The 113,000-nt window shown below is 54.7% G+C and carries 113 protein-coding genes, 3 tRNA genes and 8 pseudogenes (1 of these 124 only partly in view); 36 read left to right on the forward strand and 88 right to left on the reverse strand.

The features are described 5' to 3' along the window. Nucleotides 1-1,062 carry the 5' portion of a cellulose biosynthesis protein BcsE gene (gene bcsE / locus GYN01_RS11170; RefSeq protein WP_048402365.1) on the reverse strand. It extends 483 nt beyond the left edge of the window, so the window shows 1,062 of its 1,545 coding nt (coding positions 1-1,062); its start codon is at nt 1,060-1,062; the stop codon falls past the left edge of the window. 472 nt (nt 1,063-1,534) lie between these two features. On the opposite strand from bcsE, the gene GYN01_RS11175 reads away from it, so the two are divergent. Together GYN01_RS11175 and GYN01_RS11180 are read left to right on the forward strand one after the other, a co-directional pair. Next, entirely contained in the window at nt 1,535-1,801 is a 267-nt protein-coding gene (locus GYN01_RS11175; RefSeq protein ID WP_048364849.1) for an HP1242/YdcH family protein, read from the forward strand. Next, nucleotides 1,801-2,112, forward strand: a complete 312-nt coding sequence (locus tag GYN01_RS11180; RefSeq protein WP_048364850.1) for a putative quinol monooxygenase — start codon at nt 1,801-1,803, stop codon at nt 2,110-2,112. The genes GYN01_RS11175 and GYN01_RS11180 overlap by 1 nt, the downstream gene beginning before the upstream one ends. 54 nt (nt 2,113-2,166) lie before the next feature. Here GYN01_RS11180 and GYN01_RS11185 read toward each other — a convergent pair whose 3' ends face one another. Both GYN01_RS11185 and GYN01_RS11190 read right to left on the reverse strand, forming a co-directional pair. Continuing rightward, the gene (locus tag GYN01_RS11185) at nt 2,167-3,939 is read right to left on the reverse strand and encodes an acyl-CoA dehydrogenase C-terminal domain-containing protein (protein WP_203307064.1); all 1,773 of its coding nucleotides are present in this window, start codon (nt 3,937-3,939) and stop codon (nt 2,167-2,169) included. A 45-nt stretch (nt 3,940-3,984) separates the two neighbouring features. Continuing rightward, a complete protein-coding gene (locus tag GYN01_RS11190; RefSeq protein WP_203307065.1) occupies nt 3,985-5,607 on the reverse strand; it encodes an acyl-CoA synthetase in 1,623 nt (540 codons plus the stop codon). A gap of 169 nt (nt 5,608-5,776) precedes the next feature. Between GYN01_RS11190 and GYN01_RS11195 the strand changes: the two genes are divergently transcribed. Then, nucleotides 5,777-7,261, forward strand: a complete 1,485-nt coding sequence (locus tag GYN01_RS11195) for a PAS domain-containing sensor histidine kinase (RefSeq protein WP_048402368.1) — start codon at nt 5,777-5,779, stop codon at nt 7,259-7,261. Nucleotides 7,262-7,264: 3 nt separating this feature from the next. Next, nucleotides 7,265-7,900 (forward strand): response regulator transcription factor, encoded by a 636-nt coding sequence (locus tag GYN01_RS11200; RefSeq protein ID WP_048364854.1) that lies wholly within the window; start codon nt 7,265-7,267, stop codon nt 7,898-7,900. Here the strand turns inward: GYN01_RS11200 and GYN01_RS11205 are convergent. Then, nucleotides 7,887-9,287 (reverse strand): aminotransferase-like domain-containing protein, encoded by a 1,401-nt coding sequence (locus tag GYN01_RS11205; protein WP_203307066.1) that lies wholly within the window; start codon nt 9,285-9,287, stop codon nt 7,887-7,889. The genes GYN01_RS11200 and GYN01_RS11205 overlap by 14 nt on opposite strands. Nucleotides 9,288-9,434: 147 nt before the next feature. Here GYN01_RS11205 and GYN01_RS11210 point away from each other — a divergent pair, with 147 nt between their 5' ends. Together GYN01_RS11210 and GYN01_RS11215 are read left to right on the forward strand one after the other, a co-directional pair. Next, complete coding sequence (locus GYN01_RS11210; protein WP_203307067.1) at nt 9,435-10,067, forward strand: LysE family translocator; 633 nt, start codon at nt 9,435-9,437, stop codon at nt 10,065-10,067. 158 nt (nt 10,068-10,225) lie between these two features. Next, nucleotides 10,226-11,113, forward strand: coding sequence for a site-specific integrase (locus tag GYN01_RS11215; protein ID WP_048402370.1), 888 nt, complete (start codon nt 10,226-10,228; stop codon nt 11,111-11,113). A 318-nt stretch (nt 11,114-11,431) separates the two neighbouring features. Here the strand turns inward: GYN01_RS11215 and GYN01_RS11220 are convergent, their stop codons facing one another. Further along, nucleotides 11,432-11,887 carry an N-acetyltransferase gene (locus GYN01_RS11220; RefSeq protein WP_464060426.1) on the reverse strand — a complete coding sequence of 152 codons (456 nt, stop codon included), beginning with the start codon at nt 11,885-11,887 and terminating at the stop codon, nt 11,432-11,434. Nucleotides 11,888-12,081: 194 nt separating this feature from the next. Then, nucleotides 12,082-12,711, reverse strand: coding sequence for a dTMP kinase (locus GYN01_RS11225; RefSeq protein ID WP_203307068.1), 630 nt, complete (start codon nt 12,709-12,711; stop codon nt 12,082-12,084). A 434-nt stretch (nt 12,712-13,145) separates the two neighbouring features. Between GYN01_RS11225 and GYN01_RS11230 the strand changes: the two genes are divergently transcribed. Genes GYN01_RS11230 through GYN01_RS11240 form a run of 3 tightly spaced genes read left to right on the forward strand, consistent with a single transcriptional unit; the run spans nt 13,146 to nt 25,369 of the window. Next, nucleotides 13,146-16,001, forward strand: coding sequence for a Tc toxin subunit A (locus tag GYN01_RS11230; RefSeq protein ID WP_203307069.1), 2,856 nt, complete (start codon nt 13,146-13,148; stop codon nt 15,999-16,001). A 33-nt stretch (nt 16,002-16,034) separates the two neighbouring features. Then, a complete protein-coding gene (locus tag GYN01_RS11235) occupies nt 16,035-20,858 on the forward strand; it encodes a Tc toxin subunit A-related protein (RefSeq protein ID WP_203307070.1) in 4,824 nt (1,607 codons plus the stop codon). Continuing rightward, on the forward strand, nt 20,855-25,369 hold the full coding sequence (locus GYN01_RS11240) for a SpvB/TcaC N-terminal domain-containing protein (protein ID WP_048401975.1): 4,515 nt from the start codon (nt 20,855-20,857) through the stop codon (nt 25,367-25,369). The genes GYN01_RS11235 and GYN01_RS11240 overlap by 4 nt, the downstream gene beginning before the upstream one ends. Before the next feature lie 139 nt (nt 25,370-25,508). On the opposite strand, the gene GYN01_RS11245 is transcribed toward GYN01_RS11240, so the two are convergent. The 5 genes from GYN01_RS11245 to GYN01_RS11265 form a co-directional block, all read right to left on the reverse strand. Further along, the gene (locus GYN01_RS11245; protein ID WP_203307071.1) at nt 25,509-28,487 is read right to left on the reverse strand and encodes an RHS repeat-associated core domain-containing protein; all 2,979 of its coding nucleotides are present in this window, start codon (nt 28,485-28,487) and stop codon (nt 25,509-25,511) included. A gap of 174 nt (nt 28,488-28,661) precedes the next feature. Then, nucleotides 28,662-29,852 (reverse strand): hypothetical protein, encoded by a 1,191-nt coding sequence (locus tag GYN01_RS11250; protein ID WP_048401973.1) that lies wholly within the window; start codon nt 29,850-29,852, stop codon nt 28,662-28,664. Further along, nucleotides 29,836-31,551 (reverse strand): AAA family ATPase, encoded by a 1,716-nt coding sequence (locus GYN01_RS11255; RefSeq protein WP_203307072.1) that lies wholly within the window; start codon nt 31,549-31,551, stop codon nt 29,836-29,838. Before GYN01_RS11255 ends, GYN01_RS11250 begins: the two co-directional genes overlap by 17 nt. 141 nt (nt 31,552-31,692) lie before the next feature. Continuing rightward, complete coding sequence (locus tag GYN01_RS11260) at nt 31,693-32,028, reverse strand: RcnB family protein (protein ID WP_048401971.1); 336 nt, start codon at nt 32,026-32,028, stop codon at nt 31,693-31,695. 115 nt (nt 32,029-32,143) lie between these two features. Further along, on the reverse strand, nt 32,144-33,190 hold the full coding sequence (locus GYN01_RS11265; RefSeq protein WP_203307073.1) for a DNA topoisomerase IB: 1,047 nt from the start codon (nt 33,188-33,190) through the stop codon (nt 32,144-32,146). A 283-nt stretch (nt 33,191-33,473) separates the two neighbouring features. On the opposite strand from GYN01_RS11265, the gene GYN01_RS11270 reads away from it, so the two are divergent. The 3 genes from GYN01_RS11270 to GYN01_RS11280 all read left to right on the forward strand — a co-directional run bounded on the left by GYN01_RS11270 (nt 33,474) and on the right by GYN01_RS11280 (nt 36,257). After that, nucleotides 33,474-34,640, forward strand: a complete 1,167-nt coding sequence (locus GYN01_RS11270; RefSeq protein WP_203307074.1) for an acetyltransferase domain-containing protein — start codon at nt 33,474-33,476, stop codon at nt 34,638-34,640. Between the two features lie 70 nt (nt 34,641-34,710). Beyond that, nucleotides 34,711-34,917, forward strand: a complete 207-nt coding sequence (locus GYN01_RS11275) for a cupredoxin domain-containing protein (RefSeq protein ID WP_203307075.1) — start codon at nt 34,711-34,713, stop codon at nt 34,915-34,917. Continuing rightward, entirely contained in the window at nt 34,914-36,257 is a 1,344-nt protein-coding gene (locus GYN01_RS11280; protein ID WP_203307076.1) for an OprD family porin, read from the forward strand. Before GYN01_RS11275 ends, GYN01_RS11280 begins: the two co-directional genes overlap by 4 nt. A gap of 43 nt (nt 36,258-36,300) precedes the next feature. Here GYN01_RS11280 and GYN01_RS11285 read toward each other — a convergent pair whose 3' ends face one another. The 10 genes and pseudogenes from GYN01_RS11285 to GYN01_RS11330 form a co-directional block, all read right to left on the reverse strand. Continuing rightward, nucleotides 36,301-37,077: an ion channel gene (locus GYN01_RS11285; protein WP_048401967.1), complete on the reverse strand. Its 777-nt coding sequence runs from the start codon at nt 37,075-37,077 to the stop codon at nt 36,301-36,303. 72 nt (nt 37,078-37,149) lie between these two features. Beyond that, nucleotides 37,150-37,281 (reverse strand): annotated as a pseudogene (locus GYN01_RS11290) (GNAT family N-acetyltransferase); the annotation flags it as partial. Nucleotides 37,282-37,368: 87 nt separating this feature from the next. Further along, nucleotides 37,369-37,854, reverse strand: coding sequence for a copper chaperone PCu(A)C (locus GYN01_RS11295; protein ID WP_048364869.1), 486 nt, complete (start codon nt 37,852-37,854; stop codon nt 37,369-37,371). Between the two features lie 29 nt (nt 37,855-37,883). Then, complete coding sequence (locus GYN01_RS11300; protein ID WP_048364870.1) at nt 37,884-38,489, reverse strand: SCO family protein; 606 nt, start codon at nt 38,487-38,489, stop codon at nt 37,884-37,886. 248 nt (nt 38,490-38,737) lie between these two features. Then, nucleotides 38,738-39,394 carry a class I SAM-dependent methyltransferase gene (locus GYN01_RS11305; protein ID WP_203307077.1) on the reverse strand — a complete coding sequence of 219 codons (657 nt, stop codon included), beginning with the start codon at nt 39,392-39,394 and terminating at the stop codon, nt 38,738-38,740. A 21-nt stretch (nt 39,395-39,415) separates the two neighbouring features. Then, nucleotides 39,416-41,107, reverse strand: coding sequence for a WD40 repeat domain-containing protein (locus tag GYN01_RS11310; protein ID WP_203307078.1), 1,692 nt, complete (start codon nt 41,105-41,107; stop codon nt 39,416-39,418). A gap of 26 nt (nt 41,108-41,133) precedes the next feature. Continuing rightward, the gene (gene ribA / locus GYN01_RS11315; protein ID WP_048364873.1) at nt 41,134-41,730 is read right to left on the reverse strand and encodes a GTP cyclohydrolase II RibA; all 597 of its coding nucleotides are present in this window, start codon (nt 41,728-41,730) and stop codon (nt 41,134-41,136) included. A gap of 35 nt (nt 41,731-41,765) precedes the next feature. Then, nucleotides 41,766-42,776, reverse strand: a complete 1,011-nt coding sequence (locus GYN01_RS11320) for a formylglycine-generating enzyme family protein (protein ID WP_203307079.1) — start codon at nt 42,774-42,776, stop codon at nt 41,766-41,768. A gap of 74 nt (nt 42,777-42,850) precedes the next feature. After that, nucleotides 42,851-43,717: a VOC family protein gene (locus GYN01_RS11325; protein ID WP_053221360.1), complete on the reverse strand. Its 867-nt coding sequence runs from the start codon at nt 43,715-43,717 to the stop codon at nt 42,851-42,853. Beyond that, a complete protein-coding gene (locus tag GYN01_RS11330) occupies nt 43,710-44,771 on the reverse strand; it encodes a methyltransferase (protein ID WP_048364875.1) in 1,062 nt (353 codons plus the stop codon). The genes GYN01_RS11325 and GYN01_RS11330 overlap by 8 nt, the downstream gene beginning before the upstream one ends. A 324-nt stretch (nt 44,772-45,095) precedes the next feature. Between GYN01_RS11330 and GYN01_RS11335 the strand changes: the two genes are divergently transcribed. After that, nucleotides 45,096-45,833, forward strand: a complete 738-nt coding sequence (locus tag GYN01_RS11335; protein ID WP_048364876.1) for a nitroreductase family protein — start codon at nt 45,096-45,098, stop codon at nt 45,831-45,833. 49 nt (nt 45,834-45,882) lie between these two features. Here the strand turns inward: GYN01_RS11335 and GYN01_RS11340 are convergent, their stop codons facing one another. Together GYN01_RS11340 and GYN01_RS11345 are read right to left on the reverse strand one after the other, a co-directional pair. Further along, nucleotides 45,883-47,217, reverse strand: coding sequence for a DUF6687 family protein (locus tag GYN01_RS11340; RefSeq protein ID WP_203307080.1), 1,335 nt, complete (start codon nt 47,215-47,217; stop codon nt 45,883-45,885). Continuing rightward, complete coding sequence (locus tag GYN01_RS11345; RefSeq protein ID WP_203307081.1) at nt 47,214-48,668, reverse strand: MFS transporter; 1,455 nt, start codon at nt 48,666-48,668, stop codon at nt 47,214-47,216. The genes GYN01_RS11340 and GYN01_RS11345 overlap by 4 nt, the downstream gene beginning before the upstream one ends. Before the next feature lie 131 nt (nt 48,669-48,799). On the opposite strand from GYN01_RS11345, the gene GYN01_RS11350 reads away from it, so the two are divergent. Then, complete coding sequence (locus tag GYN01_RS11350; protein WP_048364878.1) at nt 48,800-49,471, forward strand: helix-turn-helix transcriptional regulator; 672 nt, start codon at nt 48,800-48,802, stop codon at nt 49,469-49,471. A 65-nt stretch (nt 49,472-49,536) separates the two neighbouring features. On the opposite strand, the gene GYN01_RS11355 is transcribed toward GYN01_RS11350, so the two are convergent. Continuing rightward, nucleotides 49,537-52,017: a UvrD-helicase domain-containing protein gene (locus GYN01_RS11355; protein ID WP_203307082.1), complete on the reverse strand. Its 2,481-nt coding sequence runs from the start codon at nt 52,015-52,017 to the stop codon at nt 49,537-49,539. Nucleotides 52,018-52,282: 265 nt separating this feature from the next. Here GYN01_RS11355 and GYN01_RS11360 point away from each other — a divergent pair, with 265 nt between their 5' ends. Next, nucleotides 52,283-52,978, forward strand: a complete 696-nt coding sequence (locus tag GYN01_RS11360) for a pirin family protein (RefSeq protein WP_203307083.1) — start codon at nt 52,283-52,285, stop codon at nt 52,976-52,978. A 60-nt stretch (nt 52,979-53,038) separates the two neighbouring features. Here the strand turns inward: GYN01_RS11360 and GYN01_RS11365 are convergent, their stop codons facing one another. Both GYN01_RS11365 and punC read right to left on the reverse strand, forming a co-directional pair. Next, nucleotides 53,039-53,575, reverse strand: a complete 537-nt coding sequence (locus GYN01_RS11365) for a hypothetical protein (protein WP_048364881.1) — start codon at nt 53,573-53,575, stop codon at nt 53,039-53,041. A 57-nt stretch (nt 53,576-53,632) separates the two neighbouring features. Beyond that, complete coding sequence (punC, locus tag GYN01_RS11370) at nt 53,633-54,814, reverse strand: purine nucleoside transporter PunC (protein ID WP_203307084.1); 1,182 nt, start codon at nt 54,812-54,814, stop codon at nt 53,633-53,635. Between the two features lie 118 nt (nt 54,815-54,932). Here punC and punR point away from each other — a divergent pair, with 118 nt between their 5' ends. After that, on the forward strand, nt 54,933-55,856 hold the full coding sequence (punR, locus tag GYN01_RS11375) for a DNA-binding transcriptional activator PunR (protein WP_048401958.1): 924 nt from the start codon (nt 54,933-54,935) through the stop codon (nt 55,854-55,856). Here punR and GYN01_RS11380 read toward each other — a convergent pair. The 4 genes from GYN01_RS11380 to GYN01_RS11395 all read right to left on the reverse strand — a co-directional run bounded on the left by GYN01_RS11380 (nt 55,850) and on the right by GYN01_RS11395 (nt 59,086). Then, nucleotides 55,850-56,458, reverse strand: coding sequence for a LysE family translocator (locus tag GYN01_RS11380; protein WP_203307085.1), 609 nt, complete (start codon nt 56,456-56,458; stop codon nt 55,850-55,852). The genes punR and GYN01_RS11380 overlap by 7 nt on opposite strands. Before the next feature lie 237 nt (nt 56,459-56,695). After that, nucleotides 56,696-57,238 (reverse strand): DUF4174 domain-containing protein, encoded by a 543-nt coding sequence (locus GYN01_RS11385; protein WP_203307086.1) that lies wholly within the window; start codon nt 57,236-57,238, stop codon nt 56,696-56,698. Between the two features lie 167 nt (nt 57,239-57,405). Further along, nucleotides 57,406-57,990 (reverse strand): DedA family protein, encoded by a 585-nt coding sequence (locus GYN01_RS11390; RefSeq protein WP_203307087.1) that lies wholly within the window; start codon nt 57,988-57,990, stop codon nt 57,406-57,408. 49 nt (nt 57,991-58,039) lie between these two features. After that, nucleotides 58,040-59,086, reverse strand: a complete 1,047-nt coding sequence (locus GYN01_RS11395; RefSeq protein WP_203307088.1) for a DMT family transporter — start codon at nt 59,084-59,086, stop codon at nt 58,040-58,042. A 308-nt stretch (nt 59,087-59,394) separates the two neighbouring features. On the opposite strand from GYN01_RS11395, the gene GYN01_RS11400 reads away from it, so the two are divergent. From GYN01_RS11400 to arsH, 6 genes are all read left to right on the forward strand, one after another. Continuing rightward, nucleotides 59,395-59,481, forward strand: a tRNA-Leu gene (locus GYN01_RS11400). A gap of 680 nt (nt 59,482-60,161) precedes the next feature. Beyond that, nucleotides 60,162-60,584, forward strand: coding sequence for an arsenate reductase ArsC (locus GYN01_RS11405; RefSeq protein ID WP_203307089.1), 423 nt, complete (start codon nt 60,162-60,164; stop codon nt 60,582-60,584). Continuing rightward, nucleotides 60,581-60,937, forward strand: a complete 357-nt coding sequence (locus GYN01_RS11410) for a metalloregulator ArsR/SmtB family transcription factor (protein ID WP_203307090.1) — start codon at nt 60,581-60,583, stop codon at nt 60,935-60,937. Before GYN01_RS11405 ends, GYN01_RS11410 begins: the two co-directional genes overlap by 4 nt. Before the next feature lie 25 nt (nt 60,938-60,962). Next, nucleotides 60,963-62,246, forward strand: coding sequence for an arsenic transporter (locus tag GYN01_RS11415; protein ID WP_203307091.1), 1,284 nt, complete (start codon nt 60,963-60,965; stop codon nt 62,244-62,246). 16 nt (nt 62,247-62,262) lie between these two features. Then, on the forward strand, nt 62,263-62,733 hold the full coding sequence (locus tag GYN01_RS11420) for an arsenate reductase ArsC (protein ID WP_203307092.1): 471 nt from the start codon (nt 62,263-62,265) through the stop codon (nt 62,731-62,733). Nucleotides 62,734-62,779: 46 nt separating this feature from the next. Next, complete coding sequence (gene arsH / locus GYN01_RS11425; protein ID WP_203307093.1) at nt 62,780-63,493, forward strand: arsenical resistance protein ArsH; 714 nt, start codon at nt 62,780-62,782, stop codon at nt 63,491-63,493. 31 nt (nt 63,494-63,524) lie between these two features. Here arsH and GYN01_RS11430 read toward each other — a convergent pair. The 7 genes and pseudogenes from GYN01_RS11430 to GYN01_RS11455 form a co-directional block, all read right to left on the reverse strand. Further along, a pseudogene (locus GYN01_RS11430) lies at nt 63,525-63,620 on the reverse strand (hypothetical protein); the annotation flags it as partial. Nucleotides 63,621-63,703: 83 nt separating this feature from the next. Beyond that, the gene (locus GYN01_RS11435; protein WP_048401944.1) at nt 63,704-64,093 is read right to left on the reverse strand and encodes a hypothetical protein; all 390 of its coding nucleotides are present in this window, start codon (nt 64,091-64,093) and stop codon (nt 63,704-63,706) included. A gap of 332 nt (nt 64,094-64,425) precedes the next feature. Further along, nucleotides 64,426-64,539: pseudogene (locus GYN01_RS11440) on the reverse strand (tail protein X); the annotation flags it as partial. Further along, a pseudogene (locus GYN01_RS11445) lies at nt 64,539-64,838 on the reverse strand (phage tail protein); the annotation flags it as partial. The pseudogenes GYN01_RS11440 and GYN01_RS11445, both read right to left, overlap by 1 nt. Then, nucleotides 64,831-65,013: pseudogene (locus GYN01_RS22265) on the reverse strand (baseplate assembly protein); the annotation flags it as partial. The pseudogenes GYN01_RS22265 and GYN01_RS11445, both read right to left, overlap by 8 nt. A 49-nt stretch (nt 65,014-65,062) precedes the next feature. Next, nucleotides 65,063-65,290 (reverse strand): annotated as a pseudogene (locus GYN01_RS11450) (GPW/gp25 family protein); the annotation flags it as partial. 6 nt (nt 65,291-65,296) lie between these two features. Then, a complete protein-coding gene (locus GYN01_RS11455) occupies nt 65,297-65,518 on the reverse strand; it encodes a hypothetical protein (protein ID WP_048364894.1) in 222 nt (73 codons plus the stop codon). A gap of 267 nt (nt 65,519-65,785) precedes the next feature. On the opposite strand from GYN01_RS11455, the gene GYN01_RS11460 reads away from it, so the two are divergent. Beyond that, a complete protein-coding gene (locus GYN01_RS11460) occupies nt 65,786-66,022 on the forward strand; it encodes a ubiquitin-like protein (protein WP_203307095.1) in 237 nt (78 codons plus the stop codon). A 26-nt stretch (nt 66,023-66,048) separates the two neighbouring features. On the opposite strand, the pseudogene GYN01_RS11465 reads toward GYN01_RS11460, so the two are convergent. The 3 genes and pseudogenes from GYN01_RS11465 to GYN01_RS11475 form a co-directional block, all read right to left on the reverse strand. After that, nucleotides 66,049-66,493 (reverse strand): annotated as a pseudogene (locus GYN01_RS11465) (phage baseplate assembly protein V). Continuing rightward, nucleotides 66,490-66,777 (reverse strand): hypothetical protein, encoded by a 288-nt coding sequence (locus tag GYN01_RS11470; protein WP_420850417.1) that lies wholly within the window; start codon nt 66,775-66,777, stop codon nt 66,490-66,492. The pseudogene GYN01_RS11465 and the gene GYN01_RS11470 overlap by 4 nt, the downstream one beginning before the upstream one ends. A 148-nt stretch (nt 66,778-66,925) precedes the next feature. Then, a tRNA-Phe gene (locus tag GYN01_RS11475) sits at nt 66,926-67,005 on the reverse strand. Between the two features lie 283 nt (nt 67,006-67,288). Here GYN01_RS11475 and GYN01_RS11480 point away from each other — a divergent pair. Next, complete coding sequence (locus GYN01_RS11480; RefSeq protein ID WP_048402022.1) at nt 67,289-68,824, forward strand: sensor domain-containing diguanylate cyclase; 1,536 nt, start codon at nt 67,289-67,291, stop codon at nt 68,822-68,824. 615 nt (nt 68,825-69,439) lie between these two features. On the opposite strand, the gene GYN01_RS11485 is transcribed toward GYN01_RS11480, so the two are convergent. The 4 genes and pseudogenes from GYN01_RS11485 to GYN01_RS11500 all read right to left on the reverse strand — a co-directional run bounded on the left by GYN01_RS11485 (nt 69,440) and on the right by GYN01_RS11500 (nt 71,790). Then, nucleotides 69,440-70,309: a TIR domain-containing protein gene (locus GYN01_RS11485; RefSeq protein ID WP_203307096.1), complete on the reverse strand. Its 870-nt coding sequence runs from the start codon at nt 70,307-70,309 to the stop codon at nt 69,440-69,442. Between the two features lie 322 nt (nt 70,310-70,631). Beyond that, a tRNA-Cys gene (locus GYN01_RS11490) sits at nt 70,632-70,706 on the reverse strand. Nucleotides 70,707-70,852: 146 nt separating this feature from the next. Further along, nucleotides 70,853-71,071, reverse strand: a complete 219-nt coding sequence (locus tag GYN01_RS11495; protein WP_203307097.1) for a hypothetical protein — start codon at nt 71,069-71,071, stop codon at nt 70,853-70,855. 291 nt (nt 71,072-71,362) lie between these two features. After that, a pseudogene (locus GYN01_RS11500) lies at nt 71,363-71,790 on the reverse strand (LexA family protein). A gap of 452 nt (nt 71,791-72,242) precedes the next feature. On the opposite strand from GYN01_RS11500, the gene GYN01_RS11505 reads away from it, so the two are divergent. Next, entirely contained in the window at nt 72,243-72,644 is a 402-nt protein-coding gene (locus tag GYN01_RS11505) for a hypothetical protein (RefSeq protein WP_203307098.1), read from the forward strand. A gap of 1,055 nt (nt 72,645-73,699) precedes the next feature. Here the strand turns inward: GYN01_RS11505 and GYN01_RS11510 are convergent. From GYN01_RS11510 to GYN01_RS11670, 33 genes are all read right to left on the reverse strand, one after another. After that, nucleotides 73,700-74,227, reverse strand: a complete 528-nt coding sequence (locus tag GYN01_RS11510) for a lysis system spanin subunit (protein WP_203307099.1) — start codon at nt 74,225-74,227, stop codon at nt 73,700-73,702. Beyond that, nucleotides 74,224-74,757, reverse strand: a complete 534-nt coding sequence (locus GYN01_RS11515; RefSeq protein ID WP_203307100.1) for a glycoside hydrolase family 19 protein — start codon at nt 74,755-74,757, stop codon at nt 74,224-74,226. Before GYN01_RS11515 ends, GYN01_RS11510 begins: the two co-directional genes overlap by 4 nt. A gap of 58 nt (nt 74,758-74,815) precedes the next feature. Next, a complete protein-coding gene (locus GYN01_RS11520) occupies nt 74,816-75,067 on the reverse strand; it encodes a hypothetical protein (RefSeq protein WP_203307101.1) in 252 nt (83 codons plus the stop codon). Beyond that, nucleotides 75,064-75,354, reverse strand: coding sequence for a hypothetical protein (locus GYN01_RS11525; RefSeq protein WP_203303760.1), 291 nt, complete (start codon nt 75,352-75,354; stop codon nt 75,064-75,066). Before GYN01_RS11525 ends, GYN01_RS11520 begins: the two co-directional genes overlap by 4 nt. Next, on the reverse strand, nt 75,354-76,124 hold the full coding sequence (locus GYN01_RS11530) for a phage tail protein (protein WP_203307102.1): 771 nt from the start codon (nt 76,122-76,124) through the stop codon (nt 75,354-75,356). The genes GYN01_RS11525 and GYN01_RS11530 overlap by 1 nt, the downstream gene beginning before the upstream one ends. A gap of 11 nt (nt 76,125-76,135) precedes the next feature. After that, a complete protein-coding gene (locus GYN01_RS11535) occupies nt 76,136-76,867 on the reverse strand; it encodes a hypothetical protein (RefSeq protein ID WP_238936228.1) in 732 nt (243 codons plus the stop codon). Beyond that, nucleotides 76,867-77,256, reverse strand: coding sequence for a hypothetical protein (locus GYN01_RS11540; RefSeq protein ID WP_048401768.1), 390 nt, complete (start codon nt 77,254-77,256; stop codon nt 76,867-76,869). The genes GYN01_RS11535 and GYN01_RS11540 overlap by 1 nt, the downstream gene beginning before the upstream one ends. A 4-nt stretch (nt 77,257-77,260) precedes the next feature. Further along, nucleotides 77,261-81,238, reverse strand: coding sequence for a TipJ family phage tail tip protein (locus GYN01_RS11545; protein WP_203307103.1), 3,978 nt, complete (start codon nt 81,236-81,238; stop codon nt 77,261-77,263). Between the two features lie 55 nt (nt 81,239-81,293). Continuing rightward, nucleotides 81,294-81,905, reverse strand: coding sequence for a tail assembly protein (locus GYN01_RS11550; RefSeq protein ID WP_203307104.1), 612 nt, complete (start codon nt 81,903-81,905; stop codon nt 81,294-81,296). Between the two features lie 61 nt (nt 81,906-81,966). Further along, nucleotides 81,967-82,317 carry a hypothetical protein gene (locus GYN01_RS11555; RefSeq protein ID WP_203307105.1) on the reverse strand — a complete coding sequence of 117 codons (351 nt, stop codon included), beginning with the start codon at nt 82,315-82,317 and terminating at the stop codon, nt 81,967-81,969. 120 nt (nt 82,318-82,437) lie between these two features. Continuing rightward, on the reverse strand, nt 82,438-82,917 hold the full coding sequence (locus tag GYN01_RS11560; protein ID WP_203307106.1) for a GNAT family N-acetyltransferase: 480 nt from the start codon (nt 82,915-82,917) through the stop codon (nt 82,438-82,440). Nucleotides 82,918-83,215: 298 nt separating this feature from the next. Then, the gene (locus GYN01_RS11565) at nt 83,216-83,500 is read right to left on the reverse strand and encodes a hypothetical protein (protein WP_203307107.1); all 285 of its coding nucleotides are present in this window, start codon (nt 83,498-83,500) and stop codon (nt 83,216-83,218) included. Between the two features lie 231 nt (nt 83,501-83,731). Beyond that, nucleotides 83,732-84,505 (reverse strand): C40 family peptidase, encoded by a 774-nt coding sequence (locus GYN01_RS11570; RefSeq protein WP_203307108.1) that lies wholly within the window; start codon nt 84,503-84,505, stop codon nt 83,732-83,734. A 2-nt stretch (nt 84,506-84,507) separates the two neighbouring features. Then, the gene (locus GYN01_RS11575) at nt 84,508-85,260 is read right to left on the reverse strand and encodes a phage minor tail protein L (RefSeq protein ID WP_203307109.1); all 753 of its coding nucleotides are present in this window, start codon (nt 85,258-85,260) and stop codon (nt 84,508-84,510) included. A 12-nt stretch (nt 85,261-85,272) separates the two neighbouring features. Continuing rightward, entirely contained in the window at nt 85,273-85,608 is a 336-nt protein-coding gene (locus GYN01_RS11580) for a phage tail protein (RefSeq protein WP_047280221.1), read from the reverse strand. Between the two features lie 3 nt (nt 85,609-85,611). Continuing rightward, nucleotides 85,612-89,079: a phage tail tape measure protein gene (locus GYN01_RS11585; RefSeq protein WP_203307110.1), complete on the reverse strand. Its 3,468-nt coding sequence runs from the start codon at nt 89,077-89,079 to the stop codon at nt 85,612-85,614. A 4-nt stretch (nt 89,080-89,083) separates the two neighbouring features. Beyond that, nucleotides 89,084-89,428 carry a DUF1799 domain-containing protein gene (locus GYN01_RS11590; RefSeq protein ID WP_420850430.1) on the reverse strand — a complete coding sequence of 115 codons (345 nt, stop codon included), beginning with the start codon at nt 89,426-89,428 and terminating at the stop codon, nt 89,084-89,086. Continuing rightward, entirely contained in the window at nt 89,401-89,790 is a 390-nt protein-coding gene (locus tag GYN01_RS11595; protein WP_203307111.1) for a phage tail assembly chaperone, read from the reverse strand. Before GYN01_RS11595 ends, GYN01_RS11590 begins: the two co-directional genes overlap by 28 nt. 9 nt (nt 89,791-89,799) lie before the next feature. Then, complete coding sequence (locus tag GYN01_RS11600; RefSeq protein WP_203307112.1) at nt 89,800-90,447, reverse strand: phage tail protein; 648 nt, start codon at nt 90,445-90,447, stop codon at nt 89,800-89,802. A 68-nt stretch (nt 90,448-90,515) separates the two neighbouring features. Then, nucleotides 90,516-90,932 (reverse strand): phage tail terminator-like protein, encoded by a 417-nt coding sequence (locus GYN01_RS11605; protein ID WP_203307113.1) that lies wholly within the window; start codon nt 90,930-90,932, stop codon nt 90,516-90,518. Further along, nucleotides 90,929-91,525: a hypothetical protein gene (locus GYN01_RS11610; RefSeq protein ID WP_203307114.1), complete on the reverse strand. Its 597-nt coding sequence runs from the start codon at nt 91,523-91,525 to the stop codon at nt 90,929-90,931. Before GYN01_RS11610 ends, GYN01_RS11605 begins: the two co-directional genes overlap by 4 nt. Beyond that, entirely contained in the window at nt 91,522-91,890 is a 369-nt protein-coding gene (locus GYN01_RS11615) for a hypothetical protein (protein ID WP_203307115.1), read from the reverse strand. The genes GYN01_RS11610 and GYN01_RS11615 overlap by 4 nt, the downstream gene beginning before the upstream one ends. A gap of 46 nt (nt 91,891-91,936) precedes the next feature. After that, nucleotides 91,937-92,263, reverse strand: a complete 327-nt coding sequence (locus GYN01_RS11620; RefSeq protein ID WP_203307116.1) for a helix-turn-helix domain-containing protein — start codon at nt 92,261-92,263, stop codon at nt 91,937-91,939. 87 nt (nt 92,264-92,350) lie between these two features. Next, nucleotides 92,351-92,854 (reverse strand): DnaT-like ssDNA-binding protein, encoded by a 504-nt coding sequence (locus GYN01_RS11625; protein ID WP_203307117.1) that lies wholly within the window; start codon nt 92,852-92,854, stop codon nt 92,351-92,353. A gap of 59 nt (nt 92,855-92,913) precedes the next feature. Continuing rightward, nucleotides 92,914-93,504 (reverse strand): hypothetical protein, encoded by a 591-nt coding sequence (locus GYN01_RS11630; protein WP_203307118.1) that lies wholly within the window; start codon nt 93,502-93,504, stop codon nt 92,914-92,916. Between the two features lie 46 nt (nt 93,505-93,550). Next, nucleotides 93,551-94,513 (reverse strand): major capsid protein, encoded by a 963-nt coding sequence (locus GYN01_RS11635; RefSeq protein ID WP_203307119.1) that lies wholly within the window; start codon nt 94,511-94,513, stop codon nt 93,551-93,553. Nucleotides 94,514-94,525: 12 nt separating this feature from the next. Further along, nucleotides 94,526-95,254, reverse strand: coding sequence for a hypothetical protein (locus GYN01_RS11640; RefSeq protein WP_203307120.1), 729 nt, complete (start codon nt 95,252-95,254; stop codon nt 94,526-94,528). Between the two features lie 104 nt (nt 95,255-95,358). Continuing rightward, a complete protein-coding gene (locus tag GYN01_RS11645) occupies nt 95,359-95,973 on the reverse strand; it encodes a hypothetical protein (RefSeq protein WP_203307121.1) in 615 nt (204 codons plus the stop codon). A 24-nt stretch (nt 95,974-95,997) separates the two neighbouring features. Then, entirely contained in the window at nt 95,998-97,086 is a 1,089-nt protein-coding gene (locus GYN01_RS11650; protein ID WP_203307122.1) for a minor capsid protein, read from the reverse strand. Further along, the gene (locus tag GYN01_RS11655) at nt 97,061-98,476 is read right to left on the reverse strand and encodes a DUF4055 domain-containing protein (RefSeq protein WP_203307123.1); all 1,416 of its coding nucleotides are present in this window, start codon (nt 98,474-98,476) and stop codon (nt 97,061-97,063) included. Before GYN01_RS11655 ends, GYN01_RS11650 begins: the two co-directional genes overlap by 26 nt. Next, nucleotides 98,473-99,795 carry a phage terminase large subunit family protein gene (locus GYN01_RS11660; RefSeq protein WP_203307124.1) on the reverse strand — a complete coding sequence of 441 codons (1,323 nt, stop codon included), beginning with the start codon at nt 99,793-99,795 and terminating at the stop codon, nt 98,473-98,475. The genes GYN01_RS11655 and GYN01_RS11660 overlap by 4 nt, the downstream gene beginning before the upstream one ends. Next, nucleotides 99,770-100,246: a DUF2280 domain-containing protein gene (locus tag GYN01_RS11665; RefSeq protein ID WP_203307125.1), complete on the reverse strand. Its 477-nt coding sequence runs from the start codon at nt 100,244-100,246 to the stop codon at nt 99,770-99,772. Before GYN01_RS11665 ends, GYN01_RS11660 begins: the two co-directional genes overlap by 26 nt. 31 nt (nt 100,247-100,277) lie before the next feature. Continuing rightward, nucleotides 100,278-100,901, reverse strand: coding sequence for a putative metallopeptidase (locus GYN01_RS11670; RefSeq protein ID WP_203307126.1), 624 nt, complete (start codon nt 100,899-100,901; stop codon nt 100,278-100,280). Nucleotides 100,902-100,975: 74 nt separating this feature from the next. Here GYN01_RS11670 and GYN01_RS11675 point away from each other — a divergent pair, with 74 nt between their 5' ends. Next, nucleotides 100,976-101,398, forward strand: coding sequence for a hypothetical protein (locus tag GYN01_RS11675; protein ID WP_203307127.1), 423 nt, complete (start codon nt 100,976-100,978; stop codon nt 101,396-101,398). 50 nt (nt 101,399-101,448) lie between these two features. On the opposite strand, the gene GYN01_RS11680 is transcribed toward GYN01_RS11675, so the two are convergent. The 11 genes from GYN01_RS11680 to GYN01_RS11730 form a co-directional block, all read right to left on the reverse strand. After that, nucleotides 101,449-101,793, reverse strand: a complete 345-nt coding sequence (locus GYN01_RS11680) for a hypothetical protein (protein WP_203307128.1) — start codon at nt 101,791-101,793, stop codon at nt 101,449-101,451. Beyond that, entirely contained in the window at nt 101,790-102,116 is a 327-nt protein-coding gene (locus GYN01_RS11685; protein WP_203307129.1) for an MFS transporter, read from the reverse strand. The genes GYN01_RS11680 and GYN01_RS11685 overlap by 4 nt, the downstream gene beginning before the upstream one ends. Nucleotides 102,117-102,578: 462 nt before the next feature. Continuing rightward, nucleotides 102,579-103,124, reverse strand: coding sequence for a hypothetical protein (locus GYN01_RS11690; protein WP_203307130.1), 546 nt, complete (start codon nt 103,122-103,124; stop codon nt 102,579-102,581). Next, nucleotides 103,121-103,720: a recombination protein NinG gene (locus GYN01_RS11695; RefSeq protein WP_203307131.1), complete on the reverse strand. Its 600-nt coding sequence runs from the start codon at nt 103,718-103,720 to the stop codon at nt 103,121-103,123. Before GYN01_RS11695 ends, GYN01_RS11690 begins: the two co-directional genes overlap by 4 nt. Further along, nucleotides 103,717-104,304 (reverse strand): DUF1367 family protein, encoded by a 588-nt coding sequence (locus tag GYN01_RS11700; protein ID WP_203307132.1) that lies wholly within the window; start codon nt 104,302-104,304, stop codon nt 103,717-103,719. The genes GYN01_RS11695 and GYN01_RS11700 overlap by 4 nt, the downstream gene beginning before the upstream one ends. After that, nucleotides 104,297-104,512 carry a TraR/DksA C4-type zinc finger protein gene (locus tag GYN01_RS11705; RefSeq protein ID WP_203307133.1) on the reverse strand — a complete coding sequence of 72 codons (216 nt, stop codon included), beginning with the start codon at nt 104,510-104,512 and terminating at the stop codon, nt 104,297-104,299. Before GYN01_RS11705 ends, GYN01_RS11700 begins: the two co-directional genes overlap by 8 nt. Further along, a complete protein-coding gene (locus GYN01_RS11710; protein ID WP_203307134.1) occupies nt 104,502-105,305 on the reverse strand; it encodes a hypothetical protein in 804 nt (267 codons plus the stop codon). The genes GYN01_RS11705 and GYN01_RS11710 overlap by 11 nt, the downstream gene beginning before the upstream one ends. Next, complete coding sequence (locus GYN01_RS11715) at nt 105,292-106,269, reverse strand: phage replication protein (RefSeq protein ID WP_203307135.1); 978 nt, start codon at nt 106,267-106,269, stop codon at nt 105,292-105,294. Before GYN01_RS11715 ends, GYN01_RS11710 begins: the two co-directional genes overlap by 14 nt. 1 nt (nt 106,270) lies before the next feature. Continuing rightward, nucleotides 106,271-107,170, reverse strand: coding sequence for a protein-tyrosine phosphatase family protein (locus GYN01_RS11720; RefSeq protein WP_420850418.1), 900 nt, complete (start codon nt 107,168-107,170; stop codon nt 106,271-106,273). 50 nt (nt 107,171-107,220) lie between these two features. Next, the gene (locus tag GYN01_RS11725) at nt 107,221-107,838 is read right to left on the reverse strand and encodes a hypothetical protein (protein WP_203307136.1); all 618 of its coding nucleotides are present in this window, start codon (nt 107,836-107,838) and stop codon (nt 107,221-107,223) included. Nucleotides 107,839-107,892: 54 nt separating this feature from the next. Next, nucleotides 107,893-108,129: a helix-turn-helix domain-containing protein gene (locus GYN01_RS11730; protein WP_203307137.1), complete on the reverse strand. Its 237-nt coding sequence runs from the start codon at nt 108,127-108,129 to the stop codon at nt 107,893-107,895. An 88-nt stretch (nt 108,130-108,217) separates the two neighbouring features. Between GYN01_RS11730 and GYN01_RS11735 the strand changes: the two genes are divergently transcribed. The 10 genes from GYN01_RS11735 (at nt 108,218) to GYN01_RS11780 (ending at nt 112,732) form a co-directional block, all read left to right on the forward strand. Then, nucleotides 108,218-108,985, forward strand: coding sequence for an XRE family transcriptional regulator (locus GYN01_RS11735; protein ID WP_203307298.1), 768 nt, complete (start codon nt 108,218-108,220; stop codon nt 108,983-108,985). Between the two features lie 34 nt (nt 108,986-109,019). Then, nucleotides 109,020-109,226, forward strand: coding sequence for a hypothetical protein (locus GYN01_RS11740; protein WP_203307138.1), 207 nt, complete (start codon nt 109,020-109,022; stop codon nt 109,224-109,226). Between the two features lie 27 nt (nt 109,227-109,253). Then, a complete protein-coding gene (locus tag GYN01_RS11745; protein ID WP_203307139.1) occupies nt 109,254-109,592 on the forward strand; it encodes a hypothetical protein in 339 nt (112 codons plus the stop codon). A 42-nt stretch (nt 109,593-109,634) separates the two neighbouring features. Further along, entirely contained in the window at nt 109,635-109,961 is a 327-nt protein-coding gene (locus tag GYN01_RS11750; RefSeq protein ID WP_203307140.1) for a DUF2388 domain-containing protein, read from the forward strand. Between the two features lie 103 nt (nt 109,962-110,064). After that, entirely contained in the window at nt 110,065-110,610 is a 546-nt protein-coding gene (locus GYN01_RS11755; RefSeq protein WP_203307141.1) for a hypothetical protein, read from the forward strand. 415 nt (nt 110,611-111,025) lie between these two features. Further along, the gene (locus tag GYN01_RS11760; protein ID WP_203307142.1) at nt 111,026-111,328 is read left to right on the forward strand and encodes a hypothetical protein; all 303 of its coding nucleotides are present in this window, start codon (nt 111,026-111,028) and stop codon (nt 111,326-111,328) included. A gap of 4 nt (nt 111,329-111,332) precedes the next feature. Then, on the forward strand, nt 111,333-111,518 hold the full coding sequence (csrA, locus tag GYN01_RS11765) for a carbon storage regulator CsrA (RefSeq protein WP_203307143.1): 186 nt from the start codon (nt 111,333-111,335) through the stop codon (nt 111,516-111,518). A gap of 63 nt (nt 111,519-111,581) precedes the next feature. Then, nucleotides 111,582-111,854 carry a hypothetical protein gene (locus tag GYN01_RS11770; protein ID WP_203307144.1) on the forward strand — a complete coding sequence of 91 codons (273 nt, stop codon included), beginning with the start codon at nt 111,582-111,584 and terminating at the stop codon, nt 111,852-111,854. Nucleotides 111,855-111,953: 99 nt separating this feature from the next. Further along, entirely contained in the window at nt 111,954-112,496 is a 543-nt protein-coding gene (locus GYN01_RS11775; protein WP_203307145.1) for a hypothetical protein, read from the forward strand. 65 nt (nt 112,497-112,561) lie between these two features. Further along, nucleotides 112,562-112,732 (forward strand): hypothetical protein, encoded by a 171-nt coding sequence (locus GYN01_RS11780; protein ID WP_203307146.1) that lies wholly within the window; start codon nt 112,562-112,564, stop codon nt 112,730-112,732. Nucleotides 112,733-113,000: the final 268 nt, after the last annotated feature.

Consider the following 113,000-nt stretch of genomic DNA (forward strand, 5'->3'; position numbering starts at 1 on the left):
CAAGGTTTCGAAATCGCTGTTTTGGCTGTATTGCCAGCGCTGGCCCTGCACGCTTTCGATCATGCTCAAAAAGCGCGACAACACGGTGCCCTCCGGAACAATCAGGTTGGCACCGCACGCCAGCAACAAGCGCTCATCGCGATAACGCACGGCCGGTTCCATTTCCCGCACCACGACTTTCAGTTCAGGGCCGCATTTTTCCCGCAGGTCATGCAGCTGCTGCGCCAGTTCAAGCAGTTGATGGCTGTTGTCGATGCTCACAATGACCGTGGCAGCCCGTGCGGATAGGGCTTCTTGCAACAGCGCTTGACGGTCTTCAAACAGGTACCAGTGCCTGGACAATGAAGGCGAGTTTTCAAGCACGGCGCGCTCGACCAGATACACGTGCTGGTCGTCCGCTACGCGCGGCTGCGTATCGACCCCTGATTGGGGGATCAGGGTAAAGCACTGTTTATCAATCGACAGCTTGAATTCCTGGCCAGCGCTGACGCCCAGCCGGTTATGCCAGAAGTGCAATTGGTAACGAATATCGCCGTTGTGCCGGTACAAGCGGCTTAATCCGGACAACGTCTCATTGAGCTGCAACAGTTCGCTGTGCAATGACGAAGCGTCGCCGTGAGCGATCACCAGCAATGTGGCCTGGCGCTCTTGTAACCAGGCGCGCACCCGTTCACACCAACGCTGTAAACGCTGCGACCCCACTTTGTCGCCCCAACTGCTGGCAGGTGCCACCAATACAACCTGGCTCGCAGGACCAATGCCGGCGCGGCTCATGTCTCGGGTCAGCGTGGCCAGGCCCGGTTTGATCTCGCGCACGGGGATCTCGAACAGTTTGAGCTTGGCGGGGCCGCGATCGGGTGCCAGGTCACTGATGATGCTGTGCGGTGTATTGGCACTGGAAATCAAGGTCGACGGTATTTGCGGCGCGAGTGCTTCAATGAACTGGCGAGCCACAATTTTTGCGTCAGTCGGTTGATCGACGGTAACCCAGTACACACCTCCCGTGCGTAAAGCGATCTGTTGATCCAGCAACCCGCGGATGGCCAAAGTGGTAAGAGCCAAGCGAAACGTCCCCCCATGGAAGCGTACGAATAAATAGTGCGAATGCAGTCGGGTACAACGATCACACACATCGCAGGTTGCGCAGATTGCATAACGTTTAATGACGTCAAACAAATGGCGCTATTTTTTTAACCTGTTAAGCGTAGACGATTATTCGTACACGTCCCTGTTAAATTAGTCCTGGCATACGTAGGACAAAGCCTTGGCACATGCCAGAAAGCGCGCATCCTATCACCGCAAAAAGGGGACCGCTCATGATTTAAAACAAGTTTCGTCAAAAAAATGCTGCAAGCAGCACTCAAGTCATTAAATTGACAAATTTTTGGTTCAGGGCACTAAAGAGCACCCGCGGCTTTCTGAGTGCGCCATAGCGTACTATTGGTTAACAGGCGTTGGGCGAGCCGCCAAACGTGTCTGTTTGGGTTCACTGAGTGAGCCTGCCCCGTCACCGCAACGAACATGAGGTGCAGATATGCCGGTTAAACATGACTTGCCTGAGGACTTGGGCATTACCCCAGAGACCTTGAACACGCTCAAGGCTCGCAACCCCCACCTGACAGCGCTCATACACAAGTATGCGCAGGCCGATAAAAAGGTGCTCGATGCCGAAAAAGGCGATGCCGTCGCCACGCCCGATGCGGTGCTGACTGAGCTAAAGTCCAGCCGTTTAGCCTTGAAAGATCAAATTGTCGAGGCGTTGAAAGCCTCACAAAAGAGCCAAACAGCGCAGGAGCAGTAATGTCTAACATCATCAAAATTGTCGCCACGCTGCGCGCAAAGCCGGGCAAAGGTCAGCACCTTAAACAGGTATTGCTGGCGTGTGTAGAAGGCTCGCGGGCCGAACCCGGCTGCTTGTTTTATGACTTGCATGTAGACCGCAGCGATGCAGAACGGTTTGTGTTCATTGAAGGCTGGAAGGACATGGCGGCCATCGAGCACCATAAAACCACCGCGCATTATCTGACGATGGGTAAAGCGGCCGCAGATCTGGTCGACACGCGTGAGGTGCTACAGCTCGATGAAGTGAGTGAGCCTGCCGTGCGCCGCTGATGGACGCTGCATGATGGTTGGCGGCCCTCATCAGGCCGCCATTTTTATAAGGACTTAAAAGCTGGCAGCGTCCAGCTCAAACAATGATTCGCTGCCCGCGCGAATGGTTTGCTCCAGGCTGAGCGTGCGCGGCAGCACGCGACTGAAGTAAAACGATGCGGTGGCCAGCTTGGCGTCATAGAACGCAGGTTCTGCCTCCCGTGCACGTTGCGCCACATCCGCCATGCGCGCCCACAGCCAGGCGTAGGCCACGTAACCAAACAGGTGCAGGTATTCAACCGAGGCCGCGCCCATTTCGTTGGGATTGAGGGTGGCTTGTGTCCGCAGCCAGTCACTGACGTCTTCAAGGCGCTGCACGGCTTCGAGCAGCGGGTTTGCATAAGGCGTGCCGGGCAGGGCGGCGAAGTCACGGATCTGGCGGGTAAACAACTGCAACGTGACACCCTCATTGGCAATCACTTTGCGCCCCAGCAGGTCCAGCGCCTGAATCCCATTGGTGCCTTCGTAGATTTGCGCAATGCGCACATCACGCACCAACTGCTCCTGACCCCATTCACGGATATAGCCGTGGCCGCCGAACACTTGCTGGCCCAGCACGCAGCTGTCAAAGCCGGTGTCGGTGAAAAACGCTTTGGCCACCGGGGTGAGCAGTGCCACAAGGGCGCTGGCCTGTTGTTGTTCTTGCGCATCGGTCGAGTACTTGGCCAGGTCCAGTTGCTGGCCGACGTAGCTGGCAAACGCACGGCCGCCCTCGGTCAGGGCTTTGATGCTGAGCAACATGCGCCGCACATCCGGGTGCACGATGATCGGATCGGCGATTTTGTCCGGCGCCACTTTGCCAGTGGGGGCACGGCTTTGCAGGCGTTCACGGGCATAGGTGCGCGCGTTCTGGTATGAGGTTTCAGCGCATCCAATGCCCTGTATACCGATCGACAAGCGCTCGTAATTCATCATGGTGAACATCGCCGCCAAGCCTTTGTTGGCTTCGCCGATCAACCAGCCGTGGGCACCGTCAAAGTTCATCACACAGGTCGCCGAGGCCTTGATACCCATTTTGTGTTCGATGGAGCCGCAGGTCACCGCGTTAGGCTCGCCCAAGGAGCCATCATCATTGACCTGGATTTTAGGCACCAAAAACAGCGAGATCCCTTTAGGCCCCGCAGGCGCATCGGGCAGCCTGGCCAACACCAGGTGAATGATGTTTTCGGTCAGGTCCTGATCGCCGCCCGTGATGAACATTTTGCTGCCAGAGACGCGGTAGCTGCCATCGGTCAAGGGTTCTGCGCGCGTGCGAATAAGCCCCAGGTCGGTGCCTGCATGGGCCTCGGTCAAACACATGGAACCGGCCCAGCGCCCTTCATACATGGGGGGCAAGTAGGTCGCTTTGAGCGCCTGGCTGGCGTGAGCATCGATTGCCAGGCACGCGCCACTGCTGAGCGCTGAATACAGGGCAAAGCTTGAGTTGGCGGCGTAAAGCATTTCTTCAAACTGTACCGCGAGCATTTTTGGCATGCCCATACCGCCAAATTCAGGATTTCCCGACACCCCGACCCAGCCACCTTCAATGTAGGTGGCGTAAGCAGACTTGAACCCGGCCGGGGTGGTGACCTGGCCCGCCAGCCAGTGCGCGCCTTCTTCATCGCCCGCACGGTTGAGCGGAGCAATCAGTTGGCCGGTGACTTTGGCGGCCTCTTCGAGAATGGCATCGGCGGTGTCGGCGTCGACATGATCGGCCAGCGCAGGCAAGCGCGCCCACAGGGCTGGCGCTGCAAACACTTCGTGCAAGACAAACCGCATATCACGCAGCGGCGCATTGAATTCAGGCATCACAAAACCTCGTGGTGGCACAGCGAATAGGGGGCGCGTACCTGCTCAAAGGGCTTTGGCCATGTCGCGCAATACGTATTTCTGAACTTTGCCCGTAGACGTTTTGGGTAACAGGGTAAACACCACGGTGCGCGGCACTTTGAACCCGGCCAGGTATTCGCGGCAAAAGCTGATGATTTCAGCCTCACGCACATGCCCATGGTCTGCTTTGAGGGTGACAAAGGCGCAAGGGGTTTCACCCCATTTTTCGTCCGGGCGCGCGACAACAGCGGCCTCCATGACACCGGGATGGCGGTACAACACGCCTTCCACTTCGATGGTAGATATGTTCTCACCACCGGAAATGATGATGTCTTTGAGACGGTCCCGAATTTCAACATAGCCATCAGGATGGCATACCGCCAGGTCGCCAGTATGAAACCAGCCGCCCTCGAAGGCTTCTGCCGTGGCGCTGGGGTTCTTCAGGTAACCCTTCATCACCGTGTTACCGCGCATGAATATCTCACCCATGGTTTCGCCATCTCTGGGCGTAGGTTGCAGGGTTTTGGGATCGGCGACCATCAACCCTTCCAGCGTGGGGTAGCGTACGCCCTGACGGGATTTGATTTGAGCGCGCTCTGTCAACGGCTGCTCATCCCACGCATCGTGCCAGGCGCAAATCGTCACCGGGCCATAGACCTCGGTCAAACCATAGACATGGGTGACCTTGATGCCCATTTCCTCCACGGCGCCAATCACTTTGGCCGGAGGTGCCGCACCGGCCACCAGCGCATGCACCGGGTGGTCGATGGCAGCCTTGGCAGAGGCTGGCATGTTGACCAGCGCGTTGAGCACGATGGGCGCGCCGCTGAGGTGGGTGACCTGATGCTCGCGAATCAGTGTGAGGATTTTTTGCGGGTCGACTCGGCGCAAAAACACATGCACGCCCGCCAGCGCGGTAATGACCCACGGGTAACACCAGCCATTGCAATGAAACATCGGCAAGGTCCACAGGTACACCGGGTGGTTACCCATAGCCCAGGCCATCTGATTGCCCAACGAACTCAAATACGCGCCACGATGGTGATACACCACGCCTTTAGGGTTGCCGGTGGTGCCGGATGTGTAGTTAAGCGCGATGGCGTCCCACTCATTGGCGGGCCATTGCCATTGGTAATCCGGATCACCCTCGGCCAGCAGGGCTTCGTAATCCAGCGCACTGAGCGGCTGGCCTTCGCCGTACTCCGGGTCATCGACGTCGATAATCAGTGGCGGGTGATCGAGCATGGCGACGGCCGCGTGCACCACGTCATGGAACTCTCGGTCCGCGATCAGCACTTTGGCTTCGCCGTGGGCCAGCATGAAGGCAATCGCTTGCGCATCGAGGCGGACATTGAGGGCATTGAGCACGGCGCCGATCATCGGCACGGCAAAATGCGCTTCCAGCATCGCCGGAATGTTGGGCAGCATGACCGCCACAGTATCGTTTTTGCCGATGCCGCGCCCGGCCAGCGCGCAGGCCAGCCGTCTGCAACGGCTGTAGGTTTGGGCCCAGGTTCGACGAATCGAGCCATGAATGACGGCGGGGTAGTGAGGGTAGACGCTGGCGGTGCGTTCGATGAAGCCCAGCGGGGAGAGGGCGGTGTGATTGACAGCAGCAGACCCGAGGCCTTGCTCAAAAATCGACATAGTGGTCATTCCGGTGGCTGATTGTTAGCTCTATGGCTGCCCGTTCTGCCAGTGGCACGCGGGTCAGTTTGATGTCCGGCCCGAGTTATATCCCACTCTGCATTTGATATGGAAGTAATACCTAAGCAATATAGTAGTTGTTCTATAGCCTCTAACCTCAGGACCTCAAATGCCTGCTTCTCTCTTGCTGCATGACCCGCAACCCACTGTAGTGCTCGATGCAGAGGGCTTGCCGGTCACGGCCAATCGCGCGATGACCACGTTGCTGGCCGGTGCGCCGCTGGATCAAGCACGCGCATGGCTGCCGCATAACACGCCTGAACTGGTGCGTTCATGCCTGCAACAGGCTCGCGCGATTGAACAGGTAGAGGCCCAGTGCACGGCACAACTGTGGCTCTGGACACTGATCCCTGATGTCGCCAGCCAATGCGTGGTGGCCCGTGGCCGGGAAGCCAGCGAGGAGCGAGTGGCAGGGCGCGAAGCCGCGAAAGCCAGGCGCCTGTACCGTCTGATTACCGAAAACACCACCGACCTGATTTCACGGCACACCCCGGACGGGCGTTTTCTGGATGCCTCGCCCGCTTCCTGGACCTTGCTCGGTTATTGGCCCGAAGCCCTGCGCGGCACGCTAGCGCAGCGCCTGTTCCATCCTCAGGACCTGGCCGGGGTGATGCTTGAAGCGCGTGATGCGCTGTACGTGGAGGGCTATCACACCATGACCTACCGCATTCGCCATGAGGCTGGGCATTACCTGTGGTTTGAAACCGCCAGCCGTGCCATTCGTGAAACCTATACCGGGGACGTGGTGGAGGTGGTCAGCGTGTCACGGGACATCACGCCGCGCGTTCAGGCCGAGGAGAACAGGCGCCGATTGGCAGACGTGGTTGAGGCCCAAAAGCGTCAGCATCAAGATGAAATGGCACACACGGCGCGACTGGTCACCTTGGGGGAGCTGGCCTCGGGGATTGCCCACGAGATCAATCAGCCCCTGGCCGCCGTGGTCAATTACGCCCACGCCAGCCAACGCTACCTGCAAAACCTGGCCAACAACCCGCAAGCGGTCGAGCGGGTTGCCGAAGGTCTGGAACGCATCACCCTGCATGCCAACCATGCTGCTGAGGTGATCAAACGCTTGCGCAGTTTTTTGCGTAAGGGCCGGCGCAATGTGCAAGCGCTGGACGTGGGGGAGGTGATACGCCAAGCCGTGAGTTTGTGTGCCTGGGAGGCTAGCGCGCGCCAGATCAGTATCGACCAGCAACTGGCGGCCACATTGCCGCGGGTGTATGCCGACCGGGTTCTGTTGGAACAGGTACTGCTTAACCTGTTGCGCAATGCCCTTGACGCCAACCACGAGCAACATCCCGGCGGCCCTTCGCGCATGCTGTTGCGCGCACATACCTTGAGCGACGGGCGCCTGCACATCAGCGTGCACGATCAAGGACCGGGGGTGAGTGATGAGCAACTGGAGCAGCTGTTTACGCCGTTTTACACCAGCAAGGCCGACGGTCTCGGGCTGGGTTTGTCGATGAGCCGCAGCATCATTGAAGGTTTTGGCGGCGAATTGTATGCGCAACCGCAACCTGAAGGCTTATTGGTGTGTTGCATCCTGCCGTTGACCGGGTCAATCACCCAACAAAAACAAGAGAGTATTTAAAGCATGACGATTGCAGTTCAACCCAAGGTGTATGTGGTCGATGACGACCAGGGCATGCTCGACTCAACGGTGTGGCTGCTGGAGTCCGTGGGGCTGAGCGCGCTGGCGTTTACCAGCGGGCAGGCTTTTTTGCAGGCCTGTGACGCCAGGCTAAACGCCTGCGTGATCCTCGACGTGCGCATGCCATCAATGGGCGGCCTGCATGTGCAGCAGGCACTGATAGAGCGCGGTATTAACTTGCCGGTGATTTTTGTCAGCGGGCATGCCGATGTGCCCATCGTGGTGCGCGCGTTCAAGGCCGGCGCCCATGACTTTATCGAGAAGCCCTATAACCAGCAGTTGTTGCTCGACAGTGTGCAGCAGGCATTGAGTGCCAGCATGGCGCAGCGCGTGACGAGTCAGGCGCTGCGCGATGTGCAAGAACGCCTCGATAGCCTGACGCCTCGCGAGCGCGATGTGTTGCTGCCACTGGTCAAGGGCTGCACCACCCGCGAGATAGCCGAGCGACTGGCCGTTAGCGTCAAGACCATTGATCTGTACCGCTCCCGGGTCATGAAGCGCATGCAAGCGCAGCATTTGCCTGATCTGGTGGGCATGGCCATCGCTGCCGGGCTGGTAGACCCGCTCAACCTGCGCTAATCAACAGCGCCTCAACGGCCGCCATCACCTGAGGATCATCGGTGTGGGCGACATTGAACCTAAGCTGTCGCTGGCGTGACGGGGCATAACCAAACAACGTCCCCGGCGCGAGCACCATGCCCTGTTGCAACGCCGTGTGGGCCAAGGCGTCAGCATCCAGACCGGCTGGCAATGTGGCCCAGATAAACAGTCCACCCTCGTAGGGCTGGCTCAAGGTCATGCCTAGCCCGTGCAACCATGCCGCCACCCGCGCGCCGCTGCTCAACAGGTCGCGCAGCACACGCTTACGGTGTTTGTGATAACTGCCGTCGTTGAGGGTTGAGCACACCAGTTGCTCAAGCATCTCGCAGGTAATACCGCCGCACATCAGCTTCATGTGCGTCAGGCTGGCTGCTTGCTGCGCGGTCGTTACCACATAGCTGACCCGAAAATTGGCGCTGAGGGTTTTGGAAAAGCCGCTCAGGTAGGTGACGTGCTCAGGCCCCGCCAAGGTGGACAGTCGCAGCGGCGGGTCAGGGTGCAGGTCGCCATACAAATCGTCTTCGATGATGTGGCAACCGTAGCGCTTGGCCAGCTCTAAAATTCCATAGGCCTGACTGGGCGAAAAGGAATGCCCGGTGGGGTTATGCAGCACGCTGGTGGTCAAGTAAACGCTGGGGCGTTGTTCAATCAACAGTGTTTCCAACGCTTGCAAATCCAGACCTTGAGCCGTGCGTTCAAGCGTCACAACCTGCGCGCCGTGCAACGCCAGGTTGGCGTGAAAATTGAAATAGCAGGGCGCATCCAGCAGCACGGTGTCTCCCGGCCGAAGGCGTAGACGCAGCAGCATGTCCAGAGCCTGGATCGTGTTGCTGCTGGTGATGATCTGTTCAACAGGCACATCGAGGCCCTGGCTCGCCAGCTTTTGCTGTAATGCTTGGCGCAGCGGCAGATAACCTGCCGGGTCGCCATAACCGGTCAACCGCAACTGGGCTGAACGACTGATTTGCCGCAGGCTGGCGCGCAGGGAGCTGGGTTGCAGCCAGTGTTCGGGCAAGTGACCCGCGCCTGGGCGCATGGCAAGGCTGGCGCCAATCAACGAGCGACGCAGCACGCTGGTCAAATCCTGTGGCAGCAGGTCGACGCCAGCGGCGCGCGACTGTGTCGGCGCCAAGGCCACAAAATAGCCGAGGCCCTGACTGGAGGTAATACGGTTTTGCCCGCGCAGGCGATCGAGTGCCTCGATAAGAGTGAATTTGCTGACCCCAAATGCTTCGGTCATTTGCCGTGCGGAGGGCAATTTACTGCCGGGGCTGAGTAATCCCTGATCAATAGCTGCGCTCAGCGCATCAACGATTTGCTGAACCTTGGGCGTTCCGGGCTGAAATTCAGGGGTTGGAATGTGCATGACGGCCTCGTACTTTGCCGGTCATCCTACCAGTAAAGATCGGTAAAGTTAGGTCGGGCTTTATCTGCTGCATGGAGCGCACTTTGTCTAACATGGCCCACCGCTCGTACCCGTTCGAGTGATGAGATCAGGGATGTAATGCGCTTTATGGCTACTCAATTGACTTATGCGTCCTTTGCTTACTTTTTGATGTTCTGCGCCACGATGACTTTCAGCCCTGGCCCCATGACATTGCTGTTAATGGGATTTGGCATGCAGGAAGGCTTGAAACGCTCCATGCCGGTGCAGTTGGGCGCGAGTGCGGCGTATCTGGTGTCGATTCTGATTTTTGCTGTCGGTTTTGCCGAACTGGTGAAAGGCAATGTATTGATCAGCCGTGGGATTCAATATATTGGCGTCGCCTATTTGCTGTACCTGGCTTACCAGCAATGGACCCGTCAGGGGCTTTCCTTGCAAACCCCTTACACGCCAATGGCCAGCGGCTTTAAAGGACGCTTCGGTAAAGGTCTGTTGACCGGATTCTCAAACCCCAAAACGATTGTCATGTTCAGCGCCGTGTTCCCGCAGTTTGCAGGGCAGGGCGGCGACACCCGAATGCTGGATTTGGCAGCGTTGGGGCTGGCCTTCTTGCTGCTGCAATTTGCCAGTGGCTGCTTGTATTGCTATTTCGGCCAACACATTCGCCATGTGCTGCAAAGCCCCAAACGCCAGAGACTGCTGCAAAGGGCCACTGCCGTCATGCTGCTGTGCGTGGCTGCGTTACTGGCGCGCGGTTTTTAAAGACGACGCTGGCGACTCAACACCGCGGTAAACAAATCAGATTGATGCGGTATATTGCAGGCCTGTTTTGAGCCGTATCGAGATTGGTTTTGTCGACTTCTGACCCCGCAACACCGCTGGCCGCCATCAGCCCTTTAAATGCCGTGCAGGCGCCTGTGATGCTTTATCTAGAGCGGCTGGCGCCATCGAGCAAGCAAACCATGCGCTATGTGTTGCAAGACGCCGCCGATCGACTGGGCGTTGAAGACGTCACCATCGACGAATTCCCGTGGCATCACTTGCAGCCGGGGCATATCACGGCTCTGGTGGCGGCATTGCGTACCGACGGCTATGCACCCAATACGTCATCGTTGTACGTAAACGCCATTCGCGGCGTGATGAATCAAGCTTGGCAGCAAAGCCTGATCACCCAGGATCATTTACTGAAAATCCGTGCCGTAAAAGCAGGCGGCGGCACACGGCTAAGCAAAGGCCGCAACCTGCGGCGCAGTTTGATTCGTGAGTTGATGGAGGTGTGCGCAGCCGACCCGCGCCCGCAAGGGTTACGTGATGCCGCGATCATCGCGATTCTGTACGGCTCGGGGATGCGCAAGTCTGAGTCGGTGAACATAGAACTTAGCCAGGTCAACGTGACAGAGCGCAGCTTGCAGGTACTGGGCAAGGGCAACAAGGAACTGATCAAATTCGCCCCGGCCTGGGCCTTTGAAAAACTCGACGCCTGGCTGCAATTTCGTCGGGCGAACTTACCCGAGGGGGTCAGTGACGATGAGTTTTTGTTCAATCGCATTCGTCGAGGCAACCACATCACCCGCGAGCGCATTACCAAACACGCGATTTACTACATCGCCAAACAGCGCGGCAAGCAGGTGGGCGTCAACATCATGCCCCACGACTTTCGTCGCTCATTCATTACCCGCGTGATCGAAGAGTACGACGTCTCAATTGCACAAAAACTGGCGCACCACGCCAACATTGCCACGACCGTGAGTTATGACATGCGCGATGACAACGAACGCCGTAACGCCACCGACCGTTTCATTCTTTAACGACTTTATCCGGCGTGCCGTACCGTGCGAAGCAGGGCAGAGTGGCAGGCCAATTACTGCGGTCTATATATAACTCAACTAAACAGACATTTAGTGGAGTTATATTTTTTGGGAATATATGGATGATAAAACACCCTAGTCAACACGGTTACAATTTTTGATTTTCAAGGCTTTAACCACAGTCTTTTCACAATAGAGCAGTGCGGCTGCAGTTTATCTGCGTCTCAACCCCTGCACGTGGTGGCCCGGTAGCCTCGGGTTATCGATGGCAGACATCCGGGCGTATCAGTGCGGCCTTATTTTGACAGGAACGAGTCATTACTCGTAGGTCATCACGTACTCGCGCTGGCCCGTATGTTCATCAATCGACTCTTGGCCCAGCTTAAATCCCTGGGACTGATAAAAAGCGATACTGGAGGCGTTCTCCTTGTAAACAGCCAATGTCAGCTGATCGTGCTGCGCTTTCACATGGCTCAGCAACTGCTTGCCCAAACCTTTGCCTTGATAATCGGGGTCTACAAACAGCGCAGCCAGTTGATGGTTGATCACAGAGTAAAACCCCAGCACCCGGGATGAGTCCTGGATGACAAATGTCTCTGACGCAGGGATATAAATGTCACGCATGTTTTCTATCTGAGATTGCCAATAAGTCTTGTCGATAAAGTCATGGGCTTTGACCGACGCGTCTAGCCAGATCTCCAGAACGCGCTTCATATCGCGTGGCTCAAGTTTTCTTATCATCCCGGATCCCGCACAGTGAAAGCCTGCAATCATGCAGCAAGCCAACGGCAAGCTCAAAGCGTCAGGTTTGCAGCATGAATGTGCCGGACCAAACCCAGGGCCTACAAACACCTTTGAAATCTTTTCCACTGACCCTGACGCACCAATACACAGGTTCGCATAATGTATATTATGTTAAATCATGTATCTCTCTTAAGTACTCATAAGCCCATAATCCCACCTGTCCTTTAATCCCAAGTACTCTCGCACTCCAGGACTCTGTAGATCTCAGTAATCACCTGCATCGTGGCGTCTTCGATCGCGCCCTCATTGCGGCATAACATCCAATCATTATCCGTACAGGCTCGCTCGAATGCTCTGGTGCACACGGCATGCTCCGCAAATGTGTGGATCACAGTACTCCTCAGCCCACGCCGGCGTGCTGCGGCTCTTGCCCAGGAAATTTGCGGACTGGTCACAACTCCGACATGCAGATCTGGCACGCGAACATTGCAATCCTTGTTCAACTGTAGGATTTCTGCAAACGGTAATATCCGGCGAAATGCGGCTTCTGACGGATACCAGCGATCGATCAAAATAATGCTGCCAGGTGGCTGTTTAGGCAGCACGTGCTCGGAAATCCACCTGCGACTGTCCGCAAAAAGCTCACACACCCGCAACTCCAAAGCCCTGGAGGGACTTCTGGCGAGCGCATTAACCAGGCTCATTGTTTCTGCCCTGTAGGGATCGCTTTTTTGCTCGCTCAGCCGGATGACTTTTTTGTTGTCTGCCCTCATTACTTTCGTAACAGCTTCCAACAGTGTGGTTTTACCAGTGCCTTTGGGTCCATCCAGAGAAACAAATAGCGGACGATTCATGGTTTACATTCTGCTGAATTTAGCCTCTACCTTACGACGCCACCCCTGCTCCCGCCAACGAATCTTTAACTGAGCCGTCAGGCAACGAAATCGGGTCTGTCGTAATGCCCTCTTCCTTCGTTTCCAACGACATCAACGATGCCGTCACACAATGGCAGGCCATAGGCTGCATTACGACGCAGAAAAGACACTGACTTATAGGGGGCATACTTGACTACAAAATAACGGAAATTTGTTACATCATGCCCTTACTTTATTGCAGCCTGTCCTTCACCTTGCACTGACAGAACAGCAAGCCCCCCAAAAAAAACCTCAAATTATAAAAGATATTTCCCAAAAATTTTACAGCGCGATCCGACCCATATCCCCAGTAATCCAGTGTTAGTTTCAAGTGCCGTCCTAGATGCTCACTTGTCTTACTGGAGTTCATGAATATGCAAAGTCCCTCCGCATTACTGCTGTCACTGGCAACTGAGGCAGGTCCTCCCGCACCTGGCAGAATCAGCTTTGAAGCGGCCATGCTGCAGATGCACCTTTATTCAGTATTCGATATCGCCCGACTGTCTAAATCCGAATTCATCGAAGGCCTCTCTAGATACTGTGATGAAGATGCCGATCAAGCATACGAGCACGCTGTCAGTTATGCCGCGCAAATTGAGTTTCATCATCGCGAACAACAATATTTACCGACGAATCAAGATCGCAGCAAGCGCATGGCTTCTACCCCAGAACAATACGGCGCCTCTTACACCAGCCTTTTCGAAGCCAGTGGAAGAAACGTCTGCTCCAACGATTCGATTGCAGCACTTGACTCTCCGGTTGCGTACCTACGAGCTTTATATTTATTTGCACTTGACGTCGAGAAGACAGGTAAAGGGAGCGCCATAAAAAACACCCTCGACAAACGACGCCCGACCTTGAAAGACATGACCATCGACTTGCACGCGGTGAACCATCAACTCCCAATGCTCACGATTGTGAACGAGACTTTACACACGCACATCCAGTTGCACCTGAAGCAACACAGCAGTAAATACGGAGAGAAAAGTGTTGAAGATATTCTGGCAGAAAGGCGTTTTCCTTTCACACTTCCCTTTTATCTTCCTCATGAGCAATGTGTATTGGGCCTAACAGGAAACAGGCCAGTATTAGGTGAAATAAATTACAAAATCAGCACCGCGTTACCCATAAGTCAGCAGCCCAGCGCGGCCTATGAAAGAGTACAAAAAAACAGCCTAGAAGCACAAAAAATGCTGTCTGCGCTCAGCCCACAGCAATACAGGATAATCACAGAAATCGAAGCGCAGGACAGTATAAAAGACGCCTTCACCCAGCAACACTTCAACTCAACACTTGAGCACCTAAGCACGCTTTCACACTTAATGGAAAGAACTGAACTCACCACGGAGGCACTTTACGAAGTACTCTCCATCGAAAAATTTACTCCCGTCAAGTCAGTTAATCTAACGACAACACACCCCCACGAATCTGAGCATTTCAGCCACTACTTAGACATGGGCATTAGCCTTGACAAAACACACAACACCCAACACTTAACTGGACTGAGCGTCGTACAACTTGACCGTTTGCAGCGTGTCATTCGACTGCACCGCTGGACGAACATTTCCATCACTGATTTAAAGTTATTGCTGCACAGCACGGTGCGGGCCCAGTCCCTTACAGGGAGTTTCACCATCAATGAAAACAGCGTGCGGGCTTTAGGTGTTTACCGTTATTTAAGTCAACGCTACACACTGAACGCTGATGAGTTTTGCGCCATCCTGTACCGCTTGCCTATTCATGCTTCTGCACAATCGGTATCGTTGTATGACCGTGTGTTCAATAACGAGCAATTGTTCAACGGCTCACTCCAGCTGGACGGTAGCCCTTTAAACCTTACCAATTCAGACCCTGAGTCAGTGAGCTTCTTAACTAAAATCGGAGCGGGCCTTACACTCAACGACACGCCCGATGCGTTAGGCGTGTTATCTACTCACGTTCAAAAAAATATACCCTCCCCAAAAAAAGACTTACATACCCTGTCAAGCTTTTATCGACAGGCACGTATAGCCACGCTCTTTAATTTATCGGTCAAAGAAAGCTTGCAACTGGCTGAGTTATTGGGTGGTGTCAGCTACAGCAAACAACTGGCACAGCCAACCCTGCGAAGTGCTATGAAGCCTGGCGCTCCCGACGTGCTAGACGTGCTCATGCAAATGGACTGGGCGACTCAGTGGTTTAAAGAGGTCGGTATCCATACTCAACAACTTCGGCATCAACTGAGGCTTGAAACGTCACAGTCACCGCCCGCCATAAATGAATATGCCAATCAGCTCCACGCCGTATTGATTGAGTTAGAACGCTGCTTATTTAACGACGAGGAAATACATGGAAGCGATTTAAAATCAATGCTCGCGTCAGCCAATATCAAGTTTTCCCAGGGCCAAATACTTGCAAAAACGCTTCTTAAAAACTTCCCCTCTTTACCCGATCACCCTGACCCAGACAAATCACTTCAAGGGCTAGAGTCGGCAGCAGAGAAACTTGCCGAAGGGATTAAAGAGCCTCACGCCAAAGAATCATTAATAGCTGCCATTGTGAGTGCGCTTAAACCTTTTCTATCAGAAGCCTATCAGCGTCTATTGCCCTGGAAAGCCCACCTCTCGAAGATATTCAAAGACACTGCCATGCCCGACACAAGTGAATTGTTCGGTACCGTGTGCAAACACGCTACGTACAACATGGCAAATGCACTGGGTAACTCTGACACGCGAAAGCAGTTAAAGCACAGTTTGCTAGCGATGCCCGGCGCCGTCACGGCCTTGGCGTTACCGCTCAGCGCTCCTGCACTGCACGTTTTTTTACTCAATCCGCACTGGTTGGATAAAGCAAATAATAAAGAGGCGCAATTAAAACTGACATTTGCGACGTTGTATCTCTTTCAACAACTTAAACAGATCACTCAGAGCTACCCCATCACAGAGAGTGATCTATTAAATTACTTACACCTCGCCAACGTGCAGGACGGCTCAGCCGAATCAGATGCGAGTGCCTGGTTAAGTCGATTACTGGGCTGGGCGGTCAGTGAGATCCAATCACTCCTGCAGGAAGTTAACTGGACACACGTTCAGTCTGTCGCACAACTTGATTGGATCGTCCGGTGTCACCAAACATCCCGCGCCACAGGATTATCGGCCCAAGTATTACTAACAGCCACACACTTGAACGTTGACAGCCCTGGAGATGAATGGGTTCGCGTCGGTGAAGCTGTGATGGCAACGGCTGTTTAATTTCTTATTATCTAGAGTGGCTAAACAATGAACATGTCGCATCGTCTCAAACACCAATTGAATGAAAAACTGCGTGATGCCCAGCTTTCTTTTTATCTGCATGAAGTCGATCCTAGGGGTGAAAAACAGCAAACAGAAAACGCCTCGACGCCAGGAAGAACGGCTGATGAATTGTACGCAGATTGGTTACTGGATGTACAAATTAGCCAGTCCGTCCCCACCAGCCGAGTGGCTTGCGCAACAGCGAGCTTACAGCAGTACATTAATAGTATTTCCCTTGGTTTTGAACCAGGCTATGACATTCAGGGCATGACACCAAAGCAGATTTCAACATGGAATAACAGCCTGTACAGCTATTCCGTTTGGCACGCAAGCCAGCAATTGCGCCACTTTCCGGCTAACTTTCTGAGCCCCGGACTGCGCCAGAATAAAACTGACATCTTTCAACAATTAGAAAACGATATAAATCAAACCCGTCTACAGCAAAACCATATTGACTCGTCGGTACAACGCTACCTGGGACGCCTTGAAGAAATAATTAACCTGCAAACCATAAATGGTTATATAGATGGCAATATCGAGAGCATGGCAGACAGCACATATTATTTAATTGGACAGTCCAAGGGCACTAACACCGTTTATTACCGATCCTTAAACATGCGTGCACATACCTACTCGGAATCCACTGACCGAAGCACGCAAGGATTGTTAAACTATCCAACCCCAGTTGCATGGTCAGACTGGATGGACGTTCCACTCCCTGCATCGGAGGACATCCCGGTGCAAAGTATACGCCCTGTGAGTTTTAATAATCGCTTATTTGTTATTTGGGCTCAATGCACCAAGCCTCAATTTAGCCACTTGGAACGTCCTAGTCTTATAGACGAGATTGACTTTCAAAACCCCGAAAAACTATTGCGTTTCGGCCGATACTATACCCGCTTACGCTTGCACTTTATGTATAAAAAATTTGACGGCAGTTGGAGTTGCCCCCAAGTGTGCATTGATGAAAATTGCACCAACAGGTCGCTGAATGAATTAACGCTTCAACAATTAATGTCGTCCATAAGAACGGTTGCCACATTAAACTTAAAAACCACGCCCCCCACCTTATTTTTAGGTTTGGTAAGCCATTTCGATACCGACAACCAACCTTTAAACGCCAACCCTCTGACGAAAGATAAGAACTTTAGTTTTTCTCATGGGGCACAATTGGATAATCAATTCAACATTATCCAGCTCGCATCATCAGGTTCGCTTAGCAGTTTAGTCAAATTTTTTCAAGGTTATCTCGCTGTTGACGCAAATCGCTACCTGTTGACATTTGCGAGACACAATGAAAACAACTTACAGTTCCACGCCCCGGTGAGTGACACTGTTAGTTTTAAAGCACATAACCTTACCTCTCCCCATCCCACAGCATCCCGATGGAACTATGACAACACACAGGATCACATCAACAATACGCCTGAGCGTATCGGCCTAACATTCAACAAAACCACATCAACTCTCGAAATTACCTCACGCCTGGACAAATCCTTTCCCTCAATTAAGACCGTCACGCTGCACGCCCGTGGCTCAGCGTCAAGTGTCACTCTCACATTGGCCGTCGAGGTACCGCAGGACGGGAGCGCGAGCAGTATTGCCTTACATAAAACGTCCTCTTTAGCTTTACAACATACCGGTTCTGACGCTGTACTTACTGAGCACTTAAATCTTTCCATAACGTGTAACAAAACAAAGATTTCTTTCCCCGACGTCATCATGCATGCGAAAACAAATGAACCGTCATCGGTTGAAGACAGAGTTGCAAATCTTTCATATAACGGTAACTCCCTCGAAACGTACGACCTTGAAAACCTGACCATACCGACGATTTTTTTTAACCATTTATTCGTCACGGAAGAAACAACGTATTCAGCCAACCTGTCCTCCAGTGCCGACAACACTCATGCGCCGATCCACTTTGATAAGCTTCGCATCACGCGCTCAAATCGGACCTACAGACAGATCATCATGATCCCTCATCCCGGTATTCCATCCAGCTCTTATCCAAAGCATGTGCATATTACAAATACCGAACTTGTCGGCGGCCCCAATGAGATGCGCCGCTATTTAAAGGGCGAATCAACATCTTTAAACGCAGGACAAACCCATACAGCACAACTGAGCATTGATCCTAATCTACTGATGCAAACGCCCAGCACCAACTTACATATATTTCACGGCGTGTTGATTCGAGAACAAAATGTCGAAGACACCGGCTCGGTCATTTTGGGGTATGCACTCAAAGCATTTGAAGTCACGTTAAATACCAGAGCCCGTAGCGATATACCTTTGGGTCCTAAAATAAACCGCCTTGTCTCGACAGACAATGGCACAGCAGAATTTCTGGATTTCAGCACCACCTCCACTCCAAAGTCTGAACCGTCAAACAACCATAAACTGCCCTTGATACGCCTCAATACAGGCCTTGCTGGTAAATTAACGCGCGCAGCCAGTGTTGATATGGCGAATGTATTTTCCTTATCAAACCTCCCCCTGATTGACCCATCACTCACCCCTGAAGCCCCCCATAAGTCCGCCGATTTTCATGGCGCGTACGGCAAATACTTATGGGAATTATTCCTGTATTTACCTTGGCTCATTACGCATCGCTTACATACGGAGCAACGCTATGTTGAGGCCGAGTCATGGCTTAAGTACTTATTCGACCCAAGCCGTAGCCAGCCCACCGCACCGCACACCCAGGCGTATTGGGGTCTAAATGCACTGACGCCCGAATACTCAGAACCCAGTTATGCTCTCGACAACCCCCTGGACCCAAATCAAATTGCCCTGAGCGCCCCGGTCTACTTGCGACAGGCTTTATATTTGTTGTACGTCGATATCTTGGTCAATCGGGGTGATGCTGCTTATCGACAGATGACTACCGAGAGCCTTTCTGAAGCCAAACTCTGGTATGTGCGTGCCAAGCGCTTGCTTGGACCCTTGCCAGAGATCAGCAAGGTTGAGCCATGGTCAACTATTACGCTAACCACATTGGCTACTCGCCCTGATAGCAACTTGCGTGAGACTGAACGCCTGGCGTTGCAGGCTGACTCTGGTCTGCCTCCTCTCGTGCGAGGCGTACTGGAGGCACCGCAGCACTATGCACCTCTGGACACCCCTGACTTGTGTACACCCATTAATAAAGACCTATTAATGCGCTGGAGAAAAATTGACGCACGCCTGTACAACCTGCGCCAGCATTTGGATATAACCGGTAAGCCTTTGCACATACCTCTGTATGCTGCGCCACTGTCACCTCGTGGTCTGCTTACTCTTTATAGTCAAGGAGCCATGGCGGGGAACACATTGAGCCGTACGCGCCAGCCTATCCAGGTGGGGCATTATCGTTTTCACGTGATCTACGCACAGGCGCTGGCCGCTGTCGACAACCTGATACAGTTTGGCAACAGTTTGCTGTCAATGATTGAGCGTCAGGAGCAGGCTGCGCAAGTAGAGTTACAACACCAGCATGTGTGGCAACTTGCCTCACATGCACTCGAACAACACGCGCACAGTATTCGCGTTGACGAACACAACCAACTAGCGTTGTTGGCTGGCCAGCGAATTATCGAATCACGTATTACTCACTTTGAGCGACTGCTCAAAGAACGCATCAGTTCAGCGGAACAAGTGGCGACTCAAGAGCTTCAGGCCAGCGCCTCGTTAGAAAGCGTGGCTTTTGGACTGCAAGCGGCGGCAGGGCTGGCCATCATCCCGCCTAATATTTTTGGCGCCTCTAACGGTGGGTGGCGTCTTGAAGGTGGCTTCTATGCCGTTCAGGCTGGCGTGCAACTTCTGGCTAATGAAAAGCGCGCCAATGCTAATCATCTGGACCGTAATGAACTGTTTAATCGCCGTGCGCAGGAGTGGGAGCAGGCGCTGGAACAGTCGCGCCTTGAACTGTCGCAAGTGAAGACTCAGGTTCAAGCGTACGCCGAGCAGGCCAATAGCAGTCGATTACAATTGCAGTCAACTTCCACCGCACTCAGTCAGGCCAAAATCGCCTATAACTTGCTCAATAAGCGGTTCACGACCTCTCAAATGTATCAATGGCTCAGTGCCCAACTGTCTTCCTTTTATTTACAGGCATATGACTCCGCACTTTCGCTGTGTCTTGACGCACAAGCATGCTGGGAGTACGAACGGGCAGAATCGAATCGAACATTCATTCAGACGGCCAATTGGGATAATCAGCACCGCGGGTTAACCGCAGGGGAAACGCTGAAACTCAGCCTGAACAGCATGCACACCGCCTACCTTCAACACAATCAGCGACCGCTGGAGATTACAAAAACGGTGTCACTGCGTCTTTTGCAGGCACAAGACACCACCTCCACGTTGAATGCATCGTGGTCAGAAATCAGCGCGTCGTTGAAAACCAAGGGCACCGCCGAATTTGAGCTAACCCAGGCCATGTTTGATGCCGATTACCCGGGTCATTACCTGCGCCGAATAAAAAGTATCAGTGTCTCGCTCCCCGCAACGCTAAGCCCTTATGAAGATATTCGCGCCACACTGACTCAAACTTACAGCACGATTCAAACCTTGCAGAACGCTGACTTTTCTTATCCCAACCTGCGTGTCAGAGAGCAAATCGCTTTATCGACCGGGCTCAATGACAACGGGTTGTTTACGCTCAACTTTGAGGGTGATGATCGATATTTGCCTTTTGAGTACACCGGAGCAGTATCCCGCTGGATTTTGTCGTTCCCTAACCCTGCAGCCCAGCAGTCGATGCTCGATTCCCTAAACGACGTCATTATTCATGTGCGCTATACCGCCAAAAGCGCAGGAGAGCACGTATGACACAACACCAAGCCACCGTCGAGGCTTTCATGCCGTCGCTGCCCAAGGGCGGAGGTGCCATCCAGAGCATCGGTGTAGGTTGGGGGGCTGTAGGAACGAGCGGTGGTGCTTCATTCAGCGTTCCTTTACCCATTTCTCAAGGCAGAGGGTTCACCCCTGCCTTGAGTTTGAATTACAGCAGCGAACAAGGTAACGGACCTTTTGGCCTTGGATGGTCAGCATCCCCCGGCACTATCCGGCGAAACACTCATCTCGGCACACCTAATTACGAGGAAGACAATAAGTATCTCGGGCCCGGAGGGGCGGAGCTGAGTCCTGAGAAAACTGAGGCAGGCGCCGTCAAAACCACCACGACGACACAATTCAATACCCTGCAACTGAACACATCGTTTACCGTTACACGCTATTTTCCACGCATTGAATCAACCTTCGCGCGCGTGGAACACTGGTCGTCCAGCGCCGACCCTGCGGGGTTCTGGCTGATACACAGTGCAGATGGAACCCTCCACCTGTATGGCAAAACCCGCGGGGCACGGTGCTTTAACCCCGATGCAGTACAACATGTGGCCGAGTGGTTACTTGAAGAAAGTCTGTCCCCGCACGGTGAACAGATTTACTACGACTATAAGCGTGAGATTCCGAGCGCAGAGGCTGCGCTGCCACATGACTTCCGCAGCCAGCGCTATCTGAAGCGGATTTGCTACGGCAACCTAAACGCTACATCTGACTTACAGTTGTGGTCTTCTGATGTGCTCGCCGACAAACAATGGCATTTTGAAATGTGGTTTGACTACGGGGAACGCTTAACAAGCTTGAGCGATGCACCGGGCTACACCGAGCAAAAACCGTGGCAGATACGTCCCGATCCGTTTTTTAACTACGCGTACGGCTTTGAGCTGGGAAACCGTCGCTTGTGCAAACAAATTCTCACGTTCCATTATTTCCCCCAGGAAACAGCACTGGGACCTGAACCTGTGCTGGTTAAGCGCATGCTCCTTGAATACAAAACCAGCGAACTAGGGGCAAGCTTACTGAGCGCACTCCATAGCCAAGCATTCGATGCGGCTGGTGTTTCCAAGTACTGGCCGCCGCTGGAGCTGACCTATAGTCCGTTCAGGCTAACGGCTGACCCGGCGCGGTATCTGCCTTTTCAAGCCCTGCAAGGGCCAGGCGATGGGCAACACTATCAAATGGTTGATTTGTACAGTGACGGCTTACCGGGTGTGCTTTATGGCAACGACAGGCTGTGGCAATACCGTGAACCCGCCAGAGATACTCATGGGTCTCACGCCGATGCGGTGGTGTACGGCCCGCTGCAAACACTGCCCACAATGCCTGTAAGCGATAACCGTGAATCCTTGCGCCAGCGGTTAGCCGACTTAAATGGCGATGGGCAGTTGGACTGGATACTTGCCCAACCCGACATGAGTGGCTTTTTCACTTTGAGTTCGCGCAGGCGCTGGTCTGATTTCGCAACGTTCGCGGCGCTTCCAGTGGAGTTTTTTCACCCTCAGGGACAACTGGCCGACCTGATGGGCAATGGTATTCACGACCTTGCCCTTATAGGTACGCGCAGTGTTCGACTCTACATTAATCAAGGGGCGCAGGGGTTTACGCCTGGTCGTGAAGTCCCTCACCCTCTGGATGATGATGATGCGTTACCGGTACTGAGTCATTCTCCCACTGAGCTGGTGGCTTTCAGCGATATTCTGGGCAGCGGGCAACAACACTTGATCCGTATTCGCCACAACGAACTAAAGTGTTGGCCAAACCTTGGTCGCGGGCGTTTCGGTAAGGGTTTTGTCTTTGCCCAACTGCCTTTCAGTTACGCGCAGTTCGATGCTTCACGGGTCGTGATGGCTGATCTGGATGGCTCAGGCGCCGTTGATTTAATTTACCTTGAACCCGAGCACGCATTGATTTTCATGAACCTGTTCGGCAATGGGCTTGAATCCTCTCCCACACGTCTGCCATGGCCTCAAGGCGCACGCTATGACAGCAGTTGCCGAGTCAGCACCGCAGACCTTCAAGGGTTAGGGTGTTCTAGCCTGATTGTGTCGATCCCCCATGCAACGCCTACGCATTGGCGTTACGACTTTGTCAGCAGCAAACCTTATTTACTTACCGCCAGCGATAACAATATGGGCGCCAGTGGCACATTGACTTACCGCAGCAGTGCCCAAGAGTGGCTTGACGAAAAACAAGAACGCTCACAGGCAAACAAAGCTTCAATCTGCGGTGTCCCCTTCCCATTACACCTGGTGACCCAACAGCAACAACATGATGCAATAAGCGGCAACCGTTTAACCCGGCGATTTCAGTACCGCGAAGGTTTTTACAATGGCCACGAGCGCAAGTTCCAGGGCTTCGGCTTGCTGCTGGAGACTGATACCGATACGCAGGTATCCGCCATTCAAAACACAACGGCTCAGCACACTGCCCCCCTCTTGAGCAAAACTTGGTTCCACACCGGCAAAGCGACGGACATGCTGCGCAGTGATTACTTCAGTCTGGATACAAGCGCTCATCCTCTGGGATACACAGCATTCAGCCGCTTGTCGGGTGAATACACACACGACACACTCATTAAGGGCTCTGGTATCGCGGACTTTGTGCACGAAATCAACCTTGCACTGGTTGGTCTGGTCTTACGCCAAGAGGTATACGCCGCCAAAGATCCACGCACGACAGCTGTCCCTTACTCAGCCAGCCAGCAGCGCTACCTGATAAGACAGGTCAACAGTCAAGCCTCCATGTTGGCCCTAAACCTTGAGACCATCAGTTACCGCTATGAGCGTGAGGCCGCTGATCCTGCGTGCCAGCACACGATTAATTTGCGCTGGGATGCTTATGGCGATTTAACACACAGCGTAACGGTCTATTACGCACGCCGTAAAACCTCTCTCGATGCATCTCCATTCACCAATACCCACCAGGCACAGTGGTGGCAGGACACCCATGACTCAGCGCAACAGTCGTACTACCTGACAGAGACCAGAACCCAGCTGATTCATATCGATAATCCTCAGCGCTGGCGTTTGCACCTGCCCTACCGGCAGCGTACCAACGCCCTGGTACTGGCCAAAGGCAGCACACCCCAAGCATTGACCCCCCAACGAATCAGTTATGAGCACTTCATTGATGAAGACGCTGAGTCGCCTCTGGGAGCTCAAGCGCAACGAACATTGGTCAGTTTATCAACGCAATACTACCGAGGTGTTCGGGCCTCTAAAACGCTCCCTTCCGGGCAAGCCAGTTTTCAGGCCTTGGCCGATCACACTGAAATGGCGGAACTTGATGACCATTCGCTTAAAGCCTACGAAGACATCCCACACCTGCCAGGCGCCGAACCTTTTGACTTGGATAGCGCTCTGACGAAAGCACACTATCATCGGATGTCACTGTTTTTACCTGAAACCACGACCGAAACACGTATTTGGTCTATCAGAAAAAACTATGCCCGCTACAACGACGGGCAGGGTTTTTACCGGGCATACGGTGTACGTCCCACCCAAAGTCATGGCGTAACCTACTTCCAGCACGATCGCTACTACTGTCAGATCGCTACTGTCAAAACGGCGGATGGCTGTATGACGAAAGTCCAGTACGACTACCGACTGTTACTGCCCGTAAACATCACCGATCCACAAGGCACTCAACAACAAGCACTGTATGACGCTTTTGGCCAATTACGCGCTACCAGCTTTTTCGGCCAGGAGCGCGGTCAACCCGTAGGTTTTCAGCCCTTGTCAGACTACCGTGCCCCTGAAGACGACAGCCCGGACAACGCAATCAAAAACCCTGAAAACGCGCTCTTGAAAGCTGCCACCGCCAGCTTCTACAACCCGTTTAGCTGGATGGGGTATGTACCGCCATCTGCCCAACGCCTGCTCTGGATGAATCAAGGCTACCTGCTGCCTAACGGATACATTCGAGAAAGTGCACGCACCCTGACACTGGACCTGACCAACCCGAGCGATAAGCAATTTCATGAACAGCTACAAATAGTTCAGCGTGAGCCGGTGCACTCAGTGGTGTTACAAGCAGATCGATACCCCTCCAACACAGAGGATGAAGCCCCCGTTATACGCATTAACCTGAGCTGTAGTGATGGGTTTGGCCGACTCCTGCAAACCAAGCAGCTAGCCCCTGGTGGCAGTGCGTACAAGGTCGATACCAACGGAGCACTTGAAGTCGACTCCGCGGGCAAACCCACGCTTGAGCAGAGTGAACGGCGCTGGCGGGTAAGTAGCAGGGTCGAATACAACAACAAAGGTCTGGCCATTCGCAACTATCGCCCCTACTTCGCCGATCAGCATCGCTATATCAAAGATGAGTCACTGCGCACGAGCGGTTACAGCGATCAACTATTCTACGATGCACTGGGTCGTCAAACGCACACCCTCAATGCACGCGGCGATTTGAGTCGGCAAACCTATTGCACGTGGTACACCATTTCAGAAGACGAAAACGACACCCACGGCCTGGAGCAGAATCTCCCGACTGACTAGACAACATGGCCCAACCCGGCAACCGTCAACGATGATCACGACGGTTGCCGGCCAAGCCAGTTTTACAGGTCATCAGTGGGGGCGGCGTATCCCGGCCAGCCGCTAGCGATTACCACCCAGGCGCTCAAACAAACGGATATCACGCTCGAGAGGGTCGCCACAAACGCGCAATATTGCTGAAGCCTGCCCTGGCTGTTTGCAAGAGTACCCCCCGCACCTCAGTAATTGCCGACACGATGCCCCGCGCAACCCCCACCCAAGTGCGCGTGCGAGCACTTTGTGCAGTTGCAGGTGAGCCTGTGACATAAGCGGCAACCGCCTCAATCCCCACACCCGCCCAGTACGTCCATGTTTGATTGAACATTCGACTCACTCCGCCATGCAGCGTGTCGGTCAGAGGTGGGAGTTGAAGGGTTTGCTGATGCCGCTCAAGCCGCACCGAGGTATGGCCACTGCGGATAATGGCGCCTGCTGCGCCATCGTAAGCTTCTATCAGGGGGGCAATATTAGGGATCAGCGGAGCAGGTATAGAGCCAGCAAAAATGGCGTTGGGCACCGTTGCCAAACCATAGGCAGCAGAGGCCATCAATGTTCTTGGCACCCTCGCGCCAAGCGGTGTCTGCCCCCAGGGCGCGTTATCACCCAGGCCACGCAGCGACTGCTGCACTATTTCGCGTGAAAAAGCACGCAGGTGGCCACCTAGCCGCTGTCGCGCCACCGGGTCCCACACTTGGTCTGTGTCCCCTGCTTCAACGCCCGCGCGGTGCTCAAACCCTATATCAGAGGCAGCGGCTACTGCAAAACCAATGAAAGGACTCCAGCGCACTGCATTCCCCAACAAGCCACTTGTCATATGCAACATGGCGAGGGCATCAAGTAAAGCCACCGTGCTTCTCAAGGCATTGTTAAGTGCCGCAGTGGGCTGTACCCCCTCAAAAAGAGCAACATCCAGACCTGTGCTCAAGGCGTTGCTGATGTAGGTCGACAAGGCGTCACGAATGGCCGCCGAACTCCCGATTTGCACACGAGACCTGACCGCACTCGACACCTGTGCAATATAGCTACGCAGGGACACCGTTCGGCTTTTGGGAACAGCCACATCATTGCTTTGCAAGCCTTGGGCGTCACGGCGATTGACCGGGTTACCGTTCGCCATGCAGTACAAATTCAAACCGTCAATATCACCGGCAGGGTCTGCGCTGATCCAGCGAAACAACCAAGGCGCGTAATAACGATAACCAAAGTAGTACAAGCCACTGGCATCGCGCTCCTTGCCCGAAAAGCGCAACGTTTTATAGCTGGCTTCAATGGCGTTTTTAGAAGCCAGCCATGAGGTGCCGCCATACGGGTAGTAGTCTTCCTGGCTAAGCAGACGCGCATCTTGATCCAGCTCCAATGTACGACTGCCTAAGTGCGTCGAAAGGCTGTAACGCATCTGGCCATCCTCCATACCGGAAGGAAGACCTTGCTCCCACAGCAAAACACGCACGCTGCAAAGATCGCCCTCTACCGTCACAACATTCAACCATTCGCCTGTTGCACTGTTGCGTCGAATCTCCAGCCCCGGCAAATAGCGAGTCTCAGAACGGTGAACCTTGCGGTGAGCGTTATACACACGCGCTTTGAGTATTCGCTGGCCACTTCCATCGTAGCGATAGACTTCGTCATCGTTTGCCCCATCCACACGCACCACTTGAGTCACGCGCTGTAGTTGATCGCGCAACGTCCAGTGCAAGGTCTGGCCTTGCTGTAGGGCCTGCTGATTACCATTGAGATCAAACCCGCTGCCTAACATTGGCGCCGATGAAAAGCCTGCGTCCTGGGCCAAACTGTGATTGCTCTTGCTTGAGACACTCATGTGCCGCGTATAGCCGCTCCCTTGCGAGGGCAGGTGTTGCAGAGAAACAAGGTTTCCGCCTGCATCGTAAGCGTAATGTTGGCGATAGTGGCGGCAACGCCCGACGATACTCGAACCAAAATCCACTCGCCCCGGCAAGCCCGGACCGTGGTTTTGCTGGGCATTCTCACGTCCGGTCGCCGTTATCAATTGATAGAGCGTGTCGTACGCATACGTACAGGATGCCTCGATTTGCGTGTTGTCCAACCACTGCGTCTGTTGTGCTGTGTCACGAATGCTGAGTACTTGCCCAACGGGGTCGTAGGTATAACTCAGGTCCTGTAAGGGCAAATCAAGCTGACCATCACGGTAAGTTGTACACCTTAGCAATTGATCTGTAGCCCCATCGTAAGCCAGCACACTGCGCATGCCATTCCCCGCATATTCCCTCTCAACGTTGCCGCTTGCGCTGTAATGGCGCTGCTGCAACACCGTGCGGCTAACACCCCTGCGTAACGTGACCGCTATGGATGCCAACAAACCATCCACCCCATAACGCGGCACTTGTCGATAGCCCTTGGCATCCGTCTGAGCCACTAATTGCCCTAAGGCGCCGTACTGGCATTGAGTGGCATAAGCGTGGTGTTCAAGCGCCAGATCTCGTAACGCTGGCAACAACGGCCAATCCGCTTCCTCCGCCAAATCCAGGCAAAATCGTCGCGACTGCGCCGTGGTATTTCCCCACAGATCGTAGTGCTCATACAGCAACGTCCCTGCGGGATCATCATGACGTCTCAAACGGCCACAGCCATTGCCCGCCGCTTCTTCATCGGATGCTTGGGCATAGCTGAAGCGCTCTGCGCACCTTGGCTGCGGCGCATTGGCGGGTTGTTCAAATACCGCAGTCAGACGCAAAAGCGAATCGTATTCATAGCGATGTCGGGTACCGGCACCATCCCAACGTTCCAGCACCTGATTACTCGCCCCTACCCTGACAATACGCGGCCCTTGATCCAGATTACGGCAGCACAACACGTAACCCGAAAGTGAGAAAACAGTGCGTTGATTCGGTTGGAGGCTCGGGTCTTTTTCGTGCAGCGCGCCCAAGCGCGCATCCCATTGTTCACATAGAAAGCCTGAAGCGGTGTAAGACTGCCGGCTTATACGTGCCTCAGGAGGTTGCGCTGTTGAACGACGGTGGTATGCCACGCAACGCACTTCTAAACCGCGCGGATCGAACGCGCCGAGCGAAGGGGTATGGTGATGCAAATGGTGAGTCATGATCGGATTCCTGAACTGCACAATGATTAAAAAGTGTAGATATCAAGCGCCATCGACATGCCATATTCGGTACGCGTTTTGTGATGGGATACGGGCAGTTACAACATATTCAGATCATTCACGGCTGATGGGTTGTCGGGTCTTACAGCACCAAGAGGGCAACACGCGTAGCGCTTAATGTTCAGGCTGGCTGACCACTTGCAACGCTTGTTCAAACAGGTCGTTGATGGCCTCGACTTTAAATTTTTGCGCTGACACTTTGGTAGTGGGACGGCTCAGATCGAGCACCGCGGCATGGAGGGGCGAGTTGAAGTTCACAGCACTGAGGTCTACACCCTGCCCCTTCAAAAACTCTCGCAACTTATAGGTATCCAGATACCAGGCGCGTAAATTTTCATTTCCGTTGTACAGGCCCTTGATTTTGAAAAGCTCAATGTTTTTATCCTTGAAGGGCTCATTTTGTGGCACCACATCAAAGGTAAGCGTTTGAGCCTCGTTACCGTCAGGCACAAACCCGACCCTGAACACACTCGCGCCCTCAAGGCTGTCGATATAAGGATTCATGTGGCCGAGCATGGAGCTGTTTCTTTTGTGTTTTTGATTACAGATCGATCCCGCCGGGATCAAATTGAACAAAGAAATCGCCAGGAACGGGAAGCGCGTCTTGGGATAAAAGTGATCAAGGTCAGGACGTACCGAAATAGCGGAATACGTCTGGATCTCCTCCAGCGCGCAATAGGGACAGACCGTCAGGGCGAGTTGACCCGTGATCGCCATACCAAATTGTTCAGAGACAGCTTCGTAATCAAAACAATCTTTGAATACCTGTATCCAGGTTGGAAAGCGCTCTTTATCGGCGTCGGTGACTTGCGAGTGACCGCGCTTGGCGTTTTCTAATCGACACAGGTAGCGCTTTTTTTTATGCCGCGGCAGGTCGGACTCCAGCTGTTCAATAATATGAGGCGTTAAGCACAGCGTGTACCGGTCGGTTAAAATCCGCAATTCGTGAATGGCTTTAATCACAGCCAGATCAAAAGCGTCTTTCCCAGCCGCCGACTGTATATCGAGGTTAACGGCATCGAACGCCAGGTCCGATTCCGTCAGCAGATAGGCGTAACAATACCGCTCGGCAAGCATCGGGAACAATGCAAACAGCTCTTCAATTTTGGCTTCAAACAGGGCGGGTGGAGCAATCAGCAGCCCCTTCAAGTAGTCTTTAGTGAACACCCCTCTCGCCTTGGCCTGCTCGTCGAGAGGGACCTTGTTGAGCAGGTTAACTATTTTGGGATACAGCACATCTTCCAAGGCGTACTCAACGTACGTCTGGATGAATGCATCCGCGTAGACTTTATTGATTTTGATCATGATAGAGAAAATAGTTCTTGATGGGAGTGCCCGGCAGTTTTTCAATCAGCGCGCGGTCTTGGGAGGTTAATTGCCCTTGTTTGGCTGCCTGCAACAAGTGCGCAATTTTTCGCTGTGCGTGCTCTCCAAAGGTCGATGTCAGGTGCATGCCATTCATATAAATATCGGCAATGCTATTACCAAATCCTGAGGACGGGGTCACTTCAATATCGCCGTCTTCATTTTTGGCGAGCGACACAATATCGTCAGGCAAAAAGTCACTGATCATGATCGGCGAATGGGTGCAGATAATAACCTGAGGCTTTCTGACACCTCGGCTCTGCTCCAAGTACCACAGGTGAGATAAAAACTCATGCAAAAACGTCCGTTGCCATTCGGGGTGCAAATAGAGATCGGCCTCGTCCAGCAGAAAAATATGATTGGCTTGGGGTGGGGCAGTCGTCAAATAGTGATAGCTCTCGGAGAATACATGCGCACGTGCCAGCTCACCACTGCTGATACCCCGCCAACCCCACTTTATGTTTGCAGCGATATTTGCAGGCAGTCGCTGGATGACCTCGGTCAACTCTTCGATGGTCGCATAGTCATCTGTCTTGACCCTGCGCAAGTTCAGATATTCTCCGTCATAACAATGGTCAATTATAAGGGTGGCGATCCGTTCAAATATATTGAGATAGCCTTCTAGCACCTTATTCATGTGTTCGACGCGAAGTCCATTTTTGGAAAAGCGTACCCACTCTGAATAGGCCAGCTTCTGCAGCGCTCGCCTCAAACAATTAGAGACGCTCAAGCTGTCAGCGTTATCCCTTATCACGACACTGTACTGATGAAGCAAGCGAGACAAAACATCGTCTTGTGCGCCCAACACTTTACTGAGTGCACTGAGGATCGAGAGTACGTTCATACCCAACAGGCGTTGGAACACGCTAGGTACGCCGATTCCCAATTCACTCAATACGGGTGAATAATCGATATGTTCCCATTTGGAAAGCAGTTCATCACTGTGTTTAGTCGTTGCTGGGTCTCGCCGAATAACACGCTCAACAATACTCAAGGAAGACGATGAAAATGTGAATTCAAAACTGACCTGTTCCATGAACTCATCACGATCAGAGGCATTATTGAAATAACTTAACAGCTTCTCAAAATAACGCTTTTTACGGGGCGTACTTTTCACATTTTCCCGCAGACTCAAATCATGAATGAATTTCGGGGTCTTGGTTTTGGAGAAATTCAACCCACCGTATTCACCGGAAAGCGTATTGATTTTTACAACATGTACGTTGTTATCGAACAGAAACCCCTGATTGTCTGGCACATGAAAAATCTCGGCATCTGACTCAACCCACCCCAGCTCGTCAACTGTCATGTTGATCTTGCATAAGTGATAGCGGGCCTCAACACGATCAAAAAACACCACCAGCGCTCTGGAGTCACTCTCACCACTGAGCAACTCCAGTACTTCCAGTGTGCTGCTCTTGCCCGCGCCATTAGGCCCAATCACGGCCGTACAATGATGATCACTGTAAAACCACGTCGTCTCTTCTTTTTTAAACAGCTTTAAACAACCCAGACTGTAAGTGCAGTTAAAACTGCCATTAATAGGAATATTAAGGTTCTTTAACGCCTTATGTTCCGCCACAAAAATATGGACCAAAATCATTGCCGTATCCATTGTAAGTAAGGCAAAAGACGGCATCTTGCCCTCCCTTCCTCAACCATTAATCCTTGGCATGCCAGACACATGCGAATAATGGCATTTTACAATCAACCATAAAAAAAGTGCTACGGCCCACAGTAACGGCAGAGCCGCTGTGCTCAGCGGCCCTTCCCCGTCGGCTTACTGGCTTACGACCGTGCCATCCAGTGCGCGTATTTGCATAATCACCGCGTTAACGCGGTTGACCAGCACGTAATGACGGCTGAACTCGACCCACTGGGCGTCTTCGTCAGGTTTTGGTAGGCCTTTGGCTTTCCAGTTTTTAAGTGCATTTTCCTCGCGGGTGTATTGATCAGGCGCCTTGTCCCCACTGGTGTAGCACGTGTGGTGATCCATGGATGTGGCCAATATGGAGCCTTTCTTGCAATCGCTGGCGGTGTCATCTGCGGCCTGCGCAACAAAGGGGGCTGCGCATAAAAAGCCGGCAATGAGTGATGCACAAAGGGTATTTCGCATGGTTAACCTCTTTAGGACGCAATAGACCGTATTCATGCCTGTGCTGCTGCAATGAGCGTCAGGCTTGAGGGGTAGACCCTTACAGCGCGCCAGAGTGCCGAACTTTCGATAATGGTCAGGCATCACCGCCTTTGGCCTGGGTATGCAACAGAGTATCGAGGAACATTGCCAGTCCCACTTCCTGCACTTTTAGCCCTTTGCGTACCCTTGGCGTGGGCAAATCAGCCAGTGCGCCTGATATGAACCCCTCTAGCACGGCCGGGTGGATATAGCACTTGCGACACACCGCCGGGGTGTTTCCCAAGTGTTTAGCGACGTTTTTCACCATATCAACCACGTAGCGTTTGGCGTCTGCCTCAGGCTCCCATTGCAGGCCTCGCAAGACAGACAACGCTAATGCGCTGCCGGCCCAGGTACGAAAGTCCTTGGCGGTGAAATCAGCGCCGGTCAAGGTGTGCAGATAGGCGTTAACATCAGAGGACGTGATGCTGTGGCGTGCCCCCTCTTCGTCCAGATACTGAAACAGGTTTTGCCCCGGAATCTCCAGGCAACGTTTGATGATCCCCGCCAGCCTGCGGTCCTTGACTGAGATTTGATGCTCGACTCCGCTTTTGCCGCGAAACTGAAATTTAATCGTGGTGCCACTGACCTCAACATGGCGGCTGCGCAAGGTCGTTAGCCCATAAGAGCGATTGTCTTTGGCGTATTGGGTGTTACCGACGCGGATGAGGGTCGCGTCGAGCAAAGTGATTACCGTGGCCATCACCTTGTCCCGACTGAAGCCCGGTGTGGCGAGGCGCGCTTCCAATTGCTTGCGCAGCTTGGGCAGGGCCCGCCCGAATTCGCGCAGACGCGAGTATTTACTGGCATCGCGCACTTCACGCCAGCGCGAGTGATAACGGTATTGCTTGCGCCCTCGGGCATCACGCCCCGTGGCTTGAAGATGCCCGCGTGGATCGGCGCAGATCCATACCTCGATATACGCGGGCGGCACCGCAAGGGCATTGATACGTTTAATTTCGCCCGGATCAACAATGCGTCGGCCTTCGGGATCGAAATAACGAAATTTCCCACGTGACCTTTTACGGGTGATTCCAGGCTGCGTGTCGTCGACATAATGCAGGTCGGGCGGCAACACATCGGGGAACGGTGTCTCGGGCATGGCAGCGATCCTCAAGGAAAATGGGCCGTTACAGCCATTGACCGCGTGCTCGGGCAGACGTGCCAACCCACTGCAGCCTGCGGTTCTTGTGCCTTGCCTCGGTGGTCGCCGAATCAGCCCATCACAACCTCAGCACAAGCTCTTGTGCTGAGGCATTGATGAGCAGGGTCCAGGCTCGGTGGAATGAACGATGGTCAATCGAATTGGGAATGTTATAAGATAACTATTAATTCATGTTCGCCCTTGCACGTTCATTCCCACAATCCTTGCTTGCGATCCTTCAATGAATAACGCTCCCACTGCTGCACCTCCCATTCACCAACGCCTGCTGTCCATTGACGCCCTGCGCGGTCTGGTGATTGTGCTCATGCTGCTGGACCACGTGCGCGAGACCTTCTTGCTGCACCGACAGGTCGCTGACCCAATGAGCATTGACAGCACCGAACCTGCCCTGTTTGTCAGCCGTACCCTCGCCCATTTGTGTGCCCCGGTGTTTGTTCTGCTCACGGGGTTGTCCGCGTATCTCTACGGCGAGAAATATCAGGGCAAGCGCGATGTCTCCGCTTTTCTGTTTAAGCGCGGCCTGTTTCTGGTGGTGCTGGAGTTCACGCTGGTCAACTTCGCCTGGACCTTCCAGTTCCCGCCCAGCGTGATTTACCTGCAAGTCATCTGGGCCATTGGTATCAGCATGATTGCGCTCTCAGCCTTGGTCTGGTTACCCCGTCCCGCGTTGTTTGTTGTGGGCCTCGTCATCGTGGCCGGGCATAACCTGCTCGACACAGTGCACTTTGCGGTGGGTTCTGATCTGCACGTGCCGTGGGCAATTTTGCATGACCGGGGCTGGATCGAGTTCTCGGACACCTTGCGACTGCGCACCTCCTACCCTGTGCTGCCGTGGATCGGTGTCATCGCGCTCGGTTATTGCGTAGGCCCGTGGTTTACACGCTCGATTTCAGCCCACGTCCGTCAGCGTTACTTGTTGTTGACGGGTACAGGTCTACTGATGGGTTTTGTCGCGTTACGTTGGCTCAACGGTTATGGCGAGGCGCAATGGACGAACTACGGGAATGTCACCCATACGCTGATGAGCTTTTTCAACATCACCAAATACCCGCCTTCGTTGCTGTTCCTGACACTTACGCTGGGCGTTGGGCTCTTGCTGCTGTTGGCGTTTGAACGTGCCCAGCAACACAAATGGCTCAGCACACTCGCGGTATTGGGTGGCGCACCGATGTTCTTCTATCTGTTGCACCTGTATGTGCTCAAAGTGCTGTATGTGCTCTGCGTTGCAGCGTTTGGACTGAATCACGGCGCCTACTTTGGTTTTGACGGCATTGGCGCTGTCTGGCTCACCGCCATTGCGCTGGTCACTGCTCTGTATTGGCCGGTGCGCTGGTTTGCCGGGTTAAAAAGCCGTCGACGTGACATCACCTGGCTCAAGTATTTTTGAAGGGATACCCGTGGATGGCGCACAGACCCTGCGCTTTCGAACTTCTTGAACTGTTTTTGGATGAATGAACATGCGACGTTGCTCCCTGCCCCTGTTTCCGACCAATGCATTGCTATGCGCGTCGGTTGCAGCCCAGCCCCATGAAGTGAAAATGCTCACCTGTGGCGCCACGAGAAGCATGCTGCATGAATCGAGTTACTTACAGATTGCGCCCACACTGCCAAAGCTGGCGCTCGATCGCCTGAGTGCCGCGTTTGAACAACAGGTTGCGCAATGACGGCGCTGCACACTCGGGCCGCGATGCTGATGGTGTTCGTCAGCCCGATCACTCTGGCTGACTCCATTCAATCCCAAAGCCAGGGTTTGATCGAAGATAGCACCTGGAACGTGATTAACCGCACAGTGTACGACCGCCGAGACTACCAGCATGGCGCTCGCAACAGCGGCGCCCGTAACGCCTACAAACCTAAGGCCGAGCGTAATGGCTATGCCGAAGAATGGGCCTACGGTTTGATGGCCACCCTGCAATCAGGTTTCACACAAGGGTTGATTGGCGTAGGGGTCGATGCGCACGCCTACCAAGGCGTCAAACTCGACAGCGGTGGCGGACGGGCTGGCAAGGCGCGCTTGCTGGGGCTGGACAACGAAGGTTACCCCAAGGACAACTTTAGCCGAGGCGGAGCAGCACTTAAGCTGCGCATGTCCAATACCGCGGTGTCCTACGGCGAACAGCGGGTCAAAACGCCAGTCTTCAGCTCTTCCGACAGCCGTTTGCTTCCCGAGACAGCAACCGGGGTCTTCGCCGTCAGCCATGAGTTTGCAGACCTTAAAATGGTCGGCGGGCATTTCACTGAGAGCACCGACCGTAACGCCAGCAGCCACGATCAAGGCTTTGTGGTGAACTACTCCAATGCGCTCAAACGCGATGCCTTTAACCTGGCAGGCGTGGTTTATACCCCGCGCAAAAACTTCAGCGCCAGCCTCTACACCTCACGCTATGAGAACACCTGGAACCAGCACTATCTGGGTGCGATCTTTAGCCACGCGATTGATGCTAAACGCGCGTTGACATTCAACTTCAACCTTTATCGCACAACCGATGAAGGCAAAGCGCTGTCAGGTAGCATCGACAACACGACTTGGAGCGCACTCTCTACCTACTCCCAAGGGCCGCACAGTGTCAGCCTCGGTTACCAAAAAGTACACGGCAGCACACCGTTTGACTACGTGACCCGAGGTGCCATTTTCATTACCAACGCCGTTCAGTTGTCTGACTTCAACGCACCCAACGAACAGTCATGGCAAGCCCGCTACGATCTGGACATGTCGCCCTGGGGCCTGCCCGGATTGATGTTCAGCGCAGCCTATGTGCGTGGCAGTGATATCGACGGCAGCCATGTGGACCCGCGCGGCGGCTATGCCTACTTGGGCTATGGCAAACATGGCAAGCATTGGGAGCGGGACCTGGAGGCGCGTTACGTCATACAGAGCGGCGCCGCCAAGGGCACCCTGCTGTCACTGCGCCACAACGTCCACCGGGGCAACGCCGCACAGGCCGAACTGGACACGGACCAGATACGGCTTGCCATTGAATACCCGCTCAGTGGCAGGCTCTGAATCATTCAAGGCGAGGGGATCGATGTTTCCTCGCCCCCCCCCCTTAAAACTTATGACCCAGGGCCATGCCTGCAAAAAATGACAACACAATCAAGGCAAAGCTTGCCCACAGCGCGTATCGCTTGAGGCTGACCAATTGATTGTTAACGGTGTCCACTTTAGTACTCAGAGCACTCAGCAACGTCGACATGTCTTCCAGCGCTTTCGACGTGTGGGCAAACCTGTCCGTCTGAACCTGTGCATGTTCGCGGTCATTAAGGATTGGCTGTGCCGCTGACTCGCCCCTGGCTGAATACCAGCCCGCGCGTCCCAAAATGATCAATATCGCGGTCGCGCTGTACGTCATCCCGACCAGGGCCTGGGTCGCCACAACAATACGTCCCGCCCCGGCCTTGGGCAGAATGTCGCCAAAACCCAGCGTTGTGAACACGACAGTGGACGCGTAGAGATAGTCCTCTTTCAAGGGACTTTGCAGCACTGAGTAGGCTCCGCACGTAGTCGGGATGTCTAACAGGCAGTGTCTCTGATAAAGAACCGCAAACAGAAAGATGTAAATCAGCGCCACGGCCAGAAAAAAAGCAAAGACAATACTGCCTTCCCAGGGCGCAGGTTTTATCCCCGAAAAGAGCGCGATATTAAAGCCTGCATAAAAGATCATCAGCGCCAGATAGCTCTGCCACCAATCTGTGAACACCAAACAGGCATAGACAGCGAAGCCCCCCGTTAGCGCAATGACCAGCAGCCCTAAAACGTCTGCTGTACGGCTCTCTTTTTTGGCTAACCACGTATGAAAATTTTCATAAAACAACGGTTTTGACATCTATAAACCCGCCTTCCCGGCAAACAGTTAAATCCATGAACAGCCGCTTTTTTTACCTTCAACGGCCATCTTTCAGGTGGCGCGTAAAAGCCGTCGCTCCATATGGGTCGTATGCCACACCGGGTCGTGTTCGATGTCCGTCAGCGTAAACCCTTGCCGACGCCAAAAATCGACGGCGCCGGGCAGAAACAGAGGTGTATGCAACGCCGCACGCGTAGAAAACATCTGCGCCTGCGCCTCTGTCACGAAGTCCACAACTTCAGCGATATCGCCCGTGACTCCGTAAAACGATCAGTGCATGTTGCCGTGATCTGACATGTGCATGGCCCCATGATCATGCTTGGACACGGCGTTGAGCGCGCGGGCCGGGGCCTTGACCTCAATCGATTGCTGAGCGCCTTTGGCATCCTCAATGACCAGCGTCAGTGGCACGCTGTCGCCCTCTTTGATTTGCCCGACCAGGTCAATCAGCATGACGTGATAGCCCTCTGGCTCAATGTCGACGGTTTTACCCGCCGGCAAAGCAACGAAAGGCACAGGTCCCATGCTCATCACATCGTTGACCATTTTCATCTCGTGGATCTGTACGGTCCTGGCCACAGGGGATTTGACCTCCACCAGTTTGCTGTCCGTGGTCGAAGTAATGTGCATGAAGGCACCACTGGCTTGCTGGCCAGCCACAGTGGCACGTACCCACGCGTCATCCACGGTGGTTTGCGCCGAAACGTGCAGGCTCAAGCCCAGCAACGACAACATCAGATACTTAACAGGTTTCATAAGGTTGGCTCTTTCAAAGGGGCGTTAAATCAGCAGACCGACATCACCGTCAGCAAGTCTTCGGTGCACTGCTTGGCAGACAACGAAGGTGACAAACCAAGACGCAGCACACCGCGGGTATCAAATACGAAGCTGGTGGCCGTGTGTGAAAGCGTATAAGTCGAGCCACTCGGGATTTTCTCGTAAAACACCTTGAACTCTTTGGCCGTGGCAGCGGTTTCTTCCAGCGTGCCAGACAGCGCCATAAAGGTCGGATCGAAGGCTTTGACGTAGGCATCCAGCACCGCAGGCGTGTCGCGCTCAGGATCGAGCGTGATGAACACCACCTGCAACCGGTCACCATCCGGGCCCATCATTTTTTTCACTTGCGCGGCGCGCGCCAGCGCCGTTGGGCACACGGCCGGGCATTGGGTGAAACCAAAGAAAATCATGGGCATCATGCCGCGAAAGCTGCCCAGCATGACGTCATTGCCCTGAGTGTCGTGCAGCTTGAACTTGCGCCCCAGGATCTCATTGCTCAAATCTTTACCGTACTTGTACGACAACCCACTGCCGGGATCGCACCCAGCGAGCAACCCCAGACTGAGCAAGCCCAGGCCTTGAACAACATGGCGGCGAGTCAGTAAATCATTCATGTGAAGGTTCCTTTGGCGCACGACTCATCCCCAGTTCAACCCACGAACCGGCGACATTCAGCGTTTTGGCTTTGAAGCGGGTGTTCGTTAAGAGGGAGACGAGTTTCATGGGCGCAGAATTTACCACTCTCAGCCCTTCGGAGCACGTTACGTTCGTCATTAAAAAGCCGGAACCCTGTGCGGGTTCCGGCCTTATTCAGGCCCGGCAAGCCCTCAAACGCATACGTGTGTGACTGTCGGTCGCGTTATCAAGTGCGCACCAGCGCCAGCAGATACACCGCATCGCCATGTTGGCGTTCGATGGTGATGAGCCGCTCCCAAGTCAATCCGAAACCTTCCAGCGTGTCGCGAATCCCTTGCTCGGTAAAAAAGTAGCCTTGACGGCGGTTGTCCATTTCACGCCAACCCGGTGTCAGGTTGCTGGCGTCGACGCCAAATACGTTGATTGCAATCAGGCCCCCTGGGCGAACATGGCGGCGCAGGTCATCCAGATAGCTTTGCCACTCCTCCGGGTGCTGGTGGTGAAAGCAGCCGTTATCCAACGCCGCATCGAATTGACGTAATAAGGTCGGCTGCCAGTCTTGCAGTGCGCAAGGCACCAGTTCAAGCCGCTCGCCCCAACGTTTGCGCAGCAAAGGCCAACTGGAGTTTTCGACGATATCCAGACCGGTAACGCGATGACCTGCCTGTATCAACTCGGACGCATCACGCCCCCGCCCAACCCCGACATCAAGAATCAGTTGATCGCTTCTATCCCCCAAATGCTCAAGAAACACCCGCGCGGCCTTGGCCATGCCTATGTCCCATGACCACTCGTCCTCACCGTTGCCGTAACGATGAACAAATGAAGTGTTGAGTACGTTTCTATACGTGGGCACATCCAGAAATTGCGTCTGCTTATTCATTATTGTCCGCTCCTGGTGACGTTAAGAGGCTTGGCGATAGGCGATGGTGTAAATGTTGCCGTCATAGGAGCTGGCAATGAAGCCATTGCTGTCCTTGTCCTGGCTCAAACACGAGATGCCACTGGCGGTGGGACGTTCGACATCTATCCAGGTGCGGCTTGGTAAATCGAACAACGCTACGGTGCCGCTGTAGTTGGCGGTCGCAATGACACGACCATCCGCCGAAGCACAAATGCACTTGATCGAGTTTACGTGTGGCGTGTCGTAGACCTCATCGCCTGAGCCCAGCCACAGGCGCAGTTTCAGGTCGCGACCGATACTGGCAAAACCGCCGTCTACGGTGCAGCAACCATTGGAGATCCGAGTGTGCGCCTGCTCGACATGCCGCGCGCTGCTGAAGTCGTCAATGTTGTGCAACGCCACGGCGGCCGAGGCGCAAACGCTGAACAAGTGTCGGTCGTTGGCCGCCACCCCCTTGATTGCGTTGTCGTGCATCGGGATAGACGCGATCAGCGTCAAGCCATGTGCCGTGTCCAGAGCAAACACCAGGCCTTCGCCGGTGTAAGTGCCGATAAGGGCGTGCAACACACCGTCCTTGTGAAACGCAGTGGCGCAGTTAAGCGGCGAACGATGTTGATACAGAAGCCGCCCGGTCAGCGCATCAAAGACTTGCCCCATTTGCCCACCTGACAATAGCAATGGTCCAAAGGGCAACAGGAAGTTGCACAGGCTGCCCACGCCCATGACCGGCTGGTTATCTTTGAACAGCATCCCTGCGTCGCCGATGCTGTATTGCTGCCCTGCATCGTTGACCACCGCGTTGATACTCACGGCCGGGGCGATGCCGTCGACGTGCCATTGATCCTCGGCGTAATTCCAGGTCGCGTAGCGCGAGCCAAAGGTGGCAAACACCAATTTGTCTTCGCCGACAAAGGCGCAGCTACGCGGCCAGACAATGCTTGGCAAGGCGGTGGTACGGCGTTTGATCAGATGTTGCTGGGCGTCCAGTTCCCAGACAATCGCCGAACGGTCGTAACTGAGCGTCACCAACAACTGTTTATCGTCGTTCCACACGATGCGCTTGATCCCGGCTTCATGGGCAGGAATCGTGCGTACGTGCTCATTGCTGATCAATGAAATACGGCCGTCATCGTCACCCGCAAAAACCAGGCCCTGACGGGTGATTGCGATGGTGTCAGTTTCAACGCCGCCAATGTCTACCAGGCCACACTGCGCCAGGCTGGCTGTGTCCCACTGGCGCACGGTGCCGTCATCGCTGCTGGAAATCAGGCGCAGTCCGTCTGGCGACCAAACCACTGAAATCACGTCGGCGTCATGCCCCTTCAGTTCACCCAGCAACGTACCGTCCAGGTCGAAAATACGCAGTACGTGATCGCGCGAACAGGTGGCGACACGCGTACCGTCGGGTGAAAAAACCGCCATTTCAACATCATCGCCATGCCCGGACAGCACCGACTTCAAACGCAAGCTGGGCACCTCCCAAATACGTGCGGTGTAATCACTGCTGGCGCTGACCAAGTACTTGCCATCAGCGCTGAAGGCACATTGGTTAGCCAGATGATCGTGGGTAACACGGTGAATCGAACGCCCGGTTTTGGCGTCCCACAGAATCACTTGGTTGTCATAGCCGGCCGTCGCAATGAACTCACTGGCATGCGCGGAAATACCGCTGATAGGACCTATATGTTTCATGGTGAAATCCTTTTCGAAAGCAAGCCTTACAACTTGATGGAGTGACTGGATTTAGTGACCTTCGATTGCAAATAGCCACGGTTATGTTGGGTCAGGAACACCCCCGTAGGCACTGCACTCACCACATCAATCCCGCCATCGCGCAATTGCTGGACTTTCTCCGGGTTATTGGTCAACAAGCGGCATTGCGTCACCTTAAGGGCTTTGAGCATGTCCACCGCCGGGGTAAACGTGCGCGAATCCGCGGGATGATTGAGGTGCAAGTTGGCCTCATAGGTATCCAGCCCGGTGTCTTGCAATAAGTAGGTCTCAAACTTGGAATACAAACCAATGCCGCGCCCTTCCTGACGCAGATAAATCAAATACCCCCCTTGTGCATTCAACGTTTCAAGGGCTTCTTGCAGTTGCGGGCCACAGTCGCAGCGTTGTGAACCGAACACATCACCGGTGATGCACTCCGAGTGCACGCGAACAAGAGGGATGTCCGCGGTGTCGGTATTAACCCCCACGGCAAAATGCTCATTGTTCTTATCAAAACCTTTAAAACCATAAAAGTGCGCATTAATGGTGCCGCCCAAAATAGAAATAGGCACTTTGGTATGACGCGATACTGGCGTGTGCATGAGGTATCCCAATTAAAAGTTCAGATGACAGACAATCAACGTAGGTTTTCAACTAAGCGAAAACCCATGACATAGAGCGGTCGGGGGTAACGGCCATGACGACGCGCGGTGCGGGCCAGGTCTCTGAAACGGGTGAAGCTTCCACCCCGCGCGACGCGATGCTCACCGACATCCAGCACCAAGTCATCACGGATCTGTGGTCCGCCAGGGTAAGGGTGGTAAGCCTGGGCTACGTACTCTTCAACGTTGCCGGCCATGTCCATCACCCCGAACGGTGAAGCCCCTTCAATGAATACCCCCACTGGCGTGGTTTGCATCAAGCCCAGTTCCGCCGTGTTGGCAAAAGTGGCATCAAAGTGCTCACCCCAGGGGAACTGCAAGCGCTGGCTCCCCGCCGCTGCATGCTCCCACTGTGCTTCAGAGGGCAAGGCGAACAGACGCCCGGTGCGCTTGCTCAACCAGCACGCGTAGGCATCCGCATCGCTGGCATCGACGCTGTACACCGGATGGTTGGCCATATGATGCGGGTAAGCGCCGAATGCCCAACTGCTTGCAAGTGCCGGGTGCTGTGTTTCAAGCAAAAAATGCCGATACTCGCTGTTGGTCACCGGATAACGTGCAATCCGGTACTCATCGAGTGCAACCCGATGGCAGGGGGTTTCTTTCTCGATCCAGCTGCGATCAAGCCCCAGACCTTCGAACGCGCTCATCACGGGGTCCACACGCTCAGGCGCCAACCCGATCTGAACGGTACCGCCGGGCACCGTCAACATGTGCGGGTTGAGGGGGTCGATACGCGGATCGCCTTTGAGTCCCAGCACTTCGCCGGCCGCAATGCGCGTCGCCAAAGGCTGCTCAACCTGGCTGATGATGCTGAGCAATTGACTGACCGGCAGCGCCAGCATATCGATCAATGCGCCTTGCACCTGACGGCTGATGGGATGCTCCACAAAATGCGGCGCATAGCCCATCAAAAAACGGTCAGTCACCTCTTTAGGCAGCGGGCTCGAAAATCGAGGCCAGTGCCCTGCTTTTTTAGTTTTCATACATTCACTCTGTCAGCCACAGACAGGCTGAACGGGACGCGAGGGGCTACCCGATCAGCGCGTTTGTCCAACGATTAGAGGTGGTCGAGGACCAGGCGCGGGTTGGTTTCAATCATTTCGATTTCAGAGGAATACACCTCAATCACCAACCCGTCAGGGTCTTCGAAATACACCGCCGTGCGCACGTTGTCAGGCCCATGATGAAAGCCTGGAGCTGGACCATTGCCCTTGACTACGTTGATCCCGGGCCAGGTGGCTACCTTGTCGGCAATGCGCTGTACGTCGTGTGGCAATGCACGCAAACCGATGTGGTAGCCCGGCGGGTAGCTGAACGTGGGATTTAACTCAATGAAGAAATCGAAACCATTGAGTTCCATTACGATCTTGCGCGGGCCAAGGTTGTAGCAATATCTGGCCGACAGCACCTGCTCATAGAAAGCCTGTGAAACGCCGAGGTCGCGGGTCAGGATATTGATATGGCTGACCTGAGGCGCCAACGCGGCTTCCCTGGCGCAGGCAATCGTTATGCCCTCCAGCGAGCGCCACATTTTGACGGCGGCGGCAAATTTCGAAAAACCGGCCAACCAGTCGCTGACTGTCACTGATGGCTGATGGCTTGTCACATTCAGGCCGTGAGGATAAACAAATGCGTGTGCACTGTTCAGCAATGCGAGCGAGCCATGCTGCGGATAATCATCCAGTGCAATCACCACCGCTGCCGTGTTTTTGGCGTGCTCAGGGGACTTAAGCAAATGCTCGGCAAAGAACTGTTCATCACTCGCTGAGGCACACAACAAAATGAGGCCATCGATCTGCGCGGGCACCTCACCTTCAAGGTGAAACTCAAACCCGGCCAGGCTGGCAATTGCGCTCAAGTCATTGGCCCAGGCACGATGCCGGGCGGCGCAGGCAGGGGACTGAAGCGCAAGAAGCTTAAGCACGGTCAGCAACCTCCCCCTTGCCACGCCCTACCAACAAACTGTAACGCCCCAGTTTTTCTTCCATGACCTCGAACCCCTGATCACTCATCTGTTGAGCAAGCCATGGCGTGGGGTGCAACTCGCCATTCACGGTATTGACCATCATGTGCAACGAGAAATCAGCGGAAAGAGCCGGCGTGATTTCGTTAGCATCCAGCGACATGCTCAAAATCATCAATGCCCCGCCCTTGGCTACGAGTTGGCTGGCCGAGGCAATCAGGTCGCGGGTTTGCTCGCGGGTGAAGTAGTGCAGGCAATCGTTAAGCATTACCACATCAGCGGTTTCGCCCTGGTACTTGGCCAAGTCGAGCAGGTTGCGCTCTTTGAACGTTAAGCGGTCATGCAGATTGTAGGTGTCCAGCGTGTGTTGGGCGGCGTCGCGTGTGGCAGCCAAGTCCCAGATTTCACCCTTGAGCGTGGGGTGACGTCGGGCTATTTCGGCGATATAGGTGCCATGCCCGCCTGCCAGATCGATTACCTTGCGCGCGTTATCGAAAATCGGCAGTTCACGCACCACATCCACCATTGGCTGGCTAAAGCGCACCATCGCTTCGTTAAAAGCGTCACGTGCGGCCTGGTCGTGCTTGAAACGGTTTTCCTGCTGGAAATCCATGGATTGGCCAGTGGCCAGGATCTCGCCCAGCCGCGGCCAGTTCTGCCACTGCAAGCGCTGGTGAGCAATGATGGGGCCAATGAATTCGGGGCTGCTGCTGACTAAAAAACGATCACTCAAGACCTGATTGCTAAACCGGTCCTCGTGTTTATTGAGTAACCCCAAGGCCACCAGGCCATTGAGGAAAATCTTGCCTTTATTTGAGGTCCATCCTAAACGCGTTGCAACGTCTTCGGCCGACACGGGAAGCTGGGTATGATCAAACACCTGCTGGTCAACAGCAAAGTGCAAAATAGCCGATTGGCGATATTGATCAGATAACTTAACCAAGTCCACAACACTGTTTAAACCCGCCACTTCGTTAGCGCGTTCATAAAGGGTTGTCGGTTTTTGCGCGTTCATACCACTGTCTTCCTTATTAGTTATTTGCGTCCATGCCTGGCACTTGGCATTGCCCCACTGCGGCTCTGCCAGTGACCGGGCAGAAAAAAAGACGCCACTCGGGCACTCAAACATGAGTGCCCTGCTTGGCACGGCAGGAGCGTAGACGCGTTTTCTATAAAAACAAGGAATGTCTTTTATATTTTTTAATTATCTAAACATCATTACATATAACCTTAATAATCAGTTATTCTTTGCTAAAAAGACGCGTTTACACCTCCAGCCCAGCGTGAAATACCGACTAAAGATCAACATTTAATAAGTCCTTAAGGAATGAGGCGTTTTATGAACGACACGATTCATTTACTCACTCGCCATCGTAGCGAGCGCAGCTTTCAAACACGTTCTGTGGATGAGGAGTTGCTGAGCGCCATTATTCAAACTGCCCACAAAGCGCCCTCCGCCTTCAATGCGCAGCACATTTCCTCGGTTGTGGTACGTGCCCCCGAAACCCGCCAACGTATTGCAGAACTGGCAGGCGGTCAGCCCTGGATTGCGACCGCACCCGTGTTCATCACGCTGATCGTGGACTTTCACAAAACAGCGCAAGGGGTTGCCCGAGCCGGGGCCGAGCAACATATTCACCGTTGCCTTGAAGGCATGCTGGCTGCTGCCACCGATGCCGGGATCATTCTCAGCACCATGATGACGGCAGCCCGCTCACTGGGCCTGGGCGTGGTGCCGGTTAGCGGCATACGTGCCAATGCCAGCGCCATGATTGAACTGCTGCAATTGCCTGAAAAAACCTTCGCCCTGTGCGGAATGGCGCTTGGCTATGTGCTGCATCCTGCCGCGCAAAAACCGCGCTTGCCGATAAGCAGCTTTCGCCATGACGAGCGCTATGACCCCCATGCGATTGACTCAGCGATAGGCGAGCACGACCAGGCGATGCTCGCGCACTGGCAACGTCAGCAACGCCCGCAACCGCAGAATTGGTCGAGCAGTGTGAGCCAGCGTTACGCCCATAACTACCGCCCGCAATTGAGAAATCAATTGCGGGCCAACGGCCTCGATATTGAGTAAATGCTAACGATGCAGGTCGCACGGCGGGTTGTCTGGCAACGTCAGCGGGTCAGGCATTGCTCCACGCAACCGGGGCCACACGCAGGAATTGCTTGAGTTCTTCCAGTACCGTCTGCGGCGAAAGATCACTCAGGCCGCCGGCACGCAGTTTCAGTGCCGGCATGATCCATTGCACACCGTCGTAACCCCAGTGCGCGTTACCCCGCTCGCGATCCTGTATCGCATGCTGGAAAATCGCCAGGTCGCGGCGGCCTCGCCTCACACCGCTGACACGCTCCACCCAGCTTTCGTAGCGTTGGCGAATCTCGATAAAAGGACCCTTTATGATCGCCAACACGCCGCATTTAGTGCGGTTATGAAACGCGATATTGGAAAGCCCGAAGTAAGGTTGGCCCAGGTTGATTCGAGCGCTCGCCTCTGCGGGCAGGCGAAATACGGCCAAGTCAATATCAGCATGTTCCTCAAGCTGCATCTGCGGGTCTGACAACAGCGTTTCGGTGTGCTCAAGCAGCTGCCATTGCTCGCGCCAGGCTGGGCTGTAGGTGTGCGTGCGCTCAATTACATCGTTGAGCAATGGCAGCAACGTGCCAAAGGTTTCAAGCAACTGCCGACTTTCGTTGGGTGCACGTGAGGTGCGGGTGCGCTCGGCCAAATGGTTGAGGGTAAAAGCCACCTGCAAAGCATGGCTGCAGGTACCGCGAGCGTAGTCCCCCAACCGGGCAACATCGATCAGCACGTCTGCATGACGCTGCGCCTGCTCGGGGGCCAGAAACGCATAGATAGAGGCCAAGCCGTCGAGGTCGAAATGATCGCTGGTGACGATGCTCGCCTGCGGCCAGGTACTGGCCTGCGCCATGTAGCGCAAAGCACTTTGCGTCGACAAGTTGGCTTTGTAAGGCTGCGGGGTGCGGTTGGCAGGCCAGTGAGACAGCGTCAAACGCGTCTGCTCATTGTGGGTTGAGTCCAGCGAGATATTGGCCACTTCACCCGTCATGTCCAACGGCAGGTAGCCAAACTGACTGTGCGGATCAATACGCACCGCCTGCGCCGCTGCATCAGCAGGTGCAGCAGTTGCAGGTGGCAAATCAGGCAACGTGAACGGTACGCGCTGAAAGTCCACCTCGGTTTGCCTGATTTCGCCATGACCGCCAAGGGTGTAGACCAACCGGCACAGGTTTTCGCGCCGAATATCCCGCCCCTCCCCATTGCGCGGCGCACTGCCCGGCCCGGCAATGGCGCTCGTCAAGTCGATGAAGTGGTTTTCACACAAGCCGATAGGCCGCCCACCGAGTAGGCGGACATCAAGCGCCCGGATTTGCCCGAGGACATCGGCATCTGCCATCACGTCACTCTCACCGCTGCTCATTGCGCTGGCCAGAGTCATGGCAACTCCGGCTTTTCAGTGGCCAGTAGCACGTCTCTATCAACGTGCCCCTCAACCGCATCGCGCCGGATCACCTGGCGCACAGTGATAAACAGCAGCGCCGACAGCAATGCATACAGACCAAACAACCACGCCGCAGCGCTCGACGCACCCTCCACGCCGCCCGGTGTGGTAAATCCGGCCAGGTTAGCAATCATGCCCGCCAACGCCGCACCAATGGCCGTAGCAATCAACTGCACAGTGGTAATGGAGGCCCCGGCAATGTTTTTCTCAGCATCCGGCACATTGGCCAATACCCGCGTCAGCAGGTGTGGCCACGCCAGACCTATACCTGTACCCACGCAGACCATGCCCACCGAGACCCCGCACAAACTCAGTAAAGAACCGGTGGTTTGCGGGACAAAAACGCACGCCAGCGCCAACCCCACGACGACAAACACCGGGCCATACAGCGTTGCCCGATTGGCCGACTCACGGGCCAGGCTCGAACTGTAGAGCGCTCCCAACGTCCAGCCAGCCGCCATTAAAGCCGCGATATACCCCGCTACCAACGGCGTTTGCAGGTGCAGCACTTGCAAGAAGTACGGCACGAAGACTTCACTGGTCATGCCAATGACCATCAAGCTCATGGACAGATAGATCGGCAACAATGCGCCGTGGGAACTCAGGCTGTTTTTGGGCAACATGCGATGTTTGTCGCTGCCCTCCACCCGGTACACCACATACAACAGCACCAACCCGACCAGTAACCCCAAGCCATTGAACAAGGGCGAGGGTTTGATGCTGCCCAGGGAGATGGCCAGCACCACTGCGGTCAATAGCGCCAGTTGCACCATCGGCACCGAGACCTTGGCACGCGGCTCGGTGCTTTTCTTGGGCAGCATCAGCGTAGCCAGCAACATGAACACCAGTGTGACGGGGATCAGCGCCCAGAACGCCGCACGCCAGGCGTCATATTGAGCAAATACCCCGCCCACCGCAGGTCCGATCAGCGTCGCAGCGCCCCACATGCCCGAAATCAGGGCCATTGCGCGCGGCCACAAACCTTCATCGAACACCAGGCGGATCATCGAGTACGGCAAGGCGAACAATAATCCGCCCCCCAACCCTTGCACTGTGCGCCCAAGGATTAACACGCCCATGTCCGGCGCCAGGCTGCAAATGCCACAGCCGATGGCAAAAATCACACCCGCTACTGCATACGCGAGTTTTGGCCCAAGGCCGGTCAGGCACTTGGCCGACAGCACTGAGCCGATAATCGAAGCCACGACAAACAACGTGGTGTTCCAGGCGTAGTAATCAAGCCCGCCGATGTCCTTGACCACAGACGGCAAAATGGTGGTGACCAAGTACACGTTGATCGCATGCAACGCGACTCCACCCGCCAGCGCCAAGGACCTGAGTCCGTTTTTGCCCAGCAATAATGCCGCCCATCCTGTTGCCGTTGTCATATCCCTGTCCTGAGTTACATTCCGTTGCATCGAGCCTATTACAAAAGGTAAAGCTTTGATAATTATTTTTTGAAGTTGTGGGTATGATCACGCCCGGCTTCACCCATCCCTCTTGAGACGACCACTGCCCTATGTGCGCAACCCCGACCGACTCCGCCAATGCCTCGCGCAACACCGGCGCCACTGCTGAACGGATTCTGTTTTTGCTCAAATCCCATGGCCCGCTTAAAACTGCCGACCTGGGACCGATGCTAAACATCACCCTTGAGGCCACGCGCCAGCAAATTCAAAAACTGCTGGAGGCCGAGCTGATTGTCGGTCAAGTCGTGCCTTCGGCAGGCGCAGGCCGCCCCTCGCAGAAGTGGGCGCTCACCCCTGCGGCGCAGGCGCGGTTTCCCGACACGCACGCGCAGCTCACCTTGCAGCTGATTGATTCGATCAAGTTGATCTACGGCAACGATGGCATCGATAAAGTGGTCAACAGCATTGAACAAGCCAATACCCACGACTACGTCAACGCTTGCGCACAGGCCACCAGTCTCGAAGAAAAAGTCATGGTCCTGGTAGGGATTCGCGACGCGGCCGGTTATATGGCCAGCATGCAGGCCGACGGTGACAGCTGGCTGCTGATAGAGAGCCATTGTCCGATTTGCATTGCCGCGCAGAAATGTCAGGGTTTCTGTCGTTCGGAGCTGCAAGTGTTTCAGGCGGCGTTAGGGCAAGACGCTGACGTTGAACGCATTGAGCATTTGATCACCGGCGATCGCCGGTGCGTCTACCGTGTGACGCCGCACCCGTCTTGAGCGACGGGCGCGCGCGGCTAACCTTGCGGCTTCGCCTTAAGACTTAAGCGCGAAGGCAGGCTCTTCTAGCGCTGCGTCTGGGCAGTGACGCCACGCATGTCTTCGAAGAAGGCTTTGTCTTTAGGCACCCGATCAGAAGCCTTGGGGATGTTCGGCCCTTGAGCGTCCTGGCTTTCTACGTACCAATAACAATGCTTGATCGCACGCGTGATACCGACATAGGCCAGACGCAGCACCTCGTCCTTCTGCGCCGAATCATACGGCTCGGGGTCACCAGCCTTACCTAGCCCAGCCATGCGATACACCTGATTTTTGTAGGGCGATGACGTTAAATGCTGACAGTCTCCCAGCAGGAAAACCGCATCCGCTTGCAGCCCTTTGGAGCTGTGATAGGTCAACTGTTTAAGCCTGCGTGCCTCTGGCTGCAATCTAGAATCCGCATTAACTACAGACTGAATTTCTTTTTCTATCAATAACTTATCGCTGCTTTTTCGATACAACATTAAGACGCTGTTACCTGCGTTGTAATGCTCGATCAGTTGTGCGGCCAGCGCCTGATCGTCACGATTCAATACGGTAACCGGCACCAACGTTTTTGGCTCTCCACTCGCCTTGGCACGCTTGCCGGGAATACCAGGCGCTGCACGCACGATGTGTTCGGCGGCATCAATAATGTGTTGGTGGCTACGGAAATTGTCACTGAGCATCACCCGCGTAGTGGCCGGTGAAACAAACTCTTTATTGAAATCCATAAAGTATTTGGGCGAACTGCCCCGCCAGCCGTAAATCGACTGCCAGTCATCGCCAACACACAGCAACGACGAACGTTGTGCGCCCCGGCCGATGTGCATGGCGGGGCCACGGCTGCGGATCTCGCGCAAACTGGCACGCAACCAGGAAACGATCTGTGGCGAAACGTCCTGAAATTCATCGATCATCAAATGCGAAAGCGGACGCAATTGCTCATGGTTGAGCAGCTTGAAATTTTCGGGGCTGTTCTCGCCAAACAGCGCGAACATACGGTTATAGGTCATGACTGGCGGGGTTTGCGCCAGCAAGTGATCTTCCAGTGCACGCCAATACAGGCTCAACGCCTCGAAGAAAAACCGGTCGGGGTCGTCTTTGGCAAAGCGCATGTTACCGACAGCCGTCGCAACATCCAGCCCCAGGTTCTCGATAAAGCTGGCGGCGCTGACAAAACAGTCCAGCAGCGGCGCTGAACTCAGCTCCCCCTTGAGCTTGTAGTCAATGCCAGGCCCGGCGCTCGCCTCATCCGCCAGCGCGGATAGAACACGCTTTGACGCGCTATAACTATCTAGCCATATCAATGGTTTATCGCAGAAAGCTCGAAACAGCGTCTTCTTGACTGCCCACTCTGCGCGCACGGTCAGCTTGGCATTGGGACGGCTGATCTGCGGGCTTTCTCCTGGATCAAACCCCAACACCACCCACGCGTTGAGCTGCGGGATATAACCGTGGCAATGGAAGGTTGAGCCATTGATCTGGAAGGTTTCACGGCTCGGCTCAATGCCCTGAATAGGCCACGCGCCCGCGCCAAACCATAAATCTTCGAGGGTGTCGCAGAGTTCTTCATCGCGCTTGGCGGCTAATTCAGTCACCGCCATGCGCTTTTGCACATCCGGATGATCACGTTCCAGCGCCCCGAGCTGTAGAGCATGCCGACGCAGCGGCGCCATAAGCGTCTTAAAGCGTTCGTCACGGGTGTACAGCGCGTGATAACAGGCATTCAGTTGTTGGCGCTGGGTGTCGTTGATGCGCAAATCAAAAGGATTGCTCTCAACCTCTTCATCCGCCTGGGCACTGCGCGTACTAAGGTTTTCAAAGGCTTCTAACTTGGCGTAGCCCGGCAGGCTGCGCACCATCGGCAAAATACGCGAGTGAAAAGTGCGTACAACGTCCTGCGCCTGCTTGAAACTCAGGGCTCGCCCCCACAAACCGAACACTTCTTGCAGCTTGGCAATAAAGTCCTTACGCGACTCTCGCGTAAAGGTAACGACGGTCATCGAACTCAGCTCAAAACCCAAGTAGTGGCTGAGCAGCAAAATACGCAACACCAGCGAGGTCGATTTCCCTGCCCCTGCACCCGCGACCACCGAGGTTGAAGGGGTGTCACTGAAGATCATCTTCCATTGCGCTGCACTAGGTTGCGCATGCGCCGGCAACATCGCCGCCACATCCGCCTTGACCTGCTTTTTCAACTCAGCCGTCAGGGGCAGGCGCCAGTCATCAAACAAGTCATTGTCGACCCCCGGCCCGCGGAGTTCCCGGGATCGCGTGTCATTGATGTACAGCACCTGACGCCCGTCTTCCAATCCCTCGGCATGGCCCTCTTTGTAGCCGTAATCCACCCCCGCGCTGTGCCCGCTGCGAAACCCGTCCGCCTGGCCATGCAACCACGATGCTGCGTGTTGAGCCCGCAAACGGGTTAAACCGCTGCCAAACAACCGTGCAGCCAGGCGTTTGAGCAAGGGCAGTTGAGTGATAGGAGCGAGTTCATCAGGCTGATCGGATTTGTGTTGCGGCACGCTGACTCCAGGGTGAGAGGCTGTCCGGGGGCACTATGGTCACCCCATTGCGCGAAGAGTTCTAGCTAATTGCTTGAGTGTCAGCTGTTTAGCTTGAGCTTTGAAGGCAAAGGATTATCTGTTGCCAAGGGTAAACATCGAATATATAGATTGGTTTAAAACATTTTTTACGCTTTTTATCGATTAATCATTATTGGAAACTCACTCCCATCATCGATCGGGTAGCAGCATCCTTCGCCCGACTGACCCGAACAGGAGCGGCATCATGCTTGAACTCAGACCTTTCAACACACTGGGCGGCGCGAATCACGGCTGGTTGGACGCGCATCATCACTTTTCGTTCGCCGAGTACTACGACCCGCAACGCATGAACTGGGGCAACCTGCGCGTATGGAACGACGACGTAATCGCTCCCGGCACCGGTTTCCCAAAACATCCGCACCGTGACATGGAAATCATCACCTATGTGCGAGACGGCGCCATCACTCATGAAGATAACCTGGGCAACAAAGGCCGCACTGAAGCAGGCGATGTGCAAGTCATGAGTGCCGGCACTGGCATTGCGCACAGCGAGTACAACCTCGAATCGACCGCGACCAAGATTTTCCAGATCTGGATTCTGCCCAATCAGGCCGGTGATGCACCTGCTTGGGGCGCCAAACCGTTCCCTAAAGGTCAGCGTGAAGGCTTTGTGACGTTGGCCAGCGGCAAGGACGGTGATCAAGAGAGCCTGCGTATCCGCGCCGACGCTCGCCTGGTAGCCGCCAACCTGAAGGCGGGCGAGACAGCCGAATACGTCTTGGATAAAGGCAGACGTGCGTATCTGGTGCCTGCGACCGGTGTGATTGAGGTCAACGGCCTGCGAGCCAATGCCCGTGACGGGGTGGCCGTCGCTGATGAAAGCGTGCTGCGCGTACAGGCACTGGAGGACAGTGAAATCGTACTGGTCGACCTTGCATGACACCCAATGAAAAAGCCGGGCCTGTAATGAGGCTCGGCTTTTTCACGGTTTGAAACACCCTTAAGTCATTGGGTTATCGATCTGGATGTAAAGCGAAAACGCACCCAGCACCAACCAGAAGCAGGCGAACAGCCAAGGCGACCGTACCGAGAACATCAACGATTTTTTGTAGCCTTTGTGCGTCGACTCCATCTCACAAAACAGCGGGGACTCGTCATAAGCAAGCCCCATCTGTGGCTCGCTGCTTAGCAACTCACTCTGCTTGAAGTGCCAATGATCGATGATGTCGTACGCAGCCCGAATACCCGGCCAGGCATTCAACGAAATCATGAGCCCCAACACCGCCAGCATCGGTGGCACAGTCAGCGTGAAGAACTTGCCCCACTCCGGGTTGAGGTTGGCCATGCTCGACGCAAATGCGATCACCAAAAAAGACTGGGCTGCCAGATAGGCGTCCGTGCGGTGGGACAAGATGCTGGTTTCGTACTGGATTTCGCGGCGGTAAAAGTCCAGACGGTCCTTGGGCGAACCAAACATTTTTGCGTCATGTTCGGTGTGAACCTGTGGCGGGGTATCCGGGGTAATGATTTGGGTCATCCAAAGCGCTCACGCAGTGACTCGAAAACGCTTTGATGCCCACGATGACGACAAAGTTCAGCGCGTTGCCAGACCTTCGGCCACAACTTTGCGCCGCTGAATCATGTAACCCAACAGTGCTAAGGGTGCTGAAGCCAGCATGACCTCGACGGTGATTTCTAGCGGTTTACTGATGTAGGCCGACACCAGCAGACTGCCCAGAAAGCACAAACCAAGCTGCAGTGTGTTTTGCAGTGCAGCGGCTTTGCCTGAGTTTTTGGAAAATGGCAGCAAGGCGTTGGCGACCACGATCGGGTAACTCGCCCCGTTGACCAACGCCATCAGGCAAAACGGAATCAACAAGGTGAGCAGCGTGGGTTCAGTCTGTGTGGCCACGACATAGAGTCCCACCATGCTTGCGCAATAAGCCAACAACAACCAGGGCAATAACGTACGGCCTTTGATGTGCTGCAAGGCACTGCGGCAGCTGTAGCCGCCAATTAAAAATGCCAGCGTCGGAAACGCATAGCTCAAGCCAATATCATTCGGGCTGTAGCCCATGTCGCCGAGGATGAAGGGTGAAGCCGTCAGCCAAGCGAAAAAACTGGCTGAGCACGCTGCAAAAATCATCACATTGCCGCTGAACGTCGCCGAACTCAGCAACTGGAAGTAACTCACGCGCGCAGTCTCTGTCTGACTATGTACGCGCGGCTTATCTTTAAGCAGCAGCGTGGGCACCAACAGCATCAGAGAAATCCCCAGCAACACCGTGAAGATTGCCTGCCACCCCAAATGGTTGAGCACCACGGCCCCCAATAGGGGCGCCAGGGCTGGCGATAAGCCCATCAGCGGCATAATGCCTGCAAACACCCGATTGGCTTTGTCGGCCGGGTAACGGTCAATCACCAGGGCTTGCCACGTCACCGCTGCGGCGCAAATGCCGATGGCCTGAATAAAGCGCAGGCTCAACAGCCACACCGCGTTGTCGACCCAGAGCATGCCCAGACAGCCCAACGCAAACATCGACAAACCCGCCAAGAGCACAGGCTTGCGTCCAAGCCGATCCGACAGCGGTCCCCAGAGCAATTGGCCAAACGCAAAACCGGCCAGAAAGATGCTTAAACTGGCCCCCACCGCACCGGCTGACAGGTGTAACTCACTGCGCAATGTGCCAAATGCCGGTAAATACATATCCATCGCCAAATAGCCCAGCATGCTGAGGCCGGCGAGGTAACAGGTGAAACCAAACGAGTTTTTCATGTGCACCTAAAGCTTCCCATCAAACAATTTGTTGACTGGCGTGCATTATCCGGCTGAGCATTCGCTTGTGAAGCGATAATAATTTCACTTTGGCATCAATTATTTCGAAGGCAAAACTGTGTGGTCTGAATATTCTCTGGATGTCATTGATGCCGTGGCCCGGCATGGCAGCTTCAGCGGTGCAGCCCAAGAGCTGCATCGTGTGCCATCGGCCATCAGTTATACGGTGCGTCAACTGGAAGTGTGGTTGGCGGTGCCGTTGTTTGTGCGCCGTCACCGGGATGTGGAGCTGACCCCGGCCGGTCAGCTATTTGTCAAAGAAGCCCGTGACGTGCTGAAAAAAATGCTCGGCACGCGCCGCCTGTGCCAGCAAGTGGCCAATGGTTGGAGCGGCCAGTTACGGGTCGCGGTGGACTCCATCACCAAGCAACCGCGCTGCCAGCAAATGGCCATCGACTTTTACCGACACTTCCCGGACGTGGAACTGATTATTCGCTACGAGGTGTACAACGGCGTGTGGGACGCTCTGGTCGATGGCCGCACCGACATCGTCATCGGCGCGACGCGTGCCATCCCGGTAGCGGGCAGTTTTGCCTTTCGCGACATGGGGTTTCTACACTGGTTATGCGTTGCCAGCCCTGATCATGCGCTGGCCTCCTGCCAAGGCTTACTCAGTGATGAACAGCTGCGGCCCTACCCATCGTTGTGCATGGATGACACATCACGCAACCTGCCCAAACGCGACACCTGGACGCTCGACAACCAACGGCGAATGATGGTCCCTGACTGGGCAACGGCGTTGGCCTGCCTGTGCGAAGGCTTGTGTGTTGGCATGGTGCCTGCGCATCTGGCTCAACCTCTGATCGAACAAGGGCGGTTGATGGCCCTGCACCTGCAACGCCCCTTCCCCGCCAGCCCCTCCTGCATTGCCTGGGTGCAAAACAACCATTCCCCGGCCATGAGCTGGTTGCTGGAGTACCTCGGCGACACTGACACCCTGAGTCAGGAGTGGCTCAATGATGCCGAGCGAGATGCTCAGTGATCGAACAGGATCGGGTATAACGACAGCACCAACAGCAGCGCCATGCTCAGATTGAATGCCAACAACCACTTGGGCTTGGTCAGCACATTGCGCAATGCGCTGCCAAAGCCTGCCCACACGCAGACGCTGGGCAAATTGATTACAGCGAACACCAGCGCAATGATGAACACATTGACGATGTATCCCTGCGAGGGGGTGTACGTGGTAATAGCACCGACCGCCATCACCCAGGCCTTGGGGTTGACCCACTGAAAAGCGGCTGCGCCCCAAAAGCTCAACGGTGCGCCATGTGCGTCTTGCGTACTTGAAACTGGCCCGCTGGTGGCGACCTTCCACGCCAGATACAACAAGTATGCGGCGCCCAGGTAGCGCAATACGGTGTAAGCCACCGGCACGGCCTTGAACACCCCGCCCAGACCCAATCCCACCGCCAGTACCAAAAACATAAAGCCAAAACTGATACCCAATGCGTGAGGAAGAGTTCGGCGAAACCCAAAGTTAACGCCCGAGGCCAGCAACATGGTGTTGTTGGGGCCAGGGGTGATGGAGGAGACGAACGCGAACAACACAAACGCTGAGATTAATTCGAGAGAGAACGGCATGTTTACGTCCGGTGTTTGGAGGGTGGTTGAACACACCCTAACGGATCACCGGGCAAGCCTTGCGTTACAGCTGAGGAGTATTTGTACCGCACACATTGGCCAGCATTTTCTGTTTTGAGCACATGTTTTTCACGCGCCGTTCACATTCCAGCGCCTAAATTGAACCCACTCCTTTAGTGAATCCCTCTTGGCCCGCTTCCCCCAGCGGGCCTTTTTTTGCTCGCCGATAGTTCAACGTCAATCATCCAGAGGCTGAGGGGCTTTCACCGCTCCAGAGGCTTTTACAGCGGTCTCGCCTTTGCCTTTTTTAGCTTTATCGGGTGGGGTCACCAGATCCTCAGGCCTTGAGTACTCTTTCTCTTGAGCAGGCAAGTTATCAATTGCGCTGAAGATGATATTGAGGTCGTGTGTGTCGGCAGGTAATGGCACACGCTGGCCGTCTTTGCCAAAAACAACGACTTGGGTGCTGTTGATGACACCTAAACTGAGCCCCCGAATCAGCGCCATGGTTTGCGGCTGCTCCAGGTTTTTGCCGTCGCGTTTACCGCTCAAACCTTCAACCGTATACAACACCATCTTGCGGTCTTTGAACGCTTGCTGCGTGGTCGGTTCTTCGAGGTTTTTTTTCAAGCTCATCAATGTGGGATCAGCAGACGTGCGAGCAAAAATTACCAGCGGGCGAGACTTTCCGATGTCCTGTTTCAAGGGGCTGTCAATGTCAGCAGACTGTGCGGCGCCAGACAACAATACGCTGGCAAGAATCATCAAGCGAATAAGCATCCAGATCTCCTTTTTTGTCATCCGACCGGGGCGTGAGCAGGCGTTAAAAACCTTCTCCCCGGTCTGCCTGCCAAGAGTCTAGGCCAAGGGAGTTATCACGCCACCAGCGCTCCCGAACTTTGCTTTTCGGGTTTATTTTTTGCAACTACACACAAGTGCGAGTCGCTTTACCCCTCTTGAGCCGCTTTGCGCTTAGGCCTGACATGCCGCACAAGTGCCGCAACCACCACCAACGCCATCACCCCCAAAATGATAGGCCAACGGTACGGTTTCAGATCGCCCAATACGTGCTGCAGGAACTCCCCAGCCCAATATCCGGCACTGGCAAACAGCGTGGCCCACACCAGCGCGCCTGACAGATTGATACACGCAAACTTGAGGGGCGACACCTTGCACGCGCCAATCACCATCGGCCCCATCAAACGCATGCCGTAGACAAACCTCACGGTAAAAATCGACACCGTGGGGTGTTGATTCACCAAGTGCGTCACCTTGTCTATGGCTGCCTGCTGCTTGTGCAGCCTGGGTAACAGGCGTTCACCAAAGTAGCGGCCGGTCCAAAACAGCAACTGATCACCCAGCATCCCGGCCAAACTGGCATAACCAATCACCGGCAGCAGCTTGAGTACATGCTGATGGGCCGCCATGCCGCCCAAAATCAAAATGGTCTCACCTTCCAGCAAACAGCCAATAAAAATGGCCAGATAACCATAGGTTGCCAGCAGGTAATTGAAATCCAAGTGTTCAAACATGCGCGTTCAATGACTCCATTGAGGGGTTAAACGGTAGCGATTTTGCACCTCAGTGCCGATGCCGATGATGAATATCCGGAAAGTGCGGGTGACTATGATTGATCGGCAGATGTACATGCGTATGGCTGTGGGGCTTATCCATCGCCACCTCGTCGACATGTGCGTGTTGATGGTGCTCATCATGATGGTGACGGTGGGCGTGCTCTATCAACCAATGGTGATGCTCGTGCGTGTGCAACTCAGTCAAATGCAACCACACCCCCACAGACATAAATGCAGCAGCCAACCAGAACGGGAGCGACACCGACTCACCCAACACCAGGATCGCGAGCGCAGCGCCTAAAAAAGGCGCTGTGGAAAAATACGCACCGGTGCGTGCAGCCCCCAGGCCGCGCAGTGCCAGCACAAACAGAACCAGGCTCACGCCATAGCCGAGAAAACCGATTAGCAATGTCGGCGTTAATACCGCCAATGCGGGCAGTTGGGCGCCAAGCGACAGGGCTATTGCGCAATTGACGCCACCGGCAAACAAACCTTTGGCGCCCGCGATATACAGCGCATCAGAGGCCGAGACCTTGCGGGTAAAATTGTTGTCCACGGCCCAACACAGGCAGGCAAACGCCACGGCTAACGGCCCTGACCAAGACGCCCCCCCAACGCCCACCTCAGCTGACGGCCAGCCCAACACCACCCCGCCCGCAATAATCGCCAACATGCCCAAGACAATTCGGCGGTCGGCGTTTTCTTTAAACACCACCCACGCCAGCAACGCCGTCAACACAGGCTCCAGATTCAACATCAAAGACGCTGTGGCGCCGGACGTGCGCGTCAAACCGAACATCAAGGCCACGGGGCCCATGACCCCACCAAACGCAATAGCACCCAGCAACCACGGCCATTCGCCAGCCCTTAACCCTGACGATTTCCACCCACGGTCTCTGAGACAACGCACCAGCAACACCCCCGCGCCACTGCCCACATACAACAACCCGGCCAACAACACAGGGGAAATATCGGTGCCCAACAGCTTGGCCAGCGGAGTACTTGCCCCAAACAGCGCAGCAGCCGCTAGCGCATAAATCACACTCGTATTCATTTCGCTTACTACAGTTGCAAACCTGCAAATACCCTAGCCTAAACCAGCTTGGGGGAGGTGGCGGATAAACCAGGCCGATGCCTGCCTTAAGACAGCCGCCCCCTTGCCCACTAACAATGCGCGTTCATAGCTTCATGATTTTTCGACGTTTTTATGAGGCACTCGGGTAAAAAAATGTACATAAATGGACGTTATCGAACTTGCCTCATTGCACAAGCCTCTATATATTCGTCCACCTGTCACGCAGGCTCTTGAGCACTTTAAGCAATTAAAGTCCCATCCTCCCTGACGCGCTGCACAGCGCTACCGCCCGAATGGCGAAATTGGTAGACGCATGGGACTTAAAATCCCCCGTTCGAAAGGACGTGCCGGTTCGATTCCGGCTTCGGGCACCAAACAAATCAAGGGCCTGCATGAGATTCTTCATCCAGGCCCTTTGTTTTTTTGCACCGCAAAAATTCAGACCGCTCCGCAATTCTGTTTTTACCCCTTCCCTTGGCGCCCTGCCAATTTACGGCATTACGAGCATCACAACTGTAGCCAAATCCCTAGCACCCTATGCGTGTCAAGGCTGGCGAAACCCGTACAGAGCAAGCACTCACGGGGGCACAGACTGAAAACGATGCCCTACAGTGTTTAGTCAGGTTTCACGATTCCCCGCAAAAGTCCCTAAGGTATTGGCGCCTTGTCTCCGGCGTTCTGGCGAACCAGCCATCTCCCAGAACTTCCTGTAATAAGCCTAAACCTCGGTCGCTTTCTGCTCCAGAGCTTTGATGCGCTCAACCTAACGTTCGATGTCCAATGGTTGGGCCTCAACCTGATCTATCGTGATTGCTTGAGCTTCCACCAGGTGCGGGACGTATTGTTCGTACCCCATTGACCAAACATCAGCCCCCCCTGCATCAGCGTGATGACTCACTCCCGGGAACCGATGCGCGTGGTTTTACCGCTCCCGCGCATGTCGCTGGCTTTGCCCCGGATTACCAGCGGATCGGGCGAGAGTCACCCATCACATTCGCTTTACCGAATATTCGCCAAAGCGTATATTCAGTTTTCCATATGCGCAGACATCACCATGAGCGTTGCTATAAAAGTGCTTTTCGTCTGTGTTGCCAACTCTGGCCGCTCTCAGCTTGCAGAGGCTTTGCTTAGGCACACCGATCCGCGCTTCGATGTTTTTAGCACGAGCTATGAGCCCTCTCACGTTGACCCGCGCACAATTCAGGCGCTGGAGGCCGTCGGAGTCGATGCAACCGGTCTACGCAGCAAGTCCATCCATGAGTTTCGCTCTGAACGATTCGACTACCTAATTACCCTGTGTGACAAATCCGCAAGCGAGTGCCATTCGATGCCCGGCGCTAATGAGGTTATCGCATGGGATTTTCCTGATCCGGTGATCCGCGATGACCCTGTCGCATTTCGACATACGCTCCATCACATCCACGAGCGCATCAAGCTCTTCATTTTGGTAAAGACCAAACATCTGGAGGATCTATGACAGAACCCATGAACCCCACCACGCTGTTCAAGTGCCTGGCAGATGACACGCGAACCAAAATTACGTTGCTCGTCGTGAGTGAAGGTGAGCTGTGTGTCTGCGAACTGACGGCGGCACTCGATCTGAGTCAGCCGAAGATTTCTCGGCACTTAGCGCTGCTTCGCTCAGCCGGATTGCTAATGGATCGTCGCCAAGGCCAGTGGGTGTATTACCGACTGCACCCTGACTTACCTGTCTGGGTGACTGCCATTTTGAAAGACGTCGTAGATGCCAACCAGCAGTGGTTGGAAACCGAGGCTAAACGCCTATGCGGCATGAACGATCGTCCTATCAATCAGGCCGTGTGCAACTGATTCACGTCCAAACCGGGTTATTGAAATGTTGATTGCCGTATTGATCTTTATTGCCACCATCGCGCTTGTCATCTGGCAACCCAGAGGGCTTGGGGTAGGTTGGAGCGCCATGATGGGTGCTGTCGTGGCTCTGCTGACGGGCGTCGTTACCCTCGGGGACATACCTGAAGTTTGGAGCATCGTCTGGAACGCCACCGGGACGTTCATCGCGGTCATCATTATTAGCCTGCTGCTTGATGAGGCCGGATTTTTCAAGTGGGCTGCGCTGCATGTTGCGAGATGGGGCGCTGGCAGCACCCGCAAGCTCTTCGCACTATTCATCCTGTTAGGCGCGGCGGTATCGGCGTTATTCGCCAATGACGGCGCGGCACTCATCCTCACGCCCATCGTGATTGCGATGCTGCTGGCGTTGCGTTTTTCTCCTGCTGCGACATTGGCATTCGTAATGGCAGCCGGTTTTATCGCCGACACGGCGAGCTTGCCGTTTGTGGTTTCCAACCTGGTCAATATCGTTTCTGCTGACTACTTCGGTATTAGCTTCAATGAATACGCCTCGATTATGGTGCCCGTAAACATTGTCAGCGTGGCGGCGACATTAGCCATGCTGCTGTGGTTTTTTCGAAAGGATTTGCCCAAAACCTACGACCTCAATCAACTGGACAATCCGAGCGAGGCAATCCACGACCGCGCCACCTTTGTGGCCGGTTGGTGGGTGTTAGCACTGCTCTTGATCGGTTTCTTTGTCATCGAACCATTGGGCGTTCCGATCAGTGCCATTGCAGCGTTCTGCGCACTCATCCTCTATGTCATCGCGGCGCGTGGCCATGCCATCAACACAGGCAAGGTGCTCAAAGAAGCTCCGTGGCAAGTGGTGATTTTTTCTTTGGGTATGTATCTGGTCGTCTATGGCCTGAAAAACGCAGGCCTGACTGACCACATCGCGCAGATCCTGAACGTATTTGCCGGTTATGGCGTCTGGGGTGCGTCCCTAGGAACAGGGCTGCTAACAGCATTTCTGTCGTCAATCATGAATAACATGCCCACCGTCCTGGTAGGTGCCCTGTCGATTCATGCCGCCGAAGTCGATGGCGTCGTACACCAAGCAATGGTGTACGCCAATGTCATCGGTGCCGACCTGGGCCCGAAGATCACGCCAATTGGTAGCCTGGCAACGCTGTTATGGCTGCACGTGCTGGCTAAGAAGGATATCAAGATCAGCTGGGGCTATTACTTCAAGACCGGAATCGTGCTGACTTTACCCATCCTTGTCGCCAGCCTGTGCGCCCTGGCATTGCGCCTTAGTTTCTGAATCAAGGAATCTTTTGATGAAAGTCTTATTCATGTGCACCCATAACAGCTGCCGCAGCATTCTGTCTGAGGCGCTGTTCAATCACCTAGCACCTGAAGGCTTAGAAGCGGTTAGTTCGGGAAGCTTTCCCAGTGGTCGAGTGAATCAACGGGCATTGCAAACGCTGGAGGCGGTCGGTATCTCCACGGTGGGATTAAGCAGCAAGGCTTCGGATGCTTTTGAAGGTTCCCCTCCAGATATCGTTATTACCGTTTGTGATCGGGCTGCGGGTGAAGCGTGCCCAATATTTTTCGGGCCAGCCTTGAAGACGCACTGGGGCTTGGCCGATCCGGGCGAAGCCTACGGGTCAGAGTCCGAGATTACCGCAGCGTTTGAAGCCACCCTCAACAAAATTCGTCAGCGTGTTACAGCGTTTCTTGCGCTACCGCTGCAAACCATGAGCGCTGACGAGCTCAAAGCTGAACTGAACCGTATCGGTTCGCTTTGAAGAACAATCGAGGCCTTGCCTGCTTGGCAAGCCTGTAGGAGTTTATATGCAAGACACATTGCCAAACGTAGACGCTGACCTGATCGACATTCCTTCGTGGGAGCAACTGTCGCCTCGTACACCCACGCGCCATAAACCTCGAATTCTTCTTCTGTACGGATCGACGCGAGAGCGCTCATTCAGCCGTTTAGTCACGCAAGAGGCCGCACGCTTGCTGAATGAGTTTGGCGCCGAAACCAAGATCTTTGACCCATCGGGCTTGCCGTTGCCAGACGATGCTCCGGACACTCACCCCAAGGTCGCAGAGCTGCGCGAGTTAATGCAGTGGTCTGAAGGCCAAGTATGGTGTTCCCCAGAGCGTCATGGCTCCATGAGTGCAGTTTTCAAGGCCCAGATCGACTGGGTTCCGCTGGCGATTGGCGCTGTACGTCCTACCCAAGGAAAGACCCTTGCCGTGATGCAGGTCTGCGGCGGTTCGCAATCATTTAACGTGGTCAATCAGTTGCGGGTACTGGGTCGGTGGATGCGGATGTTCACCATCCCCAACCAATCTTCGGTGGCCAAGGCGTTCACCGAATTTGATGAGGCAGGCCGGATGAAACCGTCCTCGTACTACGACCGTCTGGTGGACGTAATGGAAGAGTTGATGAAGTTCACGCTGCTCTTGAGGGATCGCCAGGACTATCTGGTTGATCGATATTCAGAGCGCAAAGAGTCCGCAGAAGAGCTTTCAAAGCGTGTCAATCAGCGCTCCATTTAACGTCATTGCGAGGACACATCACTTTCTGATGACCGGGTTTGTCAGTGGTTCGTCGTAAAAGCAGGCGGTCGTTGATCAGTGCGGTGATGTCAGCACCGTCTGCGACGATGCGAAAGGTGGGGGTCATAGGCAAATCCCGGAGAATAAAAAGCCCACACAGTGGCGGGCTAACTAGCAACGCGTAAGAATTAAGAAGTGATCAGAACAGTTTTATTTAAGCATTCCTGACTCTCTAAGAAAAAATAAAGTAACCAGTGCAGCAATCAAAAAAAATGACGCCCTTTTTAGCATCACTAATTTCTTTCTTAAATGTGTTGGGAAATTATTTAAATCTTCTGCGCTCGCTTCACCACGCTTTAGGTAGTACTCAGGAAACGTGAAGAGCCCTGCAATCCAGCCAATCAGCATGAGTTTACCCCAAGGCCCACCATACTTTAGTGGCGAGTGAGTTCTAACAATCGAACAGTTCTTCAAATACTCCAACATCAAATCCATCTTTGTATAGGCCATGTAAAGAGAAGTGCCTATACAAAAAATAGCCCCACCGAAGATTGATAGGCCGAGTACCAAAAATACCTGATCAGCGAGATTTACTGTCATTTGAGATTCTCATAGGCGCTTGCGGTTGCGGTTTTAAAATCGGTTCGGCTTCCGGCAACGGCGGTTTTTCCTGCTCAACAGGCATATGGAAACTGCCCGTCCAACCGCGTCCGGGGATGTGGAAATACTCGTTGAATGTGTCTTGGCTCAGCGGACTGAAGGGATCATCTTTAACCAATAAAATGTCGCCCGCCTCTACAGCGTCTACGATTTCTTCATGAGTTAATTGTCGGCCATACGTTTGGATATCAAACAGGCTTAGCGTGGGGAAAGGCGTACATAAAGCGTCTTCGACTTCAAATTTGGCAAAGAAAGGGGCTTCGATCTCAAATTCAAGCCCACAACATCACCACCTCATCACTCGGCAACGGCAAATCCGGCAGGTGAATGATCAGCCCGGCCAGCCCTTGGTTGGCATCGAGCACGGCCTCGCCCATGCCGTTCAGGCCGGTCGGCGACTCAGGCGCTCGTGTGTGGAGCGCTTGAGTTCGTCGAAGGCAGCGGTGTCCAGGTTGAAGTAGAACGGTGTCGATCCGGGCTTGAGCGGTTGCATGATCAGCAGGTGCGGGAATGGCTTTACCGCTTCTGCAGCCGGGGTCGCGTCTGCGCCCAGCACGCCGGTGGGCACGATGTTGGCCAGTGACGGGCTGAACTTGCCCGCGATTTTGTTGATCGCGGTCGCGGCCTTGCCAGCCTGTTCTTTGAGCACGCCGAGGCGCTCCTCGATCTGCGAGGCTGTGCGGGTGCGCATCAATCGCCGAGCGCGAGATTTCCACACCAAGGCGCCGACGCAGGTTGATCCAGGCTGCGAGGCGCCGGGTCGCTTCGGCCTGAATCGCCTCGTTTTCCGAGCCGGTACTGGCCATGTGCAGCACCGCGTCAATACGATATTCCTGCACCTCGGCGCTTTGCACCGTTAAGCTCAAAACTGATCACACCATCGAGCACCGCCGTGACGCGCACCGACTACAACTTGAAACGCGCCCCCCACAGGTTCAGCGCGTGGGCGACCTCGGCCTGTACCGCGCTTTTCCAGCCCGCGTTGATCGGCATGTCGACGAACCGGCGCACTTGGCAGCCATACGACGGGCGCATGCGCCGACTGCCCACCGGGGTGGTGAGAATGTCGGCGATGGACTGGCGAAGATGCTCGACGCCGGAAAGGGCCGCACCGGTGTGGCGATCCATTCCGATCATCGCGGGTTACTCCGTGAGGCGTTCAAAATCCGGGGGGGTGTTGAGGTACTGGAACTGCTGATCGTCGACCGCCGTGACGCGTCCTTTGGCGACCAGGAGCGAGGCACCTCCGTGCAGGATCAGGGTGCGCGAGGTGTAGACCTTGTCGCGGAAGATGCGGGCCGTTACTGCCTTTTGCAGGGCTGGTGCAGCCGGTTCGGGAACTTTGTCGTCAGGTGTTTTGCTCATGGTTTTACTCCAGTGAAATAAACCCGCACTTAGCGAGTGCATGGATAGTTTTCGATTAAAAATACAGCACCATTTTTATATTAATCCGTCAAAAAAGGCGCAGAACTCTAACAAAAACAACGCTCTAACATTGAACCTACTGCATTGCACTGGCATGTCACTTGTCGGAAAGCAGGTTGATTTTTTATTGTTAGGTAAACTTCAAATAGCCACTTCAGCAAATCAGACCCTTGAACCATCACGCCCCACAGGCTCCGAGGAATCGACATGAACATATTCATTCACAGCATCATAATAGGCAAAACATTCCCACTTGATTTGCAGCCCTCGGATACAATTGAAAACGTTAAAGCAAAGAGCCAAGACCATGAAGGAGTCCCTTCTTCACATCAGCGAATTTACCTTGCCAGAATAGAACTCAAAGACGGCAAAGTCTTATCTGATTACGACATTGGCAACAATGCAACTTTAGAGATGAAACTCCAACTCAACGCTCGAACTTAAGACTGATCAGGCAAACGCATAAAACTTTAATGTTTGTGATTAGATGTATTACCTCCGGTATCGATGATTTTTCCGAGGCTGGTGATGTCACCTGTCACTGCTAACGTGCCGTCGATTTTGACCGAGCCTATCAAGTCGATGGCAACCGCCGTGACGGTCACGGCGCTGACAGTCACCACCGCCGAAGTACCGCCGACCGCAATCGTCACGGTGCCGCTGGGCAAGGTGATGGTGTAGCTTTTGGCCTGCCAGTCGTAGACCAGCGAGCCGCCATCATAGAATCGCCACACCTCCACGTGGTCACGGTTGTCTGGGGGTGCACCTGCATCGCCATAAAACCCAGGCGCTGGTCCAGTCGCCGGTGGATACGCGGCAGGCCGGTGGGCTTGCCGCCAGATCTACCACAACCACGCAGCAAGGCATCAACAGGGCAGCGATCATACGGTCGTGTTTGGCAGTGGCGTAGCTCACGGCAGATCCTGCGGCGCGACCGACTCTTCGTCGTTGACGCTGATCAGCAACGAGCCCGGCGGCTCATCGGGCCACGGCCATGCCTGCTCGCCGAGGAATACCGTCTGCGTCCACTCCACCAGCCACACGGTGTAGCCATCCAGATCCGGGCGGGTCCAGTCTTGCGCCGAGCGCTGAAACTCTGCGGCTTCCATCGCCAAGCCCCACGACTGGGCGCGTAACAGCACCGCCAGTTGCGGGGCCAGGTGCACGGCTTGCGGGCAATGATCGGCGCGGATAACCAAGCGGGTTTATCGACGTGTCGGCGCGATCGCGAAACCCTCAAAATAAAATAGTTTTCGGAACTCCACCCCCTAAAGTTTCGGAACGCCTCACTTTCCAGCAGCCAATAAAAAACCCCGTAGACGTTGATCTACGGGGTTTTCTGTATGTTGGCCGAGGCCGGAATCGAACCGGCGTGGGCGGATTTTCAATCCACTAATTTATATATACAAATCAGTAACTTATCATCATTTCAATTCTGCAAATGCTTCATATCTATATGTCTGAACGTCAAGGTTATAAAGGGTTTAATGTTGAGATGCGGAACCGATTTTACCCCCCATTCCAGCGTCCCATGGACAATACAACGTTCATCAATTAGCGAACCGGACGTGCCCTATAGATTGACTGCTGAGCTACTGCTATCGGCCAGAAGCAGCCTTTCGAAGGTGTCTACAAAACCTAGGGCTATTCAATTATTAATTATAGAAAATTCACAGGAAGGCTCAGCACGTCCACGCTATGATGAGTTCAATGAAAACGATAATGCTCGTGTCTGGTCGATTAACACCCAAAGCTCTTTCTGTGGGCCTGATAGCTTTCATCTTTTTGATCTGTGTCACGCTAGCCTCCGCAATTGCTTGGCAGTTAAAGCAATCGGCGAACGAACGATTGATGAATGCCAGAATTGCTGTCAGCAACATTGTTCGGGCTTCCGGGCAGCAGGCTGAAGATACCTTACGTCAGGCTGAAAGCATTCTAAGCAATCTTGCAGAGCGTGTTGAAAATGACAAACTTGATGCGGAACAGAGAACTCGTTTATTCAAAGTAATGGCTAGCAATGTCGAGGCAACCGACGGAATTCAAGGATTGTTCATTTACAACAGTAATGGCGACTGGGTAGTCAATTCGTTTTCCTCTGAGACGGTCGCAAAGAATAATAGCGATCGCTCTTATTTTATCTACCATAAGAACCACCCTGACACTGCAACCCATATAGGCCAAGTCATTTTGAGCCGCACCACCGGCGAAATGATCATCCCTGTCAGCCGCCGCACCCAATACCCAGATGGCAGCTTCAGCGGCGTGGTTTTAGCGACGTTGCCTGTCGCATATTTTCAACATTTCTTTGAGCGTTTAGACGTAGACGAGCAAGGGGTGATACTGCTCGCACTGAATAACGGCGATTTGCTGGCCCGCCGACCAATGATTGACACGTTGATGACTACTAATATCGCAAAGGGAGAACTGTTTAGTCGATATTTAATAAACAGCGATGACGGAACAGCAAGCCTGACGTCTATGGTGGATGGGGTAGAACGAGTCTATGCCTACAGCCGAATACCGGGCCTCCCGATCGTCACTGCAGCAGGATTGTCATTAGACTCAGTTTTTGATACATGGTGGACGTACGTCTATCAAGCATCGATTATGGTGGTGCTTATAATTATTGTGCTAACCAGTCTGGGATTTCTCTTTTACAGACAAATTCAACGTTTGTTGGTGGCAGAAGCGGAACTGCGTATTGCGCAACACGATTTAGAGCATATTGCTAAAACAGACAGCCTTACGGGGCTGCCTAACCGTAGGTGTTTCGACGCCAAACTAGCACAAGAGTGGTCGAGAACATCCCGCACTGAAAGTAGCGTAGCGCTCATACTTATCGATATAGATTGGTTCAAGCAGTACAACGACTATTATGGCCATGTTCTCGGCGACGAATGTTTAAAGCAAATCGCACAGTTAATAGGAAAAAACATAAATCGCCCAGCCGACCTAGCTGCCCGGTATGGTGGGGAGGAGTTTGTAATTCTGCTTCCAGAGACCAACTTGGTAGGAGCAGTAAATATCGCTGAGGAAGTTCGGTCGGCAATAGAAGCTGCAGACATCGAACATAGGGGCAGTTCGGTTGGAATTGTGACCATCAGCGCAGGTGTCGCTTCAAACCACCAGGATGGCGTAATTGAGCCGGCTGATTTGCTGGAGAAGGCCGACAGTCTTCTGTATAGCGCAAAAAAAATGGGGCGCAACCGAGTTGAGCATCAGTCGCGGGAAGATCTAAAAACATAAAGCATCGCGGCAACATATATACTCCTCGAAGATCTTTTTAGATCAATAGCACGGAGTTCCTCAGATCATCGGCGTGCTACTTATTGAAAAGCCCCGGACTTCCTAGACGCTCCCGACGCACAGTTTCTTGCCGTTAGATGCCTTACTCGGAAGGCAGCAATGAGTCGAAATGAGTCTTTGGTGATTGACCGCTAATGACCGATAGTAGACCGTCAGAAGGTTTTATATCACCCATCATTGGCTTGCGAGCGGCCACTGTGACCCCTCCATGCGATCAAGGCTGGCTCTGCCAAGCGGAAAGGTTTAGGGCAAAATTAGGGCAGATTCAGGGCCGTCATAGACCGCAGTACGGCATTGCCAGAGAGAGAAAGCGCCCTATTTCATGGATTGGAGCGATCCTCAGCTACGCTTGAAGGGGTTCGAATCCCTATCCACGCTTAAGTCATGCTGGATGACTGTTTTCGGGGCCGACCAGGCTCAATCAGCTCTGGTCGGTGTATTGCAAGTAAAGGCGATTATCGGCGAGAGGCGGGACATTGTGAGCCGCAGGAAAGATCGACGGCTCGATAAGGTTTTGAACGAGTGTGGATTTAGTTCTAATACTATTGTTTCAGGCTAGCTCATTACTTTGTTCCAATCGATCTCATAACCAGCCGATTTAAGCTCTCGAGCGAGAGCAGCCTTCCAATCGCCTGACATCGGCGTCCAAACTACGCCAGCGAAGTCGGTTGGAATATCCATATCGCCCGACTTTAGGGCGCAAACTTTGTTACGACCTAGCGCCCCTATAAAATATCCAAGCTCCAACAGGACATTTTGTCTTACACGGGGCTCCAGCTTTGCTCCAACCTTACTTCCAACATCATCAGGTGTTAGTAACACCACTGCCATTCCCACCTCGGAATGGTGCTCGATTTTCTCGATGATGGTGCGGCCGCCATTTGCTTGCTCGTGAAGGATGATAACTTCAATATCCAACCTTTCAATGAAACGTGCAACAGTTTCACGAACGGCCTCATCATGTCCGTGAACGAGGAACACTCTGGGGAAGCCCCCTTTAGAATTTGATCTTAGGGGAACACTGAGGGGCACGCCGCCTTCGAGATCCTCAAGATCCGTATTTAATGCATTGATCGCCTGTTCAAGCGACGCTTTTGCATGGCTTATCTTTTTTTCCGTAATACCCTTGTAGTCCGGATCGGGCATGCCGGAAACCCATATCGTGGGTCGATAGTGGAGGTTATGCGCCTCGTTGTATCGAATTGAGGCAGTTGTGTTCGTTCCAAAACATCGCTCTAACGTGTCCTCAATACTACGTTCAAGAGTTTTGAGTTCAGGCGAGGTACTACCTTGCATGGTGTTTAGGTCGAATGCATCAAGATCTGCAATTCGTTGCTGTAGCCGCTCGATTCCACGCCTAAGCTGCCCTTCATCCAGATATACCTTGGGTTGAATTGCAGTCGGTGGTGTCGCCTTCCTCGCCATGGCTGTTCCTTGTTGTTCATTAATGAGCTCATCATGCCATCTCGCACGTAACGAGCAACACTGATCTGAATAATCGTATAGCTTCGTCATCTCTGTCGAGCTATTGCACGATGCATAGCACGATTACGTAACCGCCCCTCCTGGCCGAAAACAGGCTACCCAGGCTATAGGGCAAAAGGCACACCCCAGCCCTCCGTCACAAGGCTCCAGCTTACGGATTAAAAAGGCTGCTTACGGAAGCAACCCAAAAAATCGCGGAAGCGATCGTCAAATCGCAGGCATAAAAAAACCCCGTAGACGGTGATCTACGGGGTTTTCAAGGTGGAGGCCGAGGCCGGAATCGAACCGGCGTGGGCGGATTTGCAATCCGTGTCTTGATTCCTTTAGAACCGTGGCCTGCATGGCATTTGGTGTCCCATTACTCGGAAATATCTTACGCCTTGTAAGCCTCATTCCGCCTAGACTCGGCCTTAGGTTCTGGACCCAAAAAACCATCAATTTAACAGCACTCCGCTGGGTGAATAAGCTCCAGGGTAATACCCCCTAAACGTTTCGGAGGCGCGTAATAGTATCTGTAAGCGCTTGTGCATTTGTGTCCAGCGTTTCCATGGCAACGAGTGCGTTATCTGCAACACGCTGTATGCCATTGTCAGAAAGCCATTTCGTGACCTCCTCTACCGCCGCAGCTAGCGCATGCTGATTGTGCAGTAACAATGTCAGAGCATCTGCCATGGCAATATTGGATTCGGAGTGAGAAGGCATGACTATCGTCCTGAAAGTTGGATTTGTAGAAGACTAGTTCATCCTCAACTTTCTTGGCTTGCTAGGGATGTTTTGAGTCCAGTCCACGATCTGAAATGTAACGGCATACCCCTACCCGCTAGCACCCCATGCCCGAAGGAGCATGGCAACTCCTTTAAACATTGCTGCTTTCTCTGGCGCTCGCTGCAATCGAATAGCCATAGATGCAGATGGGTGCGTGAGAGAGTCACGCAAAAGTCACGCAGCCTATTTACTCCTTCCTCCGGCGTTCTGCCGAACAAAAACCAAACCTTATCGAATATGGCTTCGCACTGTATACGTGATCACACCCCAGACTGAGAACTCATCCCCTTCCAAAATGTGCCTGTCGGGAAACTTGGAGTTCTCTGACCTCAGGATTATGGACTTATCCCGGATAACCAGCCGCTTGCACAGTGGGTCGTTATTCAATATTCCTACAACGACATGGCATGAACTGGTTCGATCGCACGATCCACCACGGCCAGATCGCCTGCAAATATGCCGGCACCCTGCATGCTGTCGCCATCAATCTTGACCAGGTACACGCTCGGCGCACGAATACTCAGAAGCTCGTCGAGAGAAATTTGCTTCTCAATGTGATCCGCCGCCGGGGACGGGAAGCCTGCGGGCACTTTGAAAGAACACAGGGGCAGGCGCACGCCGCCTTCAGCTATCGGACCCAGAGAAGTGAAGCTCATGCGCACGCCTTTTGTTTGACTGTATGAACATACAGTCAACTGCGTAGAAGTTTCCTAGTCAATTCTTCTGTCGGAGAATTCGACGAGAGGGATGGTGATACGGGCTAAGCTTCGATAAGTGATATGTATCCAATCCTCTGCACTCGTTTTCCATGTGAAACCTGTCGCATGGAAAGGATCTTTGAACTCACTCGCAATAGACACGTCTCGTGTAAATCGAGTAATTTATCAGACAATTTTTCTCGCGTACTAGCGAGAAAATTGGGCTTACCTTCAATGGTTTAGAGCCCATGGGATCGCTGAAAGTGTTAGCCTAGAAACGTATAGCCAAAGGGACTAGGGATGTTAACCTCCAAGCTTGCCCGGATATTTTTTAATGTCTATTTGTAGTTCAATTTGTTACCACCCATGTTATTCAAAATACACCAAAGTGAAATAATCAAGGAGAAAATGTGAGCTTTATTATAAATGATATTCTCTGGTGGAAAATATCGCTACTCGGTCTTATCAACGGCTGGCTTCCCGGATTTTTAACCTTCTTACTGGGCTTATTATTTGCAAAAATATCTAACAATCGAAAGATGAAGAATAATTTAAAAGATAACATCCTCAGCATTTATATTCCTACATTCAATGTAGGTCATGAAATATCGGAATCACAAATACAGCACGCCCTCGCTGAATTGAACGTCACACTAAATACATACAGACAAATATATCCAAAATTACTTAACGATCAAGCTGCAAATCAATTGAGCACTATATTCACAAAAGGACTCTATGAAAAGAACGGCGAGCTTTCTAAAGAGCTGCTGAACCCACAATTAATAATAAATATTATAAAGACCCTATGAGCTTCCACTAAGCAGCTGCATGCTTATTGAATAAATACTATTGCTCTGTCGGACCCCAACTTCACGTGACTACGGTGCAGCGTTTGCAGTCGCTGCACTGGTACACCCGCCCTATGCGCAAGCCTATCGAGCGTGCATATGCAGATTTTCGCAGCCCTCACTATGAGCTCACATAGGTTCAGGCGCTGCGGTTTGGCAACAAGCTGCCGTCTTCCATAACGGAGAAAAATTGCTGGGAATCCAGATAGCGGATTTAGTTCTGCTGGATCGCCTATTTTGTTTTTCATAATCAATTGAGTAGAATCGATTTCCGCAACCACTAATGAAGGCGCTACACCGCAATTATTCTTAATGCTTTTTTTAGCTCAACTTTTTTTGAGGTGAGGCTACCAGTAGACCCACTTATCCAGACATGCAATCATCTCAGGCATCGACCAAGTAAGGCAGCTGCGAATAAATCTGCATTACCCTGGCGAATCAGCAATGTATGAAAACCCGAATGCTAAAGCTTGGGTTGGAACAGCCGATTCTAAATGAACAATCAGTAACGAAAGGAAAATATTACATGGGCTTCGATCATCGCGATACTGCAGCAATCAATACAGCCAAGGCAGCAGGCATCAGTTGCATTCTCGGAAAGACTGTCGGGAACAGTAACCATGAGGTATTTCTGCAAACGATACAGGCCCCATGCGCTCCCAACGGTCCGAATCACGCGAAGCTACTCGCTGATGCTGTCGAGGGTCTCACGAGGATTTACCCCGGAGCTACAGTTTGGGTCGACGTTGTCTGTAAGGACATGCCAGCGTATGTTCAAGAAGCAATTGACAGCCTTATAGGATTCGGCTGCCTAATGATCATTACACACAACGGCAGTTCTACCCATGGGAATGTGACACCTTTGACCGGTTCTCTCTGCAAGTCTGTCAGGTCGGCAAACACTCGCGGAATGGTTTGGCACCCGCTCGAGAACAAGTTTGTCAGTTCCGTGTGAGGCTCAACCATCAGACCTTAATTTCCTGTTGATAGTAGGGACTTGAATATGATCGGCTCGCCTATTTTTGCTTGGTGAGTTGGCGCACGTAGGCATGACAAGCCTGCAACGCGATCAATCCTTGATCTCCGTCACTGGTGATTCCAATAATTCGTTGAGCATGCGCTGGGTCAAGTTGGGCTCTATGGGCGCCATAAACCACGCTGCAGGTGCTGGTGGCGGTTTGCACTGCGTCACAATCAGTTGCGCCGGTTGCGTCGAGTAGGACTGACAGCCGTAGGTCAGCAGTAGCAAGGCGATCACGCAGACGTGCCTGTTTGGTTTTCTCATCTGTGAGCACTCGGTAATGGGATTGGTCGCTGGCTGCCAGCCATTGCTCCAGGGCGAAGCGCTTCCCCTGCTCGGCGAGGATTAGCGCTGAGGTGGCATTGGCCAGATTGGTGCGCTCGGTTTGGTGGGCCGTTTCCTTGGTGGCCAACTGCCGACCATAGGCGTTGGCCTGCCACTCCCATGCAGCCCACGCGCTGCCAGTCATAAGTCCAAGCGTCAGCAGTAATGCCCCGCCCCACTTCACCGCATCAAGCTTCAAGACAACACCTTCAGTGCTCGACCATAAAGCGCCTGACGATCCGCCAGCCCATTCAGCCCACCGTTGATGCGCCGAGTGATGGTGTCGAACTTGCCTTCATCAGCCAGGGTGTTGAGGCCTCGGGTGGCCCAAAACCAAGCCGCCGACATGCATGCATGCTGCGGCTTTTCCAGCAGTTCTGGCTGTGTGATCAGGTCGAGGCCCAGCGCTTCGCCGCACGTTTTGTAGTTGGCGCGGCCGGTGATCTGGATCAGGCCACGGCCGCGAAACTTGGAGCCGTCGCCCGGGTGGGTGTTGCCGAGGTCAGCCCTGCCCTCGTATCGCGCTTGAGCGGCTGTTGGGCCCCAGATTTCACGCATGTATTTGAGCTGGCCAGACTCGTGGCCGATCTGGGCGATGAAGGCCGCGACACGCTGCGTGCCGACGATTTGGTACCGGTTCATGGCGGTGTTGAGGACAGGTGCAAAAACGCCGTCAACTTGGCCGGCGTTTGGGAGAATAAGGAGCAATTGCTGCGCGGTGACGGGCATGGCTTTCTCCAGGCAAAAAAAATCCCGCGCGCGGCGGGGTTCGGTGGTTCGCGCGGCTTTAGTCTTTGGCCGGAACGACCGCCTTGGGCAGCGGGAAGCGTTTCTTGATATCGGCGACGGAGCCCAGCCACGCGGTGTAGTCCGGCGCGTTGCCCTGGCTCAGGCCGTCATAGTCAGCCTCCAGCCGTAGCGGGTCTGACTCGCTCAGGTAAGCCGCGCGGCGTGTGGCCAATATGCCGTCGAGTTCGACGCGCTCTTTGTCAGCCTGGAGCTGTTCGGCAGTTTTGAGTTGGCTGAAGTCGATGTTCATTCAGGGAGTCCTATGTGGCCGTTGCGTGGGTTGACGATGTCTTCGGGGAAGTTGGCAGCGTCCGTAGAGTCCGGGCCGCACGGCAGCATCAGACAGATGATCAAGTGACCGTTGCTACGGGTGATGTCGCCGATGATGTATTCGCAGTTGATAGCCGACTCAGGCAACACCGCGCCTTCGGGAATGGTGGTGAAGTCGAATGTTTCGCCGTTGATGCTCAGCGTGTCGTTGCGCTTGATCAGCGTGAGTGGTTCGGCGCCGAACTTCGGCGAGAGCTTGATAATCATTAGAACCACCGGCCTATGGCTGTCAGTGTGATGAAGTAGTTTTGCGCAGCGCTGAAGTTGCCGGTGATGGCGGCAGCCGTGACGCTTGAAGGCGCGGCCTGAAGCTTGTTGATGGTGAAGGTGTTGGTCGACGCTGGCCCGCGCAGCGCCACCAGCACGGCCGGTGCTACGGCGAACACGCACGGAAATTGCCAGTTGACTGCGATGTCGGTATTAGCCGCGGCCGACATGCTGAGTTGCAGGTAGGTGCAGATGGCCGTGCCATCGGCCATCAAGCAGAACTCGCCATTGGCGTTGCTGCCGCGCTGGAAGATTGCGCCCGTGGGCACACCGCCCACTTGGGAGACGCCACCCAGTATCTCGGCCACGGCCGCGCTTTTAAGCCCAAGTCCCGAGCGGGCAGCCGCCTGGTTGGTACCGCCCGTGCCGCCCTTGGCCACCGGCACGACGTTCTCGATTGAGACTGTGCCCAGGTTGGCCAGCGCTGTGCCCCACTGCTGGATGATCCCTCGTACTTGGTCGGCCAGGTCTTTGACATAACCTTGCATAGGTGCGAGCGCGTAGCCGCCTGCTGCTACGGTCGACCCTTGATAATTGGGAGAGATAGATAGAGCGGTGTCGCTGGCAATATTGGAGACTTCGTACCACGCGCCGTCCGGGCCGCGAAACGCATCACCCACGCGCGCGTTGGCAATGAAGGCTGTTCCTGTTCCGATAATGGCGTTGCTGTTGTTCGTCGCTTTAACTGACCCGGTTTTATACCAAGGCATAGATCAACTCCTTAACTGTTGTAATATCTTTCGATTGGAAACTTACAGACCGGAATTGAAAAGCTCGGCCCCGAGAACTGAGTCAGATATTCATAAGTCTTACTTCTATTGATTAAAATTTTCACAGATTGCAGCCCTCCATCAACAATTCTTAATCCTGCATAATGGACCCTTCCACAGAACCAAGCATTGCCCCTGTCTATACTTGAAATACAGATAAAATCATCGGGATCTACCGCTACCCTGCTGTGAAATACACCTACAACTCCGTAGCCAAGCGGGGGCCTCCAGTCCCAATCCTTCGTAAATTTACTGTACCGCACTACCCTATCGCTTGACGTGTAAACGACGCCTTCTGAGCCGTCATAAATCTCAAGTCCAAATTCGTCCACACTTCTGCTATCTGAAAACTTACAAGAAACATATTCCATGTAAAAGTTCTGAACTGGACGCACACCATTTGACGCGCTCGTCACATTAAATCCTGTCCAGTAGCCCGGCCCGCCTAACACCCTCGTGTAGATCGCTAATGCAGAGTGGGAAGCGCCTGTGCAGCAGGTGAAAATTTGAGGTGGCTCTTGTGTAAGGATTGGCTTTGCAAAAGTAACAGAGCCATATCCTTCGCCGTCAATATAGCGCGAGGTTATTCTGAAAGTTCCTCTTTCAGAAAAAACCAACGTCTTGTATTCACTGCTTATTACAACAGAGCCTCCATTGTTAGTTGCAGAAAGGCCATAGTTCATCAAATAACCCTCACCACTTCTATCACGCTTTCCACCATTTCTTCAGCCCACGTATATACCCACTTTCCTTCGAAGTCGGTTTCGTACGCGTTAGAGTAAGTAATGATCCCTATTTTTGTCCCCCCTAGATCAACATACGTGGGGACACAACCCCAGTACGCCTGCCCCATACCTTGCGGATAGGGCGAGTAGGCTTTAGGGGTAATGCTTACAAAGCACGTTGAGGCGTCATACCCCTCAACATCCATTGTTATATAGTCCCTCCTAGAACCGCTCCCATACCTGCGACTGGCAGGGATTGTCATCATCGCAAGTCTCTGAATGGTGAAGTCCTCCATCCCCAGAGTCTGCACGCCCTTCGTGTCGAGCACTTCTAACCCATAGATCATGACTTCAGCTCCCGGCCTTCAGTAGAGTCAGATTCCCGGCCCGCAAACGAACACTGTCATTTTCATCCTGTACAAGCAGGCCGTTGTTGTTGAGTGTCGTAGAGCCGCCTGCCCCGGAACTGCGCAGGGTCAGCATTCCTTGTGGAATATTGATTTCCAGTAATGGCAAGCCTTTGGCATTCACCGCACTCGACCTCAACGTCATCCCCAGCACCAGGTTCTGAATGAACGCCGTATCGATCATGGCGTAATTGATGAATACCTGACCGCCCGAAACTATAAATGGCGCACGGAGCTGACCCGTCACTTCGTCGATGATGGCGAAGCGTTGCGCGAAGGCCAGAATCTCCGAGGTGTCGCCGTCAGATCCTAACGCGAGGCCCGCCATGACCTTGCGCCCGCCCACAATGGTTTCGGCCTTGATTGTGGTTTGGGCCGACACCCGCCCATTCACATCGACCACGGCCTTGCTGACCTGCTGTACTGCGGCTGAGTTTTCGCCAGTGAGCGCTTGAACGGTGTCAATCCTCTGGGTCAACGACTTGTCGACATCCGCAACTGCTTTGCTGACTTGCTGAATCGTGGCGGTGTTTTGGCCTAGGTTGACTTGCAGCTGCTCGGTTTTCATTGCCAAGGCTTCTTCAGCCGTGGCGCGCACCCTCTTCTCCAGCGCGAAATTGGCCGTTGAATTCCACGCCTCCAAAGCACTGGCCAGTTCACCTTCGCCCGAGTCACTGCGCGCCTCTGCCCGCAACGATTCCAGGCTGCTGGCCGTGGCCACAATTTCACCATCGATGCGCGCCACTTCACCGCTGAGGGTTTCCAGCGCCTGAGTGTTGCCTGACACGCCCTCGCCCACGTCGACCAGTTCGCCTTTCAGTTCCGTGATGCGTTTGGCGGCGACTGAATCGTTGGTGGCCACCACCTTTTCAAGGCTCGACAACCCGGCCTTATTCTGGCCGACCTGTGCACCGAACGTGGTCACCCGCTCGGAAATGGCCTCGTCTTCAGTGGCCCGCACACGCTTTTCAACGGCCAGCTCAGCCGTGGATTGCCAGCTCTTGAGGGCGTCGGCCAACTCGCCCTCGCCCGTGTCGGCGCGCGCGGCTGCCCGCAAGGCTTCCAGCGATGACGCAGACGCCGTGACCTTGCCATCGAGATCATCGATGTGGGTGGTGTTCTGGTTGACCTGAAAGGCCAGGCCATTGGCGGTTTCGAGGATCTCGCCGATGTCCTTCCAGTAGGCCGGGTTGGGCGGCGGTGTAGCGAGCGGCACGTCCTGAAGCGCTTGATAGATGTGCCGTCCTTCGCGGGCATTTTCGCCGACCTTGTAGGTCTGCTTTGGATCGTAAATGAAGGTGTCGACCAGGCCTTCGACCTTGTCGCCCAATTCCTTAACCTGTCCTGCCAGTTCCTTGACCGAACCCGGCCCGTCACCGGTGATGAGTTCAATGTCCTTTCTTAACTCGGGATAAAGTGCACCCGTGCCGATTTGCCCCGCGAAGTACTTCTCGTATTCCGTCTGGTCCGAACTCGACTGGCCATTAACCCCGTACTTTTCCGGGAACCACGGCCCGACATTACCCGTGCGGTCCACCAGCCGCGCCCAGAAAAACACGCTGGTACCGGGCACAATGTTTTGCAGCTCATGCCGCGCTTGCGGGTAAGCGTAATCGCCAAGTTTGGTCGCAGACTCCCGATCATTGGCCGTGTTCTGCCAAATCTCGGTGCGCTGGGTGTCTTCTGCACCCGGTGGAAAGCCCCAGTTCAAGCGAATGCCGTAGACCAGGCTTTCAGTGGTCAGGTGCGTGATGGCAGGCGGCAAGCCTTCCTTGCCTTTCAATTGCGTCAGTTGCGAGTTCTTCCAGATGGACGAAATCTCAAACGCACTGACCGCACGCACCCGAGCCAAATAAGCGCCAGCGTAAATACCAGGTACCTCAACACTGGATGAGCCGGTGCGCTGCACCTTGATCCAGTTGCCATTGTCTTTACGCCACTCCACGTCATAGGCAACAGCGCCGGGGACCGAATCCCATGCGATGGTCATAGTGGTCACCGCCAAGCCCTGGGCGACGGTTGAGTTGGACGTGAGCGTAACGCTCGCCGGGGCTGGCACGACGGTAATCGGGATTACGCTGATGGGGCGTTCTTCCAAACGCGCACCGGTGTCGATGTGCGCAAACTTGCTTGGGTCGTACTGCACAGCGGTAATTTCATAAACGCCTGGCTCGGGCCGTGACACGCTGGTGACACGATAAAGCGGTACCGCCAAATCAGACGCGTCTAGGCACCACACCAGCTCAGGCTCGGGCGCGACGGAATAATCCGTGGTCACCGTGACTTTTCTGCCGCTGACCAGTTGGATGGTGCGGCCTTCGCATTTACCGTCCGGCAAATTCACAATCAGGCGATCGCCCGGTTTGGCCGAGGTGTCACGGTCCAGGGTGATGACCTTACCTTTGACCGCGGACACAAGCCCGCCCACCGGCCGTCCCGCGATCAACTCATCCGCAATCGGAATCACATACCCGGGCAGCGGGATACGACCGGCCAAGCCCGTTCGAAAAGAGACGGTGCGATCCTTTGCATTGGTCAGCAGCGCCCACTTACCACGACGTTGAGCTTCTGACTCGCGGGTGCAGCCAATGGCGCTGATCTCCAGCGGGTTGTCGCCATAGCGGCGTTGCAGTTTGCTGTCGGTGACTGCCGTGACATCGGTGTCGTAGTTGTTGGCCGGGTTGTCGTAGCTGATAAGTGCGCGGCTGTAGCGTGTTCGCTCAGAGGCACTGCCGTACGAGAATTTGCCGTCGATCACGTTGGCACGGGTGTAAGCGAAGTCGAAGTCAGTGGCGCGCGGCATGTCTGACAGCGAGAACACTTGCCCTTGCGCCCAATAGGTCATGCCGCGATAAATCGCGGAGATGTCTCGCAAAAGCGTCCAGGCGTCGGCTTTGCCTTGTAGGTTGAGGTTGCAGATGAAACGCGGCTCCGTACCGCCTTTTCCGTCCGGGACCAACTGGTCGCAGTACTGAGCAATGCGGTACAACTCCCACTTATCGACTTGCCAAGGCTTAATCCGGCGGCCGAGACCGAAGCGGTCATTGACGGTGATGTCGTAGGTCATCCAAACCGGGTTATCGGTCCAGGCTTGCTTGAACGTGCCGTCCCAGATCCCGGTATAGGACTTATTGCGCGGGTCATAATTGCTTGGTACCGATATCTTGCGTGCGTCACATTCGGTCGTGACTGCCGGGATGTTACGGAACTGCTCAGCAGAGAATTCTATATAAAGCAGCGCTGTGTTGGGGTAGCGCAGTTTGGCGTCAATGACTTCGGTGAAGCCCGCGATCTGCATCGTATCGGCGATTTTGTTGTTGCCTTGGTTTGCAGTTAAACGGGTAATTTTCAGCAACCAACCCGTTGCCGCCTTGGGCAGATCAACCCGGCGTGTACGCTCATAAGTGCTGGTGGTCTTTCCATCTACAGCCTCACTTAAAACCTCTTTGTAAGCGCCTCCGTCTGTAGCCACCTCGATCTTGTACTCGATTCGATAGCCGTTAATGTTGTTACTCGCATCCACTGCCTGCAAGGCTGGCCAAGCGAAGCGCACGCGTACAGCAGAAAGCTGAGTGTTGCTGATCGCCCGAACCCACGGGGTCCCGCTGCGCAACTCGATGCCTAAGGTTGTTTCGTTTTCGACCGAAGGAATGCCGCGGATGTACGGCTGCTCAACAGAACCGGTGCGCCACTCCCACTTCACGTTAGGGAAGTTGTAGTTACCCTGTTCATCTTGAAGCGGGGTGTTGTCGAGAAAAATGTTTCGAGCTGTTGGTGTGCCGTCGAATTCACCCTCACCCACGGCAATCAGCATTTTTGCCAAGGCAACAGAGCGCAAGCTGTCCGGGGCCTCTGTTGGGGTTTTCGGTTTCTCTTCCCCGCCCTTGGCGCCATGGATATCAATTAACTGTGCTGCGCCCATGGTTTCCTCCAGGCGAAAAAAAACCGCCAATTGGCGGTGCGGCATTCTGTGGTTTCTACATCTGATCTTCGGCGTAAATCGCAGCACTGATAATCGCACCGCCCCAGCGTCTGCGTCCGTAGCACAGTGAGACGGGGTTGCCGGAGGCTGTGGTGTTTTTGGCGCCGCCGAAGGCATAGCCGGGGGTGTTTTCGGGCGCTGCGCTGGTTTTAAGGCCGCCCGCTTGAGGGCTGAGCATCTGGATGACGCCGCCAAGCACCATTGAGCCGCCCATCATGATCAGTGCCGAGCCGAAAGGCGCACCAGCGCCGAAAGTGCCGCCAGTGATGACTAGGCCGACAACAATCAGTACAGCTCCGATGATGGTTTGCAGCGCCCCGCCGCGCTTACTGCCGGTGATCACTGGCGCGATACGAATATCCCCTTCCCCGGAAAATCCAAGCTCTTTCTCTTCGAGATTTTTCGAGCCCCGGAAAACTGCAAACTCGATCCCGCGCGACTTTGCGTTAGAAAGGAATCTTTCAAAACCAGGGATCTGCACACAGAGCGCCTTGATGGCCTCGCCAGGGGTTCGAACAGAAAGCCTAAAAGAACGCCCGAATTGCCGAAGCTGCCCATAGAGAAGAATCGTGGTCAGCGGTTGATAGTTGATCGCCAGTGCGGCCATGTGTTTTCTCCAGGTAATAAAAAGGCCCGCCGAAGCGAGCCTTGAATGAATTTATGTATCTCTACATACAGCCTTGCAGCGCAGACAGTCTTTTATTGGCGATCCAGTTACCAACCACCACGTAATATTTTGCCTCCGATCCAGAGCCCTTTGGCTGGATATCAACGAAGTACTGCGAGCCCTCAGTGAAAACCGTATACCCGGTATCGCGACCTGGCTGGAGAGTTGCCCCAGGCGTGCCTCCGAAGATCGGCTGGTTTTGCCATTCATAGTGGACACATCTAGCCAGCGCGGAGTCGGTTTTCTTCGAGGTCAGCACCTTATACGGCCCCGCCTGGCGCGCCTCATTCATTGTCGGCGCCATACAGCCCGCCAGCAGCACCACCGCTACTGCCCCTATCAAAATCCGCATGTCGTTCCCTCTTTGTTAATAACAGGAATCTACCACAGCCGCACGACGCCAAACGCCGAGTACCAATCCATCGGATGCAACAGCGGGTCATACACGGTCAGCACTCGCATCAATGCCGCCTTAGCTTTGCTCCCTTGACTGAAGATCCTCAGGGGCGAAGCTCAACCTCCACTTCATGTGGCCCGCTGGAAAAACAGCGAAATCCTCAGCTGCAACGACCCAAAACTCAAGAGCTTCCTTTTTGGTTGCCTCAATATAGAAGTCGGTAAATCCTTCGTTCGATACATATTCAGAAAGCAGTGCCAGTGTTTTACGAGCAATCCCCAGGCGTCGAAAATGCGGAGCCACATAGAAGCGATACAGTTCTACAAACTCATCACACACTCGAACGGTACAAAATCCAACACGGGCAGTAGTCCTCAATTCAGGTCCCTCAATGTCAGCCAGGATCAAAAGGCAACGCTCGTCTATCATGTCCTGATCATCGACCACTGAGTGGAACGGACTATCCGGGTCATTTTGCAGCAAGCTGGTTCCCACATCGATTGCAACAGCGCGGTCTACTGACTCCAGCTGAATATCAAGTACCGAAACACTCATGCACGCATTCCTTGAGGTTGATTTTCCTGATGACAGATCAGATAGCACCCGGGGTAAGCTTGCAACCCTAGATATCTACTCATGGGGAGAGCGGTTCTGATAGCTCTCTGGCTAGGCTTCTATCGCAAGTCATTACCAAAAAACTGGCCAGGCATCCAGCGTGGATGGAATTCCAGTGGCGGCCGTTCCGGGCGCGGTAGTAGCCTCCACACTCTCGAATAATCGGCCAGGAGGGCATATGTCATCGTTGTTGTTCTATACGGATGAAAACGAAGCAATTGTGGCCACGGATACTCTTTTACATTACTCCGTCGACACGCCCCCAGGATTCGCCAGCAAAGCCATCTCGATCCCCCACATCCGAATGATCATTGCCGGCACCGGATCGGCCCTGCTTTTCAGTCGCTGGATCGGCCTGGTGAATAACCAAGGTTTTGCCCTCGATGTAGATGCGATCGATGCTCATGCGACCCAAGAGCTTCAGGCCCTCTGGAGCGAATTGAATCGACATGCCCCCGCCCTCAAGAATCAGACTGCAACGATCTATCACTTCGGGATTTCCGACAACTCTGGAAAAATCCATGGCTTCGCTTACCGTTCAGTGTCGGACTTCAAATCCGAGCATTTAGATTATGGGCTCGGGGTAAAGCCAGAGCTTATGGACAAGGCGGGAATCGACCTCAATTCGTACCCTGCGTGCGCGCCTGAAATGATGCGAGCGCAGTCACGTCAGGAAGAAAAAAAAGACCCAAGACCGCGTTTATATAGGCGGGTCGGTGCAAGTCACCCATTTAACCAAGCAAGGGTTTACCATTTACTCATTGGGCGATCTGGACTGAGCGTCTTTGTGCCTGAGGATCAGGCGCGTTCTATCATGCCAAGGACCGCCATAGACGATTATCTCGGACGGCCTGCCATACAGGTGGTGCAGCAGGAATGGGCCGGGGCCGAATGCACCGGATTCTTCGCCGGGTAGCGCCGGATCGGCGCCAAGGTAGATCCCGGCATGATTCGGGTGAACGGTGCGCCCCACCTGCATAACGATCATGTCACCGCGCTGAGGACTGTTTACGCGCACGAAGCCCGCAGCCTCGTAATGCTGTTCGTAGAGACTGGGGTTTTCCGCACTCTCCCACCACCCATCGACGCGCTGGAAGGCCTCAAATTCAAGCCCCCATTCCCGCTGGTACCACTCGGCACAAATGCCCCAGCAATCCCAAACCCCATGTACAAACGGGCGCTTGAGCAGCGGCGTGCTGCCCGTGGGCGTGATCGTGCGCATGTCGCCTTCGGGCCACGACAAAATGTGCCAGGGCAACACCGTGGCCTCGCACATCGCCAAGTCATGCGGTGACGGCCTGCTGGTTGCGTCCGGGTGGGAGTGAACGATGCCGATCACTACGCCCACATCTTCCGCCGCGGCATAGTCCTCGGGGTCGAGCCGGAACTCTTCGCTTGGCTCCGTGGCGATGTTTCGGCACGGGAAATACATCTGCTTGCGACCGATGTCCAGCAGCAGGCCGCAACACTCCTTCGGATACTGGGCCGCCGCGTGCGCCTGGATAGCCGCAATGATGTGCTTGCGCATGGTCAGCTCCGGGCAATTAGAGACACGGCGGGGAATCCGCCGTGGGGAAGCTCTTCGTTTTCGCCGAAGCGCAACTTGCAGGACGACAGGCAGCCCTTGCACTGATCCTTGGCCGGGTCATCCGTGGGATTGTCTTCGTCATCAAACATCGCTGTCCCCGTGTAGTTACAGTCAGGGCCCCTGTATCCCCCGGTCATGGCCCAGTGGCAGAAAGTCGTCATTTGGCGCCCGGGCAAGCCGTGGTTGTCGATTTCGCCAGGCGAGGACAACTCCCATTGCACCTGTTCGCCGTCTTCACCGGTTTTCTGGTCAATGAACCAGATTTCCAGTGCTTCTTGCGTCGGATCGGCCGTGGGATTGCCTTCGGGGAAGTTCTCGGCATCCAGGTACTGCGCCAATGTCTCGCGTACGGTGAGTTTGAACTTGAGCAGGTCTTCAAAAACCAGGCACAGCGCCGTCACCCGGCCGTTGATGTTGCCTGCTATGAACGTAGGCCGAGTGGCTGTGCCGTCGCTGTCAGAGCCAATTCCTTCAATGTTCACGGGCCACGCAGCGTATTCGTTGCCCTGCCAGAAAATCGACTTGGCAGGCAGATCTTCGTCAGAGCCTTGATAGGCCAGCAATTCATCCGGGGTATGTGGAATGGCATGCCCATGAAAGCGCAGGTAATCCGCGCCGTATTCAGTCCCGTCGATTTCGAACAGGCGAATTTCGCCGCCGGGTTCCAGTTTCTGGATGTCCGTGATTAATGCCATGTGAGGATTACCTTAGGGGTGAAACACTTGCTCGAAGGTGGCCGACAGGGAGTAGGTCAGCCCGCCACGGGGTGAAGGCTTGTAACCGTTGCACTTGTAAAGACCCAGCTCGCCCAGCGGCGGCGTCCAGAGGAAGGCTTTCGCCCCTTGGTGCCGATCCAGAAACGCCATAATGGCCTTGATTCGGTCCTTGGGGCCGGTGTGCATAAACGGCCAGGACTGGGATTTGTTGTTGATCCCGTCCGTAGTCGTCTGCGCGTAGCCGTCGCCGAATTGCTTGGTGCGCACGCGCTGCTTGATCTCGCCTTCGCCCTTTTCGGTTTGCCAGGTGAATGTTTCGATTGCCATAAATTATCCTTTTACGTTTCGGCTGCTGACCCCGCCTTGGCGCCACGACTTGGCGATTTCTTCCTTGGCAACGACGCGCATCCGGTCTTGCATGTTGCGCTGGAAAGCCTCGGTATCGAGTTCAGCCCCATCCGGGCGGCCTGACTCTTCGTCGGTCATCACCATTAAGGGGATATTGAGGCTGATCGAAGTTCCACTGCCGCCACCAACCGCCATAACACCGAGTTTGCCACTCGCGGTGCGGGTAAGCGGCATGATGGCTTCTTCCCCTGCTTCACCCATGACCCCGGTTTTGCCGTTGGCCATACCGAACGCGGTCGGTTTGCTAACGATGGAGTTAGTGAAGGCGCCGCCATCAGCAAACATCTGTACGCCCGCATCCCAAGCACCGCCTTTGGCCTGCTGGATACCAGACCAACCGTCCATGATTTCAGGGCTGTATCCGCCCTGCGTAGATCCTGCGGATGCAGTACCACCACCGAAATATGCGCCAGCCGCCGAGACACCAACCCCTACCAGAGAACTTAGAATCCCCGAGGCCGCCTGCCGTGATGCAATGCGCGCCATGTCCGCCAAAATCGACTTGGTGAAGTCCGCAAACGAAAGCTTCCCGGTCATGGCGAAGTTAACGACAGCATCTTCCATCGAGCTGAACGCGTTGCTGAACAGGCTTTTTGTTTGCCCCGCCACATCCCGGGCACTGTCCATGTAGTTCTGGAAAGCGGCCGTTGCCCCGTTGCGCCAATCACTTTGAGCGGCCGACATCTGCTCATAATTGCTGAGCGTGGTCTGCGCAAGGTCGGATTCGCTTTTATTGATGGCTGCGAGCTTCTGGTTGTACTCGTCCGCACTCATGTTGCGCGCGGCGTCGGCTTTGTCCCGGGCCAGATCCAGGCGCTGCTGGTTGGCTTGGTCAGCAATGCCATTCAGCTCACCGTTGAGGGCGTTTTGACGGTCACCCTGACCAACGCCGAGCGCGGCCCGCTGCCCCGCCTGCTGCAACGCTTGATTCTGCCGACTCAGCGCATCGGAGTAGTTACTGATCGCCAAGGTTTGCTTTTTAAGGCGCCCCTCTTGATTGATTGCCAATACTTTTAACTGGCTGTCAGCGTCCTGCTGGGCCTTAACCATATCGGTGCGAGCATCGGCGATCTTCTTGTCCAGTTCGACCGCTTGCGCGGCTGAAGTGGTCTTTCTGGCCTTGGCCGACTCAAGCGCTGCTATCTCGGCCTCATACGCCGCGGTGATTTCGTCTTTCTCATTGCCGATCAGGCCTGCGCGCTTCCAGCCGTACTCTTCCTGCGAAACCAAGCCAGCCTTTTGCAGTGCATCCAACTCCTTTTGGGCGTTGGTGTACTCGGCGAGGATTGTTTTGATAGCGTTTTGAGAGGCGTTGAACTCCGTCAGGTCTACGGCGCCGACCGCTCCTTTTGGGACTTTCGGGTCTTTGTAGCGTGTATTGATATTGGAGATCTGCTGATCCACACGCGACTGTTCCAGCCGTGGATCGTTAGGGTCAGCGGCACGGAAAGAGGCGAGTTCCTGGTCCAGCTTTTTAAGCTCATCATCACGTTTTTGCTTGTTTGTACGAAATGACTTTTCTCTAACATCGAAAGCGATTTGAGAGTTAAGCGCTTTATCCTGAATAGCTTGGGCTAGCGCCTGCTCTTTCGCCTCTTTGTCCTGGGTATCGCGTAGCTTGGTAAGGGTCGCGAGTTCTTTCTCAGCAAACGCGAGTTTCTTAGCAGCATCCGTGTCATCAGGATCCGCCTTTACTGCGCTGCGCCCATAGGCAACCTGCTGCGTTAGTTCTGTAATCCTTTGTGAAGGAGCGGTCTGTCGACCGATGTTGTTAATCGCATCAAGTGACTTCTTTGCCTCATCAGTGATGCCCTTCCAGGCGCGCTCTATGTAGCCAAGGTTTTCGGTTATCTGGCTAGACCGAGAATTGACCGTATCGGCGTAGGTATCGGTCAGCAGTTTGGCTGCACCAATTTGATCACCCTGCTCCTTCAGCGCCACAATTTGGGAGTAAACAGAAGCTGTCAGGAAGTGGTACTGGTCATTGAGTTCTTTAGCAGCTGCGACCGGGTCTTTGGCAATTTTTACAAACTCGGCAATCGTTGCATCGACCGATCTCCCGGTCGCGTCCTCCATTGCGGCCGCTGCATCAGCAATAGTTCTGAAGCTTTCACCCGCGATAACGCCACTCCCAGCAAGTTTGGCGAGTGTGCTGGCAGCCTCGGAGGTAGTCCCGTTGACCGCGCTCACCTGCAAAGCTAGCTCGGCAAGTCGTCCAGCAGTAGTGCCTGCATAATTACCGGTCAGGATCAGCGACTTGTTGTACTCGTCAGCCTCCTGGCTACCCTTGTTGTAGCCGTAAATCAAAACCCCAAGCCCTGCCGCGGCGGCAATTACCGCAGCAGCCATGCCCATAATGCTAAGTGATGCACCGCTGACCGCCGGCCGAATCGCACCTACCGCGCGCTGGGCATTTTCAGCCGCTTCGGCGGCGGTGTTCGAGCTTTCTGCCAGATCGGAAAGGCTGTCGCCCGCCTCGCCTGCGCTTTCTGCCAAGTCTTGGGAGTTTGCCGCTGCGCCAGCCAGCGAAGTCCCTAAGTCAGCAACACCCTCTCCACCCGAGAACAGAGAGCGGAACTTGTCACGCAATACCGTTAGGGTGTTATCAACCCCGCCGAATGAGTCTTTGATCTGGCCGCCCTGCTGAATCAGCACCATCAGCGGGTTCTGACCGCCAGCCAGGCTGGTGAAGATGTCAGTGAATTGCGCAGGCAGTTGGCGCAGCGCTTGTTCGGTTTGCCTGGCACTGATGCCCGTTTTCGACAGGCCATCATCAAAACCACTCAAGCTCTTGCGCGTGGAATCAATACGGGCCGAATAGTCCTTGAAAGTTTCCGCATCGATCAACCCGGTCTTGCGGTATTGCTCCAGCTTGGCCTGCTGCTCATCAAGACGCGCCAGTGCCGCAACAGCCGGGTTGATCTGACCCAGCAGCTTAGCCAAGCCATCAGCCTGCACGCCGGTAGCTGCCGCTGCCTGGCGGGTAGATTGCGCCTGCTGCTCAACTGTCCCAACCAAAGCATCTGCATCCGCCTTAAGCCGTCGATTGAGCGCCGCGAAATCGGTGGTTGTGGCCCGAGCCGCGTCCATGGCGGAGGTGCTGGAGTTCACGCTGGAAGCGAGGCTCTTCAGGTACTCGCTTGAGTCCAGGGATGCCTTGGCCATTGCAAGCAGGCGAGCCTTGGCATCCTCCGTGGTTTCAGCCAGCTTGGTTTCAGCGCCCGCCAAGCCAGAAGCCGCCGCCGAGGCCTTGCCGAAACCCTCGCTGATGCCTTCTGCTGCTTTTTCGGCTTTTTCGCCTGCTTGAACGAGCTTTTCAAGCTCTGTACTGGCCTTGGTGACATCGCCGGTCTGGACGGCAATCCCAAGGCTCGCAATCTCACCACTCATGCCGTCATCCTTTATTCATTTGCTCAGACATGACGAGCATGGCTTCGGCTTCCAAAACCCGAAGGTCAGGGAAGAGTTTGATCGTGTTTTTTTTGGTAAAGCCCGAGAGGCTGGCGGTGTCGTAGATCGCCGAATAATCAAGGCCGGTAGCCCCGCACGCGCCGGTGCGCCACTGCGTCGACAGGGCTTCAAAAAGCCGGAATGCCTGCCAGTTATCTGGCCAGACTTCGACGGTGTCGTCGTAGTCTGTCGAGGTCAGACCGAACAGACTGAGCTGCTCGGATGACGCCGAAGGTTCGTACAGTGCGCGACCGACCTCGATCAGTTTCCCAGGCGTGCTGCCTCGAATGCACCCTGATAGGCTTTAACGATTGCATCCCCAGCGCCCGCTGACGTTTCCACCAGCGCCCGAATGGATTCCTGGCTGAGCTTGACGTCATAGCCCCAGCCAACAACCAAGGCTTCGACCTGGCTCACCTGGTGCTCGATATTGGCTTGCGTCAGAGCAACAATGGTCAGCTCGGCGCCCATTTCCTTGAAGCGCACCTCATCCGCCTTGAAAGCCTCCTGCCACGACAGGAACAATGCAGCCAAGGCCTTGCGGTCTCGATACTTGAACTCGAAAGGTACCTTGTCGGGTTCAGCGCCAACGCGAGGGATTTCAACGGTGACCTTGAACGTGGGGTTTTGCTGAATTTTGAACTTGGCCATGAGTGCTCCTTACACCAGATAACGGGTCGGTTCGGCCTGCAAAGCCAGGTTAACGGTGCGGGTCAGCACGTTGTTGCGCGAGACCGTTGGCTGCTTGGAAAAGGAGGTATAGGCACCGTAGAAAATGGTGTCATTGCCGGGCAGGTTCAGGCGCGCAGCTTCCACCTTACGACCTGCGTCAGCGGCCTCCAGTACTTTCACGAATGGCTTGCCCGGGTCATCGGCAATGGTCAATGCCATGCTGGCTGCCGACTTGTCGGTTGGCACTTGACGACCTTGTTTGTCTTCCAGAAAAACCACGTCCGTGTACTGCTGCTCGCCGCCGGAAAACGCCACGTCAGTGACTTGCGGAATCTGCACCCACGTTTCGATCTTCTTCAGGGTTCCGCCGCCCGAGCCTGCGGGGAAGCTTTGCGTATCCGAGGTATCGATATCCTCAAGAGTGATCGACACCGCTGTTGCGGCCTTAACACGTACAACACGCCCATTGAGGGTGCTCCAGCCGGACTCAACCAGCACGATATCGCCCACCTCCAGATCGGCGTCTGCGACCGTGGCCACGGTTTCAGTAGCGTTGCTGATCGCAGTGAACGCCAGTGCCGCGGCATAAGTGGCGGCATGCTGGAACGTACCGCCGTTGGGGAGTTTGTAGCCCATGGCTTTTACCTCTCTCAGAAATGACAAAACCCGCTCAAGGCGGGTTCGGGGTTTGCCCAATGGGCGGGTTAAAAGGTGTCCGCGCGGTACTGAAACGACACAGGCAGCGCATAGCCGGTGTCTTCTTGTTGCTCGGGACCTGGCTCGACGGGGGTCATCACCAGAACCGTGAAGTCACCTCGGCTTAATCGATCATTGAGGGTAAACAAAGCAGCCAAGCCCTCTACCAACCCTTCGCCAGCGCCGGAACCAATTCCGGCAGGTGTGACGATGGTGATTTGAAACAGACCGGTATAAACCCGATGCTCGCCAGCGAGGTCGTCGCTCCCCGTGCGCGCAGGTATCGAGAAAGCACGCAGGTAGGTTTCGTCGTCAGCAGGCTTGAACGTCACATTTTGATAGGCAATGCGCAGTACGGGCTTCTGCAGCTTGGCCCAGACAGCCAGCCGGGCCTCAAACAGTGAGCGAACAATCTTATGGCTCATTCCTGGTTCTTCCTGATGGCTTCTTCCACAATCTTTTGAAAGTTGGCCAGGGTGATCCGAACCATTCCGCTCGGTGCCTGGGTTGAATGCCCGTATTCCAGGGGAACGGCATAAGGCAGTGAGTTGGTGATGTAGGCCGTCTCTCCCGCATTGAACTGTAGGGCGCCATTGACAATGCGTGCCATGGAGCGGCTGCCACCGGGATCTACCTGGTCAACCGTCGAAGCGTCAGGAGATCCGATACTGAACATCCAGTTGCCGCGAAAGCGCCCGCCAATATATCCCTGCGGCGTACGTATGCCCATGCCGTCATTGAGCTTTAATCCGCGCTTGAGATAGCCGCGCTTGTCGAAGTTCTGCGGGTTTTTGCGAAGGATTTCGTTGTGTTCCGCGACAGCCTGATTGTATTCATGGCTGATTTTGTTGATTTTCCAAATGCTGGGATTGCCCACAGGCGACATCGTGATAACGCTGTTGCCTATGTTGATAATGATGTCGCGCATCGTCACATCAATGGCGCCTTTCGTACGATCCGCGAAGGCTCGGATTTGAGCTGAGAAACTGCCGTTCTTGCCTGCGTAAGGATTGCTCATGATCGAACCTGCAACTCATAGAGGATCGGTGTCCCGGCAGGGTTGATCTCTTTGAGCGGAGGAACGATTGACCAAGTGCGGCCTTGAATTGACACCTTGCTCAGCAGGTCAGGCAACCACTCAAGTCCCTGGGCAGCGATCTTGAGCTTCTTGTCGCCTTGCTTGATGAGGCTGTTGTTCTGGAACTCCAGGCCAGTGAAGTCGCGCAGGATGCCTTGGGCGGTCTGCTCGATAGTGGCGCCCGGTGAATCCCCACCTGTTTCAGGATCGTACTCGCCCGTCTCGGCCTTGCTGATGGTCACAGACTGGCCGAACTCTGTGATCATTTCCAGAGCCATCACGGCCATTTCGTCGTAGAAGGCCATGTTGGCTCCTGATGTGAAAAGCCCAGCTCGATGGCTGGGCTTTTTTTTAGCTGTAGGACAATGTGACGTTATTAAACCCCCGACTTTTTAACTCTTCGAGGATATCTTCTATGGTCGCCTCGGTAAGTGATTCGCCCATATGCTGCTTCACCACCTCAGCCTCTACCTCATCATCGTCGAGGTCGCTGTAGAGAGCTTTGTTAAGTTCTTGCCAGGTGCCCATGGTAGGCTTGGCTTCTGCGCGCTCATACCGACCCGGCATAACAACTGAAATGCCGGCCTTTTCGGCAAGCTCGCTCAAGGTTAAATTTGCTGACTTGCGTGCATTACGCAAGGCAGATGCAAAGTTACTGCTTTTAGGGTTGGGTAGCATTTTGTAGCTCCGTCGTGGTTGCTGGATGCTACTTTATACACCGCCAGAATACTGGTCAAGGTACTTTTATGCCTTTCGGCCCTTTTTCTATGCACGCACGGCGAACAGCCCACGCTTTTGTAGGTAGTCGGCAAACTGCGTTGCACTGGGCCGATCCGGCGCCGCCGGCAGAAGCCGGTTACTGGTGTTGGGGATAGCCGCGTACTGCCGGGTCACCGCCCCTTCAACACGATCCAGCAGCACCGCTCCCTTGCGTTTCTCTACCGGGTCGATATCGTCCTGATGGATCTCAGCAGCCAGCGCCATCTGCCCGTACTGAATACGCGCGGGAAGGTAATTGGCTGGTTTGTTCTCGCTATCCAGGTGCACTTCGCGGCGAGGCCAGGACAACGACTGCTCACTTGCGCTCTTGCGCCCCTTCCAGCTCATGCCATCCATCGCCAAGGCGGCCCGACGCAGCAGCGCCTCCTGCTCAGGAACCCCGGCAGGGATGACCGTGCCGAACTTCACTGCATACATGGCCAGGTCCTCAGCGGATGCATAGCTTTCTGCATCAGGCTTACTGGTGCCGTCCTCGATGATGAGTGTCATGCGTCAACTCGCTGGAATGGTTTGTAGATTGGCCGCCGGGTGACCGACAGCCAGCAGTATTACTCCTTGGTCAGCTCGGCGACGAGCTTTTCCAGGGATTCTTTGGAGGCGTTGCCCCGATACTGAATCTTGGCTTCGTCGAGCTTTGCTTTCAGCGCCGAGATTTCACCGGCCTCATCAGCTGGCGGCGTGAGAGCAGACTTCTTCAGCGCTTCAACCTCGGCGCGCAGCGCGTCGACAGTCAAGGCCAGGCCGTCACGTTCAGTGGTCAACTCACCAACCGAAGCATGAATGGTGCCCAGCACGTCAAACAGGCGTAACGCCAGTTCCCCAGACTCTGGACGGTGGATTTCGCCAGCCTCCAGGCCGTCGACCAGCAGAACCATTGCGCCACTCTCGTCTTGCAGAGCGGCAAGCAACTGAGACAGCTCTCCAGATGCCACCGCCTGCGTGCCGACAACAACAGGCTCTAGCAACGCAACCACCTCAACATCGACGCCAGCATCTTCGTATGCCGTGACGATTTCGGGATAGTCACCTACCACGGTCACTGCCGTTGCATCGCGCTCAATACTGCGGAATAGGCCCGGGACGCGGTAACGCTTGCCAGGCTCAAAGCCGTCAAGCTGGTTTGTATAAACGAGTTCCATCGGAATCTCCGTGGCGGCCATCGCTGGCCGCTTCCTGGGGTGGTTATCAGCCGCCGACTGGTGGCGTGGTGGTGAGGTTGATCATCACGCCGGCGGTGACCTTGTTGCTGTCCGAGTGCTTGACCCAGTTCGCCGCGGAGCCGACGGCCGCCAGGGTTGGGTTGGTGCCGCCGGTGGTTTCCTTCCAGCTGTAACCCAACACATCGATGTTGACGGTACCCTCGGCGCGGTAACCGATAGCCAGGTTTTCCTCGTCGTTCACGTCGTACGAGCGGAAACCCGGGGCCTGTGATTCGGTGATGACCACGGCATTCGGCAGCAGGCCGAAGATCGCATCCACTGCCGCCTTGTCGGTCACCAGCACCGGCTTGCCCAGGGTGCCAGGCAGGCCGCCGTAGATAACGACGCCCGCTTCTTCGTAGACTTTGTTCGCAATCGCTTCATCAACGATGTCGAAGTAGGCCGACGAGTGCATGACCCACAGCGCGATGCGACCGAACTTGTCACCGAATTTGCGCATGCCACGGGTCAGCGTCTTCTTGCCGTCGGTTTCGATGTTGGCAGACACCACCATTGCGGCGTTGGAACCGATGGCAGCCTTGAGCGCGCCGGTGGCGTACTCAATGAAGCCTTCGATGGTAGCGTCAGCGACGTCGGCGCCGATGATCTGGGAGAACTCATCTACGGCACGACCGCGACGCTTGAAAGCCTCTTCGGTGGTCTGGTACGGGCCGTATTTCCACGGAGCTTTGACGCCTACAGCTTCGCCAGCGCCGATTTTCTTGGCGGTGACCTTGCCCTCGGAGTTGACATCGCGGTGTTCCAGGCCGCCGCCGAGCTTGTAGAACGCACGCTTGCGGAAGTCGCCTTGGATCAGTTCGTTGTCGAGGACGATTGCGCCGTTGGACGAAGCGTTAAACACGTCCAAGTTGTCCTGAATGCGCTCCAGGTATGCAGTTTGCGCCTCATCGTTGTAGATGATCAGGTCGCTGTTGACAGTTGTAGCCATGGGTATTTCCCCTTACTTGGGCAATGCGAGATATGCGGTTTGGCCGTGCTTGCGCTGGAAATCGCGCTTCTGCTCGGAGGTCATTTCGGAGCGCTTGGATGCAGCCTGGCCGCCGCCCCCGCCCGGGGCATGTGTCCCTGAAGCCCTTGGCCACAGGTGGGGTGCGCTTTCGCGCAGAGACTCGGCCCATTCGAGCGGAGTCAGAGGGGTCTTGCCGTCTTTGCCGAGGATGGTCTGGCCATGCTCATCGACAGCGACCGCTTCGCCCTCTTCGTTCAGAGAGAACACGCCTTTGGCGCGCAAGATGATGTCGTCGGTGGCTTCCGGCAATGCACCGGCTTTCAGTGCTGCACCGCGTACCGAGTCGCCCAGGACTTTGCCCTGGAACTTGGCGGCGAAGGCTTCAGCCTTCTCAGCGCGACCAGCGAGCGTTTTTAGCTGCTTGTCATGCTCTCCACGCAAACGCTCGGTGCGCTTATTGAACACCTCGTCAACCTTGCCCTCGGTCAGCAGCTTGGTTTCTTCATCCTGCCCGGCGCGGCTGAGCAGGCCTTTGACTGCGTCGATGTCGATGCCTTCAAACTGTGTTTCAAACTGGGTCTGCTTGCCGGAGGTTTCCTTCAGCTTGCCCAGCAGTTCCGAGTTCTTGGTTTTCAAACCGGAAACGGATGCTTCAACGGCAGTCGCGATAGCGGCCTTGATTGCCGGGTTTTCCAGGTCGATTTCGTTTTCTTCTGCCACGTTGATGCACCCCTTGGGTATGTCTTGTCCACATTGCGGACATAAAAAAGCCCCGGCATTTGCCGAGGCTTGATTTAAAAATTTGTTAGTTACTAAACCTCTAATCAATCAGCATTGACAGGTTCTGAGTACCTGTTTTTTAACTGCGCCAATAAATCTGAAAGATCCAACTGCCAATGACCAAGTGTTGAAAACACCGTGATCTGGGCCTTTGATAAATCACCCTGGTGATTATTATCAAAGTGCCTAAATACCGCCTTCGCATCACCTTGAGATAAACGGATTTGGGTAGATTCACCGTAATTCAACAAAACCGGAAATCCCTTACCCGTCGATCCGGCCATATAAGCATTCCAACCGCTATCGAAATTTTTTACGCCTATTCTGGCTCCGCTCAAATTAACAGGCCTATTTCCAGACGAAACAACATCAATAACGAGGTCTACGCCACCAAACAGGGCAGATCCATTATTTGACGGCTGGATAGCCCCATTTAACTTTAGCCTCTCAGCGTTGTCTTTGCGCTGCGTGTCAGCCAACCATACAGCAACGATGACGGCCACAAACGCACCAATCCCCGATACCCAATCCCCAACACTTCCCCAATTCGGAACATACTGGACAGTCGAATCCGGGTTTAGGTATACCCCTGCTGTGAGCCCAAATAATCCGCCAAATATAAAAGCAATGGGTAACCCTATCGCGATTAAAAACTTCATGAAGCCTCCATATTGATGAAGGCGTTATAGCAACCCTGCACGCTCAAAAGCCAGCGGCTCCAGCTTTTTCATCTGAGCTAGAGTCAACGATGTGAAACTGCGATCAAGCTGCAGCTCGGCGAAGCGCTCAACACTCAACCCGCCTTCACGGAAAAGCTTGGCCCTGACCGGCCCGAGGGCTTCAGTTTGAAATGCCGCAGGTTGTTGCTGTAGCCAGTGGTAGTAATCAAGATTCGCACTGACCTGCTGACCTCCGTTGGAACCTACCGAAGCCCGGGTAGCGCCCTTGGCAAACATCTCACTGAGATTGGTCAGCAGAATGAAGGTCGTACGGCAGTTCGGGTGAAACGGCGGCCTTGGGCCTGAGTCCAGCGGAAACCGGCGCTTGTCCATCGAGCGACATAGCTGGCTGGTCTTGCTGTCCAGCGTGGCGATCATCTGTATCTCAAGCACCACATCAGTATTGGCCTTGGCCACCTCCATGCGCGCCTGGGACGACACATGCTGAATCGCGGTGTGCACGACCGTGCTGGCATTACGGTTGGTGGTGGCCAGGATGCCGTCTTTGTACCCTGCCGCCTTGGTGCCACGAATGTTGCGAATGATCTGGAAGTTCGTCTGCCCTTCAAAGAAGCCCTGCCGGATGGTGCCGGTAACGCGCTCACGCTCTGCACCAGTCCAATCCTTGATGAAGGCCTTCAGCAGCTTCCCGCCGCCTGTGCCGCGCACACTGAGCGGATTCGTCAGTACTGCGGTGCGAATTGCTGCGGCCGTCGGCGCGACCACATCCAGCGACACACCAACCGGCGCCGACCTGGCAATGCTGGTCGCCTCGAACTCGGCCTCGTAATTGGCGATGTCCACCAGGTCGAGGTTCAGTTGCGCGCTATAGCGGTCGAAGATGCCCAGCAGCAGGCTATCCACTTCCTTCAGCAGCGCTTCAAGACGCTTGACGTTGTACTCGGTCAGGTCCGACTGGGTGAGCCGCTCCCGTATAGACCGGTCAATCTCCTTAAGGAAAGGAGCAAATTTGCCGACCTCCCCTGCCTTCAGCTTTTCGAGGAAGACCGCGTGCCGGATCGTGGCATCAAGTACCGCTAGATTTACCGCCATTTGGTGTGTCCTCGTCGTCCAGATCCAGGCCGTCGCCCTGCTCTTCCAGTTCGCCATCAATCTGCTGGTCAGTGCGCTCTGGTGCTATCAGCCCCAGTTTGCGCAGGTACGCCCGCAAATCAGCCTTGGCGAAGCCGCCGTTCTGCCACAACCCAACAAGGGCGGTGATCATCTGCGGATCAGCTGTCAGCTCTACGAATTCCTGATTGATCTGGTACGCGACCTTGTCAGCCATGCCCATATAAGCGCCGCACCACATGATGGCCCGGGTATACGCCTCGCTGACGTTGGCCACACACCCCGCAAGTACCGAAGTGGATGCTGACTGGTCGCCGCGGGCCTCGGTGGCAGTCTTGGACGATACCGAAGCCACCACCATACGAGCGCCCAGCTCAATCATCATCTGGTTTTTGTCTGCCATGGCCTCTTTGACCAAGGTGTTTGGCAACGGCTGCGCGTAAGCAAAAGAACCGCCCGCCGGAAGCAACATAGGCGCCCGGGAGCCGACATAAATGCCGTTCTTCTCCATGTGATCGCGCCACTGCTCATCAAGGCCTGAGATATAGGGCTGGGCCTGGCCGCACCAGAACACGCTGTCTTCATAATCGGCACTGTTTCGATAGTGGCCAAGGTTGATCATAGCGATGTCGTACAGGGGTGACTCATCGATGGTCGGGTCGTTGTTCTGCGCGCCGACAAAGGTAAACGGGATCTCTTTGAGGCGACCACCTGTGCCTGTGGGTGCAAAAGCCTCGACTACCTCCAATGGTCCGCCACCTCTGGGCCCCGATCTGCGCCAGACACGGCAAACAAAACCCTCCAGTTCCAACGCCAACTCCCGATATTGCTCGACCACCTTGAAGCCGAAGCCGTCTTCAATTTCTGGCGCTTCGCGCAGAACCACCATCGTCAGCACGTTATGGCCGTTAACCATCCCGGTGCGCCAGTTGATGATGTCTTCCGCGCAGTAGGAAAGGATCACCGAGTGCCCGCCCACGCCTTCATCCTGATGATAGTCGACATAGAGCCCGTGACGCCCGGCCTCAAGCACCTTTTCCAGCGTGCCTTGCGAGTGCTGATAGATGCTGACGCCAGAACCGTTGGCATTGTCTTGCAGGTACTCTAGCTTCTTCGGCACAGTCAGCGTCGGGTCTTTGTGGAATGCCAGGCCAAGCAAACCGTTCCGAGTGTGACCGGTGGCATTCTTGAACACTGCTCGTTCACGGTAAGCCTTGTTGCGGTCGGTGTTCTCTGGCGACTTGTCGTGAGCATTGATATACGGCAACCGGGAGACAATGCGGTGCTGACCGGCACAAACGTCGCGGACGGTCGCCCAGCGATCCAGAACTGCTGTGTATTCCGCACGTTTGAAGGAGACGTCGTTGCTCATCGGGCGAATCCCATTTTGATTGAGGTGACAACCGTTTTGATTGGGTAACGCTTGGCGATGAAGTAACCCGCAGCGTCGTTCATATGGTCATGGCCCTTCTTAGGGTCTTTGTCAGGCTCTCCCTTGTCGGTATAAGTCTGACGCTCCAGGCACAAGGTAAGCTGTGGGCACTGATCGATATTGACCTTTAGGCGGCGCTCACCGTAGGTGTTCAGGAGCATGGCGTTGACCGCATTCACACGGTCTTTAACCCCCGGGTTTGTCGAATCAACAATGACTGAAAAACCGGCCTTCTTAAGCAGCGACAAATCTGACTCACTGGCGTTCTTACTACTGGTGTTCTGGCCACTAGCATCTGGGTAAACGGCAATGTTGTGTCCCGAGAAGCGAACCTTGATCTTTTCGATCATCTCCGGCGTGTCACGCACAGCGTGGAACTCATCCAGAGCCAACGGCAGATCGTCGCGAACCACGTAGACCACGGCGCTCATTTTCATGACGTTGAAGTCCATGCCAATGTGCAAAGCCTCGCCCGGCTTGATTCGCTCGCTGGTTCGGCAATCTTCACGATTGAACGTGTAGTAGACGACACCAGCGTAGTTCTCGAAGCCGGCTTCGTACTCTTGCCGGAAGGTGCGTGGGTCCATCTTCCGGCGCGCCGCCTCAAGCTCTTCAGGAGGAACGTTGCCGCCTTGTAACGAGGTGTACTGCCAGCTCTTGTGATCCGGCTCACCGCCTGGCTTGCCGTCCAGATAAGTGTCGTAGCAATGGTTAAAGCCCTTCGGAGTGCCAATGCGCAGCGCATGGCCGCCCTTACGCATACCAACGCCTGGAATCTGGTACTGACAAGTCGATAGCATCGGCCGCAGCACTTCTTCCCACGCCGCCCACGGGCAGTCTGCCCATTCATCCACCAGGACGAAGAACAGGCCGGAGCCACGCAGGTTGTCATAGTTGTCGAGCCCCACCACGCGCATGACGTGCCCGGACTTGAGGGTGATCGAGCATTCGGTCTCGTTCGGGCGGTGTGCACGCCATGCCTCGGGAATGGCCTGCTTCAGGCGCCGCCAGAACACCCGCTTGGCCTGTTTGAAGGTCGGCGCGCCATACCAGATCTCGTCCTCAACGCTCACGCCCCACTCAGCAGCCAGACGTGCAGCGCGGCGCATCTCGGCCTTGCCCAAGAACGTCTTACCGAACCGGCGCCCACACACCGCGTCGCGAAAGCGCGCCTCAGGCTGGAAGCCCCAGCAATAAATGTTCGCCTGCTTGGGCGTCAGCTTTACCGGCGGGTCAAAGGTACGGGGTAGCGGGGACATTCTCGTCAGGCTCCAAGGTGTACTCAGCAACGGCGTGCTGCTGGTCCGCTTGGGAGCCCAGAGGTTTCTCAGGTTCGATGCGGCGATTCACGTAGACATCGCCCACCTCTTTGGCGGCCTGCTCGTACAACTGAGCGGTCAGCGCCAAGTTGCGCATGGTTTCGGCCTTCTCAGCCATTCTCCCAAGGCCACGCAAACGGAAGGCGCGGTTGGCTATAGGGATCTCGGCAGTTTCTTCCCTGAATCGCTTGCGGGTGTCGTGAAACAGGGTCGCCCACTTCACGGCAAGCCCCTTTCCGGCAGACTTGGTTGGGTCGTGCGTCTCCACCTGCTGGCGGCTTACCACAACCCCGTATTCGCTCTTGACGGCTTCAACCACCTGGGACGGTGTGTCAAAGCACGCCAGCGCCTGAACGATGAAGCTCTTCACCTCATTTTTCAGGACTGCCATAAATTCTCATCCGTCTAGAGCCTGTCAAGAATCAGGCCGATCTGAGCAGACAGGTTCCGCAGGCCCTCGATATATTCAATTTCCCCACCTCGGCGGGTTTGTTTTCAGCGTCTACCAGCGCCTGAACATCAGCGCTAGCGCCATAGCGGCGGACCACCCCAACGAACTCCTCGACGTCATGACCCTGCAGCTTGATCTTCGGGGCACCGTCTTGTGTGAATGCTGGTTGACCGTACTTGTCGGTCGCGTGAGCCAGGTGATACAGCTCGTGTTCCAGGAGCGCGCAGAACTCAAGGTCGCTGCACTGGGCGCAGTAGTCGGCAGCCAACGTGATGATGAAGGCCGGTACCTCGCCGAACCAATCACGCATCTGTTGCTCCATCCGGGCTTTCTGCCATCCACCGGCGCGGAACGCTACCTGTTCGGCCTGACCAAGCACTGTCCTGCCCTGCTTCTCGAAGCTCGACGACGCCCACATGACCCGGATGTCTGCATCCAGTAGGTGGGCATGGTCTTCGTTGTGGATGCTGCCGGTGTCGGCAAGGATCTCGGCTTGGAGCCATTCCCACACCTCGGGGGCGGGGATAAGGCGGGCATAGAAGGCAGATATCTCGGACTTCGTTAGCAGTGATGATGGAGGACTTGGTCTAAACATTAAGCGTCACCACTTGAAACAATCTCAATATGCCATCATCTATTCCTTGAACTCTAAAAAGGAATTTCAAAGCGATGCCTAAGATGATCTGCCTGGCTCACAATAGTTGGCCGCCTACCGCTACTGTTCTGCATTTTTCAAGCAATGACGTACCAGTGATTTTGATTCTGGATGCCAAAGCAGCGGTGAAAGTCGCGATGGATCAATTTCACGCAAATGAGAGCAGGCCAAAACGTCTAGCCGCGAATTACCAAACACTTTCAACGACAGGGACGCTTTATATTCCAATGCTACACGTGAATTTTAACGGCACAGTTGAATTCAGTGACGGGAGGCACCGCACCTTGACGTTGGACTCTATGGGGTTCGCAACGGTGCCTGTGCTGACCAGCCTGAAAAATGCAAGCACGATTCAACATCTGTGGGGTTCTATCGCTACTGCCAACACCGAGTACGACTTTCCTGACCCACACGTAACAAAATTCATCGGCATTTAATCCAAATGATCAGCGCCACGTTTTTGAGCATTCTTAATGCGTGGCACAGATTACTTGCTCCGGCGATCGACGCCACCAGGAGCCTTGTCACACCGCAAGCAATGCTCACAGTTCAGGGTGCGGCAAAGCCATGCTTTGGTCTGTGGCCAGTACGTGGCCATGAACCAATGCCGGGCGCCCGCCAGTGCCAGCGACACATACAATGTGGCTCCAGCAATCGTGGGCGCAAAGAACATCCGTTCACTGCGGGCTAGGATCGCGTAACCACTCAAGGCAATCACCGCGTAGATGATCTTGCCCAGCACCCCGTCCCGAACCTTCCCGCTCAAAATGCACCAGGTCGCCCACAGCGCAATGACGCCAGCGGAATAGGCGTTGATGTATTCGAGGATCATGGACCACCTCCCCCGAACCGTTGGCGGATGAGCGCCCACAGATCAGCGGCTTTGATAGCTCGGGTAATCGCAGCAATCAGCGATCCACCGAAAGTGCCCAGCAGGAAGCCGACACCGGCAACGCTGCGAGGCTCATCGATACCGAAGTATGCACTGACAAGGCCGGTAAGGTAGTGAGCGCAGACAGCACCCGAAAAGATGAACACTGCCCAAGCCTTGCGGTTGATTAAATCGTCTCGGTGCCACCATGCGGCAGCTACAGACCCGAGAAGCCCAGCTATTGCCCAGTCGAGCTTGTCGAGCAAGCGGTGAAAGAACTCCATGCGCTCGACTCCGTGGGGCATGACTGAAAAGTTCGGGGATACCCCAAAAACAGAAAAGCCCCGCACGCTGGCGAGGCTTGAGAAATTACTGGTAATAAAACCCTTGCGAGGGCCGGGCTGCTTCAGTCAAAGCTATGCAGATTTGCGCGCTTCTCCTGCATGGTTAGATCACCCTGCTTGCGCGGATTGCCGCACATCCAACAGGAGCAGACCTTGCCGTGGTTGGCGAATAGCCCGGCATTGCGCTGGTTAGTCGTCCAGCAGGCATGAAGTCGCTGCTTTCTGTAGAAGCGAGCCTTGACGCGTGATGTGTCGTGTCGACGTTGTGCCCTTGGCATAAATCCTCCTAGGCCGAAGACGACTAAGCCCCGGCAGATTTCTCTGGCGAGGCTTTTTCGGCTCACTCCTACACACGCAGGAATGACAGGATGTGTGAATAATGGCTCATTGGCTCACTCACCGTCAAGCAGCCTGTGTGCCAATGAGCCCCTCAGCATCCAACAATGCTTGGGCGGATACCAAAGCCTCATCAACCTCGCGCTCCAGAGCCTTGCGAATTTCACGCCTCCACCGCTCTTGGGTTTTGATCGGATGCGGCTCATTCGACCAGTTGTCCATCTCATACCAGCCAGCAGGCAGGACGTTAGTAGACCGCTTGCCATCCGCACCCGGCAGCCTGGGCAGCGCCCACGTCACCACTGCGCAGTGCAGGAACCGCTCCGGAGCTGGTGATCGCATAACCCGCGTCAATTCGGCAATGGCTGCATGCTTGCGCTCGGAGTGGGTCGAGAACTTCGCCACCAGCGCCCGCCAGTGCGCCGGAGCCAGCGCCTTGTGCAGTCGACCGAACACCCAGCAGTCAGTGAGAAACGCCGCCTCTTTTCCGACGATTTCCCCTTTCTGCTTTGCGCATTGCACCTTCGGCTCAAAGTCACAGCCACCTGCGGAGTTGATTGTTTCCGAGGCCAGCGCTCGAACCACTGCTGACACCACGTTGCGATAGGTCATGCCGCCCTCTTCAGCTCTCTGGTCTTTGCCCGATAATCGGCCTTGATGGCCTTGATCTCATCTACGGTGTACTTGCGGGCCGAATGAGGCACTTCCAGCCAATTAACCTTGTCGACACCGACGCGCTGTACCAGACGAATGCGATACTCCACAGCATTGCCCGACAGGTTGCGGTTGCACCTCACGCACTGGCGATGGATGTTCAGCGGCTCAAAGCGCAGCTCAGGGCAGGCACCCACAGATCGGTAATGCCCGGCATCCCAACGGCTGCCGGTCATAAGGTCGTTATCGTTCGGCGTCGAATCGCAACTGATGCACGGCAGGTGCGCGTCACGCAGGCGCACATACTCGTTCACTGCGGCCTGAGCTTCGCGCAGGTGTTCAGCTCGGCTCTTGAGCTTCTCCTTGCGGACCTTGATCTCTTTGCGCTCGACCTGAGCCAGCGACTTACGGGCCTTCTGCTGATTCACGTCCTTGATGGCCAACGCACAGGCCGGACTGCAAACTGCCTGCCCCAAGCGCTGCGGCTGGAAGCTAATACCGCATGCCGGGTTCTTACACATCTTTGGACGAGGCTGCTTGACTGCGAGATTCATGCATAGCTCCCGATCTGATCAGCAGCACTCAAGGCGTCCTGTTCCGTTTCAAAGTGCGCAGACAGCACCAACCGCCAGCAGGCGTTGAACACGTCGCGATAAAGCGGCTCAAATGCAAGGTCGTCCATGCTCGACCAACTGATTGACTTGGCCTCTTTGCGAATACCTTCAGGCGTATGTACCAGGTGGAAGTGCCCCGCCTCAATCGTCACCCACTCGCGAAATGCTTCACGGCTTTTGTCCACTGCTGGAAAACGATCTGCGCGCGAGGACTCAAGGCCTGAAATGTAAGCAGCCACGGCATCCGACAGTTGCCCAGGCTTACCACTCTGCGCCTCAAAGAACTTGGCCAACCCTTGAATCCCGCGGAGCTCTTGCCGAGGAATCAAGCCGCCAACCGGCTCCCAATACTCCCAAGCCAGATCCAGCATGGAAAAGAACTTGCCATGAAATTTGGCGTTGCGCATTTTGGTGAATTTGCCGTGAATGACTTGGCCCAGCTTCCACTTCTGAGTCAGCTCGCGATCAGCTTCAGTGGCGGGCACGAGGCCTTGGGCGGTACGGATAAGAGCGACCTCAGCCACGGCGAACACCTCGCAGTTTCAGTGCGGCCCGCTCAGCGCAGGTGATGCAGTCCTGAACGCCCGGTACCGCAGCACGACGTCCTTCTGAAATCACTTCGCCGCACTCGCACTCATGAACGCTTTCGCCGCGGTAAACCACGCGAGCAGCAAGGGCTGAAGCCAGTTCTTTTTCAATACGTTCATCTGCAAAATCGACATCATCGGCCACGGGCGGCCTCCTTGGAATGGATGGCAGCCGACTGGCTGATCAAATTGGTTCTACGAAGGTCAAGTTCGGCCAGAACCCTACAGCGCTCAGCCTCTCGGGCATCAGCTTTCTGTTGACGCTTCAATGCTAAGTCGACGCGTATTTCATCAAGCTTGGCGCGGACTTTTTCAGAAGGCTGACAAGGAGTGCCCGTCAGCAATCCAGCAACGGCGCGCCCATCCTCGGTTATGGGTTCATGCGTCAGGTCAGCCAAGAGCAGGCAGCCTCGCTCTTGCGAAACTCGCTGCATTTGAACAGCGGCGTTAACAGCCTCGATTCGACGGTTCGGATCAAAACCCACAGATACGCGCCATTGGATTGGCTTGGCTTCGGTACGAGCTTTCACGACCAAACGCTCGTAAGCACTGATGAACGCCATCCGAGCCCCCACTTTGTCGCCAGCATTCAAAACTGGCCGGGCAGCGCTCAAAGCCAACTGAATTTCTTCAGTCATCACCACCGTGTCGAACTCGTCACTGGATGCAAGAGCGATTGACCAAGCCTCATCCTTGCCCGGACGACCATCAGCGGCCTGCACACGCTGGAGAATTGAGTCCGTTGTCAGCTTTCCGCCACCACGACGGCAAGACTTGAGCGCAGCCGACACCGCCGTCGCCGGGTAATCCGCTAAATCGTCAGCAATCAGCTCGGCAGCATCGGAGCTCAGCGATTGCCCCATTGCTTCTGCAGTAGCACAAACGGCCAAGGCCAAGCGCGCAATTTGGTCAGGTGCCATGCGCTCAAAGGAATTCATTCGGCTGCCCCCCTGCCCGCTGCATGATCCGCTGCGCCGCTTCCATTCCGGCTGCGTGATTCGCTTGCTTGCGCTCGATCTGCTGGGCGGTAGTTGAGTTCATCTGGCGGTTCGTGACCCACTGGGTGTGGTAACTCTCGGCGTTGACCAGCAATTCGTTGAGGCTGTGGCATTTGCGCACGACGCCGACATCGCTGTTTTTCAGGTAATGGGCAGCGACGTGGTGGGCGACATCAGCTCCGAGGCGATCCACAAGCTGACCCAGCTGGCCACCAGCCTTGGCATTCCAGACCGGCCAAGTGTTGTAGCGCTTGCGGTAGGCCATGGCGTAGTTGGCCCAGGCCTTGAAAGTTTTGCAGGTCTGGTCTTTGGGGCCAGGCATGTCAGCAGGAATCTCGACCCGTGGCGCCTCGAAGCGGTCAACAACCAAAACCAAGCCGTGGGACTGAACCGGCTTGCCGGGAGCGTCCTGCAAATCCTGATTACTGGTTACCTGATTGGTACCCTGATTATTGGTACCCTGATTTGTCGGAGATTTATCCGACCCTGACACGGATTTTTTTCCGACCTTGCTCGGAGATTTATCCGAGGTGGATCGGATTTTTTTCCGACCATCAAGAGCATCTGAGGTCGGATATTTTTCCGACCCATCAATCTTGCGATTCCACTCTTTGGCTTTCTCAGTCAAACGAATCAGAGTGATGCTGGAAGTGCTGGAAAGCTCAATCAGACCAGCATCGCGCAGGGCCTTCAGAAGGCGGTACGCGGTGTCCGGCTTGTCGGTCAGCAATGGCAACTCTTCAACGATCTTGGCCTTGCTCAGCGCAAAGTAGATCCCGCTGTCAGTCTTGATCGGGTTAGCCCAGCTCGGGCATTCGTAGACGAACGCAAACAGCAGGGTTTGCTGTGCATTCAAGCCCCACTCCAATGCCTTCGGCTGGTTGATGGTGATCGTGTACTGCATGTCAGACCTTCCCGACCAATGTGGCCAGTTCAAGGAAGCGATCCACGTACCAGTGAGGATGGGTCTCGCGCGGGCACTGAGGGCTTGTGAGGTTCTTGCCGAACTTGAGGCCTTTATCGGTCACACCCCAAAACTCCACCGTTTCGCGCTTCGAGTTCACGCGTGTCAGTGGTTTCAGGAAGCCATGAGCTGCCAATGCGCGATTGAAAGCGGCGGCGGTGCTGCTGATGCCGTTTTCTTTGATCAATGCGGTAACGGCCTTGGTCGGCATGGAGCTGCCACCAGTTGCGTCTGAGGCAGCATCAATGGCGTAGCCCGGCAGAAATTTGGCGTCGAGCCCGTTGTTTGCGGCGATCTGAGCCAACATCATCATTTTGCTGGAGGGTGCAGGTTTCAGCAGACGGTCAAAGCATTCAAGGATGGCCAGCTCGCCGACGATCTTCGGGTTGCTGGGTAGCGAACGTGCGCGCTCGCGATCCTCAAGAGCCGTCATGCGATCAAAGACAAGCGCTTGAAGCTCATAGCTGTACGACATGGCAATGAGGCAAGCTTCCCGCTTAGGGAAGACGAAGCACTTTTGAATGCGACTACGAGTATCAAGGTAATCGGCTGAAAATTTAGCCGATTGATCGGCACCAAGAACACGCGGAACCTTTGCGATTAAGTTTTTGTGCGTGAGAGTTGGCTCGTTCTTATCGCGCTTCGAGTTAATGAAGTCGACCAGCTCAAGGCTGGACATAGAAACACCCCGCGCCACATTTTCAGATTGCGGAAAACGTGGCGCGAGATTGTTGGGGGTATTGATATGTGGCTGGGTTTGCATATAATCGGCCTCACGAAGTGTTAATGAATGAGCCACCATGCCCGGTGGCTTTTTTGTGCCTGGGATTTGGTTCTGCATATCTACTAGTGCACAGCCGTAGCGCACTGATCCGCGCATGCGCGGGAAAATTAAGAAACAGATTTCAAATTTCTTGGGGTCGAAGCGAGCAACTGTTCCGCACGACGCCCCAGCTCACCAGCCTTAGCCTCTACCTGGCGACACTCCTTGGCGAAAGCCGGCAAGTGCGGCAGATCCAGTTCGCACATCACCTGGTCGTCAAACACTTCGCTGCCGGTATCGATCACGTCACCAAGGGCACGGATCAGTGCGCCGAAGCTTTTGTTCGCGCATTGGTCGCTGATCATCTGGCGGGCCCCGGTCAAGCCGTGGCGGCTCGCCAGTTCGTTAACGCAGTGGTCGCGGAATTCAGGCTCCAGGGCATTGACCCACGACTCTTCCAGCCAGGAAGGCATTTCCTGATCGCCGGACAACCACCGCTGAACACGCTTAAGCCAACGACCGGTCGCCTTCACGAACTCAGCTACGTCGTTCTGCGTGGTCAGGGCCGCGAAATCAGGCACCTCTTTGGAGACGGCCTTCTCAGGGCACGACAGATGTAGCTCACGGCTCAGCGCCTGGGCGAAATCGTCCTGGCTAAGACTGGTGCGTGCTATCTGGTTTGCAGCGTGGGCGACCAGGACCTGATCACGGGTTTGAAGGATGTGTCTGGAACTGGACGTTTGCATGTGAACTGCTCTCTCTTAGTCTGGTGTCAATGAAGCCGCGGATAGAAATGGCTATTAGCTAGCCAACTTCATTGCTTGCCCGGGCATCGCTTTAGCAAGCAACCATTCAGCGGCAAATTCACCAGAAGCAGCTGCCAGTAAATGGGCGTAACGGGTTTCACCGGAATACTCAGTGCGAGGTAAAGATTCAGCAGCGATCCATTTGTAGATAGCTCGCTGACTGACTCCGCAAATTGCCGAAGCTTTTGCAACCCCTCCTACCTTGGTGATTGATTCTTTGAGAGCGCTCATGGCGTGGCCCTCCGGCCCTAAATATGAACTGTCGGTACATATTAAGTCGGAACTGAAAGTACATGCAAGCTCATGCCATATTGAACCTATGGTTCATATAGATGATTTAAGGGCAGCCTTTGTCGCTCGCCTCAAAAAAGCCCTTGAGGCAAAAGAAATTCCGCAATGGGGGGCTGGCGCTCGCCTGGCAAAAATGGCGAAGGTCACACCGAAAGCTGCCAGCAAATGGATGAATGGGGAGTCCATCCCTGGAGCGGCAAAAATGCTGGCACTTGCAACTGCTCTCGACGTGAAAGTTGAGTGGTTGCAGCATGGGGCGGGACCTGGGCCTGGCGAGTCAGCCACAGCGATATGCGAGCCCGTCCCGCCAGCGCAAGTAACTACGCTAGCGCGACCGCCCATGCCCTACGATTTCTCTAACGATTTCGAAGGTCAATACACATTCATCGATCAGTACGACGCAAGAGCGGCAGCCGGACCGGGCTGCGATAATCCTCACGTTGTCCTGCGCAACACCCTTGCCTTTAAAACCGAATGGTTGCGTGCCAAGGGCGTCAAAGCAAAAAACCTTAAGGTGATCTACGCCCACGGCAGCAGCATGTGGCCAACGATCAATGACCACGATGTGATGCTGGTCGATGAGTCCCGTATAGAGCCTGCAGATGGTCAAATCTTTGTTATGTGCAATCTTGATGGTGAAATCGTCAAGCGCCTTGTGAGTTCGGAGGATGGTGCCTGGATTATCCGTAGCGACAACCCTGATAAGTCCAAATACCCGGACCAAGTGCTTTCAGACGAAGAAATCAACGAGCACCGGATTCTTGGGCGTGTGATTTGGCGCGGCGGGGATTTATGAGCGTCATCGTAGTGGAGCGGCAGGCGAATTGATCATGACCGAGAAACCTGGTCAGACTGCGGCGGTGACCGCGGCCGATATTGAAGGATCTATTCAAGAGCTGAACAAAATGGCTGAGCGCCTTTGGGGCGATGGTCGTGAAGCCGAGGCAAAAGCCCTGCTCGATGCGCTGGATGCTTTAAATCGAGCGCTGGATAGGATCAGGATTGGTGAGAATGGGCGGGTTGTGACTCTTCACTGAGCCGGCTGGATGAATCTAGGAGTAGTAATGGCATCAGTTACCTTTCTGGACGGTGAGGAAGATATTCCAGAGATTATTTATGCCCTTAAATCTTGCGGGATCGCAGTGCTCGGGTGCATGCGTACACGAGCTCCCGAGTTGCGAGAGCTCGTTAGCAAAGCTTTGGACGCTGACAAGGTGGACGACTACAGCGTGATTAATTTTCTGCTGCCGTTAATACGCGATGGCGTACCTTGGCATACCACTGTGTTTTTCTATGATGCCAAACACAGTTACCGACCCGGGTCGTCCATAGCCTTGGTGGGCAGAGCTTTCAACGCTTGGATTGAGGATGGTCAAAAGAGCTATTATTTCTACAACGAATAGTTTTTTGCCTAATTCGAGGCATTCGGATGGACGCATCGAAGAATGGACTCACGGAAGACATTGGCAGCTGCCCTACTAATATCGGTCAGCACGCAGGCCGTGTCAGGTGACGACGTCAACCCTATCGCTGCCGCGATATTTATCACAATCTCCGCGCCAACCATTTTAATTGGGGCGACCACATCCCTCAAGACTGAGCCGCCTAAGATTTTCAAATCGGCGAAGACCGACGCTCTGGCGTTCATTGGTTCGGACGGAGAGATTCGCGAGGCCCAGTTTGAGCAGGCCTCCAGATACTACCGCTCGACCAGCTCACCGCCGCTGATGTCAGACACGCAACTGGCCCTGGCGATTGCAGTACTCCCCTGAGTCTTCCTTGGCGGCGGAAGTGTTGTCGCGGCCCATCCCTGCCATAAATGGTGGCTGTGCGCCACGAATGGTAAAGTCCGGGCTTAATTTAGGGAGAGATCCAATGAAAGGCTTCGGTACATTTGCCCTGATAGTGGGCATCTGCTGGGTAGTTTTCGCGCTAAGCATGGACGTCTCAGTGTCAACGGGCATGGGAAGAGTTAACAACCTTGGCCTAATGGCAGACCGCCAGGTGCACGCGATTGTGGGCGGGATGATTGCCCTGGCTGGTCTCGTGATGCTGATTTTAGGTGGCAAGGTGTCAGCCTCTGCCCCTTCAGCGCTAGCCGAGATGGATACCCGCCCCTGCCCCCTTTGCGCTGAAACCATCAAGAATGCAGCTATTAAGTGCAAGCACTGCGGGGCAGAGGTTGAACAAGCGACTCGCGTGATCCCTGCTGCGGGCTGGACAGTACGCATACCATGCCGGCCCGGCATGGAGTTTGATGCCACCCAGAAAATCATGGAGGACGAGGGATTGCCCTGCGAAAAACCTGACGGTGCAGTCGTGGTCATCGGCCCATATGAGGAAAAGAGAGAAGCGGTTGCGGTGCTCAGACAAATCAGAGAAAACAACTCCCTTTTTGGAGAGCTCTCATACAAAGGATAAGCCGGTTATAGCAAATAAAGTCCACGTCGAAGCCCGCTCAAAGCGGGCTTTTTTGAGCGCCAAAGAAAAATATGTACTTTTGGTTCTTGTTTTTAGTGAACCATTAGTACATATTTAATCCCAAGCCCAGCAACACAGGCCCAGTAGTGAAAGCCGCGAAGCTCTTTAACAACCAGCGCAACAAACGGAATACCAATAGACCGCATTGCCTCTGCCGGCGACCGGCGATCAGACGGGTCAGATAGCCCGCCCACGACAGGAGAACCCTGTACGGCTGATCGATGGCGAAAAGCCATAACCGAGTGAACGACCCGGCAAGCAATGCGCCCCGCTCAATCCAGCGGCAATGGGGTGGAATTTTTCACTGATGCACCTGGGCAACCGGGTGCATTGGGAAAACAACCGGAGAGACTAAATGAGCAATTCAGTGTTTGAAGCAAGCGATGAGCTCGTGAACGAGGCGGCCACATCGTGCGCGAAGTTGCTGGAAAAGTGGTTCGACGGCGTCGATGAGGCAATCGCAGCGCTCGAAGCTGACCAAGCTGGATTGGCAGACCTTTCGCTACGCAGTTACATCAAGCAACGCCAAGTAATGACGGTTGCGGCGCATATGAACATCCGCGCCTTCAGCCGTGAAGTATTAGAGCAAGTCGCCCGAAGCTTTCACCGGCAGGCCTTCCCAAGAGGGCCTGACGGGAAATCAACCAACAAGGAGTAGGACCATGCTGGTACTCACCCGCCGCGTAGGCGAAATCATCCGCATCAACGACGACATCAGCATTCAGGTGCTGAGCGTTTGCGGGCAGCAAGTGAAGATCGGAATTGTCGCCCCGGCTGATGTTGCGGTTCACCGGGATGAGATTTACCAGCGTATTCAGGCAGAACGCGAACCTAAAAGCGCGGCTTGAGTGGAAAGCATCACTGAAGCCCGTTCGCTGAGCGGGCTTTGGGATGACAACCGAGGATGCGATATGCAAATCAACCAACAAAAAACAGTGCAGGTCGATATTACCGAACTGCATCTGTACATCAAGATCCGCGACGGTTTCTCTGCTGGCCTGAAAGACGCCCAAGGCGAAGAAGTAGGCAGTTATGAAGGCTACGTGCCGGACTTCTTTCCCGGCCAGCATTACGGCGACTACCTGATTATGAACATCGATCTGGAAACAGGCCAGATAACAAACTGGAAGAAGCCGGTAGCCGCCGACATCGAGAAGATGCTCGATCAAGACGAGGAAGAATGATCAGCCAGCGCGAACGACAGCCTGTCGCGGGTCACGGCGCCACAGATTTGCTGATGACGCTTCTATGAGGCCGCATTGGAAATCAACGGGAGTCACAAAATGCTCAACATCAACGAAGACGATCTGAAAACCGCAATCGTAGCCAAGGTATCTGATGAGCTTCTGCGCGACGGCGATGACCTTTCCGGCATGGTCGCTACCGAATTGAAGAAGCGCATCGACAAGATCTTCAACGAGCGTGTGACGGCGCAAATTGAAGCCGCAATCAACGAAACCATCAACGGTTCGTTCGAGCGCGAATATCGCCGCGTTAACACCTGGGGCGAGCCAGAAGGTCCGGCCACGACCATTCGCAAAGAGCTGGAAAGGACCGTGAACGCTTACTGGTCAGCCAAGGTTGAGCCGCGCACCGGCAAGGCCGCAACGAGCGACTACAACACGGTCACCCGAGCCGAATACATCATGACTCAGGTCTGCGCCGAAGACTTCACGAAGGAAATGACCCAGAGCGTACGCAACGTATCGGGCGCCCTGAAAGACGGCCTTCGCATCCAACTGGCCAAACAGATGGACACCATGCTGGACGGCCTGTTTCACATCAAAAGCCTGCAAGACCAAGGGAAGGTTGAAAAGCCGTACTGACCTTTTCACTGATGCCCATCCAAAGCGGTGGGCATTGGGAAAACAACCCAATGGAGTGCTAAGCGATGATTCGAATTGTTGATGAGAGCGTTGACCTGTCTCCATATGACGAAGGGTACGCATCCAGAATTTCTGGATCGGCTCTTGATGAAAGTCTCTGTGACGATTGGGTGGCAGGCTGGTATGACGCCGATAGCAATCTGCGCTACGAAGCAGAGAACCCGATTCCAAACTGAACAACCAGCGTCACGACAGCTTGTCGTTAACTGCCCGATCCCTCGCAAGAGGCTGTATCGGAGTGTGATCTGAATCCTGCCGCCAAGCAGCACAGCTTCCATCCAGCGAGGCCCGGAGGAATGAACTCGGGTCGATGCAGGGATTGGCTCCTGCCGGATCACACCCCGATGCGGACGAAACTGCGGCCTATAACCGCACACCCGCATCACCAACGTCCAGCTGGCTAGGTCGCTTATCGCGACGTCAGCGCTGGAGCCGGACAGCGTA

Source organism: Pseudomonas weihenstephanensis (genome assembly GCF_016812185.1).
Lineage (GTDB): Bacteria > Pseudomonadota > Gammaproteobacteria > Pseudomonadales > Pseudomonadaceae > Aquipseudomonas > Aquipseudomonas weihenstephanensis.

What these genes read in the sequence shown, in the direction of transcription:
- ribA (WP_048364873.1), bottom strand. Translation starts at nt 41,730, where the DNA reads ATGCACACGCCAGTATCGCGTCATACCAAAGTGCCTATTTCTATTTTG.
- GYN01_RS11220 (WP_464060426.1), bottom strand. Translation starts at nt 11,887, where the DNA reads ATGATTGCAGGCTTTCACTGTGCGGGATCCGGGATGATAAGAAAACTT.
- GYN01_RS11740 (WP_203307138.1), top strand. Translation starts at nt 109,020, where the DNA reads ATGACCGAGAAACCTGGTCAGACTGCGGCGGTGACCGCGGCCGATATT.
- GYN01_RS11595 (WP_203307111.1), bottom strand. Translation starts at nt 89,790, where the DNA reads ATGGCCAAGTTCAAAATTCAGCAAAACCCCACGTTCAAGGTCACCGTT.
- GYN01_RS11245 (WP_203307071.1), bottom strand. Translation starts at nt 28,487, where the DNA reads ATGACTCACCATTTGCATCACCATACCCCTTCGCTCGGCGCGTTCGAT.
- GYN01_RS11720 (WP_420850418.1), bottom strand. Translation starts at nt 107,170, where the DNA reads ATGCAGAACCAAATCCCAGGCACAAAAAAGCCACCGGGCATGGTGGCT.
- GYN01_RS11365 (WP_048364881.1), bottom strand. Translation starts at nt 53,575, where the DNA reads ATGACCCAAATCATTACCCCGGATACCCCGCCACAGGTTCACACCGAA.
- GYN01_RS11345 (WP_203307081.1), bottom strand. Translation starts at nt 48,668, where the DNA reads ATGACAACGGCAACAGGATGGGCGGCATTATTGCTGGGCAAAAACGGA.
- GYN01_RS11600 (WP_203307112.1), bottom strand. Translation starts at nt 90,447, where the DNA reads ATGGGCTACAAACTCCCCAACGGCGGTACGTTCCAGCATGCCGCCACT.
- GYN01_RS11625 (WP_203307117.1), bottom strand. Translation starts at nt 92,854, where the DNA reads ATGACACTCATCATCGAGGACGGCACCAGTAAGCCTGATGCAGAAAGC.
- GYN01_RS11555 (WP_203307105.1), bottom strand. Translation starts at nt 82,317, where the DNA reads ATGCGGATTTTGATAGGGGCAGTAGCGGTGGTGCTGCTGGCGGGCTGT.
- GYN01_RS11180 (WP_048364850.1), top strand. Translation starts at nt 1,801, where the DNA reads ATGTCTAACATCATCAAAATTGTCGCCACGCTGCGCGCAAAGCCGGGC.
- GYN01_RS11380 (WP_203307085.1), bottom strand. Translation starts at nt 56,458, where the DNA reads ATGCCGTTCTCTCTCGAATTAATCTCAGCGTTTGTGTTGTTCGCGTTC.
- GYN01_RS11320 (WP_203307079.1), bottom strand. Translation starts at nt 42,776, where the DNA reads ATGAAAACTAAAAAAGCAGGGCACTGGCCTCGATTTTCGAGCCCGCTG.
- GYN01_RS11750 (WP_203307140.1), top strand. Translation starts at nt 109,635, where the DNA reads ATGGACTCACGGAAGACATTGGCAGCTGCCCTACTAATATCGGTCAGC.
- GYN01_RS11435 (WP_048401944.1), bottom strand. Translation starts at nt 64,093, where the DNA reads ATGACAGTAAATCTCGCTGATCAGGTATTTTTGGTACTCGGCCTATCA.
- GYN01_RS11385 (WP_203307086.1), bottom strand. Translation starts at nt 57,238, where the DNA reads ATGCTTATTCGCTTGATGATTCTTGCCAGCGTATTGTTGTCTGGCGCC.
- GYN01_RS11655 (WP_203307123.1), bottom strand. Translation starts at nt 98,476, where the DNA reads ATGAGCAACGACGTCTCCTTCAAACGTGCGGAATACACAGCAGTTCTG.
- GYN01_RS11480 (WP_048402022.1), top strand. Translation starts at nt 67,289, where the DNA reads ATGAAAACGATAATGCTCGTGTCTGGTCGATTAACACCCAAAGCTCTT.
- GYN01_RS11560 (WP_203307106.1), bottom strand. Translation starts at nt 82,917, where the DNA reads ATGAGTGTTTCGGTACTTGATATTCAGCTGGAGTCAGTAGACCGCGCT.
- GYN01_RS11650 (WP_203307122.1), bottom strand. Translation starts at nt 97,086, where the DNA reads ATGGCGGTAAATCTAGCGGTACTTGATGCCACGATCCGGCACGCGGTC.
- GYN01_RS11495 (WP_203307097.1), bottom strand. Translation starts at nt 71,071, where the DNA reads ATGCCTTCTCACTCCGAATCCAATATTGCCATGGCAGATGCTCTGACA.
- GYN01_RS11360 (WP_203307083.1), top strand. Translation starts at nt 52,283, where the DNA reads ATGCTTGAACTCAGACCTTTCAACACACTGGGCGGCGCGAATCACGGC.
- GYN01_RS11275 (WP_203307075.1), top strand. Translation starts at nt 34,711, where the DNA reads ATGCGACGTTGCTCCCTGCCCCTGTTTCCGACCAATGCATTGCTATGC.
- GYN01_RS11310 (WP_203307078.1), bottom strand. Translation starts at nt 41,107, where the DNA reads ATGAAACATATAGGTCCTATCAGCGGTATTTCCGCGCATGCCAGTGAG.
- GYN01_RS11635 (WP_203307119.1), bottom strand. Translation starts at nt 94,513, where the DNA reads ATGGCTACAACTGTCAACAGCGACCTGATCATCTACAACGATGAGGCG.
- GYN01_RS11295 (WP_048364869.1), bottom strand. Translation starts at nt 37,854, where the DNA reads ATGAAACCTGTTAAGTATCTGATGTTGTCGTTGCTGGGCTTGAGCCTG.
- GYN01_RS11525 (WP_203303760.1), bottom strand. Translation starts at nt 75,354, where the DNA reads ATGATTATCAAGCTCTCGCCGAAGTTCGGCGCCGAACCACTCACGCTG.
- GYN01_RS11570 (WP_203307108.1), bottom strand. Translation starts at nt 84,505, where the DNA reads ATGCGCAAGCACATCATTGCGGCTATCCAGGCGCACGCGGCGGCCCAG.
- GYN01_RS11775 (WP_203307145.1), top strand. Translation starts at nt 111,954, where the DNA reads ATGCTCAACATCAACGAAGACGATCTGAAAACCGCAATCGTAGCCAAG.
- GYN01_RS11215 (WP_048402370.1), top strand. Translation starts at nt 10,226, where the DNA reads ATGCTTTATCTAGAGCGGCTGGCGCCATCGAGCAAGCAAACCATGCGC.
- GYN01_RS11265 (WP_203307073.1), bottom strand. Translation starts at nt 33,190, where the DNA reads ATGCCCGAGACACCGTTCCCCGATGTGTTGCCGCCCGACCTGCATTAT.
- GYN01_RS11545 (WP_203307103.1), bottom strand. Translation starts at nt 81,238, where the DNA reads ATGGGCGCAGCACAGTTAATTGATATCCATGGCGCCAAGGGCGGGGAA.
- GYN01_RS11535 (WP_238936228.1), bottom strand. Translation starts at nt 76,867, where the DNA reads ATGAACTATGGCCTTTCTGCAACTAACAATGGAGGCTCTGTTGTAATA.
- GYN01_RS11745 (WP_203307139.1), top strand. Translation starts at nt 109,254, where the DNA reads ATGGCATCAGTTACCTTTCTGGACGGTGAGGAAGATATTCCAGAGATT.
- GYN01_RS11210 (WP_203307067.1), top strand. Translation starts at nt 9,435, where the DNA reads ATGGCTACTCAATTGACTTATGCGTCCTTTGCTTACTTTTTGATGTTC.
- GYN01_RS11710 (WP_203307134.1), bottom strand. Translation starts at nt 105,305, where the DNA reads ATGAATTCCTTTGAGCGCATGGCACCTGACCAAATTGCGCGCTTGGCC.
- GYN01_RS11205 (WP_203307066.1), bottom strand. Translation starts at nt 9,287, where the DNA reads ATGCACATTCCAACCCCTGAATTTCAGCCCGGAACGCCCAAGGTTCAG.
- GYN01_RS11685 (WP_203307129.1), bottom strand. Translation starts at nt 102,116, where the DNA reads ATGGAGTTCTTTCACCGCTTGCTCGACAAGCTCGACTGGGCAATAGCT.
- GYN01_RS11645 (WP_203307121.1), bottom strand. Translation starts at nt 95,973, where the DNA reads ATGAAGTTTTTAATCGCGATAGGGTTACCCATTGCTTTTATATTTGGC.
- GYN01_RS11520 (WP_203307101.1), bottom strand. Translation starts at nt 75,067, where the DNA reads ATGAACATCGACTTCAGCCAACTCAAAACTGCCGAACAGCTCCAGGCT.
- GYN01_RS11175 (WP_048364849.1), top strand. Translation starts at nt 1,535, where the DNA reads ATGCCGGTTAAACATGACTTGCCTGAGGACTTGGGCATTACCCCAGAG.
- GYN01_RS11585 (WP_203307110.1), bottom strand. Translation starts at nt 89,079, where the DNA reads ATGAGTGGTGAGATTGCGAGCCTTGGGATTGCCGTCCAGACCGGCGAT.
- GYN01_RS11515 (WP_203307100.1), bottom strand. Translation starts at nt 74,757, where the DNA reads ATGCCCGTCACCGCGCAGCAATTGCTCCTTATTCTCCCAAACGCCGGC.
- csrA (WP_203307143.1), top strand. Translation starts at nt 111,333, where the DNA reads ATGCTGGTACTCACCCGCCGCGTAGGCGAAATCATCCGCATCAACGAC.
- GYN01_RS11305 (WP_203307077.1), bottom strand. Translation starts at nt 39,394, where the DNA reads ATGAATAAGCAGACGCAATTTCTGGATGTGCCCACGTATAGAAACGTA.
- GYN01_RS11190 (WP_203307065.1), bottom strand. Translation starts at nt 5,607, where the DNA reads ATGTCGATTTTTGAGCAAGGCCTCGGGTCTGCTGCTGTCAATCACACC.
- GYN01_RS11730 (WP_203307137.1), bottom strand. Translation starts at nt 108,129, where the DNA reads ATGAGCGCTCTCAAAGAATCAATCACCAAGGTAGGAGGGGTTGCAAAA.
- GYN01_RS11575 (WP_203307109.1), bottom strand. Translation starts at nt 85,260, where the DNA reads ATGGCATTAATCACGGACATCCAGAAACTGGAACCCGGCGGCGAAATT.
- GYN01_RS11240 (WP_048401975.1), top strand. Translation starts at nt 20,855, where the DNA reads ATGACACAACACCAAGCCACCGTCGAGGCTTTCATGCCGTCGCTGCCC.
- arsH (WP_203307093.1), top strand. Translation starts at nt 62,780, where the DNA reads ATGCAAGACACATTGCCAAACGTAGACGCTGACCTGATCGACATTCCT.
- GYN01_RS11620 (WP_203307116.1), bottom strand. Translation starts at nt 92,263, where the DNA reads ATGCTACCCAACCCTAAAAGCAGTAACTTTGCATCTGCCTTGCGTAAT.
- GYN01_RS11550 (WP_203307104.1), bottom strand. Translation starts at nt 81,905, where the DNA reads ATGGCCGCACTGGCGATCAACTATCAACCGCTGACCACGATTCTTCTC.
- GYN01_RS11300 (WP_048364870.1), bottom strand. Translation starts at nt 38,489, where the DNA reads ATGAATGATTTACTGACTCGCCGCCATGTTGTTCAAGGCCTGGGCTTG.
- GYN01_RS11250 (WP_048401973.1), bottom strand. Translation starts at nt 29,852, where the DNA reads ATGATCAAAATCAATAAAGTCTACGCGGATGCATTCATCCAGACGTAC.
- GYN01_RS11260 (WP_048401971.1), bottom strand. Translation starts at nt 32,028, where the DNA reads ATGCGAAATACCCTTTGTGCATCACTCATTGCCGGCTTTTTATGCGCA.
- GYN01_RS11670 (WP_203307126.1), bottom strand. Translation starts at nt 100,901, where the DNA reads ATGTTTAGACCAAGTCCTCCATCATCACTGCTAACGAAGTCCGAGATA.
- GYN01_RS11230 (WP_203307069.1), top strand. Translation starts at nt 13,146, where the DNA reads ATGCAAAGTCCCTCCGCATTACTGCTGTCACTGGCAACTGAGGCAGGT.
- GYN01_RS11610 (WP_203307114.1), bottom strand. Translation starts at nt 91,525, where the DNA reads ATGAGCAATCCTTACGCAGGCAAGAACGGCAGTTTCTCAGCTCAAATC.
- GYN01_RS11415 (WP_203307091.1), top strand. Translation starts at nt 60,963, where the DNA reads ATGTTGATTGCCGTATTGATCTTTATTGCCACCATCGCGCTTGTCATC.
- GYN01_RS11460 (WP_203307095.1), top strand. Translation starts at nt 65,786, where the DNA reads ATGAACATATTCATTCACAGCATCATAATAGGCAAAACATTCCCACTT.
- GYN01_RS11755 (WP_203307141.1), top strand. Translation starts at nt 110,065, where the DNA reads ATGAAAGGCTTCGGTACATTTGCCCTGATAGTGGGCATCTGCTGGGTA.
- GYN01_RS11390 (WP_203307087.1), bottom strand. Translation starts at nt 57,990, where the DNA reads ATGTTTGAACACTTGGATTTCAATTACCTGCTGGCAACCTATGGTTAT.
- GYN01_RS11540 (WP_048401768.1), bottom strand. Translation starts at nt 77,256, where the DNA reads ATGATCTATGGGTTAGAAGTGCTCGACACGAAGGGCGTGCAGACTCTG.
- GYN01_RS11725 (WP_203307136.1), bottom strand. Translation starts at nt 107,838, where the DNA reads ATGCAAACGTCCAGTTCCAGACACATCCTTCAAACCCGTGATCAGGTC.
- GYN01_RS11335 (WP_048364876.1), top strand. Translation starts at nt 45,096, where the DNA reads ATGAACGACACGATTCATTTACTCACTCGCCATCGTAGCGAGCGCAGC.
- GYN01_RS11285 (WP_048401967.1), bottom strand. Translation starts at nt 37,077, where the DNA reads ATGTCAAAACCGTTGTTTTATGAAAATTTTCATACGTGGTTAGCCAAA.
- GYN01_RS11340 (WP_203307080.1), bottom strand. Translation starts at nt 47,217, where the DNA reads ATGACTCTGGCCAGCGCAATGAGCAGCGGTGAGAGTGACGTGATGGCA.
- GYN01_RS11330 (WP_048364875.1), bottom strand. Translation starts at nt 44,771, where the DNA reads ATGAACGCGCAAAAACCGACAACCCTTTATGAACGCGCTAACGAAGTG.
- GYN01_RS11405 (WP_203307089.1), top strand. Translation starts at nt 60,162, where the DNA reads ATGAGCGTTGCTATAAAAGTGCTTTTCGTCTGTGTTGCCAACTCTGGC.
- GYN01_RS11695 (WP_203307131.1), bottom strand. Translation starts at nt 103,720, where the DNA reads ATGAATCTCGCAGTCAAGCAGCCTCGTCCAAAGATGTGTAAGAACCCG.
- GYN01_RS11770 (WP_203307144.1), top strand. Translation starts at nt 111,582, where the DNA reads ATGCAAATCAACCAACAAAAAACAGTGCAGGTCGATATTACCGAACTG.
- GYN01_RS11420 (WP_203307092.1), top strand. Translation starts at nt 62,263, where the DNA reads ATGAAAGTCTTATTCATGTGCACCCATAACAGCTGCCGCAGCATTCTG.
- GYN01_RS11630 (WP_203307118.1), bottom strand. Translation starts at nt 93,504, where the DNA reads ATGGAACTCGTTTATACAAACCAGCTTGACGGCTTTGAGCCTGGCAAG.
- GYN01_RS11455 (WP_048364894.1), bottom strand. Translation starts at nt 65,518, where the DNA reads ATGAGCAAAACACCTGACGACAAAGTTCCCGAACCGGCTGCACCAGCC.
- GYN01_RS11410 (WP_203307090.1), top strand. Translation starts at nt 60,581, where the DNA reads ATGACAGAACCCATGAACCCCACCACGCTGTTCAAGTGCCTGGCAGAT.
- GYN01_RS11565 (WP_203307107.1), bottom strand. Translation starts at nt 83,500, where the DNA reads ATGGATTTTTCCAGAGTTGTCGGAAATCCCGAAGTGATAGATCGTTGC.
- GYN01_RS11225 (WP_203307068.1), bottom strand. Translation starts at nt 12,711, where the DNA reads ATGAATCGTCCGCTATTTGTTTCTCTGGATGGACCCAAAGGCACTGGT.
- GYN01_RS11715 (WP_203307135.1), bottom strand. Translation starts at nt 106,269, where the DNA reads ATGCAGTACACGATCACCATCAACCAGCCGAAGGCATTGGAGTGGGGC.
- GYN01_RS11690 (WP_203307130.1), bottom strand. Translation starts at nt 103,124, where the DNA reads ATGACCTATCGCAACGTGGTGTCAGCAGTGGTTCGAGCGCTGGCCTCG.
- GYN01_RS11255 (WP_203307072.1), bottom strand. Translation starts at nt 31,551, where the DNA reads ATGCCGTCTTTTGCCTTACTTACAATGGATACGGCAATGATTTTGGTC.
- GYN01_RS11195 (WP_048402368.1), top strand. Translation starts at nt 5,777, where the DNA reads ATGCCTGCTTCTCTCTTGCTGCATGACCCGCAACCCACTGTAGTGCTC.
- GYN01_RS11735 (WP_203307298.1), top strand. Translation starts at nt 108,218, where the DNA reads ATGGTTCATATAGATGATTTAAGGGCAGCCTTTGTCGCTCGCCTCAAA.
- GYN01_RS11350 (WP_048364878.1), top strand. Translation starts at nt 48,800, where the DNA reads ATGTGCGCAACCCCGACCGACTCCGCCAATGCCTCGCGCAACACCGGC.
- GYN01_RS11235 (WP_203307070.1), top strand. Translation starts at nt 16,035, where the DNA reads ATGTCGCATCGTCTCAAACACCAATTGAATGAAAAACTGCGTGATGCC.
- GYN01_RS11675 (WP_203307127.1), top strand. Translation starts at nt 100,976, where the DNA reads ATGCCTAAGATGATCTGCCTGGCTCACAATAGTTGGCCGCCTACCGCT.
- GYN01_RS11760 (WP_203307142.1), top strand. Translation starts at nt 111,026, where the DNA reads ATGAGCAATTCAGTGTTTGAAGCAAGCGATGAGCTCGTGAACGAGGCG.
- GYN01_RS11485 (WP_203307096.1), bottom strand. Translation starts at nt 70,309, where the DNA reads ATGGCGAGGAAGGCGACACCACCGACTGCAATTCAACCCAAGGTATAT.
- GYN01_RS11200 (WP_048364854.1), top strand. Translation starts at nt 7,265, where the DNA reads ATGACGATTGCAGTTCAACCCAAGGTGTATGTGGTCGATGACGACCAG.
- GYN01_RS11185 (WP_203307064.1), bottom strand. Translation starts at nt 3,939, where the DNA reads ATGCCTGAATTCAATGCGCCGCTGCGTGATATGCGGTTTGTCTTGCAC.
- GYN01_RS11660 (WP_203307124.1), bottom strand. Translation starts at nt 99,795, where the DNA reads ATGTCCCCGCTACCCCGTACCTTTGACCCGCCGGTAAAGCTGACGCCC.
- GYN01_RS11280 (WP_203307076.1), top strand. Translation starts at nt 34,914, where the DNA reads ATGACGGCGCTGCACACTCGGGCCGCGATGCTGATGGTGTTCGTCAGC.
- GYN01_RS11530 (WP_203307102.1), bottom strand. Translation starts at nt 76,124, where the DNA reads ATGCCTTGGTATAAAACCGGGTCAGTTAAAGCGACGAACAACAGCAAC.
- GYN01_RS11395 (WP_203307088.1), bottom strand. Translation starts at nt 59,086, where the DNA reads ATGAATACGAGTGTGATTTATGCGCTAGCGGCTGCTGCGCTGTTTGGG.
- GYN01_RS11615 (WP_203307115.1), bottom strand. Translation starts at nt 91,890, where the DNA reads ATGGCCTTCTACGACGAAATGGCCGTGATGGCTCTGGAAATGATCACA.
- GYN01_RS11680 (WP_203307128.1), bottom strand. Translation starts at nt 101,793, where the DNA reads ATGATCCTCGAATACATCAACGCCTATTCCGCTGGCGTCATTGCGCTG.
- GYN01_RS11270 (WP_203307074.1), top strand. Translation starts at nt 33,474, where the DNA reads ATGAATAACGCTCCCACTGCTGCACCTCCCATTCACCAACGCCTGCTG.
- punC (WP_203307084.1), bottom strand. Translation starts at nt 54,814, where the DNA reads ATGAAAAACTCGTTTGGTTTCACCTGTTACCTCGCCGGCCTCAGCATG.
- GYN01_RS11780 (WP_203307146.1), top strand. Translation starts at nt 112,562, where the DNA reads ATGATTCGAATTGTTGATGAGAGCGTTGACCTGTCTCCATATGACGAA.
- GYN01_RS11665 (WP_203307125.1), bottom strand. Translation starts at nt 100,246, where the DNA reads ATGGCAGTCCTGAAAAATGAGGTGAAGAGCTTCATCGTTCAGGCGCTG.
- GYN01_RS11580 (WP_047280221.1), bottom strand. Translation starts at nt 85,608, where the DNA reads ATGGCAATCGAAACATTCACCTGGCAAACCGAAAAGGGCGAAGGCGAG.
- GYN01_RS11605 (WP_203307113.1), bottom strand. Translation starts at nt 90,932, where the DNA reads ATGAGCCATAAGATTGTTCGCTCACTGTTTGAGGCCCGGCTGGCTGTC.